We start from the raw sequence: 111,899 nt of genomic DNA on the forward strand, positions 1-111,899 counted from the left end.
TCAAATAGTACAGAGCTTGTGCTTTTTCTCACGCCGGTCTTGGTCGAGAAGCGATGATTTTGTCCAGGTACTGGATCAAAACGTCTTCTTCGATATCTTCAAACCTTCCGAGCAGTAAGTGTTTCAGCTGGTCATTATTCAGCTGAATTACCTTGGCAGCTTGAGCCAGGTCGTTTTCCGATTTGCCAATCAAGGCGTGTAGTTGCGACACAATTTGAGCCTTGCGTAGCATTGATACTGGGTTTTCAAAGCCCAGATCCGCGTACACATTGGTGGAGCCGGGTTCTGATTCCATGATGGTTCCTTTCAAGACTGGCCGTTTATTGGTCTAGTTTCGCGCCCGCGAAACCCGAGCCAATATAACTAAACTAAACAGTCATTTAGCATAGTTATATTATTTGGCTATTAAAGTGGAGTAGGGTAGACCTAAACCTTAATAGGATTTTCCGGCTTTTAAGAGAGCCTGGAAGGCTTCCTCAGTGGCTTGTTCCGCCTCTTTGATTTGGTTGAGAACCGCCATAAGGTGCTGGGAAATTTCTTCTTCTAACGCCGAGTCTGGTAGATCAGCTAGGAGGCTCGACATCTTTTTTAGACGGTTCACTTGTGAGAATGCATTCGCAAGCCTGTTGTTGACTGTCTCGCTGAAGATGTCAGCTTTATCTAAGAATTGAGATGGTAGATCGATGGTGATTTTCGATGCTTGAGCAGCCAAATCTTTTCGGGCGTTTTCATCATTTAGCACGTCCAGTAAGTATGTTTGGTCGCTATCAGAAGGCACCACATAGCATCTGAATTTTGCGATTTCTATCTGGGTAGCTCCAACGGGTGTTGTCATGATCTGAGCTAGGAGCTTCGCGCTTGCGGCCCGTTCACGTTTTCTTTGAGCCTTGTCGAAGCTCCAGATAATAAGTGCGATGATTGCAGCAGCAGCCGTTGCGACAGCAGCTACAGCGTCCCAGTCGATTTTCCATTCTGTACAAAGCCACATGCAATTTCTCCGTCAATTGGTGAGGCAACGTTTGTCGGGCGGCATTCAAGCACGCAGTGATCAGCATCGCCAAGCTGAAAGCAGGAGGCGCCGTCAGGCTTCAAATCTGACCACCAGAGCCCCCCAGCTCCGTATAGGACGGTTCGCATAATTCGACGTACGTTATGTTAGCGAAGCCGTCCAGCAGGACGAATCAGGCGCCGGGAAAATTGCGAAGCCCCGGCGTCTGATTTACACATAGCGTGCATTATGCGTGGCCTTCACGAAACAGGCGCTTCACTAGGTGCAATCAGGGAGAGATTCCGGCTATGCCGTTTTGAGCCCGTGAAATAGGTGCTTCACCAGGTGCAATCAGGGAGAGATTCCGGCTATGCCGTTTTGAGCCCATGAAACACGCGCTTCATCAGGTTCAACCAGGGAGAGATTCCGGTTATGCCGTTTCGCACTCGCGAAACATTTCCGGATTTCTGAAAGGCAAAAGCCCAGTCACTGATGACCGGGCTCTGCAAGTGCCTCAAGGGCTACGCAACGGATATTACCGAGTTAGCGTTTCGCTGCCAAATCCCATGCTAAATGATTGCAAAAGCCAACCAGGTAATCGTCTATTTTCCCAAATTTGCTATCAATTTCCTCTTTATCCAAAAACTAGAATTCCAATTGTTGACCTGCCTTTACAGCGCCTTCTATATTCAGAATTCGGGACTACTCACCAATTTTCAAAGGGCATTTATGACTGAAGATGATTTAGTAAAATCGCTGGAAGATTTTTCTGTAGCTGAAGCTTTCAAGAACGCAAAAGGCAGCAAAATCAATGAGTTTCGTATTTTCTGGATTCACAAATCCAAAAATGCGGAGGAAAGCTATATGCAATTTCAGCGAGCCATGTCTGGTGATCATGAGATTTCGTTAGTCAAGATATCTGAGCTGCAGGAGCACTACCTCAAGCTGTGCCAATACCACTACGTTCTTTCAAAAAAATCTCAGCTTGTCGTCACTGAAGATGCTGAGGTTTTGAGCGCTGTAAATTCACGGCTTGATCAGGCTGAGCAGTGGAAATATTACGCAGGCGAATGCCTTGATACGATTCGTGATTGGACCTTTGAAGCAGGCCTTTCCGTATTTTCACGGCCTGATCAGTGAGTTGAGTATCACGCCCTTTAATTCTGCTGATCTCGGCCTACTCGAAGGGCATTAGGCGCTATGCCTTGACACTTGCGTCAGGTTTGGTCGAAGATTCTGGCGAGGGCTCAATAAGAGCAGGGCTGATCTGAGTGATGACGATATTGGCAGATCAGTGTGGATTGTGTGGGTCGTCACCCACATGGTAGCGGCATCGAGTTATGCGTTTTAGCTCGTTGGCATGTGACCCAATTCTTCAGGATTAGCTAAGCAAGCGCTGCGACTACCGACCCTCAATCCTGCTGACCTCGACCTGCCCGAAGGGCATTAGGCGCTACGACTTTTCCTGGTGAAAACCTCAATGTTTCCGCGCCGATACCCGGCAACGCCGGCCGGTCGACCCTCAAAGAAAAACCCCAGCGTTCCTGAGAGCCCTGGGGTTTTTTATCGCGTTCAAATTGTCTTTAGTCGCTGTGGTGTCTCATCGCGCCTTGATTTGCCCAAGGCTTCATCCCGGCTTTATCGCGCAGCTTGCGCGGTCCCGTGATGAGCAGACGCCATCGCAGGTTAGGTCCCGGAGGTCAGCTCAAAGCTTCTTCTAATTGTCGAAGCAAATCAGCTTCGTCTGCACCCAATAGAACCGCTTCCTTGACCTGCAGGCGTCCGTATTTCTCTCCGTCGACGACGGCACAGACGCCAATTTCTTGCCCTGGCCATCGCAGATTGAGGGTGTCACGGTGCTTCGGTTCATCACCGCCATCATGTTTAGAAATAAAGGCACCAGAGCGCATATCTATTACGCCGCCTTCCCGCAGTGCCGTGAAAAATTGCGGCAGGCTGGCCAGAAATTTAAGCAGCGGATGGTTTGACGTGGTTGGCATGCTGTTCCTTGCTCCAAAAAATGAATGATGACTTGGGCGATCCGGGTGGGGGTGCTGTTACACCCCCACTTTACCGAAGACTTCTTCGGTTTCCGACTTCACTTGCTCGCTTTTTCGTAGCGTTTCAATGGTAGAGCGAGGTTCTGTCGCTGCTTGTTTTCTTCCTTGTGAGCGTCGTCGAAATTGCGAATTTTCTCTAGCTCAAAAACGCGCTCCTGAACCAGCATTGCTCGGATGACTCGCTTGACTGTCTGTCGCGTCTCTTCTTCGGTTTTCCCTAATTCGCGCACCAGTAGTGCCAGGTCTCCGTCCTCAGTCAGCTCGTCGTCGTCGAACATGATCTGATCAGCTGAACAGCCCAAAGAGATGATTACCTTTTTGAGGTTTTCTGCTCGAGGGCTCGAAACCTCCCGCTCGATGTCTGCAAGCGTCCGCTCCGGGATACCGCTCAATTTTGCTAGCTCCTTCAGCTCAAGACCTTGCTTGAGCCGCTCTTGCCTGATCCTGGTGCCGATGCCCATTTTGCGTCTCCGAATGCGGTTTACCGTTTCTATCGGACAAGTATCGGCTAAAAACCGTTCTTTTTCTCTTGACTCAAACGGAAGACCGCCTATCATTGCGGAATACCGTCCTTTCGGATGCAGTTAACCGCTTTTGACTTGTCAGTAAGGCGCTCGGATGTTCATAGATTGGCTAACCATTTCGCAGGAGCACGACCACGATCTACCTCTCGTGTGCGACGTGTTTACCTTGACGATAGATGCCAATACAAACGAAGTCCTTAGCACTCGCCAGCCTCGTTTCAAGCATGAGGCCAGCTTTTCGACATCGGTCACCATTCATGTTCAGGGTCGCAAGATCCGCGTTGAAGGAAATCCCAGCCGGGTAGGGCGGCTCGACAACTTGTTTGGTTTTACTTCTATCGAGCAATGCGTCTCGGTTTACAACGCGCTGTTGCGTGAATACGGCCTTCCTGGTTTTACCCGCTGTACTCGCATTGATATTCGCCAGGGTGAGTCAGGAGCAAAGTGCGGCGACCGTATTGGCGATGGGGCAAAGATTGAACGGATAGATTTGACCACCAACGTTTCATTGGGGGAGGGCAATGTTCTTGCCTATCTGCGCGGCGTTTCTAGCCAGCGAATCGGTCATTCCATCGGCTTTCTGTATCCCAACGGGCGCACTGTTGCTTGGACTTCTAAAGGAAACGGTAAAGGCGGTCGTCTTCAATATCGAAAGGCGTATGACAAGGCCTTTGAAATGGATCAGAACTGTCTTCCAAAGACTAAGCGTGTCTTTGGTGAGGACTCAGAAGAATACAAATATGTTCAGCGAGTTAAAAACTACTGCGCACAAGAAGGCGTAGTTCGCATGGAACAAGAGCTTAAGAGCGAATATTTACAGCGTGAGGCCCTTTGCTATTGGGGCTTATTTGATGAAAGGCGTCTGGCCGAGCTCCATAGTGAGTTTTTAAAAATAGATGAAAAGTTAAAGGTGACTGCAATGGACCTTCAGAGTATTGCTGACAAACTGATTGAACAAGGTATTTGTAAGGGCAGGGCTTCTGCAAATGCCACTTCCTCTTACGCCATTCTATGGATGAGTGGTCATCATCACGGTTTGTCTCAGCGTGCTTTTGAAACGCATGCGGCTCGTCTTAATAAAATCGGCATTAATATTCGTAACGCTTGTGATACCAGTCGTTTTGCTCCGGTGTTTGTCCGCCAGTGTCGCGAGGTGACGAAAAGCACTTTGGCTGTGCCAACTTGGTATCAGCGCCCTAATCACCTGCACCAGGTTGCAGCGTGAGGACTGTAAGTTTTCAAGGCGTTCAGCTTACAAGCGGCCAGAAACGGCGTTTAGCTGAACAACAACAAGTGCGTGGTTCTTTCATTAATCCTGTTCTTGCTCAACAGGTCGAACAGACGTTCAAGGCTGTCGAGGCACGAAAAGAGCAGGGCGTTAAGCCTGAGCGTATTTGGTTTGTAGAGCGTCAAGAAGTAGGAACATCCTGTGTGGCCGAATGGATGGGTTTCTGATGGATAGGGTTGCTTATCAATATCTACGCTTTGCAGTAGAGGCGGAGTTTCTAAATGCTCTCAACAATCCTCAATGTGATGAACGTGCTGGGATCAATAGTCTTATGCGCTTGTTTTTATCTGCATTGGCTCAGCAAGAAGTAACTCGTCAACGTGCTGCACGAAAATTCAAAACCTTCAGGCGTAATCCTGAAGCCATAGCGCCCAGTTGGGCATACCGCAAGCCCGGCACTGTTCCCGGCTTTCCAACACTAAGATAGGGGCAGTATTAATATGGATGGAACTGTAATCAAGAAGACTTACTGCACTAAAACACAAGTGCTTCTTAAGGTCCGTGTAAAAAAATCTGGCCACTCACGTTATCTGAAAATTTATGACAAGGCTGATTTTGAATTGGCCGGACTCCGCATTGAAATAGATTTCAAAACTCCAAAAAGCTAACTTGCCGCCCAGTTGGGCATACCGTAAGCCCGGCACCGCTCCAGGCTTTCCAACATTGAGATAAGGGCATCACCATGTCTAATATTATTGTCGTCGAAGTAACTGGCAACCACCGTAGTGGTACTGCTGCTAAATCTGGTAAACCATACTGTATGTTTGAAGCATATGCTCATTTACCAAATATCCCGTATCCACAAAAGTGTACCTTTTACGCCGAGACTCCTCAGCAGGTTCCTCAGCCGGGAAAATATGAGTGTGATGTAATTGCGCAAGTACGTGATGATCGTCTTATTTTTGAAGTTGATCCGCGCCAAGGCCGCCGTATTAGTTCCGGTGCTCCTGCTTCTTCTGCAACTCAGAAGCCTGCGTAATGTCTGGCACCCTCTATTGTCCATCCGACATTTCAACCGAGGGTGGTATTCCGGTCTGTTCTTCATCATGGGAGGTCGTTAACAACTTGCCTCCTTTTGATCCGTCTCAGCTTGATCCAACTGTTTTGGCTCAAGCATTTGGGGCCGGATTTACCTTAGTCGCGTTCTTCATGGTCGGGTCTATGGGAATTCGGACGGTTTTAAACTTCATCAAACAATCCTGAGGATTTACCCATGTTCAAAAAGTCGTTTGCTGTAGCTGTTTCCGCTGTCGCCGTTACTGTCGCTGCTCCGTCTGTTTTCGCTGCTGAAGGTGCAGCAGCTTGGGATTACACTGGTCTGACTTCCTCGATCGACTTCAGCACTATCTCCGTGGGTGTCCTGGCTGTGGCCGGTATCCTTGCCGGTGTTTATGCCGGTATCAAAGGTGCCAAGATCGTTCTGGGTTTCCTGCGCGGTTAAGTCGTATTCCATGCGTGACCTGGGCGTCTTCGGGCGCCCTTTTTTTTATCAAAATTTGAGGCCGTTACATGGACCAACTCTATTATTTCGCCATGTTCGTCATTGGTTCTGGTTGTTCTTTCGCTGTCTTCTCGGGGTGGTGAAATGAAGTTCCTTTATGTGCTGCCTCTTTTGTTCTTGGCTTTATTTTCATCATCTGCTTTTGCTGGATGGAAATGCAACACCACAACTACCGCAGGATTTCCAAGTCAGTGCTCCAGGGCAAGTGTTAAAGATTCTCCTGAAACTCTGATCACTGCTTTTGTTGATGCTGTTGTTGCTCTCAATACAAACGTAAACCGAAAGGACTATAAGGCCGGTGTTTGCACCATGAACGGCTCAGAGAATGCCATTTGCGGCTACTCGTATACGTCTTTCGGCACAGTCACGAATAACAGCATCGGCGCTATTAAAGAAGCTGTTGTTTGTCCTGGAACTATTGAGGTTCGCGGGCCTGACTCTCCGTTAATTAAATCAAGCACTGATGGTAAATATTATGTCTCGTGGCGAACTGAGTCTGTTGAGTCTGACATTTGTCATAATTCATGTTCTTATTTGGCTAGCTCTGCACAATCAACTGGTTCCAGCTGTTACCGTTCTTCTGGTTCTACTAGCAGTGGTTTTTGTAACTTCTTCGTGGGTCTTAATTCCCCGAGTCCTTCATGCTCAGCTGAGGCCGGATATACCGCCCCGGCCGTTGGCGATCCACTCAACCCCAGTACTGATCCTGGCGACGGCGGCGACGATGGCACCGATCCTGACCCTGGGGATGGAGGAAATCCAGGCGATGGTGGTGACGGTGGGGATGGTGATTCCGGTTTTGACGGTGAGCTCTCTTTCTCTAATCCCGGATCGTTGAAAGCTGATTCTGTTTTAGATAGTGAGGTTAACGCTGTTCACTACCAGGCCTTTGTTCATGGTATGCAAGTTGATCTTAACCATTCTGGTTTTGGTGTTGCTATGGAGGAATTCCAGCAGAAAATATCCGCCTCTAACTCCGGTGGTACATGCCCAACTGCTGACATAGCAATCCTAGGCACTATCATTACCTTCGATGCACATTGCGTATTGTTTGCGGAAATTTCTCCGATATTAAGTGCCGTTTTTCTTGCTGCTTGGTGCTTGGTCGCGCTTCGCGTTTTTCTTTCTGCATGATTTCGTTTCTAAGGTCGGAGTGATTTATGACTGCTTTTAGTGACTGGCTTTTATCCATTTTTCAAGAGATATTGCAATTCTTTATTGATGCTGTTGTTTCTATTGCTGATTGGCTTTATCAAGCCCTTTTAGACCTGATTAGCACGAGTTTTATTGTTGCTCTTATCACTAATGCAGGTGAATTGTTTACTGCTATAGATCCGTCTGTTTGGTATTTCCTTAATATATTTCAAATTCCTTTCGGGATCACTGTAGTTACCAGCGCTTATATGTTGCGTTTTCTTGTTCGTCGTATTCCGTTTATTGGGTGATTTATGGCTATTCATGCTTATGTTGGTAAACCTGGGCACGGCAAAAGTTACGGCGTTGTCGAACATGTTGTAATTCCTTCGTTGAAACAAGATAGGCATGTTGTCACTAATATACCTTTGTCAATTGATGATCTTTTGGCCACTTACGGGGGGAATATTACTCAATTGCCTGATAATTGGTTTGAGCTTGATGACCTTTCCGAGATTATTCCGTCTGGATCTGTCGCTATCATTGACGAATGCTGGAGGAGGTGGCCTGCCGGTAAAAATGTTAATCAAGCTAATCTATCTGATAAGTCACTGCTTGCTGAGCATAGGCATCGTGTCGATGATAAGAACAATTCAATGCGCGTTGTTCTTGTAACTCAAGACCTTGCTCAGATCTCGTCATGGGTGCGTCTTTTAATCGAGACTACTTATCGGATTAGGAAAATCACCAAAAAGACCTTTAAGGTTGATATTTATAATGGCGCTGTTACTGGTGATGCACCCTCAAAAACAAAGTTAATAAGGACTACAGCAGGCAATTTTAAGGCGTCCGTGTATTCATTTTATAAGTCTGCTACTCAATCAAACTCTGGTGTCGTGGGTGATGAGTCTTCCGCAGATGGCCGTTCAAGTATTCTGCGTTCCTTTGGCTTATGGGCTGCGCTAGGTTGTTTTATCGTTTGTATTGTCCTGGGTGTTTATTTTGTTAAAAGGTTTTTTACTACCGATCAACCTGGTGTAAAGAATGCGGCTTCCTCTTCTGCTCCCAAACAACCCAGCGCACCTGTTGAGCCTCCAATTTCAACGACGTGGCGGCTTGTTGGCTTTGTGCATCCTTCAAAGCCCGATCCATCTTCAAAGGCAGTGTCTGAGGCTCTTGCCCTGGTAGCCGATAACAACGGGAATACTCGGTACATTTCTTTTTCTCATTGCCGATATTTTCCGGACTTTACTGAGGCTTATTGCTTAGTTGACGGCTTCAAAATTACTAATTGGTCATTAAAGAAACCTAACCCAATTACAGGTGGGTTAATTGGGGGAGGTCTTTAGCGTAGCGCTAAGACCGCTCCCAATTAATCAACCAGCTCTCTGGAACTCATGCCATGAATACCCTTAAGTCTCTGTGCCGCCTCTACGTTGCTGCATTTTTCTTTTTCTTTGTTTCCTTTGCCCAGGCAGAAACCGTTCCTCAACAACTGACTTTTGATTTTCAGACCATTCAGGTTTCGTCCGCCCTACAGCTTTTAGCTGATTACCGCGGCTTGAATCTTGTTTTAGACGAAAACGTCCGTGGTTCACTTTCTATGCGAATGAAGGATGTATCATGGGATGAAGCCATCGAGTATGTAACATCGGCCAAGGGCCTTTTATATACTGTTGACGGTAAGTTTCTTCGTGTTAGTGGTTATCCACGGCCAAGTGATTCATATTCGGCAAACTCATACGTTCCTAATCAAGATCCGCAAATTCAAAATAGTCCTTCCTTTGGCGTCAACTCTTTTGATGTTTCGATCTTCAAGGTGCATAACATTTTGGCGTCTGACGCAATAAAAGCATTTCCTCTTGATTCTGGAGAGACTCTGAATTTTGAAGACGGTTCTTCGATCATCGTTGCCAGGATGAGCAAGGCGCGTTTAGAGCATCTTAAAACCTTGATTGCTGCTGTTGATTACTCCAGGAAGCAAGTCATGATCCAGGCTCGTATCGTCGAGGTGGACCGCTCGTATTCCAAGAATTTGGGCGTTCAATGGGGTGGCACTGTAGGCAGCGGTGCTGGGACTGTTTCAGGCTCTGTGCCGCTTGGCCTTGCCTCTGGTGCCATCGGTGCTGTTGGCATTGTCTCAAGCGCTTTGACGCTCGATGCGAGGCTTTCAGCTATGGAGCAGGAAGGTAAGGGTAGGGTGATTTCCAGCCCTCGTGTTTATACCTCTGACCGTCATCAAGCCAAAATTGTTAAAGGCTCTCAGGTTCCTTATCAGCAATCGGCCGGCGATGGTGCAACATCGACATCTTTCAAGCAGGCTGCTCTGTCGCTCGACGTGACTCCGATCGTTAACGATAAAGGCGTGCTGCTGGATGTCATCCTGTCAAAGGATGAGCCTGATTATTCCAACGCCATGAATGGCGTGCCGCCGATCAACACGACCTCGCTGACTTCCCGGGTTTTTTCTCCGTTCGGCCAGACCATTGCCTTGGGCGGGGTTTATTCCGACGTCGATACCACAGTCGTTAAAAGCGTGCCGTTCCTGGGTAAAATCCCTGGCTTCAAATGGTTGTTCACCAGTAGCTCGACGGTATCGACGAGCACTGAGCTGGTTCTTTTTCTGACACCTGTCTTGGTTGAACCAATATAACTAGATTAAATAGTCATTTAGTTTAGTTATTCTATTTGTTCATATGATGAGGGTAAGGTACCTCATGCGCATAGGTCGTCCTACCCGTTACCTCGTTCTCCAGGGTGCATATTTATTATTTTGGTTCCAAAACCATCAATTGTTGGCTGAGCCCATGCTTTTTATCTGTGTAGTTCGCCAGATATGGTACCTTTCGGCTGCGAACAATTGAGTTTGGAGGTTGCTATGCTGGTCAAGATTCAAGACGTACCTGAGGACCTGGTGCAGACCTTAAAAGAAATTACGGGAGCTCAAACGGGTTCTAAGGCATTTCTAGAGGCTGCTCGGCTTATGCTTAGACTGGACCAAATAACGGATAAGCAATCTACAGAGTTGGCACGTTTGCGCGCGGAGGTTAAACAGTATCGCCAGCTTCTCCAGATGCTCCGACAAGGTAGCCAAGATCTAGCTGAGCTTGCTGCGAAAGATCCCAAAACTATCGAAAGCGATACCGATGAGGGTTACGCCTGGTGGGATCCTCAAGAAACAGCTGTTGGCCAATGAGGCCTGGGGTTGCCTTCAAATCTGACCACAGAGCCTCCCAGCTCCGCATAGGACGGTACGCATAATTCGACGTACGTTATGTTAGCGAAGCCGTCCAGCAGGACGAATCAGGCGCCGGGAAAATTGCGAAGCCCCGGCGTCTGATTTACACATAGCGTGCATTATGCGTGGCCTTCACGAAACAGGCGCTTCACTAGGTGCAATCAGGGAGAGATTCCGGCTATGCCGTTTTGAGCCCGTGAAATAGGTGCTTCACCAGGTGCAATCAGGGAGAGATTCCGGCTATGCCGTTTTGAGCCCATGAAACACGCGCTTCATCAGGTTCAACCAGGGAGAGATTCCGGTTATGCCGTTTCGCACTCGCGAAACATTTCCGGATTTCTGAAAGGCAAAAGCCCAGTCACTGATGACCGGGCTCTGCAAGTGCCTCAAGGGCTACGCAACGGATATTACCGAGTTAGCGTTTCGCTGCCAAATCCCATGCTAAATGATTGCAAAAGCCAACCAGGTAATCGTCTATTTTCCCAAATTTGCTATCAATTTCCTCTTTATCCAAAAACTAGAATTCCAATTGTTGACCTGCCTTTACAGCGCCTTCTATATTCAGAATTCGGGACTACTCACCAATTTTCAAAGGGCATTTATGACTGAAGATGATTTAGTAAAATCGCTGGAAGATTTTTCTGTAGCTGAAGCTTTCAAGAACGCAAAAGGCAGCAAAATCAATGAGTTTCGTATTTTCTGGATTCACAAATCCAAAAATGCGGAGGAAAGCTATATGCAATTTCAGCGAGCCATGTCTGGTGATCATGAGATTTCGTTAGTCAAGATATCTGAGCTGCAGGAGCACTACCTCAAGCTGTGCCAATACCACTACGTTCTTTCAAAAAAATCTCAGCTTGTCGTCACTGAAGATGCTGAGGTTTTGAGCGCTGTAAATTCACGGCTTGATCAGGCTGAGCAGTGGAAATATTACGCAGGCGAATGCCTTGATACGATTCGTGATTGGACCTTTGAAGCAGGCCTTTCCGTATTTTCACGGCCTGATCAGTGAGTTGAGTATCACGCCCTTTAATTCTGCTGATCTCGGCCTACTCGAAGGGCATTAGGCGCTATGCCTTGACACTTGCGTCAGGTTTGGTCGAAGATTCTGGCGAGGGCTCAATAAGAGCAGGGCTGATCTGAGTGATGACGATATTGGCAGATCAGTGTGGATTGTGTGGGTCGTCACCCACATGGTAGCGGCATCGAGTTATGCGTTTTAGCTCGTTGGCATGTGACCCAATTCTTCAGGATTAGCTAAGCAAGCGCTGCGACTACCGACCCTCAATCCTGCTGACCTCGACCTGCCCGAAGGGCATTAGGCGCTACGACTTTTCCTGGTGAAAACCTCAATGTTTCCGCGCCGATACCCGGCAACGCCGGCCGGTCGACCCTCAAAGAAAAACCCCAGCGTTCCTGAGAGCCCTGGGGTTTTTTATCGCGTTCAAATTGTCTTTAGTCGCTGTGGTGTCTCATCGCGCCTTGATTTGCCCAAGGCTTCATCCCGGCTTTATCGCGCAGCTTGCGCGGTCCCGTGATGAGCAGACGCCATCGCAGGTTAGGTCCCGGAGGTCAGCTCAAAGCTTCTTCTAATTGTCGAAGCAAATCAGCTTCGTCTGCACCCAATAGAACCGCTTCCTTGACCTGCAGGCGTCCGTATTTCTCTCCGTCGACGACGGCACAGACGCCAATTTCTTGCCCTGGCCATCGCAGATTGAGGGTGTCACGGTGCTTCGGTTCATCACCGCCATCATGTTTAGAAATAAAGGCACCAGAGCGCATATCTATTACGCCGCCTTCCCGCAGTGCCGTGAAAAATTGCGGCAGGCTGGCCAGAAATTTAAGCAGCGGATGGTTTGACGTGGTTGGCATGCTGTTCCTTGCTCCAAAAAATGAATGATGACTTGGGCGATCCGGGTGGGGGTGCTGTTACACCCCCACTTTACCGAAGACTTCTTCGGTTTCCGACTTCACTTGCTCGCTTTTTCGTAGCGTTTCAATGGTAGAGCGAGGTTCTGTCGCTGCTTGTTTTCTTCCTTGTGAGCGTCGTCGAAATTGCGAATTTTCTCTAGCTCAAAAACGCGCTCCTGAACCAGCATTGCTCGGATGACTCGCTTGACTGTCTGTCGCGTCTCTTCTTCGGTTTTCCCTAATTCGCGCACCAGTAGTGCCAGGTCTCCGTCCTCAGTCAGCTCGTCGTCGTCGAACATGATCTGATCAGCTGAACAGCCCAAAGAGATGATTACCTTTTTGAGGTTTTCTGCTCGAGGGCTCGAAACCTCCCGCTCGATGTCTGCAAGCGTCCGCTCCGGGATACCGCTCAATTTTGCTAGCTCCTTCAGCTCAAGACCTTGCTTGAGCCGCTCTTGCCTGATCCTGGTGCCGATGCCCATTTTGCGTCTCCGAATGCGGTTTACCGTTTCTATCGGACAAGTATCGGCTAAAAACCGTTCTTTTTCTCTTGACTCAAACGGAAGACCGCCTATCATTGCGGAATACCGTCCTTTCGGATGCAGTTAACCGCTTTTGACTTGTCAGTAAGGCGCTCGGATGTTCATAGATTGGCTAACCATTTCGCAGGAGCACGACCACGATCTACCTCTCGTGTGCGACGTGTTTACCTTGACGATAGATGCCAATACAAACGAAGTCCTTAGCACTCGCCAGCCTCGTTTCAAGCATGAGGCCAGCTTTTCGACATCGGTCACCATTCATGTTCAGGGTCGCAAGATCCGCGTTGAAGGAAATCCCAGCCGGGTAGGGCGGCTCGACAACTTGTTTGGTTTTACTTCTATCGAGCAATGCGTCTCGGTTTACAACGCGCTGTTGCGTGAATACGGCCTTCCTGGTTTTACCCGCTGTACTCGCATTGATATTCGCCAGGGTGAGTCAGGAGCAAAGTGCGGCGACCGTATTGGCGATGGGGCAAAGATTGAACGGATAGATTTGACCACCAACGTTTCATTGGGGGAGGGCAATGTTCTTGCCTATCTGCGCGGCGTTTCTAGCCAGCGAATCGGTCATTCCATCGGCTTTCTGTATCCCAACGGGCGCACTGTTGCTTGGACTTCTAAAGGAAACGGTAAAGGCGGTCGTCTTCAATATCGAAAGGCGTATGACAAGGCCTTTGAAATGGATCAGAACTGTCTTCCAAAGACTAAGCGTGTCTTTGGTGAGGACTCAGAAGAATACAAATATGTTCAGCGAGTTAAAAACTACTGCGCACAAGAAGGCGTAGTTCGCATGGAACAAGAGCTTAAGAGCGAATATTTACAGCGTGAGGCCCTTTGCTATTGGGGCTTATTTGATGAAAGGCGTCTGGCCGAGCTCCATAGTGAGTTTTTAAAAATAGATGAAAAGTTAAAGGTGACTGCAATGGACCTTCAGAGTATTGCTGACAAACTGATTGAACAAGGTATTTGTAAGGGCAGGGCTTCTGCAAATGCCACTTCCTCTTACGCCATTCTATGGATGAGTGGTCATCATCACGGTTTGTCTCAGCGTGCTTTTGAAACGCATGCGGCTCGTCTTAATAAAATCGGCATTAATATTCGTAACGCTTGTGATACCAGTCGTTTTGCTCCGGTGTTTGTCCGCCAGTGTCGCGAGGTGACGAAAAGCACTTTGGCTGTGCCAACTTGGTATCAGCGCCCTAATCACCTGCACCAGGTTGCAGCGTGAGGACTGTAAGTTTTCAAGGCGTTCAGCTTACAAGCGGCCAGAAACGGCGTTTAGCTGAACAACAACAAGTGCGTGGTTCTTTCATTAATCCTGTTCTTGCTCAACAGGTCGAACAGACGTTCAAGGCTGTCGAGGCACGAAAAGAGCAGGGCGTTAAGCCTGAGCGTATTTGGTTTGTAGAGCGTCAAGAAGTAGGAACATCCTGTGTGGCCGAATGGATGGGTTTCTGATGGATAGGGTTGCTTATCAATATCTACGCTTTGCAGTAGAGGCGGAGTTTCTAAATGCTCTCAACAATCCTCAATGTGATGAACGTGCTGGGATCAATAGTCTTATGCGCTTGTTTTTATCTGCATTGGCTCAGCAAGAAGTAACTCGTCAACGTGCTGCACGAAAATTCAAAACCTTCAGGCGTAATCCTGAAGCCATAGCGCCCAGTTGGGCATACCGCAAGCCCGGCACTGTTCCCGGCTTTCCAACACTAAGATAGGGGCAGTATTAATATGGATGGAACTGTAATCAAGAAGACTTACTGCACTAAAACACAAGTGCTTCTTAAGGTCCGTGTAAAAAAATCTGGCCACTCACGTTATCTGAAAATTTATGACAAGGCTGATTTTGAATTGGCCGGACTCCGCATTGAAATAGATTTCAAAACTCCAAAAAGCTAACTTGCCGCCCAGTTGGGCATACCGTAAGCCCGGCACCGCTCCAGGCTTTCCAACATTGAGATAAGGGCATCACCATGTCTAATATTATTGTCGTCGAAGTAACTGGCAACCACCGTAGTGGTACTGCTGCTAAATCTGGTAAACCATACTGTATGTTTGAAGCATATGCTCATTTACCAAATATCCCGTATCCACAAAAGTGTACCTTTTACGCCGAGACTCCTCAGCAGGTTCCTCAGCCGGGAAAATATGAGTGTGATGTAATTGCGCAAGTACGTGATGATCGTCTTATTTTTGAAGTTGATCCGCGCCAAGGCCGCCGTATTAGTTCCGGTGCTCCTGCTTCTTCTGCAACTCAGAAGCCTGCGTAATGTCTGGCACCCTCTATTGTCCATCCGACATTTCAACCGAGGGTGGTATTCCGGTCTGTTCTTCATCATGGGAGGTCGTTAACAACTTGCCTCCTTTTGATCCGTCTCAGCTTGATCCAACTGTTTTGGCTCAAGCATTTGGGGCCGGATTTACCTTAGTCGCGTTCTTCATGGTCGGGTCTATGGGAATTCGGACGGTTTTAAACTTCATCAAACAATCCTGAGGATTTACCCATGTTCAAAAAGTCGTTTGCTGTAGCTGTTTCCGCTGTCGCCGTTACTGTCGCTGCTCCGTCTGTTTTCGCTGCTGAAGGTGCAGCAGCTTGGGATTACACTGGTCTGACTTCCTCGATCGACTTCAGCACTATCTCCGTGGGTGTCCTGGCTGTGGCCGGTATCCTTGCCGGTGTTTATGCCGGTATCAAAGGTGCCAAGATCGTTCTGGGTTTCCTGCGCGGTTAAGTCGTATTCCATGCGTGACCTGGGCGTCTTCGGGCGCCCTTTTTTTTATCAAAATTTGAGGCCGTTACATGGACCAACTCTATTATTTCGCCATGTTCGTCATTGGTTCTGGTTGTTCTTTCGCTGTCTTCTCGGGGTGGTGAAATGAAGTTCCTTTATGTGCTGCCTCTTTTGTTCTTGGCTTTATTTTCATCATCTGCTTTTGCTGGATGGAAATGCAACACCACAACTACCGCAGGATTTCCAAGTCAGTGCTCCAGGGCAAGTGTTAAAGATTCTCCTGAAACTCTGATCACTGCTTTTGTTGATGCTGTTGTTGCTCTCAATACAAACGTAAACCGAAAGGACTATAAGGCCGGTGTTTGCACCATGAACGGCTCAGAGAATGCCATTTGCGGCTACTCGTATACGTCTTTCGGCACAGTCACGAATAACAGCATCGGCGCTATTAAAGAAGCTGTTGTTTGTCCTGGAACTATTGAGGTTCGCGGGCCTGACTCTCCGTTAATTAAATCAAGCACTGATGGTAAATATTATGTCTCGTGGCGAACTGAGTCTGTTGAGTCTGACATTTGTCATAATTCATGTTCTTATTTGGCTAGCTCTGCACAATCAACTGGTTCCAGCTGTTACCGTTCTTCTGGTTCTACTAGCAGTGGTTTTTGTAACTTCTTCGTGGGTCTTAATTCCCCGAGTCCTTCATGCTCAGCTGAGGCCGGATATACCGCCCCGGCCGTTGGCGATCCACTCAACCCCAGTACTGATCCTGGCGACGGCGGCGACGATGGCACCGATCCTGACCCTGGGGATGGAGGAAATCCAGGCGATGGTGGTGACGGTGGGGATGGTGATTCCGGTTTTGACGGTGAGCTCTCTTTCTCTAATCCCGGATCGTTGAAAGCTGATTCTGTTTTAGATAGTGAGGTTAACGCTGTTCACTACCAGGCCTTTGTTCATGGTATGCAAGTTGATCTTAACCATTCTGGTTTTGGTGTTGCTATGGAGGAATTCCAGCAGAAAATATCCGCCTCTAACTCCGGTGGTACATGCCCAACTGCTGACATAGCAATCCTAGGCACTATCATTACCTTCGATGCACATTGCGTATTGTTTGCGGAAATTTCTCCGATATTAAGTGCCGTTTTTCTTGCTGCTTGGTGCTTGGTCGCGCTTCGCGTTTTTCTTTCTGCATGATTTCGTTTCTAAGGTCGGAGTGATTTATGACTGCTTTTAGTGACTGGCTTTTATCCATTTTTCAAGAGATATTGCAATTCTTTATTGATGCTGTTGTTTCTATTGCTGATTGGCTTTATCAAGCCCTTTTAGACCTGATTAGCACGAGTTTTATTGTTGCTCTTATCACTAATGCAGGTGAATTGTTTACTGCTATAGATCCGTCTGTTTGGTATTTCCTTAATATATTTCAAATTCCTTTCGGGATCACTGTAGTTACCAGCGCTTATATGTTGCGTTTTCTTGTTCGTCGTATTCCGTTTATTGGGTGATTTATGGCTATTCATGCTTATGTTGGTAAACCTGGGCACGGCAAAAGTTACGGCGTTGTCGAACATGTTGTAATTCCTTCGTTGAAACAAGATAGGCATGTTGTCACTAATATACCTTTGTCAATTGATGATCTTTTGGCCACTTACGGGGGGAATATTACTCAATTGCCTGATAATTGGTTTGAGCTTGATGACCTTTCCGAGATTATTCCGTCTGGATCTGTCGCTATCATTGACGAATGCTGGAGGAGGTGGCCTGCCGGTAAAAATGTTAATCAAGCTAATCTATCTGATAAGTCACTGCTTGCTGAGCATAGGCATCGTGTCGATGATAAGAACAATTCAATGCGCGTTGTTCTTGTAACTCAAGACCTTGCTCAGATCTCGTCATGGGTGCGTCTTTTAATCGAGACTACTTATCGGATTAGGAAAATCACCAAAAAGACCTTTAAGGTTGATATTTATAATGGCGCTGTTACTGGTGATGCACCCTCAAAAACAAAGTTAATAAGGACTACAGCAGGCAATTTTAAGGCGTCCGTGTATTCATTTTATAAGTCTGCTACTCAATCAAACTCTGGTGTCGTGGGTGATGAGTCTTCCGCAGATGGCCGTTCAAGTATTCTGCGTTCCTTTGGCTTATGGGCTGCGCTAGGTTGTTTTATCGTTTGTATTGTCCTGGGTGTTTATTTTGTTAAAAGGTTTTTTACTACCGATCAACCTGGTGTAAAGAATGCGGCTTCCTCTTCTGCTCCCAAACAACCCAGCGCACCTGTTGAGCCTCCAATTTCAACGACGTGGCGGCTTGTTGGCTTTGTGCATCCTTCAAAGCCCGATCCATCTTCAAAGGCAGTGTCTGAGGCTCTTGCCCTGGTAGCCGATAACAACGGGAATACTCGGTACATTTCTTTTTCTCATTGCCGATATTTTCCGGACTTTACTGAGGCTTATTGCTTAGTTGACGGCTTCAAAATTACTAATTGGTCATTAAAGAAACCTAACCCAATTACAGGTGGGTTAATTGGGGGAGGTCTTTAGCGTAGCGCTAAGACCGCTCCCAATTAATCAACCAGCTCTCTGGAACTCATGCCATGAATACCCTTAAGTCTCTGTGCCGCCTCTACGTTGCTGCATTTTTCTTTTTCTTTGTTTCCTTTGCCCAGGCAGAAACCGTTCCTCAACAACTGACTTTTGATTTTCAGACCATTCAGGTTTCGTCCGCCCTACAGCTTTTAGCTGATTACCGCGGCTTGAATCTTGTTTTAGACGAAAACGTCCGTGGTTCACTTTCTATGCGAATGAAGGATGTATCATGGGATGAAGCCATCGAGTATGTAACATCGGCCAAGGGCCTTTTATATACTGTTGACGGTAAGTTTCTTCGTGTTAGTGGTTATCCACGGCCAAGTGATTCATATTCGGCAAACTCATACGTTCCTAATCAAGATCCGCAAATTCAAAATAGTCCTTCCTTTGGCGTCAACTCTTTTGATGTTTCGATCTTCAAGGTGCATAACATTTTGGCGTCTGACGCAATAAAAGCATTTCCTCTTGATTCTGGAGAGACTCTGAATTTTGAAGACGGTTCTTCGATCATCGTTGCCAGGATGAGCAAGGCGCGTTTAGAGCATCTTAAAACCTTGATTGCTGCTGTTGATTACTCCAGGAAGCAAGTCATGATCCAGGCTCGTATCGTCGAGGTGGACCGCTCGTATTCCAAGAATTTGGGCGTTCAATGGGGTGGCACTGTAGGCAGCGGTGCTGGGACTGTTTCAGGCTCTGTGCCGCTTGGCCTTGCCTCTGGTGCCATCGGTGCTGTTGGCATTGTCTCAAGCGCTTTGACGCTCGATGCGAGGCTTTCAGCTATGGAGCAGGAAGGTAAGGGTAGGGTGATTTCCAGCCCTCGTGTTTATACCTCTGACCGTCATCAAGCCAAAATTGTTAAAGGCTCTCAGGTTCCTTATCAGCAATCGGCCGGCGATGGTGCAACATCGACATCTTTCAAGCAGGCTGCTCTGTCGCTCGACGTGACTCCGATCGTTAACGATAAAGGCGTGCTGCTGGATGTCATCCTGTCAAAGGATGAGCCTGATTATTCCAACGCCATGAATGGCGTGCCGCCGATCAACACGACCTCGCTGACTTCCCGGGTTTTTTCTCCGTTCGGCCAGACCATTGCCTTGGGCGGGGTTTATTCCGACGTCGATACCACAGTCGTTAAAAGCGTGCCGTTCCTGGGTAAAATCCCTGGCTTCAAATGGTTGTTCACCAGTAGCTCGACGGTATCGACGAGCACTGAGCTGGTTCTTTTTCTGACACCTGTCTTGGTTGAACCAATATAACTAGATTAAATAGTCATTTAGTTTAGTTATTCTATTTGTTCATATGATGAGGGTAAGGTACCTCATGCGCATAGGTCGTCCTACCCGTTACCTCGTTCTCCAGGGTGCATATTTATTATTTTGGTTCCAAAACCATCAATTGTTGGCTGAGCCCATGCTTTTTATCTGTGTAGTTCGCCAGATATGGTACCTTTCGGCTGCGAACAATTGAGTTTGGAGGTTGCTATGCTGGTCAAGATTCAAGACGTACCTGAGGACCTGGTGCAGACCTTAAAAGAAATTACGGGAGCTCAAACGGGTTCTAAGGCATTTCTAGAGGCTGCTCGGCTTATGCTTAGACTGGACCAAATAACGGATAAGCAATCTACAGAGTTGGCACGTTTGCGCGCGGAGGTTAAACAGTATCGCCAGCTTCTCCAGATGCTCCGACAAGGTAGCCAAGATCTAGCTGAGCTTGCTGCGAAAGATCCCAAAACTATCGAAAGCGATACCGATGAGGGTTACGCCTGGTGGGATCCTCAAGAAACAGCTGTTGGCCAATGAGGCCTGGGGTTGCCTTCAAATCTGACCACAGAGCCTCCCAGCTCCGCATAGGACGGTACGCATAATGTATATTATGTTAAACGATGTGTCAGAGCGGAACTTCTACCGATGTGGCATTTGCCAATAAACCGGACTTTGCCCGTAATTACCAGAATTCAACAAAATCAATCGCATCCGCTCCCTACCTCCTAAGCTCTCGAGCTGGCCCCTGCCCTGATTATCGATTCTTCAGAGTTGAAAACCAGAATCCCAATCGTCGTTTCAATAAACATCGACTCTTTCCGTTAAAGCGTGCGCTGAGACGGGGAAATGTGATCTTTGTTGTCGGCACTACTTAGTCTATGCTTCCCTCGGAGAATTGGTATCTCCAGCATAATTCTTCAGGCAAACGGTCTTGATCAGATTCGACGAAATTCGTTTGCCTAGGCGATAATACCTCCAGCCCAGTTAAGAACAATTATGGTTTTTTGTGTAGGACTCATCCATGGTTGGGCCTTCGGTTCCTCATCCTTTGTTCCCACCGCTAGGGTTGCTCAACGACCATGCTCATGCTGAGCTGCCCATAAACTTGGAAGTTCGCCGGCGTTTGGAGGCCGTTCCCGAACATTTGGATGCTCTTCGTACTTGGCGAACAGGCATCGAGTTTCTCGTGAAGGAATCTCGGCGGCCTGAATTCCGAGAGAGGCACTACAAGGTGCTTTGTCCGATCGTTGAGTCGATGATGCATTGGAGCTGGTCAATCCGCGGAATAGCCTTGTGTGGCTGGAAAAGCGTCGACGCCAGAGCCTTCATGGAATTTATCGTAAGACCGCCCATTTCTTGGGTAGCAACCCCAGGGTGCAGTCGATACTCTAAAAAGACCAGGGAGAATTTCCCGGACAAGTTTCTAGATCCCAATTGGCGTCCGATCATCAGGAAGACTATCTCTGGCGATGATCCAGGCCTAAGCTCTAAGCATCATCGGAACTGGTTTATTACGCATGGACGTGAGTATTTTGCCTTTATTGCATCTGCGTCCGGCACTGAGGCGGAAAATCCTTTCCGGGATATATCGTCGAAAGACTTTGATGCGCGCCCCGAAAAGAGTCGGGCAATCTTCACGTCGTTACAGCTCAGTGATTTAATTAGGACTGCTGAATCACTCGCGAACTACAGCGAAAAATGGGAGCCGTTGTTGTTCGTCGTCGCCGTGGCAGTACACTCGGACATTCCTTTGCGGGCTCTCGGGGCAACGCAGACCATCAAGCCCACGTTTTCGTATTTCAAGGCCCGAAATCCTGAAACATCTGGTGTAGTCCCCAGTAGGGCAAAAACCAATTGTTCCAATATTTACCTGGCATCACGGCCTAGGCTGTCCGTGGGCCCTGGGCTGTTTCAAAGCCCAGTCTATCCTGGACGGCAGTTTGTGTTAGCCCCTCAGTTCGCACCCTACTTTCACCGCTACGCTCAATTCAGGTATCTGCACGACAGATCGCTGGGCTCTCATAGCTTCGTGATTGCTCTGGGGCATGGCTTGGATGCTTATGCGTACGGTAGTCTCATCGAAAACCTAAGCGAGTTTACCGCCAGAATTCTGAAGGCACTCCGGGCCAGACCTGCATCGGCGAGGAAGCACTGGAAAGGTTCGGACAAACTTGACCCAAACACTTCGCTCACATTTGGTGAATTGCGCGGGTCGGCCAAGCGCGCAGGCCTAACTCCCAAAGCTATTGTCTCGCAGGATGTAGGGAGGGATGCCGATGTTTGGCCAGATATTGGCATTCGCCTTCGCAACGGTCTAAGTTGCAATCACAGCTAGGTGCTGCACTGCTTATCACACGGTGATGACTGAGCAGATCAGGCCATTCAAGGACGCCATGCCTTCTATGTCTAGTGCCTAGATCAGAATCGTCGCTGACGTCACGCCCGTGCTAGCTAAGCGCTCAAACGCTCTGGACATGCCGTGGCTCCGACAGTGCAACCAGTCGCTGTTCATGGGGCGTATTCTCACAATTTTGCCCCTCCGTCGTCTCGTATCGTTTTCTCGCAATCTCTAGGGGGATGAGCTCGAAACTCAATTCGGTGCGGCTGGTCACTCGCCTGTTTGCTGCAGAGGTCGTAACATCTGGTGCATTATTGAGCTCGGCAATGCCTGAGCAATGGATTGCTTGGAAGGAGCTGAAATGACCATCCCCTCGCGAGATGAAATCGTTGGAGCCGCTACTGAAGGCAGACTACTTGATCTGATTTTTAAGCACGGCTGGACGCACGATGGTGCGTCCTATGCTCAAGCCCTGGTCGATGCTCATAAATCAAAGGATGTCGATCTCCGCGCCCTGCTCCCTCTGCCTGAGCCGCCCCGATTCTCGAACAACGAATTGCATCAGGGCATGGATATTCTCTTGCCGGCATTGGGCTCAATCGCAACCAGCGGTGCGGATTTGCTTGAATTGATGGCTGGGGCAATTCCTCACGACGACCCCATGCTCAGCCACTTACCGTACGCTGAAATACTGAAATGGAGCCACACCTCGCCTGATCACCCCGTCGAACTATTACGACAGATTGAGTCGGGCGCCCTGCTCGCTCAAAGGTTCCATTGCTTGCAGGCGTGCCTCAGTACCGGACTGCAGGCAGATGCTGATTTCTACTTGGCAAAGGCCATTGAATTTCTCCAGCACGGTGACGCCCTTCGACGCGCCCAGGCAGCCAGAGCCCTCTGTAATTTGTCTGCTGAAGTACGGGCCACAACTGCTGACCTGGTCGAAACTATCCTAGCCGTGATCGAGCGTGAGACCGAGCCTTCGGTACAAGACGCACTCCTCGCCCTGGCACTTGCCTGGCAAAAGGATGCTCCGGTCGAACTGGAACGATCGACGTATAGGCTGATCGAGCGATCCACCTCCCCCGTCACCTTGGCGGCAAAAAAAGCGATTGCCCTTGAGTTGATGGGCACCTCAGATGTTTATAGCACTCAAGTTCGTAGCGATCTCCTTGCTCTTCTGTCGTCAGGCCAGCCAGAGGATGAGTTCGTCACGTTGCTGGACATCGTGTTGGCCGGGCTTATCAGGAGAGGTGAGGCATCGGAGGCTCGGGGTGTGGTTGAGAAACTTATCCTCGCCGATCCCGCCGTACCATTTACTCATTTCACTTCCGTTCTGCATGAGCTTGAGAGCGGAGACGCTGCCGTCCTGGACAAGTGGGTGGTGAGCTGGCTTCAGTCTGAGTCACTGGGCTTATCTCTAGCGCTCAGGCGCGGCTTGTTTGCAGCAAGTGAGGGCCGGGTGTTCACGTTCGATTTCAGCCAGGCGCTGGACGTACCGGAAAGCGATTACCTTTTCATCGCACGCAAAGCGCTTGGCACCTTTTTCTCAAAGCCCCTCTTCATTGCCTCCCTGTTAGTGAGCATGATGCGTAACGCCACGGATGCGACCTTGGGTGCGCTGGAGAGCCTGCTGTTCGACCCAGTTCTGATCAACTACTCCGGTTTGCGATCAGATTACCTGGACGAGATAGCCGCAAATCCCACGGATCCGGCTTCGAAGGCAGTCCAGCAAGTATTGCAGGAACTGCTTAAGTACCTGGAAGGCCTTGGCGATGCGCACATCCGCGAGCTGCAGCCTTCGGAGCGTGAGCGTCAGTTGGAGCATCATCGACGTAATGAGCAAATGCAAAATGAGATGGTGGAGGCTCGCAAGTCTTCAATCTTAGCGAGTCTGGTCAGCGAAAAAGTGCTGCTATACGGCGTTGGGATGGCCAGCTGGGTTCCGGAGTTCCCACCTCCACAGGACATGGCTGACAATGAAACGGGGCCAATGCGCCGCATGGAGCAATCGCTCGCCACTATTAAGCATTCGTTCCAGCTACCTCGGCATTCGGTGCTTGAGCCCTCCACGCTAGAACTCCAGATACTCAACTTCTTGCACGAGAAGCGCTCGCAATGAAACTCGTCTTCCGTGAGTACCTGGCCTCGCTCCGCGAGCGCAATGAGCTGGATGTCGTTTTACCCGATTTGTTGAGCGAACTGGGCTACAACGTGATCTCGCGGCCATCAACGGGGCCACGCCAGTTCGGCGTCGACGTCGCCGCCGTAAGCCCCATGGTGGACGGCGAGCAAAAGCTCTACCTTTTCACAATCAAGCAGGGAGACCTGACGCGGGCCGAGTGGGATGCAGTGCCCCAAGGTGTACGAACCTCTATTAACGATATCATCGACGTATACATTCCCAAGCGGATTGCCACCCAGTACGAGTCATTGAAGATCGTAATCTGCCTGTGCTTTGGGGGCAGTGTAAAAGAGGCTGTGAGAGACAATCTAACAGGCTTGATCAGTAGACTTAGTAATGATCGGATTTCCTTTGAGGAGTGGAATGGCGACTATATGGCGGGCTTGCTCGCTGATGGATTGCTACAGCATCAGCATGTGAGCAAGACTCTGCAGTCGCGGTTCCAGAAGTCCATTGCAATGCTCGACGAGCCCGACGTTTCAGTTCAGCATTTCACCGCACTCATCGAAGGGCTCGTGAAGGCCGACAACCTCGACGCTGTGCACCGGCTCGCGACACTACGACAAATGTACATCTGTCTCTCAGTGCTGTTCGTCTGGGCACGCGCGCAGGAGAACCTCGAAGCCCCCTACCGAGCCAGTGAGCTGGTCATTCTGCGTGCATGGGAGCTGGTCAAGGGTGACATCGAAGCTGCATCGATCGGACACAAGCATATTGGGCTGACCTTCGGCGAGCTTCTGGATCTTCACCATAAGATCTGGGCAGAGTTGATGGGAGATAAAATTCTGCCGCTCACAGCAAAACGAGATGCGCTAGCCAGCTCCGTAAACTCCCATAGTGCTGTAGACATCAACCTCAAACTTTTTGAGACCTTGGGGCGTATCGCCGTGAGGGGACTGTGGATTCTCTGGCCCCACCTTGACGGTAATGGGCCGCGAGACCTTAACGCCTCTGAAGTACCGGAGGAGGCCTCCAAGCTCGCTCGTCACATCGCCGAACTCATACAGAATAATCGTGCACTGTTGTCCCCTGTAGCCGACGAGCAAGTCATCGAGATTACTTGCGCCTTGATGTTCCTATCGATGATCAGGGAGTGGCGCAACTATGCGCAGGATTACTGTGATGAGCTTCTGGCGTACTACCACTTCAATTTCACCAGGCATCATCAGTACCCGACCATCCACGGCAGCTATCAGGAGCTGATTTGGCATCCTCAGGCCAGAACTGAAGAGTATCGGGCGCAGCATACGAAGGGCAGCGCTCTCATCCCAGTCATGATGCTCTGGGCCACTTTGGGTGGCGATACGGTGTCCACAGAACGTTTCTCTCGATTCGTACGAAGCGAGATGAAACATTGCAATCAGCAGCTCTGGATGGCCGGGCCTGACACCGAGGCTCTCTTGTATCTCAGTGATCCCTCGCATGGTCTAGCGCTGTGTGACATACCTATCACTGCTGACGGCGAGGCAGCCAGAAGAATATTGGAGAGGGAATGTTCGGGAGATGGGGACTACACGCGCCTTTCCGCTGTTCGCTTAGGACATTGGCCGGTCTTGGTGATGGCGTGCCGTCATAGTCGGCTTCCGCTTCCGCCGCAGCTCTGGTTCCCACTGGTGATCAAGGAAGATGCTCCAAGCATTAGTGCGGATTCCCAGCGGCCTGCTGCCACTACTGTAAGGGCGCGATCGGCATTCTGGTTTTCACGCCGGGCCGGCGCAAACATCGAGTTGGACGGGGAGAAAACGATTCACTTCGTTTCCCTACCGAAATGGGAAAGCGAAACCACTGAGTAACAATCGGCGCTTGAGCTCAGAATCGACGCGGCTCACGATCAATCATTGGCATCAAGTTGGCCGAGTAATGCAGCAGCCATGGAGACCTAATACCGGCGGCATCCAGCTTCATAATCGGATTCAGGGAGCCGAATGGCTCAACCCTTTCGATGAGCATTTGGGATAGACGCTGATGAGCGAATTTCCAACCTGAGGTGCCTTCATCATGGCTACGTGGATTTCCTGTGATCTGATCCATGCTTTATCTCCTCGGTCGTTTCGAAAGCTTGGCGTGCCCGGCAATTTGCTTATCCTCTGCCCCAGAAGAGGCACTGCTACCCTCCTCCAGGCTTGGCTTATCAACCCTAGCGGGCCGCAGTTGCTCATTCTCTTTCTGTGCAGTTGCCAGCAGTACCGCGGTTTCTCGCTCACGCAAATCGGCTACAGCGGCGGACTGGTGGAGTGCCTTGACCTCTTCGCGCAGAGCTGAGATCTGCTCCATAAGGTGCTCAGCCACCCCAGCGGACTTGGCGTCACCGAGGCGTAGTGCCTGAATTTGGGTGTTGAGAGACTGAACCAAGGCCTCCTGAGTGTGCAGGGCTTTGGTTTGCTGCCTGGCTTCACCGAGCAGGCGTTCATTGTCGCGATTCAGTCGCGTCAAATCGTCCTGTTTCACAGCGATGGTCTCCCGCAACTTGCGCTGCTCAACTTGCATCTCGTGCAGTTGAGACTCGTGCTTGCGTTGATCCTGATCTCGCTGTTCCTTCGCTGCCTCTCGATAGTGCTCGAGCGCTCCACGCGCCTGAACGTGCTTTTCCTCCAGCGATTGGATGTGCTTGTCCTTTTCAGCAACCAGCGACTCAAGGTCGGTACAGCGCTGACTGAGGCCCGCGTTACGGGTCAGCTCAGCCTGGAGTGAGGACTGGGTGGTCGCAAGTTCAGCGTTCTGCGTCTCTATCGCGGCCTGTTGGGCGGCCGAATTACGTTGGGCGGTAGCCAGCTCCGATCTGAGCTTGATGATCTGGTTTTCGAGCGCGGCCCGCTGCAGGTCAAAAGCTGCGGTCGCCTGGGAGATTACTTCCTGGCCCTCCTCCATAAGCTGATCCAGCAGCGTTTGCACCATACCGTTGAGTGTGTCGCCCATACGTACACGTGCTGCTACAGGCTCTCGACTGGAGGGCTCAAGCTCTTTCAGGTACCGAGAAATCGTTGTCTTGGAGCCCGTATTTCCAAGCTCTACGCGCACTGCATCGATGCTGGGGTTGGCTCCCCTGGCCAGTAGCGCCTGACGTGCTCTTTGTACAACAGCTTTATTGATTCCGCCTCGAGCCATGGGGTCTCCTACGATTTCGTACTGTGTTACATGTCATGTAGATACATAACACTTTGTGAAAATTTTACGCCATTTGATCTCGATTTACTAGAAGCCCATAATAGTGCTTTATGGCTTCTTGACCCTTTGTAGCGCCCGGAGACCCGCCCATTGGCGCATTCAGGCAGAAACGCTCCGATTTTGAAGGCAAAGTACGATGGAAAAGGCAGATCGGTACCTCAGCGCCGGCACCCGGGAGAACACCCGAAAAAGCTACCGGGCGGCAATCGAGCACTTCGAGGTGAATTGGGGCGGGTACCTGCCCACGACCGGCGCAGGTGTCGTTCGCTACCTGGCGGAGTACGCCGACAAGCTCGCCATCAACACTCTGAAGCAGCGTCTGGCAGCCATTGCGCAGTGGCACATTACTCAGGGTTTCCCTGATCCGACCAAGACGCCTGACGTTCGCCAGATGATCAAAGGCATCAAGGTCGTTCACCCTGCACGGGTTAAACAGGCCGCCCCACTGCTGCTGAAGCACCTGGAGCAAGCGGTCACATGGCTTGAAGGGGAAGCTGCAGTCGCCCTTGAACGCGGAGATTACAAATCGCTGGTGCGTCACCGTCGCGCGGTGGCGATCATTTTGATCGGGTTCTGGCGTGGCTTTCGCGGCGACGAGTTGGCCAGGCTAACGGTGGAGGAGACTCAAGCTATAAGCGGTGAAGGCATCACCTTTTTCCTGCCCTACACCAAGGGTGACCGTCAGCATGAAGGAACTACGTTCCAAACGCCGGCGCTCGCCATGCTGTGCCCCGTTGAGGCCTACATCAACTGGATCACGGTTGCCGGGATCGCGAAAGGCCCGGTGTTCCAGCGGATTGATCGCTGGGGCAATCTGTCAGGCAAAGCCATGCAACCGCACAGCCTAATCCCGGTGCTGCGCCGCATTTTCAAAGAGGCAGGATTGCCAGCGGAGCTGTATAGCAGCCACTCAATGCGGCGCGGCTTTGCAACCTGGGCGTCCGCCAATGGGTGGGACATCAAAGGGCTGATGAGCTATGTGGGCTGGAAGGACATGAAGTCTGCATTGCGCTACGTGGATGCAAGTGTGTCGTTCGGCGGGATAGCGTTACGCGCAGCCCCTACTGATGGGAAGCGGCTGGCCGGCAAGGACTGACGCCCAGTTCGGTGCTAATGTTTCAGGCCAGTTGAAGTCTTTCGAAAAGCCAGAACATCCGGAAAAATCATCCGCAATATCCCGGATCTGTTCAAGAGTCCGTGGCTGCCCCCTCCCTGCGCGAAACCACCTGTCCTGTACCTAGCATCGGTAGCTGCGCTTTTATTTCTGCTACGAAGTTTGCGATCATTCGGCACGAGTCAAATTGAGGAAATGCCCTTTCCCCTACCAGGCTCTCGCCTGTCGATTGATCGAGCAGTTCGACTGAAAGCTCGCGCCGTCAGTCGATGATGCATTTGCAAAGGGGCAGACCCAGTCTCTCCAAGGAGTTCTGAAACGATTAACTGATCAGGGTTGCACGCCCCCATAGAGCGACAGCTGCGAGACCGCATAAACAGTGTCCCTACACAAATCGACCTTGTCTACATGCTCACTAAGGCGAAACAAGATCACCTGAATTTTTGATACGTAGAATCAATGTGCATTAGCGTCTCAGATCAATAAAGCGTGTAAAATCTATTGCCACACAGCAGGTAGATCTTTTCAAATTTTCCTTTGCCACTTACCAGACTCTGTTGAACTTGAAAGATGATTTCTTGCATCAGCGACTCGTCCCCTTGATACGTGTAATCTTGAGGAACAACCACCAGAAGAGATCTTTGATCCGGGTACTGCTTTTTATGTTTGCGATTGATTGCAGATACTATTTTCTCTCCTAGAGAATCACTCATCTTTTTGAAGTCAGCCCGAGTTTTCACGGGCAAAAAACCACTACCTACCTGAGAAACTAATGAGAGCAGCTTATGGTCGTCCTCCGGCAAAGCCCAGGTAATCTCCAATATTACTTTGATTAACCCGTCTACTTGCGATACTTTCAAATCAAAAATATCAGCCCTCCGTCCAAACGATAAAATTTCATCATCAGCCGCTTTGATTTTTTGCACATAGTAGAATATAGGCAAAAGCTCCTCGCGTAGAAACTTATTCTCGGGCCTTCTTGTGGAAAAGAACCCATCCTCTGCAGCGAGATAGCTTAAGTTCTCTTCGGTACTGTTTTGGAAATAATCCCTTATAGTGGCTTTGAACGCTACCACAGACATTGGCCTTTCAAACAAGGACATATCAATAGATTCTTTCTCATAGCTTTTATTTTTGGGCGCTTCACGTGACTTTAATTCCAGATCCGCACCCTCCACAATTGAGAGGTAGTGCATCATAAAATCAGGATCTGGGTGAAATTCTGGGTGATCCGTCCGCACAATCTGTTGTTGGCTGTATCCGAAAAGGCTCTTAAGATGTCATTGACTTTCCTCTCAAGCTCAGAGGCCACTCGCTTTTTGACTACCAAATCCCTCTCAATAAAACTAAACCACCAGATAAAAAAATTCTCATAAATCAGATACTCATGCTCGTGAAAATAAACATCTGTATTTAACTCTTCCTTAAAAAACGTTAATGTCGAATTTAATGCCTCAACCAGTTTCGAGTGAGTGCTCCAGCCTAGCGTGACCTTTGGATTGCCTTCCGAAAATAGGACAAAACCATGAAACTGCTCCGCCTCCAATTTATTTAAATCTTCACCATTCATTATCACCAATTACTCCATTATCTTTACAATCATCTGCCTAGAAAATACCAAAGTATGGGCAGCGCTAGAGCTAGTTATAGCACTTCTACCGAAACTCGCCGCTGCAAAACCAAGGGTTATTCGCCAAGGCTTCGTAGAGCACCTTCTTCCAACCATTGATCATATCAACCGAGTTGGCGGCTGATCGGAGGAAGTCTGAAAAAGCCTCGGGGGACTGCCTGCTGAAATAATTCATATGCATGTCCATTAGGAAGCCTAGTTCTGAGCCCGCCTGGACGCTGTAGCGCTTGGAAATCCCGAAAAGATCGAAATGGTTAGCTGCTCTTGCCTTGTCCTCATCTGTCCAATGTTCTGGTGGCGTGACGGAATAAATGATCGCGCATGGTACGGTATGGGACACCGAAACACTGATCCACCTTTCCTCGAAAAACTGTCGTTTGTCCAGGTACGGATGAAGCAGTTGCTGATGCGGATGGTCGACCAGGGGGTTACGTTTATCAGTATTGCAATCACGGCAGGCTGGGATAAGGTTTTGGGGCACGATGGCCAGCTTCGGATAGCTGGCTTTTGGCAAGTAATGATCAAGTGTTCGAGGCTGGCCTATCCCTCCACATGTCGGACAGTGGTCACCTGCTGCCACTAGGATAGAGTCGTAAATCGCACGACCAGGCTCTCTCTGCACCATGTAATATTCATACAGGTGAACCAGCTCGCTCTTCCGAATATCATCGGCCACTAACGGGTCTTCCCCCCGACCCACCCTCAAAGAAGGCAGTTGCCAGGTGGATCCGCCAGATGCTCTGTCAATGAACTCAGCAGCAATGGCGCTGATAGCTGGAAGAACACCCCTCATTCTTTCCCGCTGCTGATCATCAATGATTGCTGAGGTGCAGGCCATATAGGCCTCCTCCGGGGTGCAATTGGGGGCTGCGAGCTGCTTCATGCCTGCCCCTTCGAATCACGCTCAGCGATTAGCGCTCTGAGGATTGCCTGAGCCTCAAGCCCTAATTTTCCACCAAATTTTTGAAGAATGACTTCAAAGGTATGCCCTTCGGCCGCTTCAGCTGCAAGCAATGTATGAAAGCCCGACGATGCCACCTCCAAACCAAAAATCTCCCGAGTCAGAATCCCGACGTTCTCGCCGAAGGTCTCTACCTTGGGCCGCAGGGCCGAGGCAACCAAATGAGAACGATGAATCTTCCACACACACGACGCGGGGATTTCTTGGAGCACTACCGGAGAATGCGTGGCCACGATCGCTACACCGTTGCGATCCAAAAGCAATTCACTCAATGCCCGGATCAATGCCGATAGTAGCGGCGGATGTAAATGGCTTTCGGGTTCGTCCATCAGAACAAGAGTTTTTTCTTCGACCCGTTCGACAAGCTTCGTAATTGTCAGCAACACGATTGAATGGCCGGAGCTGAGATTTGAAAATATTTCGTTAGCCGTCGAGACCCACTCTTCGCCGCTCAAGGACAGAAGCCTATCGAATCCCATCCCCGCGAAGTTTTCATCGGACTCTAGAGTTTTGACGGCTTGTCGCCAGCGATTACGTTTGTAGGGTTCACGCAGGCACCCTCTCATGCCATCAATGAAGTCAGATTTTAGGACGTCCCGACGTTTCAACTCATGCCATGCGTCTTCACCTTTAGACTTCAACCCGACATAGAAAAAACAGGTGCCTTTGGCTGGGTCAGGCTGCTCTGGAGGTGGATCAAAGGGGTCAAATGCGCTGAAGGATACGAGCACTACGCTGCTGAAAAAATCCGAGGCAATAATCGCCCGCTGCTGGCCCCAAAACTGAACTTGATAGATGGCATCTCCACCAGCGTGGCCATTGTGAATGGCTTTGGTAATGCCATTGAGGATGGTGGTTTTTCCGATGCCATTTCGCCCTATTAGCGCATGAACATTGGTCAGTGGCGTTGAGTCGACGTTCACGTCGAAACTCAACTCGATGCCAGCAGTAGAGCTGTCAGCCTGCTTCGTGTAGATGAAGGAAAAATTTGTTCGGATAGCACCACCAAGAAGGACGCGCGCAAATTGATTTTTAACGCTGACCAAGCTGACATTGCGCAACAACGAGATTGAGAGCACGGGCTCGTCTATTATCGTTTCCAGGATTTCAGGGTTAGCGACGATGTCTTTCATCCCACGGAGGAAGTCGAACCGCAGATTGCCTGAGGATGAACTCGCGATTTTGTGGTAGTACTCCACACTGGTACCGAGTGAGAAGAAACCCTCTGGGAGGCTTTGGAAAGAATCTGGAAGTTTGGAACGTGTGGTTGTTGCAGTGTCCTGCCCTTTGAATCCAATCTTGACATTCTCAAGGTCGTGAGCCGCACCAAATTCGTCGTATACGATGACATAGAACATTGTGACAAAGCTGTGATCGTTCCAGCGGTCATATTTCAGATAAGCAGTACTGGGCTTGCCGATCGGGAATTTTTCATCCCTTCCTATGATGTGAAATTCCATTCTTCCCTGTTCCTGATAGAACGCTATGTTCAGCGGCCATCTTCGCTAGATGGCGCTAATGGTGGCATTTCAGCTTCGGAACCACAACGCGTGACGCGCAGGTCAGGCTTAACACAGCACATATCTTTCTTCACTGGATGCACCAGCTAGGCTCGCTGACTCTCCATCACGTCGCCGGCACCGCATTATCGTTTCGAAATTTCCAGTTGTTTAACAGAGGTGTGCTCTCGCCTTGATCCAGTAGCACGGTGCTTGCGCTTGTCAGTGCCCTGCTCAACCCGCACCAAGGCTTCTGAAGACATGAACCTCAGATCATAGGGAGCGCGCCGTTACCACCTTTTTGAAAACGGTAGAATACTCAATATCAGCTCTTTGATCTTAATCTCTAGATATCAATCAGGCCCACTTGAAACACAACTGGTCGCCACTCAATGGACGCGGAACCAACCGACCTCACCGCTCACCGCTCACCGCTGTAGCTTGTGTCTACATGTCGCAAATCCCCGGTGCTCGCGAGTGCAATCGAAGCTGGCACTTCGCCTATGTGCTTAATACACAACTTCATAGAGGGCACACGTACCTTCTTGTTCATTTCGTGGCCATAGGTATGAATGAGCCAGTGCTCGACGTCGTCGATGCTTGCCAGAGCAAGCTCGCTGAGCTCGCCGACGTAGAGTTTAGCCCCATGCCTCAAGCAGCCCTCAATCCAATGTCGATAGCCCGAGTTGTACCTTCCGCTGGCGTGAAGATCGCCAAGCACGCGCTTGTGTCCACCGAAGAAGCTATTGTGGGCCTTCCCCCAATAAAACGGCTTATCGTCCCATTCGTGCAGATAGATCACGCGGCGTCGATCTTTAGCTTCGTCATACGTAAGGCAGCGGTGCCAAGTGATTTTCATCGAAGACTATTCCCGTAATCATAAATGTTCTGTGGCCATCAAAATCGGCCAGACAGTTTGCGGTCATTAAGCCCCAGCAGTGATGAGGAATTGTTCGCTTGAGGGCTTGGCCAACATCAGTAAAGGATCAGGTAGTTGATAATCCAGGTAGCCGCGAGAACAGAACTGCGTCTGCACCGGTCGCCTAGTGGTGCTGTCAGTACGCTCATGAGGGCTTGCGTCAAAGTGATCAAATCGCTGGCTCACTAACGCAGCAATCACCGATACTCGTCCCTCTCATCAAGCGCTTCAAAAGGATTTGGGGAATTATGTCATTGGATGTGGCCTATCCGGCAGGCTCAAAAAGTTCTTTTAGAAAGCCGTGAAAGCAGTCATTCAGAATGATAGAGCACTCGGAAAACTTATCCGCAACCTCGCTAATCTGTTGGACAGTCCATGGCTGCCCTGCACTGAATAGCCTTGCCATGCCGTCAGCTTGGTCAGTTCCGGGCCTTCCATGTAGGAGGTTATTACGATCCACGACTAGATCAGCAAAGCGGGATGCACCATCGAGCAGGCGCGCTTTTCCTTCACTGTCATCAAGTGATTGACTGAGTGCTATGAGACGCTTGGAGATGGCACCTGCAGTCTTGGGGTTGAGCTCTGATAGAGCGCCAGGCTGGATTCGCTCGCAGACCCAGACCGCATCCACTCCAGTATGCTGAAGGTGAAAACCGCTTCGCCCAGCGCCTGGGAGTACTCTGAATTGATAGGTTGTCGAAAGCGTGCGTCCTTCATGACTACCTCAAGATATTAGGCCGGTTTCTCACGGACGCGATACATACAGCTCAATCGTAGAGGCTGGATACGTCCGGCAAGCCCAGTCGCCTCGGAAATATTCGATTGAAGGCGCAGGCGGTCGGCGCCGCTTCTGGGGTGTTCCGGGCTCAAGGACATTACCCGTTGGGCGCTCGCTCGGATGGTCAGCCTTTGGCGTAGCCGGTGTGGTAGGTGTCGCAAGGAAGGCAAACACAACCACGCAGACTACCCAAGCAGCCAGAACCCCGACACCCGAGATGGCAGTCCGCTTGAATACTGTTTCAGAGCGCCCAACAGGTGTCGTCACCATCGCTTCGTAATCGCCTGCTGATAGAAATCTATACAGCTTGGTCTGCCACTGTTTCCGCAGACCGCGTTGCACGAGAATAAAGTGCCAACCCGACCACGCAATGGTTACTACATACAGCCACACAATGACCATTACAGCCAAAATAAGCCAAGGATTGAGCGCAACGCTGATACGTGCGACGGCGAGGCCAATGCCTACACCCGCCGCTGTTGTAATGGCAGTAACTGTCTGGCGGGTCGCGTCCGTCGCCTTTGATGTCTCATCGGTAACTGCCTTTCGTAGATCACCCAAGGACTTCAAGGTGTCTTTGGTAATCTCGGAGATCGACATTTGGTACGCGATTTTGGCGCAGTCTAACGCAGCATCGAGGTTGTCTCGGAAGTACGCAATCACCTCACCATCGGCACGCCCAGAGCGGGCGATTTCGGTTGAGAGCAGCACGTGCTTCATCTCCGCCTCGCGAGCGTTCTCATAGACCCAGGACGCCGCCTCTTGAGCAAGCTGGAAATCCTCTAGATTGAAAGAATCGCCCAGCGATCGATCCTGAAACTCAAGGCTCAGCTTAGGTGGGCCTTTGAAAATTAAGCGATGGTCGCCAGCGCTGACTTCGTTGGCAATACAACGAGTCAGCGAAGCGTGGGCATGTTCGGCCCAGAGTCGATGGAAAGGGTCGAGCTCGTTGAGGTTTGAGCCCTGTAGCAATAGCAACCGGATGTCCTCCGGTACGCTGCGAACATCGGCCGCCTCTTTAACTAACATTCGGGGCGATTTTGTCGCAGGTACTGGTGTGAGCGTTAGTGGCTCATCCCAGTTACCGAAAGCACGAGCCTGACAGCTGAACGCTGCACTGAGCCCTAGGATTCGCCAAATCCCTGCCTTGTGTCCTCTACGCAGGAAGTCCGAAAACCCGACTTCAGTCATGATGTACAGTGCGTCAGACAGATCCTCTGGTGACCTCGGCGGCTTCTTCACTTTCAACCGGAACGTGCCGAAGTCATCGACAATGTCGGCCTCATCGCATTGAGAGTACTCATGGTCATAGGTCGAGTAAGTTAGACCAGCGTCCTTGGCAAGCCTGAGCAAGCGCAACGTCAGACCAGCCGCAAGCTCCGACGCGATTAAGTCAGTATCGCTTTCGGTAACCGACGCACTGCCCGCTCGCGTCTCTTGGTTGAGTAGACTAGCTAGGTCTGTCAGCGACAAGACTATTCTCCGTGATTTTCTTGGTCTCTACGACAATGCGCTGCCCCCCACCCGCTACTGGCTCGATCGTTACGTTAGGGTCACTCTCGATGTCTGGGAAGATGATTGTCACCCCTTCCACCGTTCTCAGCTTCCTGATGGCCGGCTGTCTTAAAACCGCGCGGTCTGGCTTGAATTCGACGTGATGAAGCTTGCTCTCTCGTACGCGCCTGAGTGTCTCGCGTTCAAAGCGTTGAACGATCTTTTCTTCAGTTGGATTACCGGCCGAAGAGAGTACCGCCTCAACGATAGCGTCCTCATCAACCTTCAATCGCTTACCTAGGATTCCCTTGGCAGTCCGAAATGCCTTGGCCACATCTTCATCTGGAAGAAGATCCCTGCAGGCATGTAATGCTCGACGAAGCAGTGTACTAGCGGTTCGGCTGAGTTCTTCGTCAGAAATTGTCCTGGTGACGCCCAGAAATGCCTCGAAATAATCAGCCAGGTCAGGAGCCTGCTTCTTGCGATCCCGCGCAGAAACACTGGTCTGCGCAATGCCATTGACTACGCGCACCAGCGCTGTTTTCTGAACAGCTTTTTTGTCATCAATTAAAGCCGTGACGATACGACGTAAAGCAGCCTGCGGCTTGGCCCCGTCCTGCTCCAAAGCCATTTTGTAGTCATACTTGATAAGGCTGTAAATGACGGTGTCGGGAGTTCCAACTTCAAGCTCAAACATGCAGAGTACGCCGTCGGCGCTGCCTCCTACATGGAGGGTATTAAATCCCCTGGACAGGCTTTGCGCCCCTCGTTCGAACGTGGTTGAGCCATCGACGATCGACTCCAGTTCAATCTTTGTCGTGGAATTGGTCTTGAAGCTGAATACAGCATCAGCAGCGCTTTCTACGATCTTGGTCTTGAAGAAATCGGTGTGCTCCGGCTTCCGTTCGGGCATGGCTTCAAAAGTTTTTGCGCCGACGACGTGCAAGCTCATCCTGCGAATCGTAAGGGCGTCCTCTTCCTGCTGAGTGAAAAAACCCATCGGTCTTCCTGCTTGCGTCCATGCACCGAACGGTGCACACGTGGTTTGATCTCAACGCCACGACTGCAGCTTGAGAAAGCACACCGGTCAATGACCGGGCATGTATTGTTAGTGGAAGGCAGAATGCCCCCTACTTAAGATAGTGGCAAGTAGACATACTAATGCCTGCGATTTATCGGTGAACCGAGCGCGGGTTAGTCACGCGAAACCTGGCGGTGTTCTGCTTTGCCCCGGCCGACGCCGCACGTCACTAGCCGCCAGTGTTACCTTGCGTGCTATGTCGATGCTGGGGGGCGTTTGCAGGGCTGGCGGTTCGAGCCCCGTTGGCGCAAATCGATGCGCCCTAAGCTAAACAACGAGAAGGCAAGTTAGAGAAGAAGGAGTAACGCCATGGCATGGTTTACTGATGATCGTTCGGAGCGGGAGAAAAACAGAGAAAAAGCCTTCATCAAAGCTGTGAACAACCTCAAGACCCTCGCCGTCACTGCGGATGGAGGCATGTCCATTGACCCAATTGAGATCAAGGACAAAGTCATAGCGGCGCGCTTAGGGCTTCGGCATTTCGTCACACTGAGAAGGGACAAATAATTTCTATGCAAGGTGAAGTACGCTGTCGTGTTTGAGATCCGCAGGCCGAGAGGAACGCATGTCAGATAAAAAAATGCTCACCGCTCGGGAGGTCTACGTAGTGCTGCGCGATGCCCCCACGATTTCACGCTCAATACGCAGAATTACAAACGCCACTTGGGATGAGATCTATTGCGGGCTGATTACCGTTAACGTCGACGACTGGGTGATAACGCTCTACAACGACTGCGGAGAGTTAGACTACTGCGATAGCTGTTACAGCCCCGAAGGCCGAAGGTACGAATTCAGCTCAAGAGATGCATCCGATCCTATCGACCTTCTGACTCCTGCCGAGCATCGCCAGCTCGAGGAACTCCTCCGCCGTATCTGATTTCACCTCAACGTATCACTCGACACTACACGTAGCGAAAACGCTCTGCGGAAAACAGGACTTCACAAAAAGCCCTGCTGATTGCACAGAGTGGACTATGGTTATGCTCGGATTTCAGCTGGATGGATGCCTGCCATAGGCCTGCAGCTCATCCTGATTGTCTCCAGAGTATCCAGTTGATCGCGCCCCATGGCCTCCATCAAAGCATTAGCAAGCCAGACGGCGTCAAGCATGCCGAATGAAAAGCCCATGAGGTCGAACACAAGTTCTACTCCTCCTTCGTCAATCGTGTAGATGGCCACCGCTTCAGTCTGTTCCTGCTCCCCTGCCCAGGGCTCGACGACATAGACATCATCTTCTGCTTCGTGACAGTTGAATCTTCCATCCGCACTGTAGCTCCATTCGCCCGACACCCTTTTTCGAAATGTCCTCTCAAGCTTGCTATCGCGTACGGTAGGCGTTGGTACAAATCCTGCCAAATTCCCAACGGTAACGAGCACGGCATCGTATAGACAGCGCGCGATATCTTCAGCTATGGCGTCGGAGAGCCTGATGGGCATGATGTCTAAATTCAGACAGACATAGTAATCCCCCTGCCTGGATACCTTGCACGAATACAGTTCGTCATGTTCCCGCCCGCGCCAGCAAACAAATTCACGCTCCGCAAAAAACGTTGCTGGTCGTACTTCATTTATGCCCACAAATTTCACCAATACGTTGTTCTTAAAAATAACAACGGACGCTGCGCAGGAAAACTTTAGCGACAGGGTGAAATATTCTTGGACGATAGAATTTTAGGTCTCTGAACCAAGCGGCCAGATAGTGGCTTAGGCTCGTGCAGGCTGGTACGGCGTATCGCGAACTCGCTTCGATACGCTAGCTGAAAGCGTCAGCCAGTTTTGTCGCTCACTGGCACTGACTTGGTTCGTGCAGCCTGCTTCGGTGACGTCATGCACCTACCGCTATTGAAAAAAATTTTAGACCGCCCTCAAGTTTTTTTATAACGATCCGTTTTTCATCTGTATACCTTCAGCGAGAAAGCAATTTTGAACCGATCAACAACTGACTTTGCCCAGTCCCTGAGTGGCGCTATAGCGTTTTCTCAAACGATTCAAGGCAATCGGCAGCGCAGAGCGTGGGAGCGACTCATCAATTACATCGGTTCGTCCGACTCCCTTCCGGAGTTTGACAAAGCTTCGGCCCGGGCTGAGGGATATGCCCAAGCCCTGGTAGACAGCGAACAGATCTACACCCAATCCACTGAGCGCGACCTACTGATAATTGCGACCATTGATGAATGGCGCCGGCACCACATTCACTCAAATACTCCGATCAGCGTGTAGCACTACCCTCCCCTTGGGGCCACTTGGTTACTCATTATGCGGGCTGGTGAGAGGCCATGGTTTGGGCGTGCCCCTGGTCGGGGACGGCTGTCGTGAACCAAGCCCTGGCGCGATGCGCCGGTCTTGGCCCTACGGGCTTACATCCGCACGCCTGCGCGCTCCGCTTGCCTGGGCTCCCCCTCGCGTTCAGAGGTCTGTAACGTAATTTCGTGCGCTGTAACGTAAGCAGTGTTACAGAGCACAAAATTACGTTACAGACTGTTGATTGCATGCCTGCTGGAGCTGGGATGTATAACCCGGCATGAGGTTGAGTAAGGCGCCTATGTGTTCCTATCCGATCGACGAAGGCTGTCTTTAGCGAACGCCGATCGTGCCCCACTACAGCTTGATCATCTCAAGCTCAATCGACGCCCTTTAGGTTTCTGGCATGTTGTTTTCGACATTGAAATCTACAACCACACCGAGCATCTGCTCGAGCTAATCTTGCATATCAATGATGTCAAACAGGGAAATCAGACCGGCCATGCCCTCTGGGATGGTCGCCAACAGGTCGAGATCACTTCCATCCAGATCCTCCCCGCGTGCTGTCGATCCAAAAGTCTCGGGCGCCACAAATCCATAGGATTCAATGATCTTTCGGATCTCCTCCGAGTTACCTTTAATGGCATCAGATGGCTTCATTTGAGGACAGCTCTCGGGTAGTGAAGCAGCCGGGATAGACTGCGCTGCGTGAGTGAAACTTCACTTGGCAACGCAATCATTCAATTACTTATATAAAATCAGTATTTAAATGCTTCTAAGCTTAGCAATTTTTAAACGCTATGGATTGGCCAAGCTGGCTTTAACGCTAGCCAACCAATCCACGCCCCGCTAACATTAAATATTTTTGGCACGCATGCTAGGCATATTAGCTTCCAAAAAAATGTCCATTACCGGCGAAGGAGTCAACCCCGTAAGTTCATCGTTACCGACATAACTATAATTGCTAAGAAAAACAATATTGTCAGGCGTTATGGGCATGCTTAACCTATGACTCATAAAATCCTTCAGAAAACCTTCCCTACTAACCCTGAATATTTTCTTACCAGCATCCGGGAATAAATTAAGCGCCTGAACAATAGCGGGGCTCAACCCACCCTCAGATCTCAATCGAAATTTCGTCCTTATCATCTGACTCCATTCCCCCGCCTTATAATGGCGATACGCTAGGCTCTCAAATACCTTCATCATCCCCCAATCAGAAGTTTCTAAACTTGCATAAATTCCATTAAGCGCCCTATCAAGATCGCTGTAACTATTCCAATCTGACTGACACTTATAACGCATATCATGCTCGACCTCATGCCAGCCTTCAGAAAGGATAGTTCTTATTTGAACTTCAAAGGTATTATCAAGGCAGTCATAATCAGATAGCAATGAACTCTGTTCAGCTAGTGTTTCTGGAAGTTTAAAAATCAAATTGCAACGAGTAGCAGCGAAAACGCTCCCTGCGGGACTGTCAATTGTAGAAGACTCATGATCATATGAAAAAGTATTCTTTAGAACTTGAATGGCTACGGCTTGATCATCGGGAAAATATAAAGCAACCCTAACCCCGAAGGCATCCTGAATTTTTTTTCCCGCAGACGAATATTTTCCTCCACCTCTGCTTATTTTATTCTCTAGAGAGTGATGGGATTTTGCCCGAGAAAAAACGCGGCATAGCAAGCCGAGCTTATCCAGCTCCGACTGAATTGCTAGCTGCAGTTTATCAGCGATATTACTGTCATTTATAGCACGCATTTAGAAACGCCCCAACAGTGCTTTAATCTCTGCTACAAATTCAAGATTCAGTTCAAGAACACTGTTTTTTTCACCATCAGTTAACATTCCCTGACGTCGCAGAGAACTAATTGCTGATAAAATTTTGTCTTGCCCTATGGATCCCGCGTTGGAGCAAATTATTTTTATGGGTCGATGTTTATGTAAAGTATTTCTACCTCTAGGCCAAAATTTCTCTAGGACAAAAAGCTCCGCATCTGAGATTCTTTTTGTAATTTCCTCCGCACTTCCATCCCTCTCCTGCAATGCATCTAGAAATTCATCATTATCAGCAACACACCCTAACGCATGAACCTTACCCGCTCTACCACCTTTCGTAACCCCACAGTTGTAAAACCGGCAATTTAAAAATGAAACCCCATTCATTCCACTTGTAAAAAAAGTTACATTCGTAAATGAGCAGCCGATGAAAAGAAAATTCTCCGTATCGTGTATGCGAGCTAACGAAAAATCTTGTATATCAATTCCTTCGACAGAGTCATCAAGAAGTGGAATATCTAACGCCCCAGTAAGCAAGGTCGTGAACAGAACTTTGTCTGTAGCTGGAAGAAACTCAAAACTGAATTGTAACGCACACCATAATTTCTTCTTGACCTCCGCATCACGAGGAAGTGTGGCTACGACTGAAGGTTCAATAAAGCGTTCACCGCCAACCCACTCATTGGACTCATCCTCTACAATCAATTCCGCGCAAAAATTACCGAGCACAAACTCGTTCACGAAACCAATACCTTGAGCATTTTCGCCATTTTTATCTAATAAAGCGTGCCCAGCCAACTTCGTAACCAACTCACCTAACGAAGGCCGCTCTTCTAGAGAGTATTGCTTTCGAGCACTATCAAGCATATCCCCATGAACTTTTAGAATAAGGTCAGATATATACTCCTTGGACTCCGAAGTATAATTCTTATCGACCATATCCTTTGCAATAGTTCGCAAAATTTTATATTGATCAGGTGGCAGAACCCTTAGATCCTGCCTCTTTCGCTCTCGCTCCAGCATAGAAGAAAAGTATTTATCAACGATAGAACTCGGATTACGTACAGATTCTTCAAACTCTGCATTAGAAATACATCTAAGATAAGCCAGCAAGACAGGATTGCTGAGGCGCTCTATCGGAAAATTGAATTGTTTAAGCTCTTCGAGTCTATTCGCAGGAATCCAATCCTGTATAGTCGGTTCGCTAATTCGGATACGAAACACTTCAAAATCTTGATTGTGTCGCTCTACCCAAGAGTGAAATTCGTCACCATCGAATATCGCTGTCCTTCGAGTGGTTAGGATAACCTTCGCAGACTTCTGAAGTAATTCGCCAATAGTTTCGAGCATTGGCTCAGTAGTATCATAATCCTCAGAATCATGTTTCGCTTTGCTTTGAGGAAGTAGTTCATCAAAACCATCAAGAATGACTGGAACATTTCCGTTTTGTATTTCAGTGCGCACCAAGCTGGAACGAAGCGATGGGAAACTTCGATCGATCTCGTCGAGCAAAACGTACCTAAATATCTTTGCTTGTCGATTCCTGGACAACTCGCTAAACAGAGGAATCATATCCTCTGTAGCTGTCACAATCTCTTTTAGCAACTCGAATGCCGCGCAAGTTTTCCCGTAGCCTGCGGCGGCCTCAATTAAAAACAAAACAGGCTTCTCAATCGCCAACCGAGAGTAAATCTCTTTAACTACTGTAGAAACCCCTGGCTCATCATTAATTGAATAATGAGATCTTATATATTCGTACCTTCCATCATCGGAATGTGTTTTAGCTATAGCATCAGTGTATCTAGTGTACTCTCGCACAAGCTTTTTTCGTGTCGACTCCACTGAAAAAAAGCCTTTGAAAAGTGTTTTTTCAACATCCGCTGTTTTTTCGTAACTCCTAATTTTACATGCATACCCCGAACGCTTAAAATCGGAGAACACCTTTTCTTCGTCCCCTCCATTTGTAACCTTAACTATATCTGCGTTATGAAAATGCCCTGAGCGATAGGTAAAAACATGAATGCCAGCCTCTGAGCTTTTGACTTCCTCGAATCCGTATTGCTTATAAATTCTTCGCAGCTCTTCCGTGTCGATCATAGCGATTCCATAGGGCGCTAAAAAATTGATAGTACAATACCCCCCCCCGGGCTTCGCTACCATGTAGCCACCATTAACTAAATCACAGCAGGTAGGGCTAGATATAGCGACCATATACGGTTGAGGCAGAAATGCGTAGATGCGGAGCGCTGATCATCCTAAATACTTGAATACTCACATATCATCACTGAAAATGCGCCCATATTACACGGCAACGGAGAGGGGCATGAGTTTGCTATTAAGGTGCATCGAATTTGTTTGGCGAGACAAGCGATCGGTTCGTGAGAGAGCAAGAGACCGCACGTTCATAAAAGCCCTCAATAATCTGCAGTCTCTTCGCGTTACGCCAGACGGCGGCATGTCGATTGATCCCAACGAGATTCGAGAGAAAGTAATAGCGAGTCGAAAGTCACTCAAGCGATTCGTGCGATGACCATTACAGTTCATTCAGTGTCCACGCAGCCGAGCCAAGGCTCGAAGGAGCGATAGCAGGACAGCCGTGGCATCATGCTCAGCGTCCTTCATGTCTTCTATGCTCACGGCGACTGGCGGCTTGCTACCAAGCGTTGGTAAATATGGGCAAGGAGCCGCGCATCGAGCAAGGCATGATGCGGAAGTTTGGGAAGCGCAAAGTCACCCATTTTGTCGGCTTCAAAATGTCTAAACAAGTGGATCAGGTTGGTGGGCCTATTCGCCACATGGCTTGGCCATTTGTGATCCACATATGCTAGCAGGCAGAAAAAATCCCAGTCCCAATCTGGAGCGTCCGAGCAGACCTCCAATTGGTCTTCGATACTGCCGAGGAAAACCCTCAGCGCAGCTTGGGCTTCCGCAAGTGACATCCCATAGAGGGGTGGATCCAGCTGAGGTAGTACGTGCTGAATTACGAAGTCACTGCAGTCTTCGACTTTGTAGGTATCCGTCAGCTCCACATAAAACTCGTAGCCCGCCTCTGAGACCAATGCCAGTGAGATAAGCTTTGTATCCTGGTTGAGCTGCGTGAACTCACAGTCCAAAAAAGCTTCACCTCCTCCTCCCCTGCTTGATCTCATCAGCATTCACGGCTTTCCCACGACCCTTTTCTTCAGCGCATCCAGCTTTCGCTTTACACCTATTTTTGGGTTCAAAACGATGGCTTCCTCATAAATCTGGATAGCCTCGTGCAGCTCATCGAGCACCTCATGAGCGAGCCCTTGCAACTTCAGAGCATTTGGCGTCCTTGCCGGGTTGGCATCGGCTCCAAGCGACCTAGCTCGAATTACAGCTTCAAGAGCTTCCCGGCACGGGACTGGGAAATGTCGGGCTCGTTCAGTATCTTTTCAGCTGCTCGAATAATCCGACTGTAATCGGATGAATTAAGGTTAGCCTTGTCCAAATTCTCCGCATCGACAAAGTTACCGTCCCTGTCATACCGAAATTTACCCACTCCCTTCACGTCTGCAATCAGTAGCTTTCTGTCCTCGTCAAATGCATAGCTTTCAATGACTCCGGTTCGAGGGGTTACGCAGAACAGTTCCTCGCCGGTCTCTAAGTCGAACAGGAAAATTTTGTAGCTGTGCTCGGTCTTGCTATTGGCTGTCGCGCAATAGGCAAGCTTGCCATTCCTAGAGATACCGCTGTCGAGGATGTTCGCCGTCAATTCTTTGGTTACGATGGTCGTGCCTTTGTTGTCGAAGACGCTGAAGGTTCCTGACAGCGTATTTCCAAAGTGCCAGTCCTCAAGGCTGAAGGAACCATTGTCTGCGACAGATCCATTATTGGGCCTTTGCATCTTTCCATGCGCAGATACGAGACCACCTGCTAGGTCAGCGAGAACATATTCACCAGGCCCACTTTCACGCGGCCCTCCCCTACCGGCAGCAGGGTCTGAGTCCCTCCAAGAAATAGCCCATTTTTTTGATTTTGAAAGACTGTAGAGGCCGCCGTAATCCATGGTGCTTACATGCAGGAAAGGCTTCTCTAGCTCTACCATTTGAGATCTGGTTTTGACGAGCCCCATCGCCGCAGAATCGAGGCACATCGCGCTCCTGAAAGCCTGACCAATACCAGGAACGGTTATTGAATCGAGTTCTCGGTTGAAGCCAAGCAAATATCGTCAGATTGCCGTGTCTACTCGTGCGATGCATACCGAATCTCAAATGGGCCACCCACGCAATTTATGGCTGCCGCAATCAGTCATGGAGCAAGAGCTGCCTCGATCAAGCGTGCGCTGGGTAGGCGACAAGACACTCGGCTAATGCCACGGCCCAACCAAGGTATTGCCAGCAGAGACCGGGTATTTCGGCACACCTCCCAAACATCCGTAAAACAGCATTGCATACCCTGCAGTAACTGCCTTTCGCGGCGACTTTGGGTTAACGATTTTCCTCGCCGTGTACCAGTCCTCAGATCGCTGATTGAAGTAGTCACCGAGCTTATGACGGGTGAATAGGCCCTTGTACATCCCCGATACTAGGATTCTCGAGGCGTACTCGGGCTTCAGTGCTAGGTCAGGGTCTGTGTACAACAAAGTGCTCAGCTCGAGCTTCAAAATCTGCCCAAATCTTTTGTAGTTGTCTGCCCATGTGAGCTGGACGTACCCCCTCCCCACATAATTGTGACCAGTCTGACGGTCAATGCGAGCGTAGTCTTTTAGCTTGCGATTCTGTTTCTCGCAGGACTCATCTGAGAGGCACCAGACTTTTTCTTTTGTCGCTGGGGACATTGATCCGTGGCTTTCTCGGTACGCTGTGCCCAGCACGTAGGCGACTTGCTTAAGATCCAGGGGCTTCGGAGCAACATTCTCGATCTCATCAAAAATGAGATTTATGTTTTTTCTGGCCTGTCCACTGAATGCCTTGCTTCGTAGTGCAAATCGCTCCATTACGTCCCGGTCTAGCGCTCTGAAGCTAACCTTGTCAGCTGCCATGCTTTCGCAGTTCTTAAAAAAAGAGTCTCGATCAATGGTGTTGCCGCCATCGCCAGGCTGTGAGTGCGCTGACCAACTGACAAGGGTTCCGAGCCAAAGCATGTGTCTGATATCCAAGGGTTAGCTCCCAATTGTTAGCTGCTCTTAACCAACAACAACCACGTTCATCAGAAGATCAGTTGCGGATCAGTCTGTATTCAGGAGAGCTCAACGAGGCAGACTCAACCTCGATCGTATTCTGATCGGTACGTCTGGCAGTCACGTCTACTGACATCACGGCGTAGATGTCATCTTCGATATGGAACGTGTGGACTGGAAACGTTTTGCTCCACACGCCTGGATAGGTCTCTTTGAGGATCTTGGGGGGAATATCCTGATCAGTTTCGTGGTTATCGATGAGTACCTTAAGGATCGCCTCTCCATTGAGCGACCCAGCCGCCAATTGATACCCTGGTTTGGTATTAACCGCACGGCTCCCGAAGTCCGGGCTGGCCTTCGCGCCTGGCTTATCAATAGCCAAGTCAAACTTTTTCTCTTTCCCTCGGAGAAATGGAATCCAGCTGTCAGACTTAGTCCACCAGCTTCGCTCCCTGACCAGCTTTGCCGAGACAAATGAGAGACAAACGTTGGGATTTTCGATGGTGATCTTCGTCTGATTATCTACGCCACCGTCCAGTTGGACTGCTCCTGCCGCAACCCCGAAAGCCTTGGCAACCACGGTTGTATCCACTCCAGCGCCGGCGTTTACAGCTTTACCACCCTCGTAACTAAATTCCTCAGCGGTGAGGCATTTGTAAGCAAATTCTTTACCCACCACCGCTGTGGAAAAGTCTTTCAGCTGGAGCACCCTCCAACCTGTGGACGTGCTCAAATTCGAAGAAGATCTCTCAAGTCCAGCGTTCGCAGTGATCTTGGTGAAGACGGCTTCCGTCCTTCCTTTGAACTTCGTCTCCTCCTCTACGGTTACCGCTCCGTAAGTGTCCAGTATCTCAATCTGATCAGGGCCTACAGGAAAGGCAGCAGGGCCGAGAGACTTGTATCCATTGTTACGCTCGACCAATCGGCCTACACCACTTCCCACCGGGGGTATCGCATCATTCCAGCCAATTGCACCGCCAGGGCCTCCAATCACAGAGCATCCTGCTAGCTGAAAGGCGATGATTCCACTCGCACAAACTCTCTTCATACCCCACCCCTTGGAGAACGCCTCACAGCCAAATGACTTGGGCCTACTATGTATTAGCAGAGTGATGATCTTTTGCCATTGCAACACTACGTAATCTCTACCCCAGGCGCCGTGTACGGTAAGCGTCCGCCGCGAACGTTATCTCCAACCTCAGCGTTTCCCTGGACTTCCACATGGAGCGTTAACTCCATCAACGCCGCCTCTAGGGCGAGCTGATTCTGATAAATCCTTTCCAGCACATCTGAAAGCGAGTACGTCTTGACCTAGCGGGGCTTGCGGCGCACAGAGTTAGATTGGACAGCGGGTTCGCAGCGACCGGCTCGGGGGCAGCACATTGATCACGTCCTTCAGGTTGTAGCAGTATTTTGCAAGCGAATTATGCAGCTTGGTTTCGGGTCTCTCTGCCGTGTTATCCAAGTAGTGGTCGAAAAATAGAAATGAATACTTGCTGTCAGATGTACTGGAAAGGATGTATCAAAAAGCAGCTAGCCCTAGAGGCGGCACTGATGGAGTTGACGCTCCATGTAGAAACGCAGGGGAACGCTGAGGTTGGGGACTGAACGTTCGCGGCGCTCTGTGGGCGATTGGTGAGAATTGGGCATATAACGGTGACGCTCATGATGATGCCTTACGACAATAACTATATATGCATACAGTTAACGAGAGAGGCGCTTTCGGTCAATCTCGGACTACTGAAATTCGACAGGATGGCTTGAATACCGTGCAGGGCTTTAGTTTCTGGAATGCACGGAAGCCCTGAGCAGCGGGTATTAGCCATTCCTGCTTTGCGCTCACAAGCCGGTTGACAAAGCTCCGTATATGCACAAAAATCACGGTTGACACTAATCGTATTTTGCATAGTTTTTGGAGAGTATCGAATGTCTGAAACCCAACACCCCAGCTTTTTTGCACCGAAACTTCATCCAGAATATCTCGAGAGGATCTGCCAGGAAGTCGTGTCGGTGGCCTATGGGGCGCTGGCGGATGCTTCGACTGAAAACGATACGGCTTGGACACGTGGCACGTTGCTCTATGGACGAGTCCACGGTTTGTTCAAAAAGCTGAGTCGTGACCCTTCCCTCCCTTGGCTGATCCTACGTAATAGCACCATGGACTATACGATCAGCATCAACGATGTGCTGTTCCAGGTAGTGATGGACGATCCGAATGCGCCGAAGAAATCGTATCGCCTTCTGGCCAACGATGTCGAGCTCATGCAGATGAGCCTATTCGAAGCGAATCCCGAAGAGATCGTAACTTGGCGCTTGTTCGTAGATAACGATCAAAATTTCGAATCGCCAAAGCTCACGGCGACGGTGGTTGGCTTTGATATCAACCGAAACGTCATTTGCCATTGGTCACATGAGTACAAAGCGCGAATTCCGGTCAAATCGGCTCATCTGCCAGAAGCCGTTGAGTTTGAAGATCCACAACCTGTGCGTCGTAACACAGATGCTGAAACTGAAACCACTACAGATGTTGATTTGACTTAATGGACGAAAGAACCAAACAGCTCTCCTTCGGCGAAGAGTTTTCACCCGACAAACTTCGCCTTGCGCGTTGTGCTGCGGGCCGTTCGCTTGCCGAGATAGGGGAGCTATTAGGAGTTACCCGCCAGTACGCTCATAAGCTTGAGGTAAACGCCATTCCCTCCCCCACTCAACTGACAACGCTGAGTGCTGTACTGGGCGTGAGTAGAGAGTTTTTCTTCACCGCCAGGCGAAGCTCTGTGGAGCTTGAGCAGTGCCATTTTCGAAGCGTTCGAGCCTCTACTCAGACGGTCAAAAAGTCTATTGCCGCACAGGTCGAATTGTTCGAGCTGCTGATTGACGAGCTAGACAAGGAAATTGCCTTTCCACCGGTGAGCTTCAAAATGTTCGAGGAACCACTGGCAAGCGTGGATGTAATTGAACAAGTAGCCGAACGTTTTCGGAGAGATCAATCGCTTGGATTAGGGCCTATTTCCAGCATGACCAAGCTGGCTGAAAAGATCGGTGTACTCGTCGTAAGCATTGCAGATGCGGATGATCGGGTGGATGCGTTCTCTCTGTATAACAAGCGCCCCCTCATCGTGCGCAATACGGCAAAAATGAATCCATGCCGCCAGCGCTTTGACCTTGCTCATGAGCTTGGTCACCTTGTAATGCATCAAGGCATAGAGACGGGCTGCCACGACACTGAGAGTCAAGCAAACCAATTCGCGAGCGCCCTATTGATGCCTCGCTCCAGCTTTGCCGGAGAGTTTCCCACCATGCGTGGCAAGTATTTAAATTGGCAGGCTCTAGGTGCGCTCAAGCTTCGCTGGAAGGTAAGCTTCAAGGCGCTTATCTACCGCGCCCAGACGTTGAATCTGATTACTCAGGAACAAGCGAAATCCGGCTTCACCTACCTAAATCGAAACGGATTCACCAAACACGAAGAGCTGGACAACGATATCCCAATGGAGATGCCTGCGCTTGTACAGCGTGCGATCGACCTGCTGGATTACACCTCTTGGAGAAAGATACTCCAGGCGGCAGGACTTGAATCCCGCGCCGTGGCTGAACGATATTTGCTAAGAGTCCCGGCTTCACCTCTATCGCTTGTGTGATCAATGAAGGTCATCGCTGTGTTGAACTGCGACGTCGCTGTAGATATTAGCCATATCGTATACCACTTGAAAAAGTGGCACCATTCAACAGCCAGTTCAAAATAACATGAAGAAGATACTAGATTACAGCGAGACAACTCCTCAAAGTGGCCATCAGGACAGAGGGAAAGCACCTAATGAAAACGAAGATTTATTCTTTGATAGAGAAAAAGATGGCATATGCCCATTCTGCAAGATCCACACTCAGGTTGTTCATACGGATCATCAGTTGACCTACCCAGATTGGCTTGATGGCGGCGAGTTTGATATTCAAGAAAACGTAAAACAATGCAGCAACTGTGGGTGGTGGCGAATTAGATGCGACAAAGTAACTACTGTAGGCATCGATGCAAGGTCATTCGCCATGGAGAGCGCCATATTAAAAAGCTATGAACTGTCGTCCAAACAGGTACCTATCGAAGTTCTTAGAAAGCATCTCGCAGGTAGTTTCGACGATGTGATACATATCCATGACCGCAATATGGAGAAGCTCGTCCAGTCAGTATTTCGAGAGCATTATTCGTGCGACGTAGAACATGTTGGGAAATCACATGACGGTGGTATCGATCTGATCCTTGTTAACGCTGACAGCCCTATAGTCGTACAGGTCAAACGTCGGAAAAGCCTTGATCATATTGAAGGAGTCGCAGGCGTTAGAGAGTTTCTGGGGGCAACCGTCCTTCAAATGGTAGAAACTGTATATATGTTTCAACTTCAGAAAAATTCTCGGAGCCCGCTATTGAAGCTGCACAACAAGCGGTAAAGGTCGGAGCCGTAGATAGCTATGAGCTATATGATTTCGATAGATTTTGTGATGTTTTAAAACTAACAACTGAAATCGACCCTACACCCTGGAAAAATTATTTGAGAAAAAAGTGGTAAAGATAGCGCAAGCAATAACTCCGCTCGAAAGCAGCGGTGCTTGGGATTAATGTGGATTGAGCCCTCCCCCCAGAGAACCGACCAAAATTTATAGCGCGTAAATGGTCGGTGATGCTCAAGGATCGTATATATCAGCAAGAACGAAAAGCTCATTAACCTGACTTTAGCACTCATGACGCCTGAGTGAATAGGTCTCGAGTTTGATAGGCTGGCCGGGGCGCTTAGCCCGAAGGATCGACCTCTCCATGGACGCCACTCCACACCGTAACTTAGCGTTGGCAAGCAATGACTCGAGCGTAGATTGATTTGAACACGACCTGCCCTCTCTTCGCCCGCGAGGTCTGCCAGGTGCTAACAGACGTTTCACTGGGCAAACGCAACATGATACGCAGCTCTATTCAGTCACCCTCGTGTAGGTCTTCCCACTAATGATGCTCCGGATTTGGTCGACTTTCGCCCCAGTTCTCTCTGCAATTTCTTCCAAAGCATGACTGTTGGCTAAGTCGCGTATTGCTGTGATCTGAGAGACCGAGAGGCGGTCTGAACGGCTACATATCTGGGCGGCAGCCCACGTCTTATCTTGCCACCTCTCGGTGAGAGTTATGGGAGGAAAGCTTTCTCCTTGATGATCACCCAACCACGCATCTAGGAAGCCGTCTCTTTCATCCGGCGCAGCGACCACTCCCTTACTAAGTATCGAGTGCTCCCTGAGGTATCGGAGGCCCGCCCTACCGCCAGGGATCATGTTTAGGCGTCGCTCATCGTCCCAATGGCCATCAATCAAAAATTTTTCGATGTTGTAGAGTTTATCGAGATCGTCAGTGATGGCCATCACCTTGTGATGGATGTAGGTAATTCTGCCCGCCTCTCTCTCTTCTCTGAATTTGCGGTGAAAATGCAAATTGCTGCCCTTTTCCACTGCTCGAAGATGTTCAGCCCACCTAGTCTGCCATCGCCGCTTTGTAATCCCAACGTAGAAGAAACCATCATCGGGATAAGAGTTACCCATTCCGAAAATATGCTGATAAAGCGCATACGCCTTATCAGGCCATCGCTCCGGCGACAGTAGGTAATGTGCGGGGATAGTAAACACGATGCTGGGAGTCTTGACCCCGAGGATATGTCCCCCGAACTGCAATCTCCTAGCGGCATTGATGAGCGCCTCTTCGGTCACTACATCCAGCCGGATCAATGGCCCTATTGCAACTTCGGTCTCAGCGAGTGGACGCCCCGACGCAAACTCCCTTGCACCTACGAATCTATGCCCAACCCTTACCGTACTCTGGGGGACAATAAAAATCGGCTGGTTACCAAGAGCAACGAGGTGCACCACCGGAATAATTTGGCCGGGAAGAAGCCTTATTGCTTGCCCAGGCTTTCGGGCGACGCTCAACCAGTGCTGCCCATAATCGGTCTCGCACCAGCGCGACAATCGCTGCTCCACTTCTCTTAATCGACGATGCATCGACTTGGGAGCTAGGTGCTCCCACCACAGGCGATTCAATCTGACCATCAAGCTATGCCCCTCTGAGTAGTCAACTGGTCGTTCACACCCAATGCGGCGCCCCCCCCTAAACTCCGCCCCCTTTAACGCACTTTTGCAAGTAGATCAGCCGAGCATGTTCTCATTGACCATCGATCTGACTAGCCTCCGCCTGATTGGCTTCGATGGCTTCGATGGCTTCGATCGCGGCAGCGCCTCCTCGCTTGGTGAGGTCTATGCCGATGACCTTGATGCCTTCAACGTTAGGAAACCTTGAGGTCGCTCGGTATAAGTGGATCGCTGCGGGTTTTGACCTGGACGTAGATACGGACATCTGCGAGATCGATTTCGACGTCCTCATCACGTTCAATCACCACCTTCAGGACATCTGAACCATTGGCTTTTAGCAGGCAACCAACGGCAAATAGATGCTGATACAGGAAGCCCCCATGAACAGCAGCAATCCGCTTTTCCTGGGCTTCATCGAGTGTTGGGTAATCGACTGACATGACTTGGGCTCTCAGCTATCCATGGCATTAGTTGCTTTTTGTGCCTGAGCCTAACTCGCATGGCGAATGCTAGACCAGCACTGTTGGAAAATGAACGGTGCGATGCGGGCCTCGCTGTCGTAAACCAAGCCGCCAAACAGGGCGCCGTCTTGGCCCAGCGGGCGCCCATCCGCACACCTCCGCGCTCCACTTTCCTTCCCACTCCGCCCTAGCGAGATACTGGGCAAAACTATCTACTAACTGTATAAAACACGTCCGCTATAGATTACTACCACTGAGCCCTTAAGCCCTCATCTAGTAATCAAAGGTGCGATCTCAGAAAAGATCGAAACCAGCTAGACCAGGAACGTAAAAAGTAATTGCAAGAGTCAGTGCGAGCCAAATGGGATAATTGATAATGCTAAATAACTTCAGCATCTGCTATGCCGTCAAAGATTGCAAAAAACTTCATACCCGCTTCCTGAGGTCTTCAGCATTCCCCCCTGAGAAGGTAGAAGCTCTTCAGCACATAAATCTTCTACCCATGACTATCCCAGAGCTTTTGAGTGACAGAGAGGAAGTCGCACGCAAAAGGCTAGACAGCATTTACCATGGGCGTATTGTTGAATTCGTAAACTCTTACGATGAAGCAGAGCAGCTTCCGTATATTTTCAAGGTAATGTTAATTGAAGACGTTTTGAAAGACGACGCCGGCGCAAGCGATATTCTATACATCTCGCTATATGAAACCCTATCAAGTGCAGAAGTACCATTTTTCAAAAATGTGACAACCAAGATTCTTCGAGATTTTTACTTTTTAAAAATCAAAGATAAGAGCCCGACACACGAAGAGCTTACTGACCTTTTCACAAGTAAAAAACCAATCACTGCCGCAACTTAAGCATCAAGAAACATATACACAAACTGTAATATCGAAGTCGCCCGCAGCCTCGGAATAATCAACGAGTGCCCTCCGAGGGAAGCAACAAACAACAATCGCAACACAGAAAACTCTATAAATCTATTAAATGCAATAAGAAACGATCTTTCAAAAAACTACCCGTCAAATTTAGTGATTCCCAGATCAGAATATCTCGTTACTGATTTCAGTGTAGACCTTGAATATTCGATCCACGCTAAAGAATACACAAAACACACGCTACTGCGGAATAACATCCCTGAATTCGCAAAGCTCGCCGACTCAATCACTTACGCAAAATCCCAGCATGAAATTGATAAAGAAAACGGAAACGACTTCATCAAAGCCTATCAACAGGAGCAATATATAAGCAGCACTATAAACACTTTATATGCTTCATCAACATTGACGCCCGAGATCAAAATAAATATCTGCAATAACGACCTATTCCCGATCACCTCTGCCATGGGGGAAAACATCAGAAGCCACAATACAAAAAGCCTCAACAAACAAATGCAGGACTTCACGAAAGCAGTCCTAAAGAAATCCAACACCATGCTGGACTACATATCCAAAAGCTTTAATAGACAAATTAAAATCATATCTAATTTTCCGCTTGAGTGGACAAACCTAGATGGGCTACCACTCATGATACGACACAATGCTAGCCGAGTGTTCTCATCCCCTGGATACGTCAGAGAGAAGCTGCTACTAAACAACCACGAAATCCCCATAAACCTTGAAAGCCTGAATACAATACTTATACTAAGCTCATTCAAGAGCGGTGATATGATAAGCAATCATTTGAGAGATAAACTGGAAAAGGTTATCAGGGATTCTAATAACCCCAAAGTTAGAGACGCCTTACAAACCAGAGCAGGATCGAAATCATACATTTCAGACATCGAACCAAAAATAGTATTTGAATCGGTCAAGAGCAAAAAAGACATCATCGCAGCACTAAACAATTTCCGTTACGGAATCGTCATATTCGACATGCATGGAGGGCACGCAAAGGATGGAGACGGACTACTTGAGCTATCTGATGAATTGCTACATCCGTACGACCTGGTTGGAAAAGCTGCTATACCTCCAATTGTGATATTAAGCGCATGCGACACTAGCCCCGCTGATCGTAGCCATTTCAATACAGCTAATGCGTTCCTATGCGCAGGCGCAGCTACGGTGCTAGCATCTACCTATCCGATTAACAGTCTGGAAGCTGCCGAGTACATCGAGAGACTATACAAAAGAATCAGATATTACCTTCCCGAAAGAATACATCTCGTAAAACGCAGCTTGCGATGGTCTGAGTTCATCACTGGACTGAACCGGCGCGTATTTTTTGACAAATTTCTTAAGCATCTATCTAAGAAATACAAATACCTAACACCAGGGCAAATAAACTCAGCCAAGCTGCAAATACTTCATGCACTTGAGATCAACCCAAACAGATTCATGGATGACTTTTATTACTTGCTAATTAAAATCACCAAACTTACCAAAGCGACAATTCTTAATGAACTATCGACTCACTTCACGTACTGCGAATGCTTAAACTACGTACAGATAGGCTTCCCAGAAAGAATAGTAATTGTTGCGGAGGATTTGATTGCTCCCGGCCAAACTTAGCGAAGTTTTGATCGATATAGTGAGTGGGCGGGTGCCAACCTAAGCGGCGCCCTCCATGCATTTAATTCACTCTAGCCCCACTCATCGTTTGCTGGCACCCTGCACTTGATCACTCACACCGGTTTTTTTCTTGATCGATGAAGGCTTTCAGCACAAATGGTGACTACCAGCGGAGTTTATCTCCTCGCATACCATTCTTGCTGTATTTTTTGACTTGCTTGCGAAGAGCTTGATAATGGCCCCTGAGTTGTTTGACATACTCTACATCTATAAGGGCACCTTGCGTTGCAGCTATAACCACCTCATGCATCTGAAACAGGTCATGATTCACCGCATCATCAGTCCGCTCCGCTGGCACTAACCCCCCCTGCCTTAGAAAACTGTTGTATAGATCTAAAATTGAGGCAGTTTCACTGTCGGGGTGACTACAGAAACGTCCGAATCCCCTAAGAAGACAAGCGTAGCCCACCCATAGGCTCAGCATCTGTCTAGATGCATACTTCGGTTTTTTGTTGAATACAGGAAATCTAGATTTTAATAAATCAATGAATTGCTGATACCTGAAGTCGTCATCTCTCTTATTGAACTCCAAAAACGCAGAGTGCTTAGTATCAATGTAGCGAAAATCAACTAATGCATTTGGAAACCGTGAAGCCGTCTCCGCGATTGCGCGTCGTCGGACAGCTATCTGATCCTTAGACAGATTTGGATTTACGAGCTCTACCAAAACCATCTTACCCTCAGCATCTTTTCGAGCTATGGCGTCAAATCTCGCACTACTCTCCGGAAGCTGTGTCTCTACTTCAACGATATATCCTTTGCTTCTGTACTCACTTACTATTAAATCAAGCTGGTACCTTTCATACTCTTCCATTACCAAAACTTCCCATTATTATCAGCATAAGCTTCAACCTTAACGGCGGTCGCATGTTGCTTAGGCAGAGCGGAACCTGAAGGCGTAAGCCCTGCCCCATTAGCAATCATCAGCGCCCCTGCGATTTCGGACGCGAAACCGATAGGGACGACCAAGCTTGCGCTGGGTATAGGAGCAAAGCGTTCAGTGATGATCCGAGCTACAGTCTTATCGTTCTTAAGGATAGGTGGTGCGAAGCCATCGATGGTGTGCTTCAAACCATTGTCTACATCTATATATTGCTGACTTATTGGAAAATAAAACACCTTTACGGTTACCGCTCCCTCGTAGGGAATTATCCCAGGGTACTTGATCGCTACAGCACCTCGAGCCACATTCTCGACCAGTGTCTTCCATGTGTTCTTCTTACTGGAGGTCGAGTTAACGGAGGACGGGTTACCTAAAACCGTAAATTCAATCGGGATCGTCATAATCTATTCCGGGCACAAATACGTTGGAGGAGCCTTCGCAGGGAGCTTCACGATCGACTTCATTTGAACTCTCAAAAGCTTCAAGCTTCGTCGACCTCTGCCTGAAAAATCTCAATCAGCTTCTGGTTGTAGTCATCCAGATAGCTCTGAAGCCCTTCCCGGTCGATCAGTCGGACACCTGCTGTCCCGGCCAATTCTTTCGCGGATTTTGTGTAGTAGGAGTTCGTGACAACCATGGCCTCGTCACACCCATAAAAGGCCTTAGCGGAAATGGCTTGCTGGACAGCCGCGTTACCTACCGAGCCAGAGTAATTCTTGGCCTGGATCACCATGTTTTTCCCGAAGCGGTTGACGAAAAGATCTGCACCTTGGTCAGCAGTCTTCTTGGTCTCTTTTACGTCATAGCCAATGGTCTGGAAGATCTCGACCAGGAAGGCTTCGAACTGAAAACCGTCCATCGCGTCCACCAGGTACATGGTGATGAACTGGTTTGGATTGAAATGCTCGAGTTGTGAGCCCAGCCGCTCGACGAGGATATCGAAATAAATCTCCTCGCACAGACTCAAGCCATTCCGAAAAGCCTGTAGCGGAAGCAGCGGTACGCCAGATGTGGAGGCAGCCTGGGGATTGAATTGGACATTGGGAAAGGGGACATCATTTTCCCAAAGGTAGTAGTAGAACAGGGCTAAGTCAGACCTGAACGTTGTCCCAGCCTCTTCAATCCAAGAACGTAAGGTGTCTGCCAGATCAACTCGAATGTGGCGGGTCAGCTCTCTCGAGAAGCCCAGATAAGCCGAGTTGAAGGCGGTGGTCTGCAGCAGTTTGTCCAAGAGAGATGGAAGCCCTTCTAGCTCGTCAAAGCCTTTGCGAATCAAGACCTCCCTGAACAGCTCCCTCTCGCTGTAAACGCCATCCAGTCGAGGGCCAGGCACACCTGTGTCATCACTCCCCGCTCTTTCGCGAGTCGTGTGAATGAAGTTAGTGAAGTATGGCTGCTTCAGTTCAGCGTATTTTCTCAACACGTTGTTCAGAAGGTCGTTGAGCTGAGCTTGCTCCTTCTTCTTACCGAGGAAGTCTTTAATTAAGCCTTTGGATCTGTATTGGAAATCTGGATAGAACGAAGGATCCAGCGGAGTAAGGTGCCGCAACGTGAGCTCAGATGACGGCGAAACTTGGGAGCCCATGCACCACGGGCATGCTGTTTCGAAGGTAGTCCTGTTGCATCCGTTGCATTGGTAAATCATCGTTTCCGTTCCTTCCCAAGTCATCGCGCGCCTTCACGCACATCCTGCTAGCGACCATAGCTCAGTGCTATCACTCAGTCTACGAGCTTGTTTCCACTGCACACAGACGCATCAATGATGGCGAAATCCCATCACAGCAGTTGGAGTGCCGGGCCGGCTAAGCTAGAGTTCCAGCATCTATCAGCCGGACGCTCCGTTGCTGAGCAGTCATCAGGGAAGAGACTATGCAAATTCAGCATCTGGAAATCGCGAACTTCCGCAAGCTCCTATCGGTACGGGTCGACCTCGCAGCCGAGACCACACTCCTCGTCGGAGCCAACAACAGTGGCAAATCATCTGCGATGCTGGCCTTGCGCAAGTTCCTACTTTCGAAAGCGTCGATTTTCAGATTGCAAGATCTTACTCTGAGCCATCTCGCCACAATCGACGCCATTGGTGAAGCTTGGGAGGCTGCAGATGATAGCTTCCCCATCCCTGTCGCAAATGAATGGGCTGACTGGTTGCCAACGCTAGATATTTGGCTTGAAGCAGCTCAGGGCGAGCTTCATCACATTCGAGATCTCATACCGAACTTCAGTTGGAAAGGCGGCCATGTCGGTATGCGGTTCCGGCTGGAACCAGATGATATGCCAACGCTGTTTGTCGATTACCGCAAAGAGCGAGCACGAGTGAGGGAGCTTCAGCAGGAAATTCAAAAACAGGCAGCGCTAGGTACGCAGCCACCATCGCTTCCGCTCTGGCCGCAGAGCTTGCATGACTACCTGAATCGGCGAATCGGTAAAACCTTCAAGATCCGATGGTACCGACTTGATCCAGGCCAGCTAAGGGCTCCAGATCCTGCAACTCGTAAAGCTAACCAGCAACCGCTTGCGGCCACTGCAATGCCACTCGAGCGCAATCCCCTAACAGACCTGATTCGAGTCCACGAAATCAATGCTCAACGCGGCTTTGGTGACAGCGCTGACGAAGGCGTCCTAGAGGGCGGACATGGATCGGGCAGGAAGCTCTCGGAACAATTGCGAGCGTACTACAGCAGGCATCTCGATCCAGGCGATAGCCCAGATATTTCAGATTTGGAGGCACTCAGAGCAATTGAGGCAGCTCAAACTGCCTTTGACACTCGCTTGAGCACGAGCTTCGCGCCTGCGCTCAGGGAAGTCGCCGGCTTGGGCTATCCGAATAACTCAGACCCGTCCATCCGAGTTTCCACCCGCCTCGCCCCTACGGACGGGATGAACCACGAAGCAGCTGTGCTGTTTGAATTGGATTCTGTTGGAGGAGCCCCTGGCGCACCGCCTCTTAGGCTTCCGGAGACGTCCAACGGGCTCGGCTACCAAAACCTCATCTCAATGATATTCCGATTGATGGCATTTCGAGATGAATGGCTGAAGAAGTACAGAAGTCCTGAAGAACAAAGCGCTACTGGTGTTGAGCCTATACATTTGGTTCTAATCGAAGAACCGGAGGCCCACCTGCACGTCCAGGTTCAGCAAGCATTCATAAAACACGCCTACCATGTGCTGTGCAGCGACCCATTGCTAGCGAAGTATCCGAACCTCAGGACACAGCTGATGGTCAGTTCCCATTCCAGCCACGTAGCTCATGAAATTGACTACGAAAACTTGAGATACTTTCGCAGACTTCCGTCCGGCATGGCCGGGATATCAATCCCAGTCTCTACCGTCTCGAACCTAAGTACAGTGTTCGGCGAGTCCAATCAAACGAAGGAATTCGTTACCCGTTACCTTCGGGCCCAACATGCCGACCTGTTCTTTGCGGATGCGGTGATCCTCGTTGAGGGGGCCGCTGAGCGCATGATGCTTCCACATTTTTTGAGGCAACACTTTCGTTTCCTAGACCAGTGCTACATAACCATTTTGGATATTGGGGGAAGCCACGCGCATCGGCTCCGCCCCCTGATCGATGCGTTGGGTATTGTCACTCTGGTGATAACTGACTTGGACGCGGGTCTCCTACAGGTCGGCAAACCTGTCGAGCGAAAGAAAGGCCAAACCACTAACAACCCAACCGTGCGCCATTGGATGCGAGCAGCAGGCCTGGGACATGATGTGGACTCATTACTGGATCTGCCCTTCGACAGTAAAGCTCAGCAAATTGACGAGCTGTTTTCGATCAGGATCGCTTATCAGACGCCCATTACTGTCCGTTTACCCAAAACTGGGCTAGATGTCGAAGCATTACCAAATACCTTTGAAGACAGCCTTGTCTTGAGCAATACAGAGCATTTTGCTAACAAAGCGGGACGCGGGCTGATGCGATCTTTTGCCAAGGCACTACGTGAAGCAGAAACATCCTTAGAGCTTGGCACAGAGCTGTTCACCAAGCTCAAGGATGGTGATAAGGCTGAGTTCGCACTACACGTTCTCGGCGATTCTGATTTCGCCAAGTTGACGGTGCCTACTTACATCCATGAAGGCTTGGCGTGGTTGCAGTCCAAGCTCGAAAGAAAAAGCAAAGAGCTACTGGTCATCCCTTCAGCGATTGTCGAGGTGACACCATGAGCCGGCAGCCGGAAGCTGCTATGGATGATGTTCCAGATGCCGATCAGATCATTCAGGAATGTCTGAATCTCGACCATCCAAAGAGTTTTTTCCTATACGCCGGCGCTGGCTCTGGAAAAACCCATTCGTTAGTCGAAGCCGTGAAAATTCTAAAAAATAGGGAACGGCAACGACTGACTTTTGAAGGACGCCAAATCGCGATCATCACCTATACCAAAGCGGCGTCCGAGGAAATTACCCGCCGTCTTGAACACGACCCACTGGTGATTGTGTCAACCATTCACGCCTTTTCTTGGCGGATGATTCAGGGTTTCAATGATGACATTCGTGAGTGGCTTCGGGTCAAGCTCACCCAAGACATTGGCGAGCTTAATGAGAAGCTCGGAAAGGCTCGAGGGCAAAACAAAACATTTCTAGCAAATCAAGCTTCGAGGGATAGCAAAGCTCGTCGGCTCGATTCCCTGGATCAGATATCGACATTCATTTACAGCCCTACCGGCGACAATCGCGGTAGGCAGGCCCTAAACCATAGTGAAGTCATTCAAATGGCCGCTGTATTTATCCAGCAGCCTCCGTTGCTGAACGTTATGGCGGATCAGCACCCGGTACTTTTGATCGATGAGAGCCAAGATACTTATGGGCCGCTCATGGACGCTTTTCTGCGAGCACAATCACTCATCCCCGACCGTTTCTCTCTCGGGCTTCTCGGCGATACCATGCAACGCATCTACAACGATGGGAAGGTGCGTTTGGAGGAAGCGATCCCTCCAGATTGGGCCGTGCCCGAAAAACGAATGAACCGTCGCTGCCCAACAAGGGTTGTTGATCTTATCAACGTAATCCGTGCGGGCGCAGACAGTCATCAGCAGAAGTCAAAGCCGGACGCTATAGAAGGCACGGTGCGAATGTTTTGTACCCAACAGACACCGGGTCAAGGTTTCGGGCTGGAGGAAGATATCGCACAGCGTATGGCAGCCATCACCGGCGACGCTCAGTGGGCAGCAGGCAAGGATGGAAGAAAGACCCTAATACTTGAACACAAGATGGCCGGACGCCGAATGGGGTTTGAGGGTGTGTTCACACCATTGTATGGGGTAGAGCATCTGCGAACGGGGCTACTGGACGGAACACTGCCAATCTTGAAACTGTTCTTCGAGCGGGTAGCCCCGATTCTTCAAGCCGCTAAGACGAACAGTTTCAGCCTCATAGAAGCTGTCCGACTTCACTCTCCGCTTCTCGATACTAAATCCATGAAAGAGGCGCCTGACCAGTTAGCCTTGCTTGAAAAAGCAGGAGCCGCTACTGGGTCACTGTGCGAGCTGTTCGATGACAACGATCCCCTCATAGGTGACGTGGCTCATGTCCTACACCAAACAGGACTACTAGATCTCCCTGATCGCCTCGTCGCTGCACTGTTAACTGGCGCCACCACTGATGCCCCTCCCGAAACATCGGATCGTGATGCATTAGAAACACATGCATACCAGGTTCTACTGGGACGCCCTTTTTCGGAAATGGCTGCATTCGCTGGCTATACCGAGGGGCTTTCCCCTTTCGACACGCACCAAGGTGTAAAGGGCCTGGAGTTCCCCAGAGTAATGGTCATCCTCAATGATGAAGAAGCAGGAGGCTTCCTTTTCAGTTACGACAAGCTCTTGGGGGTCAAGCCAGCTTCTGATAGCGACGTAAAAAATCAACGTGAGGGCAAAGATGACTCCTTGGCTCGCACTCGTCGTCTGCTGTACGTCACTTGTAGCCGGGCCGAAGAAGGTCTCGCAATTGTGGTTTACAGCGCGCAGCCTGACATAGCTAAGCAGCGAGTGATCGACGCTGGATGGCTCAAGCCAGAAGAGATCGAGATTCTGTGACCTGCTATCGCACCTTTCCACCATGCAGGGGAAAATCACAGCTCCCCTGTGAGGAATGGTCGCTTCGCGCCGGCCTCTAGGTATCCATCACATCTGTGGTCTACATACCAAGCACAAACGGTGATGAGTAAGCCTTCTGGCCACCATCCCCCTGCCGACAAAGTCAGCCTTAGGTCGCCCTTTGCCAAAATTGGGTAGATCTACGCAACTACCCACGCCGCTTCAGCCTGCGGCGAGATGAACTAGGCTCTCTGCATCATTCTCAAGGAAGACCGCCATGCCAGGTAACTCGAACTACAAGATCGCCACGGCAGACGCTCTGACATTGCTCTTGCACAACCAGCACGCACTGGGTGCCGCAATAGAAGAGATTACCAAGTGGCTTTCAGAAAATGGCGTAGGAAGCGTCGCCGCTCATGCAATGTCGGCGATGGAGGCGCTGGACACAAATGCTCAAGCCATCACAGATTCCATTATGACGATACGCCAGTCGTAGATACTGCTGCACCGCCCTCTGCGCCCCCGTCGCACCTTGTCAATCGGATTGCAAGATAAGGAAAAGAATGTACCCACCAATGGCGAATCCCAATCTCGAAATCACAGCCACCGAATTTGAGCGGTTGGTCAGGGACTGGATCCTCATGCAAAGTGGTGAACTGACATCGCTTGAGGTGACACACGACGTGAAGGTCGAGGCCCACGACTCGACCTACCAGATCGACGTGCTAGCGAAGTTCCAAGCTTTTGCAGGCGCCGAATTCACCGTGCTGATTGAGTGCAAAAAATACCATCGTGCAGTCGAACGGGAATTGGTTCAGGTACTGCACGACAAGGTCAGATCTGTGGGCGCTCATAAAGGAATGCTATTCGCCACGTCAGGATTTCAATCCGGAGCGATAAAGTACGCGACAGCACACGGTATTGCGCTGGTGTCGATCATTGACGGTGCAGCTACCTACGAAACCCGCTCAGCCTTCCCGATTGCGGCTAAGCCACCAGCCTGGCTGACCCTTCCGAAATATGCTCTATGGCACGTCGGAGAGAACGACGCCGGGAACATATCGATGAGATCTTTGGGCCGCACCGACACGGAAATTACTGAGATGCTCGGTCATTAAACCGGATTTGGCAGCACGCCTATATGCCACAGATTTTGGTCTGGGCGATAGTTCCGCTACCAGAGATTCTCGTGCATTCAAAACCGAGGCCTCAATGAAACGCGTAAGGTTGATCCGTCATGCTGAAAGCGCCGCGATTGGGGGCCTCAGCCAGCAAGCAGGGTATCTTCAAAGTGAGGACAGAGTCGGAAGGCATGCGTTCCGTGTAGCACTATATTCACTGCTTGTTGGTTCGATTTACGATGGTGACCATAATCTTCGCACTGTGTCGAAATCGGAGGATGAAATGAAAGGAAGCTGCGCTTGTGGGACTGTAGGTTATGAGATCGATAGCATTGATACGCCAATTAGCCATTGTCATTGTAGTACCTGCCGGAAGACCCATGCTGCTGCTTATGTCTCAACAGCTGGGGTGCTGAGAGAGCATTTTAAATGGACTCAAGGCTTGGACGCATTGAGGGCTTTCGAGTCATCTCCTGGCAAGATCCGGCACTTCTGCTCCCGCTGCGGATCGCACCTTGCAGCTGAGCGTAACGGATCAGCTGCAATGATCGTGCGCGTTGCAACGTTAGACGAGGAGCCTGGCTCTAGGCCCAAGTATCACATCTGGACGGAGCAGGACGTAGCGTGGCTGGATGGGGAAGATCTCCCAAGGTACTCACAATGGCAGCCTGATCGATAACAGAAACGTTGCTTGGCCATATCGCCCGTTAGGTGCCTATGCGGACGCCATCGATCTCGAATGTGCGAGTTCGGAATGCGTGTTGGCTGGACGCTTACTTTTCAACGACATCGATCACTTCTTAAATTGAGAATTCATACAGATCAACGCTAAAACCGCGTCACTTGTTTGAGGGGCGCGTTCCACTGTCTGGAAGCAGTTTTTTGTAAGAAATACCGCAGCTATCAAATCCTGCTACAGCTCTTAAATGACTTGCATTGCGTGTAGCAAGACCAAGCTTGGCCCGATACAAAGGACATACCGTGATAGGCTTCCATTCTTCTAGAATGGCGCTCTCCAGCGTATCGACGCTCAAAGAGACTGGCTCATATCAGGAACGTGTTTATGTCGCTCAAAAATGCATTTGCTGCTGTGCTTAAAGCGATGCGCGCCGGCAAAGGATTGACTCAGAGAGATCTTGCCGAAGTCAGCAGTCGAACATACGTCTCGAAATTGGAGCGAGCCCAGTCAAGCCCCACCCTGGAGATGATCACTGCTCTGAGTGGCCCACTCAGTGTGAATCCTCTGACTCTCGTGGCCATTACTCTCTGCACAGAGTCAGGGCAGTCCGTTGACGCATTGCTGCGTCGTACCCAAGAAGAACTGGCGCATCTAGCCCACGAGGGAGTTCTAACAAACCTGGCGATTTCGTCGGAAGATGAGCTGCTAGTGCCACGCCCCTCTACTAAGCCCTCAAGTCATCGCTCAGTGACAAAGTCCCAGCAAGTCGAATTCTGCTTCGCTGAATAGACACTCCTGCTTGCCGCAATACCGTAAGCAGATAGCAAACACTACTATCTCAAGGCATTGTAGGCAGAATCGGACGCACAAGCGCGCCCCAAGGCACCGCAGATTACCTTGCTACAAAATGGCAGCTCAGTTTTGAGTAGATCTAGGGCAAAAGATAGATAAGTGTCCTTGTGCATTGTTGCCGCTGACCGAAAACTGACCCAGTAAAGTATGCGTCCGGCCAAGTCAACTGGCCAACCTTCATGGCGGCGCCACGCAGTTGCGACAGTTGCTCGACCACCCGATGCACATTGCCCGACGTCAACAGAAGTTCGCTGAGCGCCGGACGTTTGCCCTGAACCCACTGCCGAGCGCCTTCGGCTAGCATGCCGCCCGCGACGCCCGAGGCCAAACTGCCAAAACGCATCAACCGCGATAAGCGGCTGCCAGGCACGGGCAACGAACCGGGCTCACGAGGCTTCATGAATGAAGCGCCTCAACGATCGCGGCAAGCAGCAAGCAGACGCTCGCCACGAAGGTAAGCCGTAATCGCATCGGCAAGTACCAAGCGGGCAAGCTCGTAACCCGCAACAGCTGCCTGTCCTGCCGGAGGTGGGCAACAAAGCCGATGACCAACAGCAAGCAACCCAATGGCATTGGCAGTAACGTGGCAATCCAAGCAACAAGCGCAGGAATGACACTCCAGATGAACCGGTCTCTGCCCTGCTCGGCGCTCATGTCTTGCACGGTCATGGCGAAGCCCCAGTGTAAGGCGCCGACGAAGCTCAGGATGACTGCGCCATAGTTAACAAGCGCAATCGCAAACAACGGCCGATAGTCGAGCGAGAACGGGATCAGCAGCGTCAGAAAAATAAACGGCAACAGACCGCCATAACCCAGCAGGCTGACGTGCTTTGGCAGAGAGGTTGAAGGCAACGCGTTCATTTGTATTCCTTGCAGTGAGCGACACTCAAGACTGTAGGCCCAAAAGCCCCGCTTGGGCGAGATTGATGGCGATCCGAAGCTGGGGTCAGCGTAATGAATCGCTTTGTAGAATTGGATCATTGCCCATTGCTTTGCGGGCAAGGAGGCGACGGCATATGAGGAGTTTCGCATCCTTGAGATCATGCTCAGTGCCTGCATTTACCAAGTCGACCGCACCCTAGAACCCTTCCAGTCTTCAGTTCTTAGTGATCGGGTTTTTAAAGCGTTCCAATGCAATGAACAGATTCTTGAAACCAAAATTAATAGGGAAACCGCGCCAGCTGTGCTTTGCCTGGTCGTCCAAGGCTCCCTGCCCTGCGGCGAGTTTAAGATGTTTACAGACCTCCCTTCAGCGAGGCAAAGCGCGAACTCTGTGCTCGCCTATACTAATAATGTTAAATCATGCTGGTGAGCTCGGCTAACAAGGCATTGATAAATATGGAGATTTAAAAAATTGTTTGTCTTGGAGGTCGCGGGTTAAGAAATATTTCGCCGTGACGGTTTGGTGTCGTTTAGAGGTTTTGATATGAACGTCTTGTTGAAAGAACTTCAGGCATATCATCATGAGGTCGCTATAAAAATCACTCAGATCAAAGAGTTGCTGAGGAAGATGAGGCATGAATCCGAATCCGATGATGCTGATGACTGCAAGCTGTTGTTCAAGATGCTGGAAGCCATGCATGGTGATGCAGAACGACAACACCATGAAAATGAAGAACTTATTAGGCTGGCATTGCTAGCGACTGAGGCGCCGATCCACCAACGGGTCAAGGATATCGAGCGAGATCATCAAGCATTTGGGCGCATTGCTGGACAACTGAAGATGTTGGAGGACACAACTCAGGAAGCGAGAGTAATTGCTGATACTATCGATGACTTTATCAAAAAATATTTCGACCATATGGACTCGGAGGAAAATATTTTCTTTCCGTTGGCAGATAAATGGCTGGCAGACGAGCAGTGGCAGGAAATAAAGCGTCAGTGGCATTAATTGCGTCTTACCGTAGACCTTAATATTCTAGCTACTACTCAGATCCGCGATCTAACAAGCTCGGTTTGCTTTACTTGATTTGGTAATCGGAATATTGCAATGCGCTCATTTAAGCCTCCTAACTTTTTCTCCGGTGAGAAAAATTATAAACTCGGAATCGCTGATTTGACTGACCGGCCCAAAATCTATCGCGCGCAAATATGATGATCCGTTAACCCACTTTGACTCATCGCCAATCATGGCGTCTCGTGACGACTGGCTCGTTGATTCAACAATCGTGTATTGCCGTCCAGACTAACCATTGCTTCGAAGCGATCGGTTTCTTGAAGACGACTAGCCATTTCATAGAACTCCATTTCGGTTGGAAGCCGTTAAAAGATAGCATCGTGGTACTGAATTGCCAGAAAACGGGCTTGTTCCAGCTTCGGTAATTTATCCGGTGTAATAGGCAAGCCCTCAAACGTCGCTGCAAGCGTAATCGGCTTCAAAGATGATGTTATTGGCGATTTGCCGACCTCTACAACTAGCCCCATAAATGCACATCCTTACCCGTGGATCGATTCCCGTCACATACCAGAGGCAAGAGCGTATGCGTTAACCACTCGGGTGCAGGGTGCGTTTAATTAGCGTAATGAACGTCCTGGCTGGCCAAATCCTGCGATTTACTGCTGCTTTTGCATACTACGGTCTGCGTCGTAACGGCCATGATTCAGGTCGTATTTGGATGCACCCCAATCTTACCGGTCAGTATAGTTAGCTCCGTCCCTATGCCGGAGTGCCTTAAATTGGACAATACCCGTGAACGCTTGATTGACTCAGCGCTGAAGCTGTTTCTTTCACAAGGTATATACATTACTGGTGTGATGGCCATCGCCGCGATGGCAGGTGTTACCAAGATGACGCTCTACAGCCATTTCCCCTCCAAGGATGCGCTGATAGTGGCTTGCCTTGAGGAGCGCGACCGACGCTGGCGTGAAGAGGTAGAGCGCACCTTGGCAGGGCATCCTGACCCGGTCAGTGGCATGCTCGCTTTTTTCGATTTGTATCAACGCTTTCTTTTACAAGACAGCGAACGCGGGTGCCTGTTCGTCAACAGTGCGGCCGAATTCCCCCAGTTTAGCCACCCTGTGCATTTGGCAGTGAGCAGGCATAAGCAAGGGATACGCGACAATCTCACTACCTTGGCCGTGAGCGCCGGTATAAGTGACCCTGACGTAGTTGCTGAGGGGCTGTTTATCTTACTGGAGGGCAGTTTTGTCAGCGGCGCCATGGGCCAGGACGTCAGGGTATTCGACACTGCCCGACACGTAGCTCATTGCTGGATCCGGAAGCAGGCCCAACAGGAGCAGAGCGTATGACCCTAGGCCTATTGGCGGCCATTGCCGCCACTTTTTCATGGTCGCTGCTCTACATCTTTCCGGGGTTGGTCGGCGATTACAGCCTTTTTGATCTGGCTGTGGTGAGCTATGCCTTTGCCGGTTTAGGTAGCCTGCTTGTGCTGTTTGTTTACCGCAGCGAAGTTCGGCAATTGCGACTGAGCGACTGGGCCTGTGCCGCACTGCTGGGCTTCTTGGGATACATCGGCTACTTCTTCCTGATCACCACTGCGGTCTTGGCAGCTGGGCCGGTGATCCCTCCGGTGATGATGGGGTCAGTACCGATTGTGCTTGCGATCGCCGGCAACATGCGAAGCTCCAGCGTGCCCTGGCGCGCCATTGCCGGGCCGCTGCTGGTGGCGGCATTGGGCATAAGTTTGGTCAACTTGAGCGTGTTTGATTTTAGCGCCGCAAAGGTGGTGCTCCCGACCCATTCGATACTGCTGGGGCTGCTCGCATCGTTAATGGCAATTGGATTTTGGACGGGCTTTGGATTGTTAAATGAAAGTGCTTTGGCTCAGCGCCCAAGCATGTCCCCCATGTTGTGGTCAGCCATGCTGATCTTCATGTGCAGCGTCGAGATGCTGGCGTTCATACCCGTTGGTCTGCACTTGAACCTGTCCCACTTCGCTAGCCATCCGAGCGGGTTAGCAGGTACTCAGGCGCTATTAGTCTGTGGGTTGATTCAGGGGTTAGGGGCTACCCTTGCGGGTGCCTGGGCATGGTCAATTGCAACTCGACGTCTACCTCTGGCTCTCAGCGGGCAATTGATCGCCAGCGGTACCATCTATGCAACTACGATGGGCCTGCTCATCAACCAACGCTGGCCCTCTCCTATGGAAGCGCTTGGGACAGGGTTGCTATTCGTAGGGGTGGTATGGGCTATTCACGCCTTTTATCGCAGGCAAACACGCCTCGAGACGCATGGTGGGATAACTGACCTTAGCCAAAACTAATGTGACTGTGCCGGTATGGGCATTTCAGGTGCCCACTTTGGATTGATTTGGCATCATTGCCCTAATTGCTGGGATCGGGAAGGTGTGTTGGGCGGACGGTTACCGATCGCGTGCTTCTTACCTTCTTGGACACACCGATCGTACGAGCAACTGTTCGCATCAGGCGATGCACTCACATTTTCAGATACCCAAGTGGTACTCAAGCCGAAAACCGCGTAGATCTCGAGAAAGCTCGCCCAAAGGTGTTGGCGCTGATTGAAAACTGACCCACCCTGCCGATTGAAAATTGACCCAGGGCGGATTGCTGATTTTTGTCCCAGCAATTGTGGATAAAGCTTAGCAGTAGTGTCTTGGTTGAAGACGCATCTGGCCCCACCGCATGCACGCATGCGGAAGGGTGTTTACGGTGCAGCTCAAAACGGTTCATCGTCCTCGATACCATCTTCGTCCTTGCGCTTTCGTTCACGCGATTTGATCTTTGTCTGGGCGGCCAAGGTGCTGTGTTGCAGGCGGTAGGACTCGTTGCCCGTTTCGACGATATGGCAGTGGTGTGTCAGCCGAAAGGGCTGAGTTTGTTGAAGGCCGCGCACCGCTGGTACGCCGGCTGAGTAGCTTCGGGCGCTCTGACCCATTTTCGGATGGTGTTTCTCGACAGCCCGGTACGCTTGGCTATCTGGTGCAGCGAGAGTTTGTCGCGGAAGTACATCCGCCGGATTTTCCCCAACATTTCCATGCTGATCACCCTGTGTTCTCCTGCTCAGAAAGTGAGCAGAAGCAGTTGAACACCTGGGTCAGTTTTCAGTCGGCAGAATAGCCTTTATTGGTCAGTTTTCGGTCAGCGGCAACACGAAGTGCTTATTCGGCGAGCGTACTTTTGTTGGTCGCGTGCAGTTCGAAGAACTTGCGCCGCGCATGGCCGCTTCCTGTTCGAGCGGGCCCCGGCTAGATTGAAGGCGCAACAAGAGCGGATGGAGCCTCAAAAGCTCGTTGGAGGGCTGGGAGACATTGTGATGGTGCCACCGGTAAACGACGCTCGCGAACGCTGCGTTCTGAACACGGTGCGCACCGTGCTCACGCTCTGAGCTACTTATGCCTACAATACTCCTCGCAGTCCACCCTATGAATCGGGATATGATCGCGTTCTACGACTCAGATAGCACATGACTTATGGCCATCGATTTACAGGCGCTCTACCCCAAACTGATCCACCTAATGCTGGATACTGTATTTGTGGTGGATGGAAGCGACCACATTGTTTTTGTGAGTGATGCCTGTAAGGCCCTGTTGGGCTACCGCGCTGATGAACTGATTGGCACCACTATCACCAGCTATATGCATCCTGAAGATTTGGATGCGACGCGAGCTTCGATTACCCGGGTCATGAATGGTCAACCTCATTTCGATTTCCGGAACCGTTACATCCGCAAGGATGGGGCAGTCGTTTACATCCTGTGGGCTGCATTCTGGTCAGAGGAGGTTGGTGCTAGGATTGGGGTCGCAAGAAACGTTACAGCTTTAGCTAAAGCTGAGGAGGAATTACGCTTCCTTGCTCATCATGATCCGCTGACGAAATTAACCAATCGTTCGCTCTTTAGTGATCGACTGATATCTGCACTGCAGACTGCGCACCGCCACGGTAATGAGCTAGCTTTGCTTTTTTTGGATGTAAATGACTTCAAGAGTATCAATGATGTCCATGGTCACGCAGCGGGAGATCGTGTTCTGTGCATTATTGCCCAACGTCTCAAAAACTGTGTGCGTGAGACAGACACCGTGGCTCGGATTGGCGGCGATGAATTCACCGTGCTGCTGACAGAAGTCCAGTCGAGGGACGCGATTTCCAAAAAGCTAGATCAGATTCACAAAGTCCTGTCTGAACCACTGGGCCCTGAATTCGGCACACTCAAAATGCCATTGTGCAGTATCGGCGTTGCATATTATCCCGAGCACGGAAAGGATGCCGATACACTGCTCACTCACTCGGATAGTGAAATGTACCGCATGAAGAGGTATCGCAACTTATAAAGTTAAGGGCGGAGCGATAAGTTGCACTAAGAAGATTATAAGGAATAATGTGATATTGTCGTAGAAGTGCCATATATCGTTTGACCACAATTCAATGGAGACTTATGAGGCTCCACAATTAGCCAGAATCAACGCAAGAGCGAGAACGGTAAACTTCCTGCGCGGGGAGTAAGCCCAAGCAGAATTGGATGCGTCGGCGGCGCTGGCATGCGCCGGAATGCCATCTCCTGATCTGATCCTATAGCATCAGCGCCAATGGCATCAAGAGCCCCAAAATGCGAGCGGTCTTAAGGCCTCTGGGCGCACTACGATGTCTGATCTACTCCAAGACCAACTTCAAACCAGGCCCCTCACAGGCTGGTTGAGCAAGGATGCAGGTAACTTTGGTAATTCGGGCCACATCTAATTGAGGCGAGTGCAGGTGAGTCTAAAGCACTAGAATCACGACTCCTGCCACGACATTCAGCACAGTCGATGATCCTGTTACCGACACGCTCCCTCGCCTAACCAGGTCAGTTGGGGGGGGCTACATCGATTTGACCGATACTACTTCAACATACTTGTACTTCTTCCTGGCAGCTTTCACAGCCTCTTGCTCAGCAAGCAACGAGCTCAACGTGTCGGCTTCGTGAATCAATTCGTGCATCTTCCCCTCAAATTCGTTGCCAACCCGGAGCGTGACCCTAAGCCTAGGTGTAAACGCTTTCGTTACTGCTTTCTTGACGGTGGGAGGTGCAACCGGCTCGGTAAGTAAAACCTTGGGCGCAGACTCCTGCACCGGAGGAGCAGAAACCTGTACTTCGGGCTCATCCGTACCGAACAGGGCACGACGCATTTCTTCTTCAGTTAACTCAGAGTTCATAGGGCATCTCAAAGGAGTAGTACTTAGCTCGATAATTTTACTAGGATTGTTACTGATCGGTGTCATCGGTGACTGCTATCGAAGAATGGGATGGTGACGGTGCGATTCGAATTCCCGATGAAGCGTTGCAGGAGCTTGAACTCGATGTAGGCAACGCGGTGTATCTGATCGAGGAGTTTGTCGGCAACACGCGCTGCCTTGTCCTATCAAAAAAGCCTCAAATCACAGATCGAATAGACGAGCTCACTGAAGCCTGGAATAGCGAGCAGCGTGACAGCCTCGAAGACAAATGAGGAAGGCATAAAATGCTTCGCTGAAACAGTACATCAGGCTGAACTTCAGAGTCCTTCACCAAGCCGGAAACGCATACTTGGATACATCACCTGAAGGCGCGCGATCGAGCCGGGCTTAAGCCCGAAGGAGCGACCTCTCCATTGATGACGCGTCACACCACAGCTTAGTTACGGCTGCCAGGCGGAATAAAAACGAATCGAATCACCATATCCTGTGGGCTATGTGATTGCGGCTAGAGTCCGAACGCCAGTTTCAGTTCACTCGGTTGCGTCCGCTGCGCTTGGCTTGATAGAGGGCATCATCGGCCCGAATCAGAAGGCTTTCCACATCGTCACCAGCTTTGGCGAGGGCGACACCAAAGGACGCAGTTACGGTGTCTAGCACTTCATCCGTGCCACGAACCTTGATCCGCAGCGCCTGAATTTTTAGGCGCAGCTGCTCAGCAAAAGTATGAGCGCTGGTGAGATCAAAACACTCTTGCAGGACTACACAGAACTCTTCACCGCCATAGCGTGCCGCCAGGGCCTGAGGCGGGATTGAGTTCCGCAACACCTGACCAACATGCTCAAGTACGCGGTCGCCCAAAGGATGGCCATACCGGTCATTGAACTGCTTGAAATGATCGATATCCAGCATGACCAATGCCACCCCTTGAGGTGCGTCTTTCAGCAATTGCTCCAACAGACGAGTGAACGTGGATCGGTTCAACACCTTAGTCAGGCCATCCAGCGTCGCGTCCAATTGCGCTCGCTCCAGTTTTTCTCTTAGGCTCTTTATCTCCTTTTGTGCGGAGTGCAATTGAGAAAGAAATAGCGCTTGCTGATCCTGCATGAGCTGGGTGCTTTGTTGCAGTTCGTTGAGTATGGCCGGCAACCCCTTGTCAACCGGCTCTTCGAGCATTTCCAGGCAATGCCAAAGACTGGTTTGAAAGTTGACGCTGCCATTCATGCTACGCGAGACATCGCGCTCCATATTGTCGACCAGTTTGATCGCTTGCTGCTGCCCCGCACGGGCGTCCTCCAATTCATCGCGAATTATGAACTCGCGAAACAACTTGGCAGCGGCCTCTGGGGGGAAGCAATTGAAGTCTTTGACCACCCTGTCCAGATGGCGATTGAGCTCGGGCTCCCGGCCTCTGCTGTAGGTGTACCAAAGCGCGTAGTGCACCGGATTCGGGGGAATGTTATGACGCACCATCAGTGGTACAGCTTGCTTCAGCAAGGTTGCAGCCTCGCGGGAGTCCTCTGGATACAGCGCTAGGGCAGTCGCACGCGTTTCTGATTGGCTCATAACGTCACTATGGTTGGTTTTTATTGGCATATATGAAGTCGGGGGGCAGCATATCCTTATGTACAGTAAGCAGCCATACATAAGTCCATGAGTAAAACATCCAGCGTTCCTGGCGATTACGAAATCATCCCAGGCATGTTCCCAATTTGACACGATCGCCGTGTTGGAAGAAATTGATGATCCGCTTCTTCTCTTCGACTGCCGCTCAAATCTTCAACACGATCGATTGGATATTTCCCTACCGGCCACCAACTCAGTCGATTACTGGGCGCCTAGTTTCTTAATAGGAATGACAAATTGCTGACTCGGCCCGACAAAGACGCGCTTCGTGCGATGCTGGAATCACAAGTTCAGGGAAAGTTACAGCACGACCCTGGCGCGGTTACGACTTATGCCGCTCAGCCTGAACCGGAGCGTAAGCCTTACACCACCAAGCCCACGGCTCAAGACAAGGCATTTCACAGGGAGCTCAATCAGATGCGTGCGGATGCTGAAGCCGGAGTGATACATAAATCAGTGCGCGAACCAATGGACGATGGTGAGTCTAGCCTTGCGCTCGATGACTACCCTAGTTTGAAAGAGGCAGGCTCTGCACCAAATCGATGGTGCCGAACATGGGTGCGTGCTCTGTCTTACTAAAGCGGGTAAGGAACTCGATGGAGGACGTAAAGGTTAGCAGTAAAAAAAGCCCGCCAAGGGGAGATGGGCTTTAAAAAGTCATGAGGATCAGACTCAAGTTTATACCACCAATTACGTCTTGCTAGGGCATCGGGCATCCGAAAAAAATGGCACTGAGAAGACTCAGTGCATGGATTCTCAGTGCGTCTTAGTCCGCACAATCCTTCCCGCCTTCACCTCTGCCGCATAAGCCCTTAGCTTGTCTGCGTCGCTGTACAGCATGGACATTAGATTAAGGACGGCGGTGATATCCACTCCATCAATGCGCTCAGCCAGCTTGCTCAGTTCACCAGATACAAGTTCCAAATTGTCAGCTATGTCCTTAAGGTCACGCTTCAGTCCCACAGCAGGCTTTCTTGGCCCCATGACTACCTCGTAAAATTCCTACCGCGCCACTTATTCGGGTTTGGCGCACAATCGTTCCAGTCTTCACTTCTGCCGCATAGCCGCGCAGCTTCTCTTGCTCCGCTTTCAACATCTTAGTTAAACCATATGAGGGGCGCTAGGTATCCTTCCAGGAAGAGGTCTGGGCAAATGCCTACTTCCCATATGCGCGGCCATAGAAGAGGTAACGAAGCGCCTTTCGGAATACGGAGCGGGTATCCCGCAGCCAACGCAAATGCAGCAATGGAAACGCTAGACAAAAATGCTCAAGTCATCACGGACGCGATCTTGCGGATACATCAATCCTAGGCTCCCTGCCTTCTTGGGCCTTGTTCCTCTGTCCCCCCGAAGGCACTATGATCGTACCGAAGTCGCCAGATGAGTATTTGCCATGTCAGCCTACAGGGCGATTGCCATGCTCGGAGTTGCGGTAGTGATCTCTACCGCAGCTTACTCCGCTCATTTTGTGGGAGAGCAGATCGAATACCTGCATCAGAAGCTTTCCCCATCTACAAAAGATTTGACTCTCGCGACCGAATGGCCCAACACAGAAATGGCTCTCCCAAAGCTGGAAGGCCACTTTTCGGGCCGCTTACAGACAACATCTCAATTAACGCTAACTGATTTTTCTACTGAAGAAGCGATGATCCACCTATCACGATGATTTCATCGTTTGAGGGCGTACAGTCGAATCAGCTACTTCAGTGTTCCTGGCCCGCTCCCCCATCGTGGGCCTTTTTTAAACCGAAAAAAGGGATCAGTTACGAAGGTTCTTTCCCGTGCACGGCTCCTTATCTTGCTCTAACTGGCTGAGCTTCCCTCAAATAGCTTTCGTCGCGAGTGGAGCGACAGCATTCCGGTACAAAGTCAGCGGGGATCCTGCTGGTTATCCATGACTGCATTATCGGTCTCTTCCCGTAACTAGCGTCGAAGCCCGTTTGGCGTGCAGCATCTGCGCTCACCGGAGATGTTGGCTTATCGAACCTTGCCGCTTGCACGTACTCGCGTTGGGGTGCTGGGTAATTGCACATACTTCCCCACCCATTTGCATTCGACCTGATCAGTCATTTGCATCGGATTTGACCAGTACGAGCCGTCGACATGACCGGCAGAGGGCTGTCCTTCTCTAAGAGTAGCTACCGACTTTTGTTGTCAGGTGCGTAAGGCTGCGATGGGAATGCACTGCATTGACCTCCGTAAGGTGATCCACCGACCGTCGTTGGATAGCCGGATCATTGACCAAGCTGCCAGACGCCACTGCCCGTCGTCCACCCTATTAAGGGAGGTACGTAGAACTAAAGTGAGTGACTAGCATTGAAAAAGTACTGGTGTTAGATCAGGTGGCGATTACAGCCCGCTATCAGTTGCTTAAGTCCCTCCATGCTCAAAATTTTGACGTCACGTTTTGCCACAACCACTAAGCTCTGTTCCCGTAGATGAGTGAGACCCCGGCAAACGGTTTCAAGGCGAAGCCCCAGATAGGAGGCGATTTCTTCACGACGCATTTTCAAGACGAACTGTCTGGATGAATAACCACGCATACTCAATCGTTGCGACAGGTTCAGCAGAAAGGCCGCTAGGCGCTCCTCGGCGTTCATGTTACCCATCATCATCAGCATGTCGTGATCGCGTACGATTTCTCGACTAAGTATCTTGTTCAGGTTGTGCTGCAATGATGGCAGCTCCCGGGCAAGTTTCTCCAGCTGAGTAAAGGGTATAGGGCAGACTTCGCTGTCCTCCAATGCAAACGCATTACAGTTATGCACGTCTGTACTGATGGCATCTAAGCCAAGTGTCTCTCCGGGCATCTGGAATCCGGTGACTTGCTCACGTCCATCGATCGAAAGAACATTGGTCTTGAATGAACCTATACGTACCGCATATAGCGAACGCAAAGGATCACCAATGCGGTAGAGGGCGGCGCCTTTTTTGACCTTGAAGCGCTGGGCGATAAGCTTGTCCAATCGCTCGGCTTCCTCGATTGTCAAACCAAGTGGCAGGCATAGCTCCAGTACGGTGCATTGGGAGCATGACGTGGAAAGACGATTAGCTGAATACAACTGGTTGACTGACATATCAAGCCGCCTTCCGGTTGGGTGAATCTCGCCAAATAAAATTAGTCCCCTCTGCCAAGCGACTAACCTGACGTGGACAATCACAACGTGAATTATGAATCCAATTGCATTGTAATTCCCCTGCCTGGCGAATGCGGCTTATTGTTCTATGTTAAAGGCTCCACTGGTCTTATAAGTATTTAGCATAAGAAAAGCCGTCGAACGGATCCATTGGATGGTTAAGTTATTGAACTTTTGTGAGGGCGCCGTAAATATTACTAACCCTCTAAGAAGCACACAAACAAACGATACAACAAAGTTAAATTTGTATAACTTACGTAAAAGTTTACTCGCTGGTGCGCGCCATGGTCGGCAGGCAACGCATATGGCATTCACGCCATTTCCTTGCCACCATCCACTGATTTTGACCGATAGCTGCCAGTCGCGAGGGACTGAATCGGCTAGGAGCCGCGGTCAGGATTGATCTGGGTAGGTTGGGTTGGTGAGGTGTGCCGTCACGGGTGAAAATAGGGGCCAGTGAGGCGCTGCCCCTCCGTGACCGGATGCGACAGCTTGTTGATTTTTCTCAAAGTTAAAGGCTCAAGATATCGTTTAATATTTCAAATGAACCAGAGAGTGGTGGCTGTAATGCAAGAAGTGGACGCGTATACGCTGCCATGTCCAAATTGCGGCGCTGATCTTCAGCCTGCCGCACATCGGTTCGTCTCGTTTAAAGATTTATTTAGATTGAAGTGTTTCGAGTGCGGGCTGGATGTCACGGGTGATGAGATTCTTCAACTTTTTGACTCCCTTGAGTATCAGCTCAGGCAATTCAAACCAAGGGAATAGACACATCATGTGTTGCTGCTACCTGCTTCATTCCCCCCCGTCTAGCGAACTCATCCAGCTGTCGCGATCATTTTCAGTGACAACAATTTCAATTGCGACACATAGCTGCCACCTAGCGAAAGGCAGCTACTGGTCGATTTCTGCCCCTCGTGACACGCAGAAATCGACACATAGCTGCCGGTGGCGACGGGCATAAATCAGCCAGCAGCAGTCAGGGGATTATCAAAAATGGGAGATCTGTGGCTTGCATGATAGGGAGCGGGTCGAACTTCTGTCGTTCTGCAATCCATTTTCGACTTAGGGACACATCAAACCGAGCTCTCTGCAGCATCATCAAACTTAGAAGCTCGATGGTTATGCGGCCAGTACCACACTCAGGACAATGAAACTCCGTCCAGACGCCGGAGGACACAATACGAGAACGCTTGTTTCCACATATCAGGCAATCCATGTGCGTGCTCCGGCAGTGTAATCAATCGTGATTCAGACCTCTTTTCAGAAGTCCTTTTCCTTCTATCGTCAGTTGATACAAAGCATTCGCTAGAAATTCGAGCTCCCGCCACTCTTCCCACGTGATGAGATTGGTGTTGACCATGCCATCAGCCCGCGCCATCAGGGCCGATAAGTGGATACTTGGAGAGCCCTCTCTGTAGCTTTTGTCCTCATACATCAACATCCAAGCCTTCAGTTCTTCGACCTTAAACTCATCGTTCATGACTCACCCCAGATCGCTACCAGGAGGCCCCCCTTTTTATTGAAATGTAGCAGCCCTCAGAGATATGGGCTGAATAACCGTGGATAGCGAGCGTTTCATGAGGTGATTGGGCCCTTGGCAACCTGGCTTCATAGTCGACAAAAGGGTGCACCCTCGTGAATCTTCCCTAGTTCCACAGGTAGGCTGGTAAGCATTCGTTTTGATTTGTGGACTTTGGCCATTTTCTGCCCGTCCCGAGACGGCACGCTTCGCACAGGTTGGTTTTTCCGCTGCCATTCGGGACGTAGAACATGACAATTCGCTTGTGTAGCTCAAAATACTCTAGGTATCCAACCCCCGAAACTCAACACAACGTATTGTTATTAAAGGTTTTTTTACAACACCTACTAACCTTTTTCTAGTATCTGCCGATGGCATTTTAATAGGACACAAGGAGCAGTAGGAATGAGAAACAATCAACCAGTAACGCAGCGCGAAATTGCGCTAGCACCTCAACAGAAACTCATCTCAACAACAGATGCTCGAGGAGTAATTACTTATTGCAATGACGCCTTCGTCGAGATCAGCGGTTTCGACCGAAACGATCTGATTGGCGCCCCTCAAAACATCGTCCGCCATCCTGACGTCCCATCTGCAGTCTTTGCCCATATGTGGAGCGCTCTTAAGCAAGGCAACCCGTGGATGGGGATTGTCAAAAACCGTTCTAGGAATGGCGATCACTACTGGGTGAACGCTTACGTAACACCAATTTTTGAAGGCAGCCAAGTGGTTGGCTTTGAATCGGTCAGAGTCAAACCGACCGCTGAGCAGATCCGACGCGCAGAATCCCTCTACCGGCGCATCAGCCAGGGAAAACCTGCCATTCCCACTCGAGACAAGTGGCTGCCTGCCCTGCTGGACTACCTGCCGTACCTTGTCATGGGCCTGGTGGGCACTTTGAGCGGCCTGCTTCTCAACGCATCCGTAGCTATTGTCGCCACAATAGGCATATCCGTTCCGCTTGGACTGATGACCTCTCGTTGGCAAAAGCAAGGAACAATGCGCCTGTTGCAGATGGCTGAGCCCTCTACTTCTGATCAACTTATTGCACAGATGTACAGTGATCAGCACGGGGCTCAAGCGCGTTTGGAAACAGCCTTTGTGAGCCAGGCTGCGCGTCTAAAGACCTGTCTTACACGCCTGCAAGACACCGCAGAGCAACTCAGTGGGTTAGCCGGGAGATCCGATGTACTGGCCTCCGACAGCTCACGTGGACTTGATCGCCAGCGCGTCGAGACCGAGCAAGTGTCCGCTGCAGTCAATCAGATGGCGGCGACCACACAAGAAGTCGCGAGCCATGTCCAGCGCACCGCTGACGCCACCCAGGAGGCTAACCTGCTGACCGGACGCGGACGCGACATTGCCCGAGATACCCGCGAAGCGATCCAGCGCCTCTCTGAAGTGGTGGGTGAAACCGGGGAGACCGTCGCGCAGTTGGCCAAGGACAGCAACGAAATCGGAACAGTGGTCGACGTAATCAAAGGTATTGCCGATCAAACCAACTTACTGGCACTGAATGCCGCGATCGAGGCCGCGCGCGCTGGCGATATGGGTCGAGGCTTCGCTGTGGTGGCCGACGAGGTACGTCAGTTGGCACAGCGCACGTCTGAGTCCACTAAGCAGATCCATGACCTGATCACCAAGCTTCAGACTTCCTCTAACAATGCCGTACAGACAATGGAAAGCGGTCATCGTCAAGCCGAAGAAGGTGTGGCGTGGGTACTTGAAGCAGACAAGGCATTGGTAGGAATCAGTGAAGCCGTAGCCAACATCACTGATATGACAACGCAGATTGCGGCAGCCACTGAAGAGCAAACCGCCGTCGCTGAGGAAATCAGCCGTAACATCACCACCATTGCCCACCTGGCAGATCAGACATCGGAGCAAGCTCATCACTCAGCAGAACTAAGCAAGGAGTTGACCAAGACAGCTGCAACTCAATATTCGTTGGTCGAGCGCTTTAATCGATAGTCCCAACGCGCTGAGCCACCGGCGTTGTAATTGCCTGGGCCGCCAAAATAAACGCACTGCTTTCTAGTTCGTGCCCTCTTCCTCGCCAACTAATTAAGGGCCTTCTCAGGCCCTTTTGTACTCAGCCCAACTCACTTGGTCAGCCAAGACTCGACAGTGTCGGAACCGTATTTCGCTTTCCATTCCTTCAGCGTTTTGTGGTTGCCGCCTTTGGTTTCCACGACTTCGCCCGAGTTAGGGTTTTTGTAGACCTTCACCTGACGGGGCTTGCGAGTGCTGGCCTTGGATACGACGGCAGGAGCGCGACGGCCTGCCTGAGGATCAAGCAAGTTGATCACGTTCAGCAGGCTGTAGCCGTACTCGGCGAGCAAAGCGCGCAGCTTTGTTTCAAATTCAATTTCTTTCTTCAGGCCAGCATCGCCCTTAAGTGCTTCAAGCGCTTGGAGCTGCTCGGCCAAGTGTTTTTCGAGCTGACGGAATTCTGCGAGTTTGGACATGGTAAATCTCATATGTGATTTGTATGTACGAAAAAAGCGCTCGGCTAACACATCTTTTGCGCTTGGAGCGAAAATCCATGAAGAGCCACCGAGGCATTATCAACCATTATTACTACCAGCGAAGCCATCGCGGCCCTAGTAATGCGCCTAAGGCAGTCGGAACTAACATACCCAGCAAATACCAGGCCCCCCAAAATGGAGCCTCCATTTCAGGGCAATGCAGGCAATAGGCAATCGTAGCCATCGCACTCGCCAATAATCCAGCACAGGCACCCGTCAGTGACAGTCGCGTCGGGGCCATCCCGCGTAGGGCCCAGAAAACAGCAATAAACCCAGGAATCGAGAGCAAGGTGATGTTCATCGCGCATACCCGCCAAGTCTTACCCAGAATGATCGCGACGCGCGTATCGGGAACTGCAGTCATGAGGACATAGAGGGTACCGGCCCACACCGCTGCCACCGCTGCACCGATCAGGAGGCTTCCGGTGCCCGGAGTTACTCCAGGTCTTGCCAGTCGCGTCACCACGCTCAGAGCGCCGATCATCAGACTCAGCGGGAAGGCGATCTTCGCCCAGAAGATAGGGGTTGTTGCAACTGTGGCCAGGTCTGGACGGACACCCAATATGATCGTCACCAGCAAGGTGGCAACTACAAGCCCTGCCAGCACCGCAACACTGAAGCGCTTGGCAAGCGCATGCCGGTCTACCGGGGTGATCCCGGAGGCGAGCATGCCAATAAAATCATCAGTTTTCATAGTGCACCTCTAATCTTCAGTGCCAGCGCTTTAAGCCCGCGATGGACGCCGATCTTAACGGCTGACTCCGACAATCCTGTCATTTGCGCAGTTTCTGTGACGGACAATCCCTCAAGCTTCACGTGCATGATCGGCAGACGCTGACGCTCAGGTAATTGCTCAAGTAACTTGCCCAGGTCGCGACTGGCCTGTGCCGGTTCAAGGTGAGGCTCGGCAAACAGTTCCGCCGCATCGTCGAGGGTGTCGTTGAAGACCTCATGGCGCGACCGTCCCCGGAAAAAATCTGTGAGTTTGTAGCGGGTGATGGCATAAACCCACGCCGTCAGAGGTTGATCCGTCTGATACGTATGGCGACCGTTATGCACGGCCAGCAGCACCTCTTGCAGCAAGTCCTCGATTTCACTGGACTGGCGTTGCAGCCGGGCTCGCAAAAAGCAGCGTACATGACCACTTAACTCCGACAGGAACGAGCGATAAGCCCGCTCGTCGCCCTCAAGGCCTGCGAGGAACAGAGCCTGAAGCTGCATCTCTCGGCTGCGCAACGCGTCGTTACATGTAGTTCGTTCCATCGTCCACCCTGGTTACACGAAGAGTAAAAATATTTTTTTACCTATACAACGCCAGCCCTGACGACAGACAACGGATGATGCTTGCGCTCAAGGACGTAAGGCAACAATCGACCTTGTTTGCGGCTTATGAAAAGTTTTTGAAAAATATTTTGTGGTGGCTGTAACCGGAAAGGAGAAGCCAGCGAACTACTTATCGGATCGCAAGTACAGAGCATCCTGCACTGATACGACGACCCATCCCCATGATCCCGGAGTAACAGCCATGAACAATCTGAAACTTGCCGCCCTCGCCGTTGCCTTTTCTTCCTTCGCCGCTGGCGCCATTGCCGCAGAGACCCCAACCGCAGCCGGCTCCATGGATAAAGCAGGTGCCATGGAAAAATGTTACGGCGTTGCCATGGCTGGTCACAACGATTGCAAAGCCGGCGCCGGCACCACCTGTGCAGGCACTGCCAAAATGGACTACCAGCCTAACGCCTGGAAAAACGTTCCAGCGGGTACTTGCACCAGCATCAAGACGCCAAAAGGCACCGGCACTCTCACACCTATGTAATACCGTCACCATGGGGCACACGCCAATCATGAATAAGCCATTCCAGATCGGGGCCGGACTCGGTCTCAAACCGAACCATTATGAGGACGCCCTCGAGTGTACCGTCGAGGGTCTCTGGTTCGAAGTTCATCCGGAAAACTACATGGTTGGCGGTGGCCCCCGTTTGGCATGGCTGGAAGCCATTGGTGAGCGACACCCACTGTCGTTGCATGGTGTATCGCTGTCACTGGCCGCCGATTGCCCGCCGGACGAAGAGCATTTGAAACGTCTGAAAATGCTCGCGGATCGCGTTCAACCGGCCTTAATCTCCGAGCATCTGGCGTGGTCAACCTGGCGCGGAAAGTACCATCCTGACCTACTGCCCTTTCCCCGTACCGGAGAAGCCTTGCAGCGCATCGCAGGCAATATTCAACGCACACAAGATATCCTCGGACGTCGCATTGCGATCGAAAATCCGACCCACTATTTGCACTTCGATGGACATGACTACAGCGAGCTCGACTTTCTCACCGAGCTGAGTCGGCGAACGGGCTGCGGTTTGCTGCTGGATGTGAATAACGTGCACATCAGCGCCCATAACCTGGGGTTCGATGCGTGTACCTATCTGGATGCGTTTCCGGCGAAAGCGATCATGGAGATTCATCTAGCAGGATTCGCCGAAGATCCTGGCAACTCCACGTTACTGATTGATACCCACGATGCCCCTATCGCCGAGGACGTCTGGTCTTTGTATCGACGTCTGATCGAGAGGATCGGCCTGCGCCCTACACTGATTGAACGTGATGATCATATCCCTGACTTCGACGTTTTACTGGCCGAACGCAACCGGGCACAGACGGTGTTGAACCTTGGGCAAAACCAGCGATTGCAGGTGGCGATATGAAACCATCCCTTGCGAGTTTTCAGGATGCATTCGTGGATGCGTTGTATGGCATCGAATCATCCCTCATGGACTCACTTACCACTCAGCCTGGTTTTACGGTGTATCGCAATACAGTACTCAAGGGTTCGACTGATGCGCTGCTCGCCAACTTTCCAACTGTTGAGCGCCTGGTGGGCACTGACTGGCTCAGAAGTGCGGTGGCGATATACGCACGCCTTTCGCCGCCAACGGATGCCCGGTTGCTGCACTACGGCACCGACTTCCCCCGCTTTCTCGACGAATTTGAGCCTGCGCGAGAAATGCCTTACTTAGGCGGTGTCGCCCGGCTGGATTTGCTCTGGACAAACGTTCATTGCGCCATTGATGAACCGGGTCTGGAGCTGAGCGACTTGTCGCAGTTTACCGAGACAGAACTTGGCAATCTGTGGCTGGCACCAAGGGCCGCAGCCGGTTGGCTCTGGTTACCTGACTGCCCGGCCTACACGATATGGCGTGTCAATCGCGAACAACTGGAAATGCCAGAGGAACTCGAATGGCAAAGCGAAGGCGCGCTGCTGACACGTAAAGCCGGGCGCGTGCATTGGCAACCCGCCAGTGCTGCTGATTGTGCCTTTCTCGACGCCTGTACAGCGCACCTGCCCCTCGATCTCGCGGCAGATAAAGCCATTGAAGCCGAACCAGACCTGAATCTGGAGAATCTCATTATCCGCCTGGTGAGTGCCGATGCATTCGTTTCTATGGACTTGGGTCTTTCCTCCTGAAAAACCGGTTACTGACATCATTAAAGGAGCACGACATGGACACTCTCCAAAACCGCTCACCCGCCGCTGACCACTCCCTGCGCGGACTCTGGAATCTCGTCGCGAACCGGCTGAGCACACTCATCGACGATTCGTTTTTGGTTCTGGTGGCGCGCATTGCTATTGCCGCCATTTTCTTCATGTCCGGACGCACCAAAGTCTCGGACTTTATGACAATCACTCCGAGCACATACGAGCTTTTCCGTACGGAGTACGCATTGCCGTTGATCTCTCCAGAACTGGCGGCGCACCTCTCGACGTACAGCGAGCATCTGTTTCCTGTGCTTCTGGTGCTGGGTCTGCTTACCCGTCTATCAGCATTGGCATTGCTGGGCATGACCTTTGTAATCGAAGTGTTTGTGTACCCCGATGCCTGGCCAACTCACCTCTCTTGGGCAGGCCTACTGCTGCTCATAGTCGCGCGCGGGGCTGGATCACTTTCACTTGATCGGCGGCTGGGCATCCGATGAAACCTTCACCATTGAGCATGGTTGCAGAAAGCAACCTTGTTCATGGTTTTCGGCAACCCATGTACCGCTAAACGCTTCGTTCTCCGTGCGCCGCAAATCACGCCAGTACAACGCCCGCCTTCCGTAGGGCTGCAACTTCCAGGTAATTCACATGCAAAGTAATGCCGTCCGATTTTCCTGTGTAGGCTGCGGTATTTGCTGCAAAGGCAGACTGATACCGTTGACGTTAGCTGAGGCACAACAGTGGCTGACTAGGGGGGATGAAGTCGCAGTGATTGTCGAAGCCTTCGATGAATCGAACTGGCCTCGTTCATCAGAGGAATTCGCCCACGCCAAAGGTCGGTCGGTAAGCGTTCGTTGTGGCGATGCACGGATAAACGTCATCGCCGTATTTGCTGGCAAAGCCCTCGAGCAATGTCCCAACCTCAGAGCGGATAATCTGTGCGGTATCTACGACGAGCGCCCGTTGGTTTGTCGAATTTATCCAATGGAAATCAACCCATTTATCCCGTTACGCCAAGACAACAAGGTGTGCCCGCCAGAAGCGTGGGAGAGCAACGATATTCTATGTACCGATGGGCGAGCCAATCCAGCGCTAGAAGCGCTCATCCATCAGTCTCGACTGGCAGACAACTCCGACGCCACAAGCAAAGTCGCCATTTGTGCGCATCTGGGATTAAATGTGGCGAGCTGGAAAGACAATGCGCTGGCCGTTTATTTTCCGCCTCGGACAAATTTGCTAGAGGCGATAGACAGCGCCATAGGTAACTCAGAGGATCATCCAGATTATGAGTGGCTAGTACGGGTCGATGATCCATCACTCAATGAACGATTGGCCATGGCGAATCTAGCAATGGCTGCCAAAGATTCCACCGATTACATCTTCCATACTTTATGAACTGCCTTCACAGACTGACCATATATGATGGATTGCTCTTCACCAACGATCGCTTATCGAACCGTGCTCGCGTCCTGATTGAATAGCAGCTTGCGTGTTTCCTCGTCGACGACCGGAGCGGTGTTGATTCGTTCCGCCATCGCATATGCACGCTTTGTCGCAGGTCGATCACCTACTCGCTCAAACCAGCGAGCCAAATGAGGGAAGTCGGCAAGCTCTTGCTGCTGCCGGACGTGGGGCACAATCCATGGATAACTGGCCATGTCGGCAATGCTGTAGTCGCCAGCGATGTAGTCACGGCCATCCGCCAAGTGTTTATTCAACACCCCATACAATCGGGCGGTTTCCTTCACGTAGCGCTCCTGCGCATAGGTAATTGGCACCGGAGCGTATTGTACGAAGTGATGATTCTGCCCCGCCATCGGCCCCAACCCACCCATTTGCCAGAACAACCACTGCAAGGTTTCGTTGCGCCCTCGTAGATCGCCAGGAATGAACTGATGAGTTTTATCTGCCAGGTACAACAAAATGGCGCCCGACTCGAAGACTGACAACGGCTGACCACCGTCCAGTGGCACATGATCGACAATGGCTGGAATACGATTATTGGGAGCAATTTTTAAAAATGAAGGCGTGAATTGCTCCCCTTTCCCAATGTTCACCGGCACGATCCGATAAGGCAGGCCCGACTCTTCAAGGAACATGGAAATTTTGTGCCCGTTAGGGGTAGTCCAGTAATGCAGGTCGATCATGATCTTGTACCTCTACTGAATAATCTGAGGGAACATCGCTTTACGGGCGTCAGCATCCATTTCGGTCTTGTAATTGTGTTGGGTCTTCAGTGCCTCAGCTCGCTGGGCTGCCGGTCGCGCATTGATTTCATCAAGGAGCCGTTTGACGTTTGGAAGTTTCCCCCAAGCTTCGTCACCCAGGATGAAAGGTACTGCTCGCGCCCAGCCCCACACCGCCATATCCACCAGCGTGTACTCATTTCCTAACATGTAAGGCATGTTTGCCAGGCGGTCGTTGATGATCGTCCAGTGACGCCAGGCTTCGAAGGTGTAACGGGTAACGGCGTAATCTTTGGGGTCGGGGGCGAAGTGTTTGAAATGCACTGCCTGACCAGAGTACGGGCCGATGCCAGTCGCGACAAACATGAGCCAGGAATACATTTCTCCACGGGCTTTCAGATTGTCAGCGGGTAGGAATTTTCCGCTCTTTTCCGCCAGGTAAAGCAGTATGGCGTTGCTGTCGAACACAACGTTATCACCATCAACCAAGGCCGGTGTCTTGCCATTAGGGTTGATCTTGAGAAACGCCGGATCGTGCTGCTCTCCCTTGCGGGTATCGACAGGGATGAGTTCGTACGCAAGACCTGCTTCCTCGAGGAAAAGCGCAACTTTTGCGGGGTTGGGTGACGGGTGATAGTAGAACTTGATCATGTTGACTCCGTGTAGTGGCGGTCAGTGAATGTCGCAAAGTGCCAGGGGCGGAAGCCCAAGACTTTTGAGTGCAATACCAATAGCGTCTGTGACACACGCAGGATCAGGATTAATTCGCGCCAACACTCGAACGCCTAGCAATACGCTAAGGAGGAGATTGGCGCCCTCCGTTGCATCGACTTCTCCAGCAACGTCGCGTTGCGTGGTGAAGGCAACCAGCCGGCCTTCAAAAAAACTTCGAATTGTCTGGAGCTCATCTACCACTGCCTGACGCAAGTCTGCGTCATCTGCTCTCGCCTCGATGGCCGAATTCACCAGCAGGCATCCGCGATGAAGGGGATCGTTCAGCGTGCGATCTACCAGTTCTGCAAAAAACCTGGTAATGGCCATTCCAGAATGAGGCAAGCCTTCAAGACGCTGAATTCGCTCACGCACGCTGCATTCCAGATAGTGATCAAGGGAACGACGATAAAGACTGCGTTTATCGCCAAAGGCGTTGTACAGGCTTGGCTGGTTTAGGCCTGTTGCCTTGACCAGATCTCGGGTGGAAGTGCCCTCATATCCATGCGTCCAGAATGCTTCGACTGCGGCGCTTAGAACCATTGACTCATCGAATGTACGGGGGCGGGCCATTGACTGAATAATCTCTGCAGGTTTGTAACAGACCATAACACATGTTTTGTATCGATCGACACAAAACTAATTTTCGATTCCCCCCGGGCGATTTTGGGCAGCTAAAGTTGGCCAGAGCTGGAGGTCAAATAGCCAAGATGGCGCTAGGGGAGCGTGGGACGGTTTGCATCCGATCACTTCATTTGCAGTCGTCAGAAGGTGACCAATGGATGTGCTCGATGCATCGTACGCTCAGCCAACGCCCCTCTCCTAAAGTCCCGGCCCGCCCACAAACTTCGCATGTCGAGAGCGACCGTTCTTCTGCAGCGGCAACAGCCCCACGGCACGCCGCATCACCGCCAGAAAAATAGAAGCGCAACCCACCAAACTTTTCCTTCACTTGGAGCACCTTCGCCTGAGGAACATCAGGATGAAAGTCCAGGTGAATTTGCAAAGTGCGGCACAGTTCATCAATCAGATTTAACCATCCAGGCAAGCACGCGATCTCCCTAAGATGGGTACTGGAGAAAAGCTCTGGATAGCGCCCTCGTAAGATATGCAACAGGTCATCCGTCATATGATTCCAAAACCCCACTTTCTGTATTATTGCTCGCCGCTAGTGCCGGGGCAGCAGACAAGCTTGCGCGCCTCGTTGACGCACACTCATCAAGGACGACTTTCGATAACAGACCTGCAACCTGCAATCGCCTCTTCGCGCTAGCGCCTAGCTTTACCGTGTCCTCTTCAACCAGTGAACAATTGCCTGGGCTAATCAGTGCATCGTAGGTTCACCAGCACCCCATATCGGCGGATACTCAACAATATCGATGGTCATCGTCAGCTCAAATTGCATACGAGCGAAAACAGAATCGAGGTTCGGATGAGATCCTGATTCACGTAGCGCTGTTACTAGCTGAAGCAGCTCTTTGCCACTAGCCAGGGACATTTGAACATTGCAATACACGGTATCGTCGTCTCCCGAGCCATATCAAATCCAGATTCCCGTGCTGCATTGGCGTGCCCTGTGCTCACTGAACAGTTGGTGACACGGGAGACCCATTCGTAGCGGGTTGCATGAAAGCTCTGAAACTTGGCCGCCCTGCCCCTTTCATGAAGGAAGCGACCAAATATCGCGAATTCATGGTCGTCAACACCCAGAACTTCCCCTCCTTTTTTGCACAGCGAATGCTGGATGTGCGCATCAAATGTCCATCCGCGAAACGCCCAAAACGATCCACCTTGGTATGGCCAAAAACCACACCAACAGCCACGCCATTTGATACGAAGACATCGCTCAAGCATGCAGTGATGGGCGCGTCATAGACGTATTCACTTGCACGAACGATCCGACGCAGCTGGAAATCCGTAAGACGCTTTGAGTGAAGATCGACTTCGTGGATGTCGGTCATTAATTTTCTCCGATTCAGGATTCGCCCAGCGATGGAGTAAAAACGTCAGTAAATTTTTCTGACGTTAGTTAACGACTCCGGCTTGAAAGAGCGATCGTGAGTGTCTGTGTAGATCTTGCCGCTCTCAACCTCAAGCACGCATATCACGCAGCCATTACGGCCATGGCCGATTGAAATCGCCTTGATTATTTCCATTCGCCAACTTTTGCCGCCATTCATCCAAGAGGGTGTCAACGCTTGGATTTCAGTAATGACATAGTCTTCGTTCTGCAACTCAATAGCCTCGAGCAGCCTTGTCTCGTCATTCAACATCTCAATCATGTTTATGAAGCGACCGTCGAGCCGCTTTTTTACGCATACGTGGTACCAGTGAATATTTAAAGCTCGCGAAATGCCATGCCAGTGCGCCAGCCCCTCCCCGAACATTCCTGGTTCGCCTTCAATGTCTTCGATGTTGGTTCTGAACATTTTTGTCTCTATCTGAAATCGTTGCCTAGGCACCGCGTCATCTAAAAGAAAGAAAAGATTGCCTCGAGGCTTGCTGATTTTTCGTGACCGGGCCCCTTCAACACATAAGTCGTGTTCCAGGTTTCAAAAAGGAAGCCGTCCTGAAATGAAATCGCCATGGTGGAGCGTACCCAGTCGCCGACGTCAAATCGCCGCTCGCTGTCAAAGCGGACATTGTGAGCAAACAACACCAGGGGTAGCTTTCCGGCTGCGTGGATTTTCTGTAGCTCGTCTTCGGTGACGTCAACGTTGAAGATTGTCCAATCTTCTACAAGGCAGTAAGGCTTTCGGGGGAAGAGAGCCTTAACCAGTTCTATGAGAATCTCGTCGTCGTCAGTCGATCCTTGGCGAGGACTGCCAGGCCCGCCGAGTAACCCTTCAGCACCTTCGTTTGTCTCTGTGCTCAATCTCGTAATCTCCGTCAATACAACTGGTGTGTTCATCGAGCGATCCCCATCCGGAGTAACTCTCGTACTGGGCACCCACCGGTTTTAATGCTCCTTGAGGAAGCTTTGGTGGCGTCCTGCTACCTTCGAACCGAGGCATCTGGCCCACAGGAGCACCCGACAGAACGGATAATACACTATATTGACGTTTATTCGTAAACCTCAGTTATGGCTATATCCTGGCTTTTGGGAAAGTCATGGAACTGAGAACCGCATTTGCTGGCGTACTTCGGGCGCTCCGTCTCGTCCGGCGCGCTAGGTACGCTGACGTCTCGGATGCCACCCACCGACGTAAAGTCAGTGCTCTCGAGAACGCGCAGACCAGCATCACAGTCGAGCAATTTGACGAGCTGGCGCAATCTCTTGGTCTCGATCCCATAGCGATGCTTACCCTCTGCATTGCCCTCCGCCAGGGTGAGCAACCGCTGACGGTAATTGGTCGTGCATTGACCGACGTGGCTGCCTTCGAAGCTGAGGGTGGGATGAAGGTGCTCAGCGACCAGTTCGACGCTGACGGTAACCTCATAAAACGAGGACGCGGCAAACCGTTAAACGCAGATAATGAGAGAGCGGTATTGGCACTCAAGGCAGAAGGTGCGACGCAGCAGCAGGCGGCGGCGCAGTTGGGGCTGGCTTTGACGTCGGTGAGGGAGTACTGGAAGAAGTCCTAGCTATTTCGCCGTCGATGGTCGAGGCTAAGATTGCGGCCCACTTGAAAGGCCGCGATTAAGTGTCCACGTTCGGCCGAAAAACCTAAGAGAAGTACGCCCATAGATGGAAACTAGCCAACGCTCGACTGTCGACTACAGTTCTCTCCACGAAGGCAGCGCGTCCGCCCCATACTCTTTTTTCCACTCTTTTAGGCGGCTATGGTTCGAGCCCCGGGTCTCAACAACCTCCCCTGTGTGCGGGTTTCGGTATCGTCTAAGTGGCTTGGTAGTGGAGTTCGCGGCGGACGCTAGCTTTTCCTCTGACAAAAGCACTTCGAACAGATCTTCGATAAGCGAAGGTGCAGCGACTGATGTTGCCGGCCTCAACAATCGAAGAACATCTGAAGCACTAAAGTTGTACTGGGCCTTCAGAGCCACGAACTCCTGATAGAATCTGGCATCCTTATCAAGAGAAGAATCGCTCTCAAGCTTCTTGAGCTTCCCCATGAGAGATAAGTAATCCATGATTGCTGTCATAATCTTTCTCCCAGCCAGTAAACACAGGCGAACCGACCGAGCGCACCCGCGCGCATATCTGTATCACACTTAATAATTCGTATACCTGTTACGAAGACAGTCGAACCATCCCGATTTAAAGCCTTCACTTTTCGCCTCCTACACTCAAATCAATGTTCTGTGGGATGCGCCGGATGAGTTCGTTTATGCCATCGTTGCTGTGAGCTTCATGCTCCTGAACAAGTTCTACGATCTCTACAACTTCCTGATCCGTGTAACCATATCGGCTGATCAGCTCATCTAGCTTGGCACTGAACTCCCGATCCAGTCGATAATTGATATCGTTGGTCTCAAGCTCGCGCATCTCGCTGACAACCCTTGCCAACAGACTTTGAAGCTGTAGGTACCTCACAAAGGTATGGGGTCGACTCATGGTTTCGTACCAAATTTATAGCTCGTTTTGAGTGTAGCGCATGACCTTAACCTCTTAAAGAACGCAGAAGTATTTAGCATATGCGCCACAAAACTAAACCCTTAATAATCAAGGAATTGCCGAACCTGATGTCCGCAAAAGTATTTAGAGCTGCGACGAATGGACATTACCCCACCATTTCCCCGCAGACATACTGGTGACAAACAGAGACTCCTCGATAATTTGCTATTTAAAATCAGATAGTTAACTCGATTCCACTACCTACAGCAACAATAGCAGCAGCTATTTTCGGATGTGAAAACGGTGCTAACAGTGGCCTGTGACCTATACCAAAACTGTATCTTGTCAATTTATGTCAAATTATGCTCAAAGTAGGTGCTAAATTCGGCCAAGCTTAAGATTCCAATCTCGATCCATTTTCCTAGCAGCGTGCTGAGCCTGCCTATGCTAGGGAAGCCCTAAACAATTGAGCTAACGCCTGCCCCTCTAAAACGGGGCTTTCGGGGCATCCAAGCGCTTTCGATTTATCTATATATTGTCAGGATTTTCGCGCATCCTTTATGCCGCACCCAACCAGCTCCCGGCAAAATTTTTCTGCCAAGATGACCGAGCTTCCAGCTCAGCGGGAGGACTGCGGCAAAAGGCACTCCTCGCGGAGGTAAGGTGAGCTCGATGGGGTTACTACCTATGCCCGTTTATCCAAGCTGCCCATCTGTTCCTATAGGTTAAGCAGCGCTCGCTCCCTAAGTAATTTTCAACATGGACAAGGTGATTCTGAATGCTTTGTCCATAAATTATCTTGGCTCGCTTTGCCCTAAGAGCCACCGCTGAGGCCCGGTGTAAAGCGAGGAAGGTTTAATTATGAACTCTCCCTACTCTCTCTTTAGTCACGCTAGTGCAAGGGCCGGCTGAGTAATCTAACCTAAAGTACAACTCTCTAACGATTCATCAGCAACCACGCCAAATGAAAAATGTCGTCGACTTTTAGATTTCGAAGTGCGCTGTGCCAAATAGCATCAAGGTGATAAGGCTGAAAACACTGCACCAGCGATTTAAGCTCTTCGCGAGTTATAGGGAAGAAGCTGTCGGCGAAGAGCAGTGTTTGACGAATCAAACTCAGATCTTTTTTGGCGATAAGATTAAATGCTACCCCCAAGAGCAAATATGCGATAGCCAACGAACGGGGTGATGCTGACTCGATATTTTTTACCATTTGCACAGCTGTAGGCTTGTCATATTGATGTGAGTTCTGTCTCGAACCGCGCGCGCCCTTGAAGAACCAGCGCGCAGCCCCTCCATCACTAACAAGATTACCCTGATACAAAAAAAATCCGAGAAAAAAATACAAAGCATATTTGGATGGTTGCCGCCCGGACGGCATTGCGGGAGCATATTCAACCCAGTCCTGAATCCGCCACACTATTCGGCAAATTCTGGCTTCAACTGACGCTGCCTGGTAGCCCGAACTGTTTCGGGAAACCATCCCTAAGCCGTGATCAAAATATCCCCATAGTGTCTGCTGCGTATAGGCCTGCCAGGCACCTGAAAACTTACTCAAGTGCCCCTTTTCCAATTGCTGAAGTAGGACTGGCTGCCGATGAGCAGTACAGAGTGCCGCGCCTCTGTGGCGCCATGCACGCCTAAGCCCAGGAGATCTCATCGCGGCCACATCGTCCGCTAGGCATTGCGCGCAGAAGCGGCGGTTTTCCTGTTGAGTCACCGCGTTGCTCGACAGCCTGAAACTCGCAGCTAGGTGTGTGCTTACTGGCCCTGGGAACGCGTGTAGAAAGGCTTCAGACCTATACAGGTCATCATATTCCAGGTCTTTCGCACCCTGGCCATTATCTTGGGATCCAGGATTTCCAAGCAGCACCTCAGGATCCCATGGCCCTTGTTCATCCGCATCGTCCGTCTTGGCTGCGGGACTATTGGCGCGCGGAACCTGGATAAAGTCGAGAGCGGTAGACAGCTCAAACGATGTAGCCGCCGGCTGCAACAATCCGGTGCACCAATCAAGAAATCCATCGTGAATGGTAGTGACTGAGTTAGATGTGGCATTACGTGAAAGCCATGAGCCCAATGTCTCGTCATGAATGGGCGTCAAGTAGCCATAAAACACCTGGTTTCGCTTGCAGGTGGGGCGCGCTGACGAATCATTGAAAATTGAGTCGTTACCGGAGAAGCGACTTAGAGTGCCCAGCGGGCTAATCACTTCAGAACGCTCACTAACTTCTTTCCCAGAAGCTGTCATTTGCACACCAATGAGCTGAGGCGCCTTGACAGGGCGGGCTTCAGGGGCAAGCTCCGACTGCACCTCCATCTGTCGAAACTTGATCGATATAAATGGGGGCGAGAGTTGTGTTTCGCTCGGAGCCCGAGATTGGACTGCCAGGCTCATGGACAAGTCCTCTACCGATCCAGCATCACTCTGAACGCTATGGATTTCTTCTATTAGCACTGGCTCGCAAGTTGCCTGATCGTTGTGTTCGTTGGACTGGTTTAGCACCTTTTCGCCTGGGCCCGCCGATGAGATTTCGTCGGACGTTTCATTCAACCCTGGCAGCTCTGGCAAACTTGATGGCTCTGAACTGATAACGGGTGGTTTGCTGTGCGACGCATCACGCAGTCTAAGGGCGTTAGAAGCAGGCGTATCGTCAGTTTTGGATTGTCTGATTGCCTTTGAGTCCGCAATTAGCCCTCTAACAACCGACACGGTATTGCCGATCAACCCCTTTGTATGGGCATGAAGGACGCGGACGTCAAGCCCCTGCGCGATGAAGGCGGAAGGACTGAGCGCCAGGAAGCAAGCTGCACCGAATTGAGTGTGTTCAGCAGCAAGCTCCGACTCAATGGGTGAATGGAGTGGCAACCCAGCTAGGTCATTACCTGTGACCTGAGGGGTAACTTGCTCCCTCACGGTGATAGGATAAAGGCGCGGACTGATGCGGTACGTGGTGCTCTCCGCCGCCGCAACATCTTGGACGAACGCCAAGTAAAATCGGTCGCAGCTCATCGCTTTAAGGTCAACAAACTCCACATCCATGCCCATACCCATGGCCCTTTGACCCACTACAGTCATCGGATCGCATAGCCCGCAAAGCACCATGCAGTGACTATAAGGAGGTTGGGTCAGCTGCTGGATGGAGTCGTAGACATTTTGTATTTTCACTTGGTACTTGTGAAAAAAATCGTGGGCATCTTCGCAGATCACAGCTTGATAGCGCCGTAGATGAATGGCGGCTTCGTAATGGCGCCTAACTCTTCGGCCCGACGTTAAGTCAAAAGATGAGAGGGGCAAGCCCAGCGATTTCAGGAAGTGGGAAGAAAAAACAAAGTCATTGTTGAATGGTGATCGGGGAACGAAAACAGACCTGATATTCCTGCGTGACAACATTGAATGGAGGCGTGAAGCGAAAGCACTAGCTCCCGCTCCGGCCTCACCTCTAACAATGATCAGCTTGCCATGCTCATCTCTTCCGTGCTGGCGAATCAAATCAAGTACGCGTTCAAGCGGCGCTTGGTTTGCAGAGTTTCCTATCCAATGCCGCCCCATGTTGGCTGCTACTCCAGAAAGCCCGGAAGCCGAGTTTCCAAACAGACTTCCAGTAGCTCTTCATCGATGCATTCATACCCAAGCTCAATAGCCAACTTGGCAGCACAGATCAAGACCTTAACGATATCTCGAGTGCTCCCTCGGCAGCGCAATACTAAAGTTTCTTGAATTTCCTTCGTATCCAAAATAGATACCTCGCGGAGTGGTATGAATCGAACAAACGCCTTCAAGAAACGGGAGAAGTCCTCTCCGTCAGCCTCCCACTGGGGTATTTCCCACAGTCCGAACCGGGATCGTAACTGGGGATCTATGCTCAGGAAGACCTTCAGATCCTCAGTACCGGCAATCACTAGACTGATCCCAAAGTCACGGTTGGCCATTGCACGCAGGAACGTGTAATTCGGCTGGAGGAGCATGTTTTTTACCCCAGCGAGCGCATTTCCTTCGTCAAGAATGCATACAGCCAGTTGCATCTGTTTGATCCGTTCAGCGATGCGGTTGATACCGCTGGCAGTGCAGAGTGATTTTACCGACTCCGTGAACCCTAAATGGCTGAGGAATACCTGCTGGAGATCAATGTGCCTACCGTAGTCCGACAGATCAATGGTAAGAATCGGAGTGGCTTCTGGAGTATTGAGCCGCAACTCAATCTGCTCGATCATCGTCGTTTTGCCAATTCCACTGATGCCGATCAAACCCATACAGGATCGGCTACCCATTCGGGTCGCCCTGACCAAGCGCTCGATGTCGGTGATGAACGCTTGGCTGCTGTTGGTTTTGATCCATAGTGGGTTATCGCAATACATGATGCGCTTAGCTGTATCGAGCATTGCCACCTGTTGAACCTTCTGAGCGAGATGCGGGAAGTCCATAGCTATTCCCCCTCGAAAGGTTCAACGTCAACAGCAAAGTTGCGGACGGCAAGCTTGCGTTTTTTGTCGGGCCGCTCGTGATGGATCAGGAGTGGACTCTTCTTGTCCCCTTCACTGATTTCAAGCTGCTTACGCATGGCGGGGATATCGAGCAGGATTGCCTGCCGAAGTTGGTCTGAGCGGGCAAGGAATGCCTTCACAGCGCGTTCACCCAATTTCCCAGCACGCTTGAGATACTTCTGCAAGATCGCCTTGGCGGTCAGCGTTCCGGTGGTCTGTTCGCAGGTTGGCACTTCAATCCATTGGCCATCGAATCGAGCCAACACCACGGATAGATTTGCAGGATCGTATTTGACCCGAATCCGCTTTCCGATCATTAGGCGAAGCACATTGTTCGAATAGCGAAATCCGTTCACTTTGAGACCGGTTTTGGACATCACCGGGTGCTTCTCAGGCAACACCTCGATGATGAAGTTCTTCACATCGTGCACGCTGCGGGGAGCTACAGGGCGCCCCTGCGCATCCAGGAGCGCTTCCCGCCAACGATCGCGTGGGGTTTTTCCGTCCTCCCCGGCGGTGTCGTGATATTCACATACGGCCAGGGTGAAGTACCGGATGAACTCTTCCAGCGTCATCACAGCGTGCGCTTGCGGGTTAAAATCACGATCCTTGCGAGGCCGAGATCCTGTTCCGCCAGGAAGCATGTGGACAGACCCGATGTTTAACGTACCAAGGACGCGCTCGCAGATCCCTCCGTCTTGTTTCTGGTGGCGATGCCGCAGCTTAATCCCTTCGAGGGCGCAGGCTGCTACGAGATTTCCCGAGCGGAACTCACGGGCATTGTCGGTCAGCAGCTCATCGAATACACCGTAGAACTCGTACTCGTGATTTTCCAAGCCCAAGCTCTTCATGAACGCTTCCTTGCTCATAACAGCATGCTTCAAGGTATGAGCAACACTAGCCAGGCTAGGATAACGGAAGCTGATATAGAACCCGAGAATCACTTTAGTTTTGGCGCAGATGGCGATGGTGATCCAAGGGCGTCCGACTGGATTTTTGCGGTCATACCTGCTGGCAAGAAACACGTCCGCTATAGTGTGATCCATTTGTACCTGTTCAAGGGCGCGGCTGAGCTGACGGAATCCGTCACGAAGCTTGAAGGCGTCGTTAGCGTGATTCTTCCCGTGCACCTGAACATCTTTGTCGTACTCAGGCAGGTTATTCATGCGATCGCATACTGTTTCATACGAGGGCACGTCTTTGATCTTCAGTTCAGAACAAAGCGCTTGAACACCCTTCCAAACCGTCCGATAAGAAGCACCGTCACCCCGATAAAGCCACACTTGATCAGCAATGATCTTTTCAACTTCAGGGGAGATGATCTTAGTTCCTTTCTTCCGCCCCCTTTTTTTGCCAAGCAAGCTGATTGGGCCTACTTCCACATTGAAAAGCTTACGCACTTCATAATAACGCTGGACACTCAGGCAGCACTTCTTTGCAGCCTCCTCGACTGTCAGCTTTTCGGCGAACTGCTTTTCTATGATTTCGAAGCGATGGCGCGCTTGTTCCTTCTGTTCCGGAGTGAAATCTTCACCTAGGATTAACGCCCGCTTCGCGGCTTTGTCTGCGTTCTTCGCCTCGACCGCTTGAATTATCGTCTCGTGATCGACTGACTCTACCTGTGCAGAACTTACAAGACGCAATGTGTCATTACGGATGTTTTTAAGGTGCAATTTGCGAGTGGCCTCGTCGATGTCTTCAACCACCCAAACTTGCCCTTCAAAACTCACAAGTTGCTTGCTGCCATCTGGATTGGTGTATGTGCCCATGGCACACCTCCAAGCGACCAGTCGGCACCGTTAGTGTGCAAGCGCCGCACTGGTCGGTAGTACTCAACGGGCCATAGTATTGGCACCGTTAAGTAATAGGATTTTGGGCTAGTCCAAAGGATAACCCACTGGTTTTTTCGCAAATGTCTCGCGGGTCAACGGGTGGAAGCGCAGCACCTCGCGGGAAAACAAGCAATCTAACTGCATTGCCACCACACTGTAGGCTGGCGACTTAATGCCTGCTTCACGGCACTTGGCCCTGACGTTTTCCCATACGGCGCGCTTATTCATCCTTTGGTCGAGCCAGCCGACACGGAAAGCATGCTCAACGATCTCCTCAGTCTCAGGAGGGAGCATTGAAGGGTATTTGGCGAGATCCATGATTCCGCGCAGCGACCTGGCATTGAGGGACTGCAGGTCGAATGGGGCTTTATGGGGCCAACCCTGTTTTGCTTTAACGTGATCAGTATCCGTGGGCTCTTTCACTGGTGCAGGCGCTATAACCACCTTCGCAGGATGGGGAGCAAAAGACACCGGTTTGAAGTAGTGCTCCCCTGGATACTGAATACAGAACATTAGCGAAGCTTCGACCCTCATAAATCGGAGCTTTGGCAGAAGTTCACACGACGCCGGCATGGCGGGGAAAAATTGATTTCCCGCGATCAGGGTGTTGGGTTTGCGGGTACCAGTACCCTTTTTGATGAGCCTTTGCTTCGGTTGATTGTCATTGGCCATGACGAACCCCTTCTAGTCAGGTTTGCTAATAGGTAGAGGAAGGTTTGCTCTGTTTCAGCATCCATCACTATCCGGCTTAAGCAACACTTCCTGAGTAGGCTATGTATGTTCGATCATTGATGGCGTTACGCCATAATTATTTAAAACTCATAACCACATTTGAGGTTTAGCAGGCAAATCCAGACCGTCAACCTTTGGTAAATTCCTCTTTACAATTAATCCAAGGAATTCAGATAGTTGGGCTGAAAATATTTATGCTGTCATGGAATTAAAATGAAGAAATCACAGCGTGCATTTTCTTCTTTTTAACTTTTAGGAGGGTTTGAGCCAGGAAAATCGGGGGGGAGTGGGGGATCGGTTTTCAAGGGCTGGTCACAACCGAAGGTTCTTTCGAGCTACCACTGCTGTACCCCGCACCGACAGAGCTCTCTGAGTGCAAGTGATAGCGAGTCGCCTGTCACTCAAGCGATTCGTGCGATGACCAACTGGGATTCATCTGACGTACTGAGCCGAGCCGGTGGCTCGAAGGATGGAGGAAGCGCTATATGAAATCGCGCCAATACGTCAGTTCGCATGCCTGACCATCAGCGCGTCTAACTCCGAAGACACCACGATCATGACCTTCCGGCACCTGCTGGAAATACATAAGTTGGCCCATGCGATCTTCACCATGATCAATGGTTATCTGCAGGAAAAAGGCTTCTCCCTACGTCAGGTGTGTTAACGTTCTGACCGGTTTCAAGCATTTTTTCTCCTGTTTGACCGGATCGAACGCTGCCTTCCAGCGTTTTCTCGAGAACCCGCGCTTCATTGGTGGCCTGCCCACCCCCGGCCTTCTGTTTCACCGACAGATGCTGCCTTCATCACATTGCACCATCGGTTAAGCCGATTTTGGTGCGCATCACTCAGAGCTTGATGGCCCGACCGTTACCGGCACGAGCGTCACTCTTTTCCGCGCTCAGTCGTCGCCTGGGACAAGATCCCGCGCGCGATGAACCGCCTGAAGAAAGGAGTCTTTATGACTTTTAGAGTTGCCATTCTTGGCGCCGGCCCTAGCGGCTTGGCACAGTTACGTGCTTTTGAGGCGGCCCGTTGCGACGACGCTGAATCCCCCGAGATCGTTTGCTACGAAAAGCAGAGTGACTGGGGCGGTCTGTGGAATTACACCTGGCGCACCGGTTTAGATCTGTATGGCGAGCCCGTCCATGGCAGCATGTACCGATATCTCTGGTCAAACGGCCCCAAGGAATGCCTGGAGTTCGCCAATTACAGTTTCGAAGAACACTTCGGCCGGCCGATTCCTTCCTACCCGCCACGCGCCGTGTTGCGAGACTACATCATCGGCCGCGTAGCCAAAAGCAACGTGCGACAGCACATCCGTTTCAATACAGCGGTGCATTGGGTTGCCTATGACGAGAGCACCGGCAAGTTCGCGGTCACCGTGCGCGACCTCAAGCAAGACCAACTGATCACCGAAGAATTCGATCACGTAATCGTCGCCACCGGGCACTTCTCGACCCCCAACGCGCCCTACTTCGAAGGCTTGGAGCAGTTCCCCGGTCGCGTATTGCACGCCCATGATTTCCGCGATGCATGCGAGTTTCAAGGTAAAAACTTGCTGCTGGTTGGCAGCAGCTACTCCGCAGAAGACATCGGCACGCAGTGCCACAAGTACGGCGCCAAGTCGGTTACTTTCAGCTATCGCACCAAGCCTATGGGCTTTGATTGGCCGGAATCTTTTGCCGAAGTACCGTTGCTCACCCATGTGGTCGGCAAGACCGCACATTTTAAGGATGGCACCAGCAAAGAGGTCGACGCGATCATCCTGTGCACCGGGTATCGGCATCACTTCCCGTTCCTGCCCAACGAGCTAACGCTGACCACGCGCAACCGGCTCTACCCGGAAGGCTTGTACAAAGGCATCGTGTCTTTGGCCAATCCGAAGCTAATGTTCCTCGGCATGCAGGATCAGTACTACACCTTCAACATGTTCGATGCCCAGGCCTGGTATGCCCGGGACATTATGCTTGGCCGCATCAAGCTGCCAGCAGAACAAACCATGGCCAGTGACACCCGTGAATGGGTGGCTCGCGAAGAGCAAGTGGCCGATCCCTTTGAAGCCATCGACTATCAAGCCGCCTACATACTCGACCTGCTTGAGCCCACCGATTACCCGCCTTTCGATGTTCTCGCCGTGGCTGATATCTTCAAAGAGTGGGAGCATGACAAAGAAGCGGACATCCTCGGCTATCGCAACAAAAGCTACCGCTCCACGCTGACCGGCACCATGGCGCCCGTGCATCACACGCCGTGGATGGATGCGATGGACGATTCACTGGAAGCCTTCCTGCACGGCAAGCAATCGAAGCCTGCAAAGGTATCTACATGAATCAGCCAAGCCTGAGCCAGGCACGGTCGCGCTTCACCACCAGCAGCATCCGCTGGGGTTTTACGTGGGCATTGTGGTGCGCCGTGCTCTGGGGGGCTTGGTATGTGCCAGGCTCCGCAGTTTGGTTCGAAGCGCCCTATGTAGACCTGAGGTACGACACCAATGCCGAGTTCCTGTTGGCAGCAGCAGTGTTGACAACCTTCAACGCCGTTGCTGTGTTGTTCTTCCTGTTCGTTTGGAACGGGGTACTGGGCAAGTGGGGAGAGTACGTTCGCACCATCAAACAGATGCGTTACATCTCTAAGTGGTTCTTCATCGGCGCCATCTTTGGCGGCCCGATGGCCATCTTTGGCTCGTATTTGGCGATCGGTTATATCGGTGGGGCTTTCGCGGCTATTTCCGCATTGATGTACCCCATCATCGGCGCAACGCTGGCCAGGCTCTGGTACCAGGAGAAAATCACCCGGCGCGCAGCCGTGGGTATTTTCATCATCTTGGCCGGCGGTGTGACGGTGTATGCACCCGGCATCATTGCTGAAGTCACCGGCACCGGTGACACCGGCTGGCTGGGCTATTTGGGCGGTGCAATGGCTGCTATTGGCTGGGGTGTAGAAGGCGCAATCGCCGGTCGCGGGCTCGATGTTGCCGACCCGGATGTAGGCATTACGGTGCGTTTTACCGCCGAAGTGCTGTATTGGGTCGCACTGATTTTGCCGGCCATCTATTTATTTACCGATCAACCGGTAGTCGAACTTGTTGTCGCCACATTCAATTGGGCCGCCATCGGCTGGCTGACGTTAGCAGGCGTGACTTTCGCCTTCTGCTACGTCTCTTGGTACAAGTCGTTCCCACTGATTGGCGTTGGTCGCGGGCAAGCAATTGCCGCGCTGTATGGTTTGTTTGCGGTGATCTTCCTCGCCGCCTTCACACTGAAGTTTCCCGAATGGAACTTCTTGGCTGGTTTGGTGCTGTTTGTGGCGGGCGGGTTTGTGATGTTCACCGAAAGTGATGAGGTGCTCGAAGTAGTACGCGCCGTATCAACCGACAGCAAAAAACCTAGCATCGCCGTTGATGCAGTTAACTCGTGATGATTGGAGCAGACCATGAATAAGCTGCATATGAAGGGCCGCATTCTCCAGTTGATCAACAATCAGCAGGACGTCGGCATCTGGGACTGGCAAATCACCGATGCGCTGATGAGTGAGTACGGTCTTAGCGGTGACTACTGGCGCGGCAACACTCGCGTCACCCTGACAGACCTGTTCTCCAGCGGCATCATCGAAAGTGTTGAGGAGAAGCTTGATGACCAGGCCTATTTTGGTGCCGGCCGAGTGCTGTTCAAGTTCAGGATTAACGACTTTGGTCGCCAACGCATGCGCGACACTGCGCTGGCCTGATGGTTGTTGCCACTTACTATTATTAAGGAAGCACTATGTCTGATTTCTGGGGTTTTCCGGGGGCCGACATGCTCGCAGTCGCCCTTATTATCGTGCTCAGCAGCATTGCGCTGTATCAGGCGCGGACTTTTGTGACGAAGCTGTAGTTGTATGCACGTTAAATAATGTTAAGCGCGCCCGCCGAAGTCACCTTGCGTGATTAAACGGGCGCCCACTGTGTGGCAGCAACTCAGTAATCTCAATCGCCCGCAGCGTCTGCAGGCGATTGAGGACATATTTCAAGTACGCATACGGATCATGTCCATTGAGCCGTACCGACCGGATCAAACTCAAGATCGCAACTGCACGTTTACCGCTGCGTAAAGAGCCCGCGAACAACCAGTTCGAACAGCCGAGCACTCCCCTCTCCAGACGACCGATAAGATCGAGTACGGAATCATCCCTGGCATCTTCCCAATTTCACACGATCGCCGTGTTGGAAGAAATTGATGATCCGCCTCTTCTCTTCGACCTGAAATCCTGTGGCGGTATCTACAGCCCAAATTTTCGACACGACCGATTGGATGTTCCCCAACCGGCCACTGGCCTAGTCGATTACTGGGTGCCTGGTTTCCTCATAGGAGTGACAAATTGCTGACTCGACCCGACAAAGATGCGCTACGTGCAATGCTCGAATCGCAAGTTCAAGAAAAGCTAGAGCACGACCCTGATGCGGTAACGACTTATGCAGCACAGCCTGAACCCGAACGGAAGCCATACACCAGTAAGCCCACGGTTCAGGACAAGGCTTTTCACAAAGAGTTAGAGCAAATGCGTGCAGATGCCGAAGCCGATTTCACTGGCCTGGCATTCGCCATGGCTCTGAAATGGAGCTGGATGCCGAGCAACTTCAGGTGTTGGTGTTGGGCCTGCCATGGCAGCGCGCGGGCTCCGACGGCGCGATCACACTGCTTTAGCGGCTGCCATTAGCCTATCGGTCTATCGCCGCGAATAGGATGACGGCCAGAATCGGGGGGACGGGGTGGTGGCAGCGCTGGGGGGATGCTATGCATCTGTTTTTTACCAAGATGGTTAGGGCTGGTTCGATGGCACTGAGATTGTCTTGTATCGCGCGGTTGCATACTTGGGCCGCTTCACGCGAGCCAACCCCCTGCTACTATTTCTTAGAGACTTCCCTCGAAGAGATCGCCATGAAGCGCTTTCGCCAAGAGGCGCGTTGAGGACAAAGCACTGATCCGGTGCTGTCGTCGTGTCTTTGTCCACAAACCCGACTTGTATCAGTAGTTAGCACTGCTGGAAGGTCATCTGGCCACCATCGACGGCAGCAAATTCAAGGCAGTTAATAAACCCGAACGTTTTTTACGAGCACCTAAACTGAAGCGAGTAATGGAAGAAATTCAATCAAGCATCAGCCGTTACTAGCCACGCTCGATAATGCCGATTGCGGCAGGCAAATTTCTTACTCGGCGGGTGAACAATGTCCCTTCCCATAGAGCAGTACGCTATTATCGGCGACGGCCACACCGCTGCATTGGTAGGTCGTGATGGTTCGATCGATTGGCTGTGCTTGCCCTATTTTGACTCGGGCGCCTGCTTTGCAGCCCTGTTAGGTGATCCAGAGCACGGGCGCTGGGCGATTGCCCCACGCGATGAAACCACTTCGGTAAGTCGCCGCTATCGCGAAGGTACGTTAATCCTGGAAACAGACTTCGAGACCGCGTCAGGTGCCGTGCGCGTGATTGATTGCATGCCACTATTGAACGAGCGCTGGGATGTATTGCGCATCGTCGTGGGCCTGCGGGGACGAGTAGCCATGGGTATGGAGCTCGTCATCCGTTTTGACTATGGCTCGATCGTCCCCTGGGTAACACAGCAAAATGGCGCGCTGTTCGCGACTGCCGGGCCAGACACTCTCGAACTACATACTCCTGTTCACATACGCGGCGAACAGATGACCTCACGGGCCGACTTTGAGATCGGCGTCGGTGAGCGCGTGCCGTTCGTGCTCAACTATCGACCGTCGCATGAGCCAGCGCAGCACGCCGTCGACGCCGAAAGTGCGCTGGAACAAACCGAACTCCATTGGCAGAACTGGTCTGGGCTCTGTCGCTTCGAGTGCCGCTGGCAGGAAGCAGTACAGCGCTCCTTGCTCACGCTAAAAGCACTCATATATCAGCCTACTGGCGGAATCGTCGCGGCACCCACTACCTCGCTACCTGAGTTCCCGGGTGGTGTGCGTAACTGGGACTACCGTTACTGCTGGCTACGCGACGCGACCTTCACACTAAACGCTCTGCTACTCGCAGGTTATACCGACGAGGCTCTTGCCTGGAGCAACTGGCTGCTGCGCGCCGTAGCAGGCAGCCCGGCTGACCTGCAGATCCTGTACAGCGTGACAGGCGAACGCCGGCTGAAGGAAATCGAAATCGCATGGCTTCCTGGCTATCATCAGGCAGCGCCAGTGCGCATTGGTAATGCAGCGGCCGAGCAGTTCCAGCTTGACGTTTATGGTGAAGTGATGGACACCCTACATTTGGCGCGCGCAGCGGGGCAGGAGCTGCAACCGCATGCTTGGAACATCCAGTGTGCCTTGCTGAACTATCTTGACAGCCATTGGCAAGAGCCAGATGAGGGGATCTGGGAAGTCCGTGGCCCTCGACGGCATTTCACGCATTCGAAGGTGATGGCTTGGGTTGCCTTCGACCGAGGGGTAAAAGCTGTCGAACGTTATGGCTTAGAGGGCCCCGTTGAGATCTGGCGTCGCACCCGCGACCAAATTCATGCGCAAGTCTGCGAAGCTGGTTTCGATGTGAAACGTAAGTGTTTCATTCAGCACTACGGCAGTACGGCAGTCGATGCCAGCCTACTACTAATCCCGCTGGTAGGTTTTCTGCCGCCCGACGATCCTCGAGTACGATCCACGATCGCTGCGATCGAACGCGAACTTGTGGTCGACGGTCTGGTGCTGCGCTACCGTGTTGAGACCGCGACGGCCGTCGACGGCCTACCACCAGGCGAAGGTGCCTTTCTGCCTTGCAGCTTTTGGTTAGCCGACTGCCTAGCCGTGACCGGTCGTCAAGTCGAAGCCGAGGCACTATTCGAGCGTCTTCTCGCTTTGCGCAATGACGTCGGTCTGCTCGCCGAGGAGCTCGACCCTCGCAGCGGACACATGCTTGGAAATTTCCCCCAGGCCCTTAGCCATATGGCGCTGGTCAATACCGCGAGATTACTTTCTCTGGCGTCGGTACAGTTAGATGAATCGAGCCGCAAACGTGAGCGACTGGTCACCACGAAAGCCATGCCATCAGCACCCCGCAAATGAGGATTACAGACCAACTGGTTTTCGTACATGCCGTTCGTAAATGTTCTGAATCGCCACTATCTGTTGCCGCTTATCGAACGCAAGCCTGGAGCGCGTGCCGTTTGCCGATCTGCCGAAGCCATTGCTGCGTCTCAAGCGCGGCCTGAGACGACAACACAATGGTGACCGAGTCATGACGCAGGTACTGGCAGCGGTGCCCATCGTCGGGCTCGATGCCGTGTTGGTGACGGTGGAACTGGTACTTGAATCAGGCAGCCTGCGCGCCGACCACATCCTGAATGTACTGGCTCGACTTACATCGACAGCAGCCCCTCCGTCCGCCGAAACCAGCATTCAACTCAAGATAGCGCCTATCGCCAATACGGCGCGCTACGACCGGCTCCGTACCTCCGATGAGGAGACTCGCAATGCGTGATCTTATGGCGGAACTCAACGAACTGCGTCTACATGGCATGGCCAGCGCCTGGGAAGGAGCAGAATGTGGTGTTCATCGGCGGGCCAGGAACCGGCAAAACACACCTGGCCATGTCCATAATCACAACGCATAACATACGCGCGCGCTTTTTCTCCACAGTGGATCTGGTCAATCTGCTGGAGCGTGAAAAGTACGACGGCAAGAGTGGCCGCATCGCTCGAGGGCTGCTTCGGACAGACCTGGTGATACTCGATGAACTGGGGTATTTGCCTTTCAGCCAGAGCGGCGGCGCGCTGTTATTTCACCTGCTGTCCAAGCTGTACAAGCACACCAGCGTGTTCGGTGACGCCAAGATGACCACGGCGTTGCTGGATCGGCTGACACACCACTGCCACATCGTCGAAACGGGCAACGAGTCCAACCGCCTGCAACACAGCACACTGGCGCGCAGACAAAGATCAGATCACGTGAGCGAAAGCGCAAGGACGAAGATGATATCGAGGACGATGAACCGTTCTGATCTGCACCATAAACACCCTGCCGCATGCCGTTATGCGATGGGGCTTGATGACCGTTCAATCGGGACACTGCTGCTAAGCTTATCCACAACTGCTGGGACAAAAATCAGCAATCCGCCCTGGGTCAATTTTCAATCGGCAGGGTGGGTCAGTTTTCAATCAGCGCCAACACACACCATGTCTTGGCCTTGCGGGGCTGGGTAGATGACTTGGCCCGACGGATACCCAGGTACTCCCTTCCGACCCATTTGCTCAGCAACCCCCATCCGACGCTATTGCTGTGTCATCAGCAGCTGCTCCACCATGAAGCCTTTGTCTTTCAGTCGCTCCAGCAATGCTGCGTAGGCCTGCGGTTTTACCCGGTTCGTTCGCGACAGAATCCATAAGTATCTGCGAGTGGGCTCGCTGACGGCGACCAATTGGTATTGTTCGTCAATATCAATAATCCAGTAGTCCGCCCATACTGCTGGGAGAAACGACATCCACGCTGGTGCGAAACGCACCTTGAGCCTGGGAGAGTCCGGAGCACCCACTTGCCGACCAGTGGCGAGAGAAAGATGCAATTGGCCATCGCGTAATCGACAACGGTTGACCGCTTGCACCGTACCGTCGACCTGTAGATGGAAATCGGTTCGGGTGAAACCGGCGCACTTTTTCTGAATCCGGTTGGGAGTGCGGGCGATCTCGTACCAGGTACCCATGAGCCGAGGCAGATCGATGCTGGCGACAGGCTGCAACGGCAGACTGGAACTGTCTGCCTGACCGCCGGGAATAGCAAAACTCAATCCAGACCAAAGCAGGCTAGTAAAAAGGTAGAGAACTACTCTGCGCATAGCACTAACGCTCACGGTTGGCGGTCGACGATGCATTCCCCAATGCTATCGGAGAAATCGGGTGCACGGAGATTGGCCTCTCAGCTCAACGATAGGCTATAGCCAGCTCAATCAGAGAAAAACCGGCATCGGGTTCGGCCATGTGAAGCACAGACTTACCAGCGCAGCCAGCTTCGACCGAGTAATGCGCCTAGTAACGTCGGCACCAGCATGCCCAACAAGTACCACACTCCCCAAAATGGTATCTGCATCTCGGGGCAGCCAAGCAAGTAAGCAATCGTTGCCATTGAGCCTGCTAGTAGTCCACCGCAGGCTCCTGAGAGCGTCAGGTTGGTGGGTGCAAGACCGCGTAGCGCCCAAAAACACACCGATAAACCCAGGAATCGACAGCAAGGTAATGTTGAGCACGCATACCTTCCAGGTTTGGCCGAGAATGATCGCTACGCGGTCGTCAGGTGGGGCTACCAAGAGTACATCGATAGATCCTCGGCTTCTTCTCGGGTCTGATAGGAGGTCTTCAGCCGAACCTTTTCCTCATTGTCATAGAGATTGAAGCCTATAGGAGCAGTCTGGCAGTAGAAGCGCGATCCGTTTCGCATGGATCCCGTTTACGTTCGAATTGCAGGGACAACAACAAATCTCGATATCATCTTCACGCCCTTTAAAAGCCCCCTTCACCACTAGCGGCCATAAGCCGCCATCGCAAGCGACCGTTGTCAGTTTCCGATGAGGAACACGACCGGACATGAGTCGATCGGAAGCTTCGTAAAAAAGGCACGGGATCTACCTTTTGGGCGGCACTGCTCTCTCCCTCCGTATTCGCTGGCTAATATCTGAAAGATCAAAATGGTACATATGATTATTCATTTCATATTTAATTTTTTTCAAAGGGCAAATCTTAGGGGGTGAGAGCTCTGTGCTCGCCTATAATAATAATGTTAAATCATGCTGGTGAGCTCGGCTAACAAGGCATTGATAAATATAGATATTTTTTTTTGCCTTTGAGGTCGCGGGTTAAGAAATATTTCGTCGTGATGGTTTGGTGTCGTTAAGAGGTTTTGATATGAACGTCTTGTTGAAAGAACTTCAGGCATATCATCATGAGGTGGCTATAAAAATCACTCAGATCAAAGAGTTGCTGAGGAAGATGAGGCATGAATCCGAATCCGATGGTGCTGATGACTGCAAGCTGTTGTTCAAGATGCTGGAAGCCATGCATGGTGATGCAGAACGACACCACCATGAAAATGAAGAACTTATTAGGCTGGCATTGCTAGCGACTGAGGCGCCGATCCACCAACGGGTCAAGGATATCGAGCGAGATCATCAAGCATTTGGGCGCATTGCTGGACAGCTAAAGATGTTGGAGGACACAACTCAGGAAACGAGAGTAATTGCTGACACTATCGATGACTTTATCAAAAAATATTTCGATCATATGGACTCGGAGGAAAATATTTTCTTTCCGTTGGCAGATAACTGGCTGTCAGACGAGCAGTGGCAGGAAATAAAGCGTCAGTGGCATTAATTGGGTCTTACCGTAGACCTTAAAAATTTAGCTACTACTCAACCGCTAAAAATGAGATGTCACTCACTGGGGCTCTGAAAATGATCGACGCAGAACTGCTGAAACTGGTGGTTGAAGCATCCAACGATGGCATCGTGGTAGCAGAGCAGGAAGGCGACGAAAACATCCTGATCTATGCTAACCCCGCCTTTCAGCGCCTGACGGGGTACAGCGTTGACGACATCCTGTACCAGGATTGCCGCTTCCTGCAGGGTGATGACCGTAACCAAGCTGGTTTGACAGTCATCCGCGAGGCGTTAAGGAATCAGCTCCCCTGTCGCCAAGTCATTCGCAACTATCGCAAGGACGGCAGCGCCTTCTGGAACGAGCTGTCGATCACCCCAGTGTTCAACGACACAGATCAACTCACCTACTTCATCGGTATCCAGAAGGACGTCAGCGTCGAAGTTGAGGCCAAGGAGCGAGTGCGTGAACTGGAAGCTGAAGTCGCACAGCTGAAGACCCAGCTGGCTCTATTACAATCTAAAACCTAGATGAATCCGCACTTGATGGGTTAACGATCCAGTATCCACCCGTAAAAACGTCCCTGTTTCTGAACCAGGGACTGGTGAACTCTCAAGCAACGTACCACCCCCACCCTCGCAATCATCCGCCATAATTTGTGCACTGCCGTAATCGTAATCAGATGGTGCAAAAGATCATGGCCCATTCCAGCTATCCGGCGAGATGCCAATGGCCCGGCCTTCGGCCGAGTTTGGTGTATGCCGATGCCCTACGTCATCGAAAGACAAACGTGGTGCTTAAGGATGGCTGGGCTGCACGGATGTTCTGGTATGGAAGCACCTGAAAGTAATCGCTCAACCTGAGTCACTATTTCAACGCTGGCGGAGCTAGCATCCGGCTTAAGGCTAGCAAGTATCTGCGCGTTTGATTTCTTCGTTAAATAGTAGGCTCACTAAAAGACAGCAGTCCAAGCTAACGTCAGGGCGCCTTGTTTTCGATCAGACAATTACCGCCATCCACCACCAGCACTTCACCGGTGATATAGCTGGCTTCCGGAGACGCCAAAAACGCCACTGCAGCGGCAACCTCTTCTGGACGACCGGCGCGACCGATCGGAGTGTAGGTACCCGCGCGGTTTTCTTCTTCGGTCAATGCTCCCGTATCAATCCAGCCTGGTGCAACACTGTTGACGGTGATGCCCCGTTTACCGACTTCCAGCGCCAGGGCCATATTCATCCCCAGCATTGCTGCTTTTGCCGCACTGTAAGCCGACTCTCCTGGATTGCTTCCGCGTGTACCGGACGTCGAACTAATGTGGACGATACGTCCGTAACCGCGCGTCTTCATCCCAGGTAACACCGCACGAGTCAGCAAAAAAGCGGTAGTCAGGTTGCGCGCCAGAGATAGATTCCAGGTCGCCAAATCCATGTCCGCCACTTCGACGAAGGGTTCCGGGCTGCCGACCATAGCCATGCCGGCGTTATTGACCAAAATGTCGATATGGCCGAACTGCTCATGAGCCCAATCGGTCAGCGCTTTGACTTGCAATTCGTCAGTCAGGTCGGCTGCCATCGCCCGAGCGTCTATACCTTCAGCCTGCAACTCGGCGACACGTTGCTGAATTCGCGCACTGCTGGCAGTGATCAAGACTCGCGCGCCTTCGCGGCCCAAACGTCGGGCGATCGCTAGACCAATACCACGTTCACTGCCCGCACCGCTGACCAGAGCAACTTGACCTTGCCACATTGGAATCGCCATTTCTTATCCCTTTGTGATCACTCAATTTAATGCAACGATAGCAAAAAAGCCTATTAATGGCGGTACTCAACGGTTGGGACGTCCTGACAAAGATCCGGGCCGCAGGCGTAAGTATGCCAGTGTTGTTCCTCTCAGCTCGCGATGGCGTAGAAGACCGAGTTAAAGGGTTGGATCTGGGTGCTGATGACTACATGGTCAAGCCTTTTGCGTTCTCCGAGCTGCTTGCTAGAGTCCGAGTCTTGCTGCATAGAGCAGACCCTCCATCCAGTCAGCCCCATTTAGTAATCGGTGATCTTGAGCTTGACCTACTCAAGCATCAGGCGTTTCGAGGAGGGAAACGGATCGACCTAACGGCGAAAGAGTTTTCATTATTGGAATTTATGCTCCAGCACCGTGGTGAAGTTCTTCCAAAATCCCTCATCGCATCACAAGTTTGGAATATCCACCTTGAGCGTGGCACCAATGTCGAAGTTGCTGTGCGCCCTGACGAAGTCAGTTAACCTTAATCGAGTTTTTAACCTCGCTGACCGCTGAATCATTTAACGGCATTCATGCGCCTACTGACAGTTTGTCTGCGCCCTCCTTCGGCAAAATGGGCTCCGCTAGTTTGCTGCCGAGACGGGTTCTGATACCTCGACAAGCACACCTTCCTTCAATTTGAAGTGAAAGTGGGCGTTTACCGGTTTCGACCACAGGTCTTTGTCCTGCATTTCACGAGCGAACGTTGGAACACCAATAGTGACCGTGGCGGCGTAAACACCATCACCAGCTAAGGGGCTGTTTTCAGAGTAATGCAAACCACTGCCGCCCCACATCGGCGGTAGAATCGTTTCTACGCTCTTTCCATTGGCTTTGTTCGTCGCAGCGAAGGTAACCGTGGAGTACGGGAGTCTCGTCTTGGTTGCGTTGTCCGTCACCTTGATCTCAATATGATACCGCTCGTTCTTTGCGGGAACATGTTCACTCCACTGAGCAGGTGTTCCCATCTGCATCCACATAGCTTCGGCGCCCTCAAGCTCCAACTGGATTGTCAGCCCGTCGTTGATGACTCTACCTATTAGAACTGCGCTTTCCGTTGGATCTTTCGGTGAGGTGAGCGTCTTGATCTGCGGCTC

At 51.0% G+C, this 111,899-nt stretch carries 116 protein-coding genes and 9 pseudogenes (2 of these 125 cut by a window edge); 67 read left to right on the top strand and 58 right to left on the bottom strand.

The genetic code is table 11. From position 1 onward, the window contains the following. Nucleotides 1-57 carry the 3' portion of a hypothetical protein gene (locus RHP74_RS14590; RefSeq protein ID WP_311100135.1) on the top strand. It extends 1,188 nt beyond the left edge of the window, so the window shows 57 of its 1,245 coding nt (coding positions 1,189-1,245); its start codon lies beyond the left edge, outside the window; it ends in the stop codon at nt 55-57. Here the strand turns inward: RHP74_RS14590 and RHP74_RS14595 are convergent. Continuing rightward, nucleotides 29-295 (bottom strand): XRE family transcriptional regulator, encoded by a 267-nt coding sequence (locus tag RHP74_RS14595; protein WP_311100138.1) that lies wholly within the window; start codon nt 293-295, stop codon nt 29-31. The genes RHP74_RS14590 and RHP74_RS14595 overlap by 29 nt on opposite strands. 138 nt (nt 296-433) lie before the next feature. Continuing rightward, on the bottom strand, nt 434-988 hold the full coding sequence (locus RHP74_RS14600; protein ID WP_311100141.1) for a hypothetical protein: 555 nt from the start codon (nt 986-988) through the stop codon (nt 434-436). Between the two features lie 729 nt (nt 989-1,717). Here RHP74_RS14600 and RHP74_RS14605 point away from each other — a divergent pair. Then, nucleotides 1,718-2,128 carry a hypothetical protein gene (locus tag RHP74_RS14605; protein WP_311100143.1) on the top strand — a complete coding sequence of 137 codons (411 nt, stop codon included), beginning with the start codon at nt 1,718-1,720 and terminating at the stop codon, nt 2,126-2,128. A 560-nt stretch (nt 2,129-2,688) separates the two neighbouring features. Here the strand turns inward: RHP74_RS14605 and RHP74_RS14610 are convergent. Both RHP74_RS14610 and RHP74_RS14615 read right to left on the bottom strand, forming a co-directional pair. Continuing rightward, complete coding sequence (locus RHP74_RS14610) at nt 2,689-2,988, bottom strand: hypothetical protein (protein ID WP_311100144.1); 300 nt, start codon at nt 2,986-2,988, stop codon at nt 2,689-2,691. 98 nt (nt 2,989-3,086) lie between these two features. Beyond that, nucleotides 3,087-3,509 carry a helix-turn-helix transcriptional regulator gene (locus tag RHP74_RS14615; protein WP_311100146.1) on the bottom strand — a complete coding sequence of 141 codons (423 nt, stop codon included), beginning with the start codon at nt 3,507-3,509 and terminating at the stop codon, nt 3,087-3,089. Nucleotides 3,510-3,666: 157 nt separating this feature from the next. Between RHP74_RS14615 and RHP74_RS14620 the strand changes: the two genes are divergently transcribed. The 12 genes from RHP74_RS14620 (at nt 3,667) to RHP74_RS14675 (ending at nt 11,745) form a co-directional block, all read left to right on the top strand. Beyond that, nucleotides 3,667-4,797 (top strand): phage/plasmid replication protein, encoded by a 1,131-nt coding sequence (locus RHP74_RS14620; RefSeq protein WP_311100148.1) that lies wholly within the window; start codon nt 3,667-3,669, stop codon nt 4,795-4,797. Further along, nucleotides 4,794-5,027, top strand: coding sequence for a hypothetical protein (locus tag RHP74_RS14625; protein WP_311100150.1), 234 nt, complete (start codon nt 4,794-4,796; stop codon nt 5,025-5,027). The genes RHP74_RS14620 and RHP74_RS14625 overlap by 4 nt, the downstream gene beginning before the upstream one ends. Continuing rightward, nucleotides 5,027-5,287: a hypothetical protein gene (locus RHP74_RS14630; RefSeq protein WP_311100152.1), complete on the top strand. Its 261-nt coding sequence runs from the start codon at nt 5,027-5,029 to the stop codon at nt 5,285-5,287. The genes RHP74_RS14625 and RHP74_RS14630 overlap by 1 nt, the downstream gene beginning before the upstream one ends. 255 nt (nt 5,288-5,542) lie before the next feature. Then, nucleotides 5,543-5,839 (top strand): propanediol utilization protein, encoded by a 297-nt coding sequence (locus tag RHP74_RS14635; RefSeq protein WP_311100154.1) that lies wholly within the window; start codon nt 5,543-5,545, stop codon nt 5,837-5,839. Next, complete coding sequence (locus tag RHP74_RS14640; protein WP_311100156.1) at nt 5,839-6,063, top strand: hypothetical protein; 225 nt, start codon at nt 5,839-5,841, stop codon at nt 6,061-6,063. Before RHP74_RS14635 ends, RHP74_RS14640 begins: the two co-directional genes overlap by 1 nt. A 10-nt stretch (nt 6,064-6,073) precedes the next feature. Continuing rightward, nucleotides 6,074-6,301 carry a major capsid protein gene (locus RHP74_RS14645; protein ID WP_263272907.1) on the top strand — a complete coding sequence of 76 codons (228 nt, stop codon included), beginning with the start codon at nt 6,074-6,076 and terminating at the stop codon, nt 6,299-6,301. A gap of 144 nt (nt 6,302-6,445) precedes the next feature. Continuing rightward, entirely contained in the window at nt 6,446-7,495 is a 1,050-nt protein-coding gene (locus RHP74_RS14650; RefSeq protein ID WP_311100158.1) for a hypothetical protein, read from the top strand. Between the two features lie 26 nt (nt 7,496-7,521). Further along, entirely contained in the window at nt 7,522-7,806 is a 285-nt protein-coding gene (locus tag RHP74_RS14655) for a DUF2523 family protein (RefSeq protein WP_311100161.1), read from the top strand. A 3-nt stretch (nt 7,807-7,809) separates the two neighbouring features. Then, complete coding sequence (locus RHP74_RS14660) at nt 7,810-8,844, top strand: zonular occludens toxin domain-containing protein (RefSeq protein ID WP_311100164.1); 1,035 nt, start codon at nt 7,810-7,812, stop codon at nt 8,842-8,844. 53 nt (nt 8,845-8,897) lie between these two features. Beyond that, entirely contained in the window at nt 8,898-10,148 is a 1,251-nt protein-coding gene (locus RHP74_RS14665) for a pilus modification protein PilQ (protein WP_311100166.1), read from the top strand. Between the two features lie 225 nt (nt 10,149-10,373). After that, nucleotides 10,374-10,691 carry a hypothetical protein gene (locus RHP74_RS14670; RefSeq protein ID WP_311100167.1) on the top strand — a complete coding sequence of 106 codons (318 nt, stop codon included), beginning with the start codon at nt 10,374-10,376 and terminating at the stop codon, nt 10,689-10,691. Nucleotides 10,692-11,334: 643 nt separating this feature from the next. Further along, complete coding sequence (locus tag RHP74_RS14675) at nt 11,335-11,745, top strand: hypothetical protein (protein WP_311100143.1); 411 nt, start codon at nt 11,335-11,337, stop codon at nt 11,743-11,745. 560 nt (nt 11,746-12,305) lie between these two features. On the opposite strand, the gene RHP74_RS14680 is transcribed toward RHP74_RS14675, so the two are convergent. Then, complete coding sequence (locus tag RHP74_RS14680) at nt 12,306-12,605, bottom strand: hypothetical protein (RefSeq protein WP_311100144.1); 300 nt, start codon at nt 12,603-12,605, stop codon at nt 12,306-12,308. Between the two features lie 98 nt (nt 12,606-12,703). Next, nucleotides 12,704-13,126 (bottom strand): helix-turn-helix transcriptional regulator, encoded by a 423-nt coding sequence (locus tag RHP74_RS14685; RefSeq protein ID WP_311100146.1) that lies wholly within the window; start codon nt 13,124-13,126, stop codon nt 12,704-12,706. Nucleotides 13,127-13,283: 157 nt separating this feature from the next. Between RHP74_RS14685 and RHP74_RS14690 the strand changes: the two genes are divergently transcribed. The 13 genes from RHP74_RS14690 (at nt 13,284) to RHP74_RS14750 (ending at nt 26,087) form a co-directional block, all read left to right on the top strand. Next, nucleotides 13,284-14,414, top strand: coding sequence for a phage/plasmid replication protein (locus tag RHP74_RS14690; RefSeq protein WP_311100148.1), 1,131 nt, complete (start codon nt 13,284-13,286; stop codon nt 14,412-14,414). After that, complete coding sequence (locus RHP74_RS14695; protein ID WP_311100150.1) at nt 14,411-14,644, top strand: hypothetical protein; 234 nt, start codon at nt 14,411-14,413, stop codon at nt 14,642-14,644. Before RHP74_RS14690 ends, RHP74_RS14695 begins: the two co-directional genes overlap by 4 nt. Beyond that, nucleotides 14,644-14,904, top strand: coding sequence for a hypothetical protein (locus RHP74_RS14700; protein WP_311100152.1), 261 nt, complete (start codon nt 14,644-14,646; stop codon nt 14,902-14,904). The genes RHP74_RS14695 and RHP74_RS14700 overlap by 1 nt, the downstream gene beginning before the upstream one ends. 255 nt (nt 14,905-15,159) lie before the next feature. Continuing rightward, nucleotides 15,160-15,456: a propanediol utilization protein gene (locus tag RHP74_RS14705; protein ID WP_311100154.1), complete on the top strand. Its 297-nt coding sequence runs from the start codon at nt 15,160-15,162 to the stop codon at nt 15,454-15,456. Then, the gene (locus tag RHP74_RS14710; RefSeq protein WP_311100156.1) at nt 15,456-15,680 is read left to right on the top strand and encodes a hypothetical protein; all 225 of its coding nucleotides are present in this window, start codon (nt 15,456-15,458) and stop codon (nt 15,678-15,680) included. Before RHP74_RS14705 ends, RHP74_RS14710 begins: the two co-directional genes overlap by 1 nt. 10 nt (nt 15,681-15,690) lie before the next feature. Beyond that, on the top strand, nt 15,691-15,918 hold the full coding sequence (locus tag RHP74_RS14715; protein ID WP_263272907.1) for a major capsid protein: 228 nt from the start codon (nt 15,691-15,693) through the stop codon (nt 15,916-15,918). A 144-nt stretch (nt 15,919-16,062) separates the two neighbouring features. Further along, nucleotides 16,063-17,112: a hypothetical protein gene (locus tag RHP74_RS14720; protein WP_311100158.1), complete on the top strand. Its 1,050-nt coding sequence runs from the start codon at nt 16,063-16,065 to the stop codon at nt 17,110-17,112. Nucleotides 17,113-17,138: 26 nt separating this feature from the next. Then, entirely contained in the window at nt 17,139-17,423 is a 285-nt protein-coding gene (locus RHP74_RS14725; protein WP_311100161.1) for a DUF2523 family protein, read from the top strand. 3 nt (nt 17,424-17,426) lie between these two features. Beyond that, complete coding sequence (locus tag RHP74_RS14730) at nt 17,427-18,461, top strand: zonular occludens toxin domain-containing protein (protein WP_311100164.1); 1,035 nt, start codon at nt 17,427-17,429, stop codon at nt 18,459-18,461. A 53-nt stretch (nt 18,462-18,514) separates the two neighbouring features. Then, a complete protein-coding gene (locus tag RHP74_RS14735; RefSeq protein ID WP_311100166.1) occupies nt 18,515-19,765 on the top strand; it encodes a pilus modification protein PilQ in 1,251 nt (416 codons plus the stop codon). A 225-nt stretch (nt 19,766-19,990) separates the two neighbouring features. Beyond that, nucleotides 19,991-20,308 (top strand): hypothetical protein, encoded by a 318-nt coding sequence (locus RHP74_RS14740; RefSeq protein WP_311100167.1) that lies wholly within the window; start codon nt 19,991-19,993, stop codon nt 20,306-20,308. Between the two features lie 2,162 nt (nt 20,309-22,470). Continuing rightward, complete coding sequence (locus RHP74_RS14745) at nt 22,471-24,231, top strand: hypothetical protein (RefSeq protein ID WP_166590983.1); 1,761 nt, start codon at nt 22,471-22,473, stop codon at nt 24,229-24,231. Then, entirely contained in the window at nt 24,228-26,087 is a 1,860-nt protein-coding gene (locus RHP74_RS14750; protein WP_311100172.1) for a chemotaxis protein, read from the top strand. Before RHP74_RS14745 ends, RHP74_RS14750 begins: the two co-directional genes overlap by 4 nt. 16 nt (nt 26,088-26,103) lie before the next feature. On the opposite strand, the gene RHP74_RS14755 is transcribed toward RHP74_RS14750, so the two are convergent. Both RHP74_RS14755 and RHP74_RS14760 read right to left on the bottom strand, forming a co-directional pair. Continuing rightward, nucleotides 26,104-26,325, bottom strand: coding sequence for a hypothetical protein (locus RHP74_RS14755; protein ID WP_311100174.1), 222 nt, complete (start codon nt 26,323-26,325; stop codon nt 26,104-26,106). Nucleotides 26,326-26,328: 3 nt separating this feature from the next. Continuing rightward, nucleotides 26,329-27,399: a DNA-binding protein gene (locus RHP74_RS14760; protein WP_311100177.1), complete on the bottom strand. Its 1,071-nt coding sequence runs from the start codon at nt 27,397-27,399 to the stop codon at nt 26,329-26,331. Nucleotides 27,400-27,595: 196 nt separating this feature from the next. On the opposite strand from RHP74_RS14760, the gene RHP74_RS14765 reads away from it, so the two are divergent. Continuing rightward, the gene (locus RHP74_RS14765; protein ID WP_311100180.1) at nt 27,596-28,555 is read left to right on the top strand and encodes a tyrosine-type recombinase/integrase; all 960 of its coding nucleotides are present in this window, start codon (nt 27,596-27,598) and stop codon (nt 28,553-28,555) included. A gap of 497 nt (nt 28,556-29,052) precedes the next feature. Here RHP74_RS14765 and RHP74_RS14770 read toward each other — a convergent pair whose 3' ends face one another. The 7 genes from RHP74_RS14770 to RHP74_RS14800 all read right to left on the bottom strand — a co-directional run bounded on the left by RHP74_RS14770 (nt 29,053) and on the right by RHP74_RS14800 (nt 36,854). Beyond that, nucleotides 29,053-29,772, bottom strand: a complete 720-nt coding sequence (locus tag RHP74_RS14770; protein WP_311100182.1) for a hypothetical protein — start codon at nt 29,770-29,772, stop codon at nt 29,053-29,055. Then, on the bottom strand, nt 29,769-30,143 hold the full coding sequence (locus tag RHP74_RS14775) for a hypothetical protein (RefSeq protein WP_311100184.1): 375 nt from the start codon (nt 30,141-30,143) through the stop codon (nt 29,769-29,771). Before RHP74_RS14775 ends, RHP74_RS14770 begins: the two co-directional genes overlap by 4 nt. Nucleotides 30,144-30,228: 85 nt before the next feature. Next, complete coding sequence (locus RHP74_RS14780; RefSeq protein WP_311100186.1) at nt 30,229-31,086, bottom strand: HNH endonuclease; 858 nt, start codon at nt 31,084-31,086, stop codon at nt 30,229-30,231. Beyond that, complete coding sequence (locus RHP74_RS14785) at nt 31,083-32,624, bottom strand: AAA family ATPase (protein ID WP_311100188.1); 1,542 nt, start codon at nt 32,622-32,624, stop codon at nt 31,083-31,085. Before RHP74_RS14785 ends, RHP74_RS14780 begins: the two co-directional genes overlap by 4 nt. Nucleotides 32,625-33,084: 460 nt before the next feature. Then, complete coding sequence (locus RHP74_RS14790) at nt 33,085-33,522, bottom strand: hypothetical protein (RefSeq protein WP_311100190.1); 438 nt, start codon at nt 33,520-33,522, stop codon at nt 33,085-33,087. Between the two features lie 805 nt (nt 33,523-34,327). Then, entirely contained in the window at nt 34,328-35,833 is a 1,506-nt protein-coding gene (locus tag RHP74_RS14795) for a hypothetical protein (protein ID WP_311100192.1), read from the bottom strand. Further along, entirely contained in the window at nt 35,811-36,854 is a 1,044-nt protein-coding gene (locus tag RHP74_RS14800; RefSeq protein WP_311100193.1) for a nucleoid-associated protein, read from the bottom strand. Before RHP74_RS14800 ends, RHP74_RS14795 begins: the two co-directional genes overlap by 23 nt. A 390-nt stretch (nt 36,855-37,244) precedes the next feature. On the opposite strand from RHP74_RS14800, the gene RHP74_RS14805 reads away from it, so the two are divergent. After that, nucleotides 37,245-37,442, top strand: coding sequence for a hypothetical protein (locus RHP74_RS14805; RefSeq protein WP_311100195.1), 198 nt, complete (start codon nt 37,245-37,247; stop codon nt 37,440-37,442). A gap of 58 nt (nt 37,443-37,500) precedes the next feature. Beyond that, nucleotides 37,501-37,812, top strand: a complete 312-nt coding sequence (locus RHP74_RS14810; RefSeq protein ID WP_311100197.1) for a hypothetical protein — start codon at nt 37,501-37,503, stop codon at nt 37,810-37,812. A gap of 101 nt (nt 37,813-37,913) precedes the next feature. Here the strand turns inward: RHP74_RS14810 and RHP74_RS14815 are convergent, their stop codons facing one another. The 8 genes from RHP74_RS14815 to RHP74_RS14850 form a co-directional block, all read right to left on the bottom strand. Then, nucleotides 37,914-38,513, bottom strand: a complete 600-nt coding sequence (locus RHP74_RS14815; RefSeq protein ID WP_311100199.1) for a hypothetical protein — start codon at nt 38,511-38,513, stop codon at nt 37,914-37,916. Between the two features lie 1,119 nt (nt 38,514-39,632). Then, the gene (locus tag RHP74_RS14820; RefSeq protein ID WP_311100200.1) at nt 39,633-39,836 is read right to left on the bottom strand and encodes a nucleotidyltransferase domain-containing protein; all 204 of its coding nucleotides are present in this window, start codon (nt 39,834-39,836) and stop codon (nt 39,633-39,635) included. A 195-nt stretch (nt 39,837-40,031) separates the two neighbouring features. Continuing rightward, complete coding sequence (locus RHP74_RS14825; RefSeq protein WP_311100202.1) at nt 40,032-40,937, bottom strand: hypothetical protein; 906 nt, start codon at nt 40,935-40,937, stop codon at nt 40,032-40,034. After that, a complete protein-coding gene (locus RHP74_RS14830; protein WP_311100204.1) occupies nt 40,938-43,052 on the bottom strand; it encodes a hypothetical protein in 2,115 nt (704 codons plus the stop codon). A 536-nt stretch (nt 43,053-43,588) separates the two neighbouring features. Beyond that, complete coding sequence (locus tag RHP74_RS14835) at nt 43,589-44,110, bottom strand: 3'-5' exoribonuclease (RefSeq protein ID WP_311100206.1); 522 nt, start codon at nt 44,108-44,110, stop codon at nt 43,589-43,591. Between the two features lie 200 nt (nt 44,111-44,310). After that, nucleotides 44,311-45,072: a hypothetical protein gene (locus RHP74_RS14840; protein WP_311100207.1), complete on the bottom strand. Its 762-nt coding sequence runs from the start codon at nt 45,070-45,072 to the stop codon at nt 44,311-44,313. Between the two features lie 213 nt (nt 45,073-45,285). Next, entirely contained in the window at nt 45,286-45,960 is a 675-nt protein-coding gene (locus RHP74_RS14845) for a hypothetical protein (protein WP_311100208.1), read from the bottom strand. A gap of 175 nt (nt 45,961-46,135) precedes the next feature. Beyond that, entirely contained in the window at nt 46,136-47,146 is a 1,011-nt protein-coding gene (locus tag RHP74_RS14850) for a hypothetical protein (RefSeq protein ID WP_311100211.1), read from the bottom strand. Nucleotides 47,147-48,024: 878 nt separating this feature from the next. On the opposite strand from RHP74_RS14850, the gene RHP74_RS14855 reads away from it, so the two are divergent. The 3 genes from RHP74_RS14855 to RHP74_RS14865 all read left to right on the top strand — a co-directional run bounded on the left by RHP74_RS14855 (nt 48,025) and on the right by RHP74_RS14865 (nt 50,538). Further along, a complete protein-coding gene (locus RHP74_RS14855; protein ID WP_311100213.1) occupies nt 48,025-48,639 on the top strand; it encodes a hypothetical protein in 615 nt (204 codons plus the stop codon). After that, a complete protein-coding gene (locus tag RHP74_RS14860; protein ID WP_311100215.1) occupies nt 48,639-49,736 on the top strand; it encodes an XRE family transcriptional regulator in 1,098 nt (365 codons plus the stop codon). The genes RHP74_RS14855 and RHP74_RS14860 overlap by 1 nt, the downstream gene beginning before the upstream one ends. Before the next feature lie 106 nt (nt 49,737-49,842). Continuing rightward, nucleotides 49,843-50,538, top strand: a complete 696-nt coding sequence (locus RHP74_RS14865) for a restriction endonuclease (RefSeq protein ID WP_311100217.1) — start codon at nt 49,843-49,845, stop codon at nt 50,536-50,538. Between the two features lie 513 nt (nt 50,539-51,051). Here the strand turns inward: RHP74_RS14865 and RHP74_RS14870 are convergent. After that, complete coding sequence (locus RHP74_RS14870) at nt 51,052-52,050, bottom strand: hypothetical protein (RefSeq protein WP_311100219.1); 999 nt, start codon at nt 52,048-52,050, stop codon at nt 51,052-51,054. 226 nt (nt 52,051-52,276) lie between these two features. Here RHP74_RS14870 and RHP74_RS14875 point away from each other — a divergent pair, with 226 nt between their 5' ends. After that, a complete protein-coding gene (locus RHP74_RS14875) occupies nt 52,277-52,417 on the top strand; it encodes a hypothetical protein (RefSeq protein WP_311100221.1) in 141 nt (46 codons plus the stop codon). Here RHP74_RS14875 and RHP74_RS14880 read toward each other — a convergent pair. Beyond that, on the bottom strand, nt 52,404-52,649 hold the full coding sequence (locus tag RHP74_RS14880) for a hypothetical protein (RefSeq protein WP_311100223.1): 246 nt from the start codon (nt 52,647-52,649) through the stop codon (nt 52,404-52,406). The genes RHP74_RS14875 and RHP74_RS14880 overlap by 14 nt on opposite strands. Nucleotides 52,650-53,046: 397 nt before the next feature. Between RHP74_RS14880 and RHP74_RS14885 the strand changes: the two genes are divergently transcribed. Both RHP74_RS14885 and RHP74_RS14890 read left to right on the top strand, forming a co-directional pair. Continuing rightward, complete coding sequence (locus tag RHP74_RS14885) at nt 53,047-53,529, top strand: hypothetical protein (RefSeq protein ID WP_311100225.1); 483 nt, start codon at nt 53,047-53,049, stop codon at nt 53,527-53,529. A gap of 171 nt (nt 53,530-53,700) precedes the next feature. Beyond that, nucleotides 53,701-55,179: a CHAT domain-containing protein gene (locus tag RHP74_RS14890; RefSeq protein ID WP_311100226.1), complete on the top strand. Its 1,479-nt coding sequence runs from the start codon at nt 53,701-53,703 to the stop codon at nt 55,177-55,179. Between the two features lie 163 nt (nt 55,180-55,342). Here the strand turns inward: RHP74_RS14890 and RHP74_RS14895 are convergent, their stop codons facing one another. The 3 genes from RHP74_RS14895 to RHP74_RS14905 form a co-directional block, all read right to left on the bottom strand. After that, entirely contained in the window at nt 55,343-56,053 is a 711-nt protein-coding gene (locus tag RHP74_RS14895) for a hypothetical protein (protein ID WP_311100228.1), read from the bottom strand. Further along, nucleotides 56,053-56,523, bottom strand: a complete 471-nt coding sequence (locus RHP74_RS14900; RefSeq protein WP_311100230.1) for a hypothetical protein — start codon at nt 56,521-56,523, stop codon at nt 56,053-56,055. The genes RHP74_RS14895 and RHP74_RS14900 overlap by 1 nt, the downstream gene beginning before the upstream one ends. Nucleotides 56,524-56,603: 80 nt before the next feature. Next, nucleotides 56,604-57,767 (bottom strand): restriction endonuclease, encoded by a 1,164-nt coding sequence (locus RHP74_RS14905; RefSeq protein WP_311100485.1) that lies wholly within the window; start codon nt 57,765-57,767, stop codon nt 56,604-56,606. A gap of 224 nt (nt 57,768-57,991) precedes the next feature. Here RHP74_RS14905 and RHP74_RS14910 point away from each other — a divergent pair, with 224 nt between their 5' ends. From RHP74_RS14910 to RHP74_RS14935, 6 genes are all read left to right on the top strand, one after another. Next, nucleotides 57,992-60,289 carry an AAA family ATPase gene (locus RHP74_RS14910; RefSeq protein ID WP_311100232.1) on the top strand — a complete coding sequence of 766 codons (2,298 nt, stop codon included), beginning with the start codon at nt 57,992-57,994 and terminating at the stop codon, nt 60,287-60,289. Then, the gene (locus RHP74_RS14915) at nt 60,286-62,157 is read left to right on the top strand and encodes a UvrD-helicase domain-containing protein (RefSeq protein ID WP_311100234.1); all 1,872 of its coding nucleotides are present in this window, start codon (nt 60,286-60,288) and stop codon (nt 62,155-62,157) included. Before RHP74_RS14910 ends, RHP74_RS14915 begins: the two co-directional genes overlap by 4 nt. A 277-nt stretch (nt 62,158-62,434) precedes the next feature. Further along, on the top strand, nt 62,435-62,653 hold the full coding sequence (locus tag RHP74_RS14920; protein WP_116264241.1) for a hypothetical protein: 219 nt from the start codon (nt 62,435-62,437) through the stop codon (nt 62,651-62,653). 67 nt (nt 62,654-62,720) lie between these two features. Beyond that, entirely contained in the window at nt 62,721-63,275 is a 555-nt protein-coding gene (locus tag RHP74_RS14925; protein WP_311100237.1) for a restriction endonuclease, read from the top strand. A 286-nt stretch (nt 63,276-63,561) separates the two neighbouring features. Beyond that, nucleotides 63,562-63,957, top strand: a complete 396-nt coding sequence (locus RHP74_RS14930) for a GFA family protein (protein WP_311100486.1) — start codon at nt 63,562-63,564, stop codon at nt 63,955-63,957. Nucleotides 63,958-64,380: 423 nt separating this feature from the next. Then, the gene (locus tag RHP74_RS14935) at nt 64,381-64,746 is read left to right on the top strand and encodes a helix-turn-helix transcriptional regulator (RefSeq protein WP_311100488.1); all 366 of its coding nucleotides are present in this window, start codon (nt 64,381-64,383) and stop codon (nt 64,744-64,746) included. 142 nt (nt 64,747-64,888) lie between these two features. Here RHP74_RS14935 and RHP74_RS14940 read toward each other — a convergent pair whose 3' ends face one another. Next, nucleotides 64,889-65,209 (bottom strand): hypothetical protein, encoded by a 321-nt coding sequence (locus RHP74_RS14940; protein ID WP_311100239.1) that lies wholly within the window; start codon nt 65,207-65,209, stop codon nt 64,889-64,891. Beyond that, entirely contained in the window at nt 65,206-65,670 is a 465-nt protein-coding gene (locus RHP74_RS14945; RefSeq protein WP_221105930.1) for a DUF3429 domain-containing protein, read from the bottom strand. Before RHP74_RS14945 ends, RHP74_RS14940 begins: the two co-directional genes overlap by 4 nt. Before the next feature lie 565 nt (nt 65,671-66,235). Between RHP74_RS14945 and RHP74_RS14950 the strand changes: the two genes are divergently transcribed. From RHP74_RS14950 to RHP74_RS14960, 3 genes are all read left to right on the top strand, one after another. After that, nucleotides 66,236-66,700 (top strand): hemerythrin domain-containing protein, encoded by a 465-nt coding sequence (locus tag RHP74_RS14950; RefSeq protein ID WP_311100241.1) that lies wholly within the window; start codon nt 66,236-66,238, stop codon nt 66,698-66,700. A 785-nt stretch (nt 66,701-67,485) separates the two neighbouring features. Then, a complete protein-coding gene (locus RHP74_RS14955) occupies nt 67,486-68,058 on the top strand; it encodes a TetR/AcrR family transcriptional regulator (protein ID WP_154911710.1) in 573 nt (190 codons plus the stop codon). Further along, nucleotides 68,055-69,032, top strand: coding sequence for a DMT family transporter (locus RHP74_RS14960; protein ID WP_311100244.1), 978 nt, complete (start codon nt 68,055-68,057; stop codon nt 69,030-69,032). Before RHP74_RS14955 ends, RHP74_RS14960 begins: the two co-directional genes overlap by 4 nt. Nucleotides 69,033-69,445: 413 nt before the next feature. Here RHP74_RS14960 and RHP74_RS14965 read toward each other — a convergent pair. Then, nucleotides 69,446-69,592 (bottom strand): annotated as a pseudogene (locus RHP74_RS14965) (ATP-binding protein); the annotation flags it as partial. After that, a pseudogene (locus RHP74_RS14970) lies at nt 69,592-69,765 on the bottom strand (helix-turn-helix domain-containing protein); the annotation flags it as partial. The pseudogenes RHP74_RS14965 and RHP74_RS14970, both read right to left, overlap by 1 nt. 181 nt (nt 69,766-69,946) lie before the next feature. Here RHP74_RS14970 and RHP74_RS14975 point away from each other — a divergent pair. Next, nucleotides 69,947-70,096 (top strand): annotated as a pseudogene (locus RHP74_RS14975) (pyridine nucleotide-disulfide oxidoreductase); the annotation flags it as partial. A 103-nt stretch (nt 70,097-70,199) separates the two neighbouring features. Then, entirely contained in the window at nt 70,200-71,057 is an 858-nt protein-coding gene (locus RHP74_RS14980) for a sensor domain-containing diguanylate cyclase (RefSeq protein ID WP_154503754.1), read from the top strand. 526 nt (nt 71,058-71,583) lie between these two features. Here the strand turns inward: RHP74_RS14980 and RHP74_RS14985 are convergent. Then, complete coding sequence (locus RHP74_RS14985; RefSeq protein ID WP_154503751.1) at nt 71,584-71,919, bottom strand: hypothetical protein; 336 nt, start codon at nt 71,917-71,919, stop codon at nt 71,584-71,586. Nucleotides 71,920-71,987: 68 nt separating this feature from the next. On the opposite strand from RHP74_RS14985, the gene RHP74_RS14990 reads away from it, so the two are divergent. Then, nucleotides 71,988-72,212, top strand: a complete 225-nt coding sequence (locus tag RHP74_RS14990) for an AbrB/MazE/SpoVT family DNA-binding domain-containing protein (RefSeq protein ID WP_311100247.1) — start codon at nt 71,988-71,990, stop codon at nt 72,210-72,212. Nucleotides 72,213-72,465: 253 nt separating this feature from the next. Here RHP74_RS14990 and RHP74_RS14995 read toward each other — a convergent pair whose 3' ends face one another. Together RHP74_RS14995 and RHP74_RS15000 are read right to left on the bottom strand one after the other, a co-directional pair. Further along, complete coding sequence (locus RHP74_RS14995) at nt 72,466-73,503, bottom strand: GGDEF domain-containing protein (RefSeq protein WP_166589641.1); 1,038 nt, start codon at nt 73,501-73,503, stop codon at nt 72,466-72,468. Nucleotides 73,504-74,319: 816 nt separating this feature from the next. Beyond that, a complete protein-coding gene (locus tag RHP74_RS15000) occupies nt 74,320-74,547 on the bottom strand; it encodes a hypothetical protein (RefSeq protein WP_311100250.1) in 228 nt (75 codons plus the stop codon). Between the two features lie 409 nt (nt 74,548-74,956). Between RHP74_RS15000 and RHP74_RS15010 the strand changes: the two genes are divergently transcribed. Next, nucleotides 74,957-75,229, top strand: coding sequence for a hypothetical protein (locus RHP74_RS15010; protein ID WP_311100252.1), 273 nt, complete (start codon nt 74,957-74,959; stop codon nt 75,227-75,229). 667 nt (nt 75,230-75,896) lie between these two features. On the opposite strand, the gene RHP74_RS15015 is transcribed toward RHP74_RS15010, so the two are convergent. Both RHP74_RS15015 and RHP74_RS15020 read right to left on the bottom strand, forming a co-directional pair. Beyond that, nucleotides 75,897-76,640 carry a helix-turn-helix domain-containing protein gene (locus RHP74_RS15015; protein WP_311100254.1) on the bottom strand — a complete coding sequence of 248 codons (744 nt, stop codon included), beginning with the start codon at nt 76,638-76,640 and terminating at the stop codon, nt 75,897-75,899. Nucleotides 76,641-77,940: 1,300 nt separating this feature from the next. Beyond that, nucleotides 77,941-78,183, bottom strand: a complete 243-nt coding sequence (locus RHP74_RS15020) for a hypothetical protein (RefSeq protein WP_311100255.1) — start codon at nt 78,181-78,183, stop codon at nt 77,941-77,943. A 444-nt stretch (nt 78,184-78,627) separates the two neighbouring features. On the opposite strand from RHP74_RS15020, the gene RHP74_RS15025 reads away from it, so the two are divergent. Continuing rightward, a complete protein-coding gene (locus RHP74_RS15025; RefSeq protein WP_311100258.1) occupies nt 78,628-80,193 on the top strand; it encodes a PAS domain-containing methyl-accepting chemotaxis protein in 1,566 nt (521 codons plus the stop codon). Between the two features lie 131 nt (nt 80,194-80,324). On the opposite strand, the gene RHP74_RS15030 is transcribed toward RHP74_RS15025, so the two are convergent. The 3 genes from RHP74_RS15030 to RHP74_RS15040 all read right to left on the bottom strand — a co-directional run bounded on the left by RHP74_RS15030 (nt 80,325) and on the right by RHP74_RS15040 (nt 82,013). Beyond that, the gene (locus RHP74_RS15030) at nt 80,325-80,690 is read right to left on the bottom strand and encodes a histone-like nucleoid-structuring protein, MvaT/MvaU family (protein ID WP_311100259.1); all 366 of its coding nucleotides are present in this window, start codon (nt 80,688-80,690) and stop codon (nt 80,325-80,327) included. Nucleotides 80,691-80,802: 112 nt separating this feature from the next. Then, nucleotides 80,803-81,444: a DUF1109 domain-containing protein gene (locus RHP74_RS15035; RefSeq protein WP_311100261.1), complete on the bottom strand. Its 642-nt coding sequence runs from the start codon at nt 81,442-81,444 to the stop codon at nt 80,803-80,805. Then, complete coding sequence (locus RHP74_RS15040; protein ID WP_311100263.1) at nt 81,441-82,013, bottom strand: sigma-70 family RNA polymerase sigma factor; 573 nt, start codon at nt 82,011-82,013, stop codon at nt 81,441-81,443. The genes RHP74_RS15035 and RHP74_RS15040 overlap by 4 nt, the downstream gene beginning before the upstream one ends. A 262-nt stretch (nt 82,014-82,275) precedes the next feature. Here RHP74_RS15040 and RHP74_RS15045 point away from each other — a divergent pair, with 262 nt between their 5' ends. The 5 genes from RHP74_RS15045 (at nt 82,276) to RHP74_RS15065 (ending at nt 85,617) form a co-directional block, all read left to right on the top strand. Continuing rightward, a complete protein-coding gene (locus RHP74_RS15045; RefSeq protein WP_208668277.1) occupies nt 82,276-82,566 on the top strand; it encodes a DUF2282 domain-containing protein in 291 nt (96 codons plus the stop codon). A 28-nt stretch (nt 82,567-82,594) separates the two neighbouring features. Further along, complete coding sequence (locus RHP74_RS15050) at nt 82,595-83,449, top strand: DUF692 domain-containing protein (protein WP_166589628.1); 855 nt, start codon at nt 82,595-82,597, stop codon at nt 83,447-83,449. Then, on the top strand, nt 83,446-84,210 hold the full coding sequence (locus RHP74_RS15055) for a DNA-binding domain-containing protein (RefSeq protein ID WP_247292040.1): 765 nt from the start codon (nt 83,446-83,448) through the stop codon (nt 84,208-84,210). Before RHP74_RS15050 ends, RHP74_RS15055 begins: the two co-directional genes overlap by 4 nt. Nucleotides 84,211-84,245: 35 nt before the next feature. After that, nucleotides 84,246-84,719 carry a DoxX family protein gene (locus RHP74_RS15060; RefSeq protein WP_311100269.1) on the top strand — a complete coding sequence of 158 codons (474 nt, stop codon included), beginning with the start codon at nt 84,246-84,248 and terminating at the stop codon, nt 84,717-84,719. 151 nt (nt 84,720-84,870) lie between these two features. Next, on the top strand, nt 84,871-85,617 hold the full coding sequence (locus tag RHP74_RS15065; protein ID WP_283188600.1) for a YkgJ family cysteine cluster protein: 747 nt from the start codon (nt 84,871-84,873) through the stop codon (nt 85,615-85,617). 53 nt (nt 85,618-85,670) lie between these two features. On the opposite strand, the gene RHP74_RS15070 is transcribed toward RHP74_RS15065, so the two are convergent. From RHP74_RS15070 to RHP74_RS15100, 7 genes are all read right to left on the bottom strand, one after another. Next, on the bottom strand, nt 85,671-86,369 hold the full coding sequence (locus tag RHP74_RS15070) for a glutathione S-transferase N-terminal domain-containing protein (protein WP_311100272.1): 699 nt from the start codon (nt 86,367-86,369) through the stop codon (nt 85,671-85,673). A gap of 12 nt (nt 86,370-86,381) precedes the next feature. After that, nucleotides 86,382-87,059, bottom strand: a complete 678-nt coding sequence (locus RHP74_RS15075) for a glutathione S-transferase family protein (RefSeq protein WP_311100274.1) — start codon at nt 87,057-87,059, stop codon at nt 86,382-86,384. A 21-nt stretch (nt 87,060-87,080) separates the two neighbouring features. Next, on the bottom strand, nt 87,081-87,692 hold the full coding sequence (locus RHP74_RS15080) for a TetR/AcrR family transcriptional regulator (RefSeq protein WP_166589622.1): 612 nt from the start codon (nt 87,690-87,692) through the stop codon (nt 87,081-87,083). Between the two features lie 178 nt (nt 87,693-87,870). Continuing rightward, the gene (locus RHP74_RS15085) at nt 87,871-88,248 is read right to left on the bottom strand and encodes a hypothetical protein (RefSeq protein WP_311100276.1); all 378 of its coding nucleotides are present in this window, start codon (nt 88,246-88,248) and stop codon (nt 87,871-87,873) included. Between the two features lie 451 nt (nt 88,249-88,699). Next, nucleotides 88,700-89,080: a hypothetical protein gene (locus RHP74_RS15090; RefSeq protein WP_311100278.1), complete on the bottom strand. Its 381-nt coding sequence runs from the start codon at nt 89,078-89,080 to the stop codon at nt 88,700-88,702. A 45-nt stretch (nt 89,081-89,125) separates the two neighbouring features. After that, on the bottom strand, nt 89,126-89,548 hold the full coding sequence (locus RHP74_RS15095; RefSeq protein ID WP_166589620.1) for a hypothetical protein: 423 nt from the start codon (nt 89,546-89,548) through the stop codon (nt 89,126-89,128). A 41-nt stretch (nt 89,549-89,589) separates the two neighbouring features. Then, the gene (locus RHP74_RS15100) at nt 89,590-90,030 is read right to left on the bottom strand and encodes a DUF6957 family protein (RefSeq protein WP_150732931.1); all 441 of its coding nucleotides are present in this window, start codon (nt 90,028-90,030) and stop codon (nt 89,590-89,592) included. Between the two features lie 200 nt (nt 90,031-90,230). On the opposite strand from RHP74_RS15100, the gene RHP74_RS15105 reads away from it, so the two are divergent. Next, the gene (locus RHP74_RS15105; RefSeq protein WP_150732930.1) at nt 90,231-90,704 is read left to right on the top strand and encodes an XRE family transcriptional regulator; all 474 of its coding nucleotides are present in this window, start codon (nt 90,231-90,233) and stop codon (nt 90,702-90,704) included. A gap of 132 nt (nt 90,705-90,836) precedes the next feature. Here the strand turns inward: RHP74_RS15105 and RHP74_RS15110 are convergent, their stop codons facing one another. The 6 genes from RHP74_RS15110 to RHP74_RS15135 form a co-directional block, all read right to left on the bottom strand. Beyond that, nucleotides 90,837-91,220 carry a histone-like nucleoid-structuring protein, MvaT/MvaU family gene (locus RHP74_RS15110; RefSeq protein WP_166589617.1) on the bottom strand — a complete coding sequence of 128 codons (384 nt, stop codon included), beginning with the start codon at nt 91,218-91,220 and terminating at the stop codon, nt 90,837-90,839. A 124-nt stretch (nt 91,221-91,344) separates the two neighbouring features. Next, nucleotides 91,345-91,632: a hypothetical protein gene (locus RHP74_RS15115; protein WP_311100284.1), complete on the bottom strand. Its 288-nt coding sequence runs from the start codon at nt 91,630-91,632 to the stop codon at nt 91,345-91,347. A 937-nt stretch (nt 91,633-92,569) separates the two neighbouring features. Beyond that, nucleotides 92,570-95,185 (bottom strand): TniQ family protein, encoded by a 2,616-nt coding sequence (locus RHP74_RS15120; RefSeq protein WP_311100286.1) that lies wholly within the window; start codon nt 95,183-95,185, stop codon nt 92,570-92,572. An 8-nt stretch (nt 95,186-95,193) separates the two neighbouring features. Next, nucleotides 95,194-96,057, bottom strand: coding sequence for a TniB family NTP-binding protein (locus RHP74_RS15125; protein WP_166589614.1), 864 nt, complete (start codon nt 96,055-96,057; stop codon nt 95,194-95,196). 2 nt (nt 96,058-96,059) lie between these two features. After that, nucleotides 96,060-97,886 carry a Mu transposase C-terminal domain-containing protein gene (locus tag RHP74_RS15130; protein WP_166589613.1) on the bottom strand — a complete coding sequence of 609 codons (1,827 nt, stop codon included), beginning with the start codon at nt 97,884-97,886 and terminating at the stop codon, nt 96,060-96,062. A gap of 108 nt (nt 97,887-97,994) precedes the next feature. Next, on the bottom strand, nt 97,995-98,621 hold the full coding sequence (locus tag RHP74_RS15135) for a hypothetical protein (RefSeq protein ID WP_166589612.1): 627 nt from the start codon (nt 98,619-98,621) through the stop codon (nt 97,995-97,997). Between the two features lie 529 nt (nt 98,622-99,150). On the opposite strand from RHP74_RS15135, the pseudogene RHP74_RS15140 reads away from it, so the two are divergent. The 4 genes and pseudogenes from RHP74_RS15140 to RHP74_RS15155 form a co-directional block, all read left to right on the top strand. After that, nucleotides 99,151-99,336 (top strand): annotated as a pseudogene (locus RHP74_RS15140) (IS5/IS1182 family transposase); the annotation flags it as partial. 303 nt (nt 99,337-99,639) lie between these two features. Further along, nucleotides 99,640-101,010 (top strand): NAD(P)/FAD-dependent oxidoreductase, encoded by a 1,371-nt coding sequence (locus tag RHP74_RS15145; protein ID WP_311100289.1) that lies wholly within the window; start codon nt 99,640-99,642, stop codon nt 101,008-101,010. Beyond that, nucleotides 101,007-102,098, top strand: coding sequence for a DMT family transporter (locus RHP74_RS15150; RefSeq protein ID WP_311100291.1), 1,092 nt, complete (start codon nt 101,007-101,009; stop codon nt 102,096-102,098). Before RHP74_RS15145 ends, RHP74_RS15150 begins: the two co-directional genes overlap by 4 nt. Before the next feature lie 15 nt (nt 102,099-102,113). Further along, nucleotides 102,114-102,407 carry a hypothetical protein gene (locus RHP74_RS15155; protein ID WP_311100293.1) on the top strand — a complete coding sequence of 98 codons (294 nt, stop codon included), beginning with the start codon at nt 102,114-102,116 and terminating at the stop codon, nt 102,405-102,407. A 186-nt stretch (nt 102,408-102,593) separates the two neighbouring features. Here the strand turns inward: RHP74_RS15155 and RHP74_RS15160 are convergent. Beyond that, nucleotides 102,594-102,803, bottom strand: a pseudogene (locus RHP74_RS15160) (transposase domain-containing protein); the annotation flags it as partial. 234 nt (nt 102,804-103,037) lie between these two features. On the opposite strand from RHP74_RS15160, the gene RHP74_RS15165 reads away from it, so the two are divergent. From RHP74_RS15165 to RHP74_RS15180, 4 genes and pseudogenes are all read left to right on the top strand, one after another. Further along, the gene (locus RHP74_RS15165; protein ID WP_311100295.1) at nt 103,038-103,376 is read left to right on the top strand and encodes a hypothetical protein; all 339 of its coding nucleotides are present in this window, start codon (nt 103,038-103,040) and stop codon (nt 103,374-103,376) included. A gap of 508 nt (nt 103,377-103,884) precedes the next feature. After that, nucleotides 103,885-105,729, top strand: coding sequence for a glycoside hydrolase family 15 protein (locus RHP74_RS15170; protein ID WP_311100296.1), 1,845 nt, complete (start codon nt 103,885-103,887; stop codon nt 105,727-105,729). A 51-nt stretch (nt 105,730-105,780) separates the two neighbouring features. Continuing rightward, nucleotides 105,781-106,144 (top strand): annotated as a pseudogene (locus RHP74_RS15175) (IS21 family transposase); the annotation flags it as partial. A 59-nt stretch (nt 106,145-106,203) separates the two neighbouring features. Next, a pseudogene (locus RHP74_RS15180) lies at nt 106,204-106,664 on the top strand (ATP-binding protein); the annotation flags it as partial. 270 nt (nt 106,665-106,934) lie between these two features. Here the strand turns inward: RHP74_RS15180 and RHP74_RS15185 are convergent. Both RHP74_RS15185 and RHP74_RS15190 read right to left on the bottom strand, forming a co-directional pair. After that, nucleotides 106,935-107,495 carry a lipocalin family protein gene (locus RHP74_RS15185; RefSeq protein ID WP_311100298.1) on the bottom strand — a complete coding sequence of 187 codons (561 nt, stop codon included), beginning with the start codon at nt 107,493-107,495 and terminating at the stop codon, nt 106,935-106,937. A 155-nt stretch (nt 107,496-107,650) separates the two neighbouring features. Then, nucleotides 107,651-107,957: pseudogene (locus tag RHP74_RS15190) on the bottom strand (DUF1109 domain-containing protein); the annotation flags it as partial. Nucleotides 107,958-108,558: 601 nt separating this feature from the next. On the opposite strand from RHP74_RS15190, the gene RHP74_RS15195 reads away from it, so the two are divergent. Then, on the top strand, nt 108,559-109,023 hold the full coding sequence (locus RHP74_RS15195) for a hemerythrin domain-containing protein (RefSeq protein ID WP_311100300.1): 465 nt from the start codon (nt 108,559-108,561) through the stop codon (nt 109,021-109,023). An 80-nt stretch (nt 109,024-109,103) separates the two neighbouring features. Then, nucleotides 109,104-109,556 carry a PAS domain-containing protein gene (locus RHP74_RS15200; protein ID WP_311100302.1) on the top strand — a complete coding sequence of 151 codons (453 nt, stop codon included), beginning with the start codon at nt 109,104-109,106 and terminating at the stop codon, nt 109,554-109,556. Between the two features lie 448 nt (nt 109,557-110,004). Here the strand turns inward: RHP74_RS15200 and RHP74_RS15205 are convergent, their stop codons facing one another. Then, nucleotides 110,005-110,784 carry an SDR family NAD(P)-dependent oxidoreductase gene (locus tag RHP74_RS15205; RefSeq protein WP_311100304.1) on the bottom strand — a complete coding sequence of 260 codons (780 nt, stop codon included), beginning with the start codon at nt 110,782-110,784 and terminating at the stop codon, nt 110,005-110,007. Between the two features lie 50 nt (nt 110,785-110,834). Between RHP74_RS15205 and RHP74_RS15210 the strand changes: the two are divergent. Beyond that, nucleotides 110,835-111,284: pseudogene (locus RHP74_RS15210) on the top strand (response regulator); the annotation flags it as partial. A 102-nt stretch (nt 111,285-111,386) separates the two neighbouring features. On the opposite strand, the gene RHP74_RS15215 reads toward RHP74_RS15210, so the two are convergent. Continuing rightward, nucleotides 111,387-111,899 carry the 3' portion of an iron transporter gene (locus RHP74_RS15215; protein ID WP_311100306.1) on the bottom strand. Its footprint extends 81 nt past the window's final position, so 513 of the gene's 594 nt are visible here — the last part of the coding sequence; its start codon lies beyond the right edge, outside the window — the gene reads right to left on this strand; it ends in the stop codon at nt 111,387-111,389.

The organism is Pseudomonas sp. SG20052, assembly GCF_031766055.1.
GTDB classification, from domain to species: domain Bacteria; phylum Pseudomonadota; class Gammaproteobacteria; order Pseudomonadales; family Pseudomonadaceae; genus Aquipseudomonas; species Aquipseudomonas mandelii.

What these genes read in the sequence shown, in the direction of transcription:
- RHP74_RS14875 (WP_311100221.1), top strand. Translation starts at nt 52,277, where the DNA reads ATGTTCTCATTGACCATCGATCTGACTAGCCTCCGCCTGATTGGCTTC.
- RHP74_RS14960 (WP_311100244.1), top strand. Translation starts at nt 68,055, where the DNA reads ATGACCCTAGGCCTATTGGCGGCCATTGCCGCCACTTTTTCATGGTCG.
- RHP74_RS15010 (WP_311100252.1), top strand. Translation starts at nt 74,957, where the DNA reads ATGTCAGCCTACAGGGCGATTGCCATGCTCGGAGTTGCGGTAGTGATC.
- RHP74_RS15200 (WP_311100302.1), top strand. Translation starts at nt 109,104, where the DNA reads ATGATCGACGCAGAACTGCTGAAACTGGTGGTTGAAGCATCCAACGAT.
- RHP74_RS15170 (WP_311100296.1), top strand. Translation starts at nt 103,885, where the DNA reads ATGTCCCTTCCCATAGAGCAGTACGCTATTATCGGCGACGGCCACACC.
- RHP74_RS14600 (WP_311100141.1), bottom strand. Translation starts at nt 988, where the DNA reads ATGTGGCTTTGTACAGAATGGAAAATCGACTGGGACGCTGTAGCTGCT.
- RHP74_RS15040 (WP_311100263.1), bottom strand. Translation starts at nt 82,013, where the DNA reads ATGGAACGAACTACATGTAACGACGCGTTGCGCAGCCGAGAGATGCAG.
- RHP74_RS14925 (WP_311100237.1), top strand. Translation starts at nt 62,721, where the DNA reads ATGTACCCACCAATGGCGAATCCCAATCTCGAAATCACAGCCACCGAA.
- RHP74_RS15025 (WP_311100258.1), top strand. Translation starts at nt 78,628, where the DNA reads ATGAGAAACAATCAACCAGTAACGCAGCGCGAAATTGCGCTAGCACCT.
- RHP74_RS15000 (WP_311100250.1), bottom strand. Translation starts at nt 74,547, where the DNA reads ATGGGGCCAAGAAAGCCTGCTGTGGGACTGAAGCGTGACCTTAAGGAC.
- RHP74_RS14895 (WP_311100228.1), bottom strand. Translation starts at nt 56,053, where the DNA reads ATGGAAGAGTATGAAAGGTACCAGCTTGATTTAATAGTAAGTGAGTAC.
- RHP74_RS14860 (WP_311100215.1), top strand. Translation starts at nt 48,639, where the DNA reads ATGGACGAAAGAACCAAACAGCTCTCCTTCGGCGAAGAGTTTTCACCC.
- RHP74_RS14945 (WP_221105930.1), bottom strand. Translation starts at nt 65,670, where the DNA reads ATGAACGCGTTGCCTTCAACCTCTCTGCCAAAGCACGTCAGCCTGCTG.
- RHP74_RS15105 (WP_150732930.1), top strand. Translation starts at nt 90,231, where the DNA reads ATGGAACTGAGAACCGCATTTGCTGGCGTACTTCGGGCGCTCCGTCTC.
- RHP74_RS15015 (WP_311100254.1), bottom strand. Translation starts at nt 76,640, where the DNA reads ATGTCAGTCAACCAGTTGTATTCAGCTAATCGTCTTTCCACGTCATGC.
- RHP74_RS14770 (WP_311100182.1), bottom strand. Translation starts at nt 29,772, where the DNA reads ATGATGCACTACCTCTCAATTGTGGAGGGTGCGGATCTGGAATTAAAG.
- RHP74_RS14595 (WP_311100138.1), bottom strand. Translation starts at nt 295, where the DNA reads ATGGAATCAGAACCCGGCTCCACCAATGTGTACGCGGATCTGGGCTTT.
- RHP74_RS14950 (WP_311100241.1), top strand. Translation starts at nt 66,236, where the DNA reads ATGAACGTCTTGTTGAAAGAACTTCAGGCATATCATCATGAGGTCGCT.
- RHP74_RS15155 (WP_311100293.1), top strand. Translation starts at nt 102,114, where the DNA reads ATGAATAAGCTGCATATGAAGGGCCGCATTCTCCAGTTGATCAACAAT.
- RHP74_RS15075 (WP_311100274.1), bottom strand. Translation starts at nt 87,059, where the DNA reads ATGATCAAGTTCTACTATCACCCGTCACCCAACCCCGCAAAAGTTGCG.
- RHP74_RS15120 (WP_311100286.1), bottom strand. Translation starts at nt 95,185, where the DNA reads ATGGGGCGGCATTGGATAGGAAACTCTGCAAACCAAGCGCCGCTTGAA.
- RHP74_RS14645 (WP_263272907.1), top strand. Translation starts at nt 6,074, where the DNA reads ATGTTCAAAAAGTCGTTTGCTGTAGCTGTTTCCGCTGTCGCCGTTACT.
- RHP74_RS14705 (WP_311100154.1), top strand. Translation starts at nt 15,160, where the DNA reads ATGTCTAATATTATTGTCGTCGAAGTAACTGGCAACCACCGTAGTGGT.
- RHP74_RS14885 (WP_311100225.1), top strand. Translation starts at nt 53,047, where the DNA reads ATGCTAAATAACTTCAGCATCTGCTATGCCGTCAAAGATTGCAAAAAA.
- RHP74_RS14920 (WP_116264241.1), top strand. Translation starts at nt 62,435, where the DNA reads ATGCCAGGTAACTCGAACTACAAGATCGCCACGGCAGACGCTCTGACA.
- RHP74_RS14670 (WP_311100167.1), top strand. Translation starts at nt 10,374, where the DNA reads ATGCTGGTCAAGATTCAAGACGTACCTGAGGACCTGGTGCAGACCTTA.
- RHP74_RS15115 (WP_311100284.1), bottom strand. Translation starts at nt 91,632, where the DNA reads ATGAGTCGACCCCATACCTTTGTGAGGTACCTACAGCTTCAAAGTCTG.
- RHP74_RS14905 (WP_311100485.1), bottom strand. Translation starts at nt 57,767, where the DNA reads ATGATTTACCAATGCAACGGATGCAACAGGACTACCTTCGAAACAGCA.
- RHP74_RS15090 (WP_311100278.1), bottom strand. Translation starts at nt 89,080, where the DNA reads ATGACCGACATCCACGAAGTCGATCTTCACTCAAAGCGTCTTACGGAT.
- RHP74_RS14605 (WP_311100143.1), top strand. Translation starts at nt 1,718, where the DNA reads ATGACTGAAGATGATTTAGTAAAATCGCTGGAAGATTTTTCTGTAGCT.
- RHP74_RS15195 (WP_311100300.1), top strand. Translation starts at nt 108,559, where the DNA reads ATGAACGTCTTGTTGAAAGAACTTCAGGCATATCATCATGAGGTGGCT.
- RHP74_RS14935 (WP_311100488.1), top strand. Translation starts at nt 64,381, where the DNA reads ATGCGCGCCGGCAAAGGATTGACTCAGAGAGATCTTGCCGAAGTCAGC.
- RHP74_RS14785 (WP_311100188.1), bottom strand. Translation starts at nt 32,624, where the DNA reads ATGGAATTTCACATCATAGGAAGGGATGAAAAATTCCCGATCGGCAAG.
- RHP74_RS14840 (WP_311100207.1), bottom strand. Translation starts at nt 45,072, where the DNA reads ATGTGCCTCGATTCTGCGGCGATGGGGCTCGTCAAAACCAGATCTCAA.
- RHP74_RS14835 (WP_311100206.1), bottom strand. Translation starts at nt 44,110, where the DNA reads ATGCTGATGAGATCAAGCAGGGGAGGAGGAGGTGAAGCTTTTTTGGAC.
- RHP74_RS15185 (WP_311100298.1), bottom strand. Translation starts at nt 107,495, where the DNA reads ATGCGCAGAGTAGTTCTCTACCTTTTTACTAGCCTGCTTTGGTCTGGA.
- RHP74_RS15060 (WP_311100269.1), top strand. Translation starts at nt 84,246, where the DNA reads ATGGACACTCTCCAAAACCGCTCACCCGCCGCTGACCACTCCCTGCGC.
- RHP74_RS14940 (WP_311100239.1), bottom strand. Translation starts at nt 65,209, where the DNA reads ATGAAGCCTCGTGAGCCCGGTTCGTTGCCCGTGCCTGGCAGCCGCTTA.
- RHP74_RS15020 (WP_311100255.1), bottom strand. Translation starts at nt 78,183, where the DNA reads ATGAACGATGAGTTTAAGGTCGAAGAACTGAAGGCTTGGATGTTGATG.
- RHP74_RS14715 (WP_263272907.1), top strand. Translation starts at nt 15,691, where the DNA reads ATGTTCAAAAAGTCGTTTGCTGTAGCTGTTTCCGCTGTCGCCGTTACT.
- RHP74_RS14855 (WP_311100213.1), top strand. Translation starts at nt 48,025, where the DNA reads ATGTCTGAAACCCAACACCCCAGCTTTTTTGCACCGAAACTTCATCCA.
- RHP74_RS14775 (WP_311100184.1), bottom strand. Translation starts at nt 30,143, where the DNA reads ATGAATGGTGAAGATTTAAATAAATTGGAGGCGGAGCAGTTTCATGGT.
- RHP74_RS14765 (WP_311100180.1), top strand. Translation starts at nt 27,596, where the DNA reads ATGGAAAAGGCAGATCGGTACCTCAGCGCCGGCACCCGGGAGAACACC.
- RHP74_RS14650 (WP_311100158.1), top strand. Translation starts at nt 6,446, where the DNA reads ATGAAGTTCCTTTATGTGCTGCCTCTTTTGTTCTTGGCTTTATTTTCA.
- RHP74_RS14910 (WP_311100232.1), top strand. Translation starts at nt 57,992, where the DNA reads ATGCAAATTCAGCATCTGGAAATCGCGAACTTCCGCAAGCTCCTATCG.
- RHP74_RS14720 (WP_311100158.1), top strand. Translation starts at nt 16,063, where the DNA reads ATGAAGTTCCTTTATGTGCTGCCTCTTTTGTTCTTGGCTTTATTTTCA.
- RHP74_RS14800 (WP_311100193.1), bottom strand. Translation starts at nt 36,854, where the DNA reads ATGGGTTTTTTCACTCAGCAGGAAGAGGACGCCCTTACGATTCGCAGG.
- RHP74_RS14690 (WP_311100148.1), top strand. Translation starts at nt 13,284, where the DNA reads ATGTTCATAGATTGGCTAACCATTTCGCAGGAGCACGACCACGATCTA.
- RHP74_RS14710 (WP_311100156.1), top strand. Translation starts at nt 15,456, where the DNA reads ATGTCTGGCACCCTCTATTGTCCATCCGACATTTCAACCGAGGGTGGT.
- RHP74_RS15085 (WP_311100276.1), bottom strand. Translation starts at nt 88,248, where the DNA reads ATGACGGATGACCTGTTGCATATCTTACGAGGGCGCTATCCAGAGCTT.
- RHP74_RS14665 (WP_311100166.1), top strand. Translation starts at nt 8,898, where the DNA reads ATGAATACCCTTAAGTCTCTGTGCCGCCTCTACGTTGCTGCATTTTTC.
- RHP74_RS14700 (WP_311100152.1), top strand. Translation starts at nt 14,644, where the DNA reads ATGGATAGGGTTGCTTATCAATATCTACGCTTTGCAGTAGAGGCGGAG.
- RHP74_RS15135 (WP_166589612.1), bottom strand. Translation starts at nt 98,621, where the DNA reads ATGGCCAATGACAATCAACCGAAGCAAAGGCTCATCAAAAAGGGTACT.
- RHP74_RS14900 (WP_311100230.1), bottom strand. Translation starts at nt 56,523, where the DNA reads ATGACGATCCCGATTGAATTTACGGTTTTAGGTAACCCGTCCTCCGTT.
- RHP74_RS15035 (WP_311100261.1), bottom strand. Translation starts at nt 81,444, where the DNA reads ATGAAAACTGATGATTTTATTGGCATGCTCGCCTCCGGGATCACCCCG.
- RHP74_RS14995 (WP_166589641.1), bottom strand. Translation starts at nt 73,503, where the DNA reads ATGAGCCAATCAGAAACGCGTGCGACTGCCCTAGCGCTGTATCCAGAG.
- RHP74_RS14930 (WP_311100486.1), top strand. Translation starts at nt 63,562, where the DNA reads ATGAAAGGAAGCTGCGCTTGTGGGACTGTAGGTTATGAGATCGATAGC.
- RHP74_RS14610 (WP_311100144.1), bottom strand. Translation starts at nt 2,988, where the DNA reads ATGCCAACCACGTCAAACCATCCGCTGCTTAAATTTCTGGCCAGCCTG.
- RHP74_RS14845 (WP_311100208.1), bottom strand. Translation starts at nt 45,960, where the DNA reads ATGGCAGCTGACAAGGTTAGCTTCAGAGCGCTAGACCGGGACGTAATG.
- RHP74_RS15080 (WP_166589622.1), bottom strand. Translation starts at nt 87,692, where the DNA reads ATGGCCCGCCCCCGTACATTCGATGAGTCAATGGTTCTAAGCGCCGCA.
- RHP74_RS14750 (WP_311100172.1), top strand. Translation starts at nt 24,228, where the DNA reads ATGAAACTCGTCTTCCGTGAGTACCTGGCCTCGCTCCGCGAGCGCAAT.
- RHP74_RS14640 (WP_311100156.1), top strand. Translation starts at nt 5,839, where the DNA reads ATGTCTGGCACCCTCTATTGTCCATCCGACATTTCAACCGAGGGTGGT.
- RHP74_RS15055 (WP_247292040.1), top strand. Translation starts at nt 83,446, where the DNA reads ATGAAACCATCCCTTGCGAGTTTTCAGGATGCATTCGTGGATGCGTTG.
- RHP74_RS15205 (WP_311100304.1), bottom strand. Translation starts at nt 110,784, where the DNA reads ATGGCGATTCCAATGTGGCAAGGTCAAGTTGCTCTGGTCAGCGGTGCG.
- RHP74_RS14755 (WP_311100174.1), bottom strand. Translation starts at nt 26,325, where the DNA reads ATGGATCAGATCACAGGAAATCCACGTAGCCATGATGAAGGCACCTCA.
- RHP74_RS14865 (WP_311100217.1), top strand. Translation starts at nt 49,843, where the DNA reads ATGAAGAAGATACTAGATTACAGCGAGACAACTCCTCAAAGTGGCCAT.
- RHP74_RS14735 (WP_311100166.1), top strand. Translation starts at nt 18,515, where the DNA reads ATGAATACCCTTAAGTCTCTGTGCCGCCTCTACGTTGCTGCATTTTTC.
- RHP74_RS15070 (WP_311100272.1), bottom strand. Translation starts at nt 86,369, where the DNA reads ATGATCGACCTGCATTACTGGACTACCCCTAACGGGCACAAAATTTCC.
- RHP74_RS14760 (WP_311100177.1), bottom strand. Translation starts at nt 27,399, where the DNA reads ATGGCTCGAGGCGGAATCAATAAAGCTGTTGTACAAAGAGCACGTCAG.
- RHP74_RS15100 (WP_150732931.1), bottom strand. Translation starts at nt 90,030, where the DNA reads ATGAACACACCAGTTGTATTGACGGAGATTACGAGATTGAGCACAGAG.
- RHP74_RS14880 (WP_311100223.1), bottom strand. Translation starts at nt 52,649, where the DNA reads ATGTCAGTCGATTACCCAACACTCGATGAAGCCCAGGAAAAGCGGATT.
- RHP74_RS14725 (WP_311100161.1), top strand. Translation starts at nt 17,139, where the DNA reads ATGACTGCTTTTAGTGACTGGCTTTTATCCATTTTTCAAGAGATATTG.
- RHP74_RS14730 (WP_311100164.1), top strand. Translation starts at nt 17,427, where the DNA reads ATGGCTATTCATGCTTATGTTGGTAAACCTGGGCACGGCAAAAGTTAC.
- RHP74_RS14915 (WP_311100234.1), top strand. Translation starts at nt 60,286, where the DNA reads ATGAGCCGGCAGCCGGAAGCTGCTATGGATGATGTTCCAGATGCCGAT.
- RHP74_RS15065 (WP_283188600.1), top strand. Translation starts at nt 84,871, where the DNA reads ATGCAAAGTAATGCCGTCCGATTTTCCTGTGTAGGCTGCGGTATTTGC.
- RHP74_RS15030 (WP_311100259.1), bottom strand. Translation starts at nt 80,690, where the DNA reads ATGTCCAAACTCGCAGAATTCCGTCAGCTCGAAAAACACTTGGCCGAG.
- RHP74_RS14780 (WP_311100186.1), bottom strand. Translation starts at nt 31,086, where the DNA reads ATGAAGCAGCTCGCAGCCCCCAATTGCACCCCGGAGGAGGCCTATATG.
- RHP74_RS15045 (WP_208668277.1), top strand. Translation starts at nt 82,276, where the DNA reads ATGAACAATCTGAAACTTGCCGCCCTCGCCGTTGCCTTTTCTTCCTTC.
- RHP74_RS15145 (WP_311100289.1), top strand. Translation starts at nt 99,640, where the DNA reads ATGACTTTTAGAGTTGCCATTCTTGGCGCCGGCCCTAGCGGCTTGGCA.
- RHP74_RS14745 (WP_166590983.1), top strand. Translation starts at nt 22,471, where the DNA reads ATGACCATCCCCTCGCGAGATGAAATCGTTGGAGCCGCTACTGAAGGC.
- RHP74_RS14790 (WP_311100190.1), bottom strand. Translation starts at nt 33,522, where the DNA reads ATGAAAATCACTTGGCACCGCTGCCTTACGTATGACGAAGCTAAAGAT.
- RHP74_RS15130 (WP_166589613.1), bottom strand. Translation starts at nt 97,886, where the DNA reads ATGGGCACATACACCAATCCAGATGGCAGCAAGCAACTTGTGAGTTTT.
- RHP74_RS14985 (WP_154503751.1), bottom strand. Translation starts at nt 71,919, where the DNA reads ATGAACTCTGAGTTAACTGAAGAAGAAATGCGTCGTGCCCTGTTCGGT.
- RHP74_RS14630 (WP_311100152.1), top strand. Translation starts at nt 5,027, where the DNA reads ATGGATAGGGTTGCTTATCAATATCTACGCTTTGCAGTAGAGGCGGAG.
- RHP74_RS14655 (WP_311100161.1), top strand. Translation starts at nt 7,522, where the DNA reads ATGACTGCTTTTAGTGACTGGCTTTTATCCATTTTTCAAGAGATATTG.
- RHP74_RS14850 (WP_311100211.1), bottom strand. Translation starts at nt 47,146, where the DNA reads ATGAAGAGAGTTTGTGCGAGTGGAATCATCGCCTTTCAGCTAGCAGGA.
- RHP74_RS14680 (WP_311100144.1), bottom strand. Translation starts at nt 12,605, where the DNA reads ATGCCAACCACGTCAAACCATCCGCTGCTTAAATTTCTGGCCAGCCTG.
- RHP74_RS14830 (WP_311100204.1), bottom strand. Translation starts at nt 43,052, where the DNA reads ATGATCGACACGGAAGAGCTGCGAAGAATTTATAAGCAATACGGATTC.
- RHP74_RS15110 (WP_166589617.1), bottom strand. Translation starts at nt 91,220, where the DNA reads ATGACAGCAATCATGGATTACTTATCTCTCATGGGGAAGCTCAAGAAG.
- RHP74_RS14820 (WP_311100200.1), bottom strand. Translation starts at nt 39,836, where the DNA reads ATGAAGCCATCTGATGCCATTAAAGGTAACTCGGAGGAGATCCGAAAG.
- RHP74_RS14810 (WP_311100197.1), top strand. Translation starts at nt 37,501, where the DNA reads ATGTCAGATAAAAAAATGCTCACCGCTCGGGAGGTCTACGTAGTGCTG.
- RHP74_RS14635 (WP_311100154.1), top strand. Translation starts at nt 5,543, where the DNA reads ATGTCTAATATTATTGTCGTCGAAGTAACTGGCAACCACCGTAGTGGT.
- RHP74_RS14675 (WP_311100143.1), top strand. Translation starts at nt 11,335, where the DNA reads ATGACTGAAGATGATTTAGTAAAATCGCTGGAAGATTTTTCTGTAGCT.
- RHP74_RS15150 (WP_311100291.1), top strand. Translation starts at nt 101,007, where the DNA reads ATGAATCAGCCAAGCCTGAGCCAGGCACGGTCGCGCTTCACCACCAGC.
- RHP74_RS14620 (WP_311100148.1), top strand. Translation starts at nt 3,667, where the DNA reads ATGTTCATAGATTGGCTAACCATTTCGCAGGAGCACGACCACGATCTA.
- RHP74_RS15095 (WP_166589620.1), bottom strand. Translation starts at nt 89,548, where the DNA reads ATGTTCAGAACCAACATCGAAGACATTGAAGGCGAACCAGGAATGTTC.
- RHP74_RS14685 (WP_311100146.1), bottom strand. Translation starts at nt 13,126, where the DNA reads ATGGGCATCGGCACCAGGATCAGGCAAGAGCGGCTCAAGCAAGGTCTT.
- RHP74_RS14615 (WP_311100146.1), bottom strand. Translation starts at nt 3,509, where the DNA reads ATGGGCATCGGCACCAGGATCAGGCAAGAGCGGCTCAAGCAAGGTCTT.
- RHP74_RS14980 (WP_154503754.1), top strand. Translation starts at nt 70,200, where the DNA reads ATGGCCATCGATTTACAGGCGCTCTACCCCAAACTGATCCACCTAATG.
- RHP74_RS15125 (WP_166589614.1), bottom strand. Translation starts at nt 96,057, where the DNA reads ATGGACTTCCCGCATCTCGCTCAGAAGGTTCAACAGGTGGCAATGCTC.
- RHP74_RS14805 (WP_311100195.1), top strand. Translation starts at nt 37,245, where the DNA reads ATGGCATGGTTTACTGATGATCGTTCGGAGCGGGAGAAAAACAGAGAA.
- RHP74_RS14825 (WP_311100202.1), bottom strand. Translation starts at nt 40,937, where the DNA reads ATGCGTGCTATAAATGACAGTAATATCGCTGATAAACTGCAGCTAGCA.
- RHP74_RS15050 (WP_166589628.1), top strand. Translation starts at nt 82,595, where the DNA reads ATGAATAAGCCATTCCAGATCGGGGCCGGACTCGGTCTCAAACCGAAC.
- RHP74_RS14660 (WP_311100164.1), top strand. Translation starts at nt 7,810, where the DNA reads ATGGCTATTCATGCTTATGTTGGTAAACCTGGGCACGGCAAAAGTTAC.
- RHP74_RS14740 (WP_311100167.1), top strand. Translation starts at nt 19,991, where the DNA reads ATGCTGGTCAAGATTCAAGACGTACCTGAGGACCTGGTGCAGACCTTA.